Source organism: Pseudomonas sp. QS1027 (assembly GCF_002814235.1).
In the GTDB taxonomy this organism is placed as follows: domain Bacteria; phylum Pseudomonadota; class Gammaproteobacteria; order Pseudomonadales; family Pseudomonadaceae; genus Aquipseudomonas.
The window spans coordinates 1-111,194 of record NZ_PHSU01000016.1 but is presented as its reverse complement, the minus strand read 5'-3'; the positions used below and the strand labels follow the sequence as shown (position 1 = coordinate 111,194).

105 protein-coding genes and 1 tRNA gene (1 of these 106 running past the window's edge) are annotated in these 111,194 nt (G+C 62.1%); 61 read left to right on the top strand and 45 right to left on the bottom strand.

The annotated features are described in order from the left end of the window. The 4 genes from CWE01_RS16020 to CWE01_RS16005 form a co-directional block, all read right to left on the bottom strand. Positions 1–70 carry the 5' portion of a tetratricopeptide repeat protein gene (locus CWE01_RS16020; protein ID WP_100941510.1) on the bottom strand. 479 nt of this gene lie to the left of the window's left edge, so only the first 70 of its 549 coding nucleotides appear in the window; its start codon is at positions 68–70; its stop codon lies beyond the left edge, outside the window. A gap of 225 nt (positions 71–295) precedes the next feature. Then, on the bottom strand, positions 296–1,579 hold the full coding sequence (hemL, locus tag CWE01_RS16015) for a glutamate-1-semialdehyde 2,1-aminomutase (RefSeq protein WP_100941509.1): 1,284 nt from the start codon (positions 1,577–1,579) through the stop codon (positions 296–298). A 17-nt stretch (positions 1,580–1,596) separates the two neighbouring features. Continuing rightward, positions 1,597–2,220, bottom strand: coding sequence for a thiamine phosphate synthase (gene thiE, locus CWE01_RS16010; protein ID WP_100941508.1), 624 nt, complete (start codon positions 2,218–2,220; stop codon positions 1,597–1,599). Between the two features lie 36 nt (positions 2,221–2,256). Then, entirely contained in the window at positions 2,257–3,054 is a 798-nt protein-coding gene (locus CWE01_RS16005; RefSeq protein WP_100941507.1) for a hydroxymethylpyrimidine/phosphomethylpyrimidine kinase, read from the bottom strand. Between the two features lie 286 nt (positions 3,055–3,340). Here CWE01_RS16005 and CWE01_RS16000 point away from each other — a divergent pair, with 286 nt between their 5' ends. From CWE01_RS16000 to CWE01_RS15985, 4 genes are all read left to right on the top strand, one after another. After that, entirely contained in the window at positions 3,341–5,725 is a 2,385-nt protein-coding gene (locus CWE01_RS16000) for a hybrid sensor histidine kinase/response regulator (RefSeq protein WP_100941506.1), read from the top strand. A 90-nt stretch (positions 5,726–5,815) separates the two neighbouring features. Next, entirely contained in the window at positions 5,816–7,465 is a 1,650-nt protein-coding gene (locus CWE01_RS15995) for an acyl-CoA dehydrogenase family protein (protein ID WP_100941505.1), read from the top strand. Positions 7,466–7,548: 83 nt separating this feature from the next. Continuing rightward, entirely contained in the window at positions 7,549–9,021 is a 1,473-nt protein-coding gene (gene amn, locus CWE01_RS15990) for an AMP nucleosidase (protein WP_152741749.1), read from the top strand. 100 nt (positions 9,022–9,121) lie between these two features. Beyond that, positions 9,122–9,754, top strand: a complete 633-nt coding sequence (locus tag CWE01_RS15985) for a pseudouridine synthase (protein WP_100941504.1) — start codon at positions 9,122–9,124, stop codon at positions 9,752–9,754. Between the two features lie 12 nt (positions 9,755–9,766). Here the strand turns inward: CWE01_RS15985 and CWE01_RS15980 are convergent, their stop codons facing one another. Beyond that, positions 9,767–9,976: a DUF2788 domain-containing protein gene (locus tag CWE01_RS15980; protein ID WP_100941503.1), complete on the bottom strand. Its 210-nt coding sequence runs from the start codon at positions 9,974–9,976 to the stop codon at positions 9,767–9,769. A gap of 132 nt (positions 9,977–10,108) precedes the next feature. Then, positions 10,109–10,588 carry an Lrp/AsnC family transcriptional regulator gene (locus CWE01_RS15975; RefSeq protein ID WP_007937367.1) on the bottom strand — a complete coding sequence of 160 codons (480 nt, stop codon included), beginning with the start codon at positions 10,586–10,588 and terminating at the stop codon, positions 10,109–10,111. Between the two features lie 456 nt (positions 10,589–11,044). Between CWE01_RS15975 and CWE01_RS15970 the strand changes: the two genes are divergently transcribed. After that, positions 11,045–12,127, top strand: a complete 1,083-nt coding sequence (locus tag CWE01_RS15970; protein ID WP_100941502.1) for a DUF6515 family protein — start codon at positions 11,045–11,047, stop codon at positions 12,125–12,127. A 4-nt stretch (positions 12,128–12,131) separates the two neighbouring features. Here the strand turns inward: CWE01_RS15970 and CWE01_RS15965 are convergent, their stop codons facing one another. Both CWE01_RS15965 and CWE01_RS15960 read right to left on the bottom strand, forming a co-directional pair. Further along, positions 12,132–13,022, bottom strand: coding sequence for a cation diffusion facilitator family transporter (locus CWE01_RS15965; RefSeq protein WP_100941501.1), 891 nt, complete (start codon positions 13,020–13,022; stop codon positions 12,132–12,134). Between the two features lie 33 nt (positions 13,023–13,055). Further along, complete coding sequence (locus CWE01_RS15960; RefSeq protein ID WP_100941500.1) at positions 13,056–13,475, bottom strand: polyribonucleotide nucleotidyltransferase; 420 nt, start codon at positions 13,473–13,475, stop codon at positions 13,056–13,058. A gap of 394 nt (positions 13,476–13,869) precedes the next feature. Here CWE01_RS15960 and CWE01_RS15955 point away from each other — a divergent pair, with 394 nt between their 5' ends. Together CWE01_RS15955 and hrpB are read left to right on the top strand one after the other, a co-directional pair. Further along, positions 13,870–15,147, top strand: coding sequence for a methyl-accepting chemotaxis protein (locus CWE01_RS15955; RefSeq protein WP_100941499.1), 1,278 nt, complete (start codon positions 13,870–13,872; stop codon positions 15,145–15,147). A 70-nt stretch (positions 15,148–15,217) separates the two neighbouring features. Further along, positions 15,218–17,749, top strand: a complete 2,532-nt coding sequence (gene hrpB / locus CWE01_RS15950; RefSeq protein WP_100941498.1) for an ATP-dependent helicase HrpB — start codon at positions 15,218–15,220, stop codon at positions 17,747–17,749. Positions 17,750–17,933: 184 nt separating this feature from the next. On the opposite strand, the gene CWE01_RS15945 is transcribed toward hrpB, so the two are convergent. After that, positions 17,934–19,016 carry an endonuclease/exonuclease/phosphatase family protein gene (locus CWE01_RS15945; RefSeq protein WP_100941497.1) on the bottom strand — a complete coding sequence of 361 codons (1,083 nt, stop codon included), beginning with the start codon at positions 19,014–19,016 and terminating at the stop codon, positions 17,934–17,936. Between the two features lie 10 nt (positions 19,017–19,026). Further along, positions 19,027–19,689, bottom strand: a complete 663-nt coding sequence (locus CWE01_RS15940; protein ID WP_100941496.1) for a YciC family protein — start codon at positions 19,687–19,689, stop codon at positions 19,027–19,029. Between the two features lie 182 nt (positions 19,690–19,871). On the opposite strand from CWE01_RS15940, the gene CWE01_RS15935 reads away from it, so the two are divergent. The 5 genes from CWE01_RS15935 (at position 19,872) to CWE01_RS33870 (ending at position 22,971) form a co-directional block, all read left to right on the top strand. Further along, positions 19,872–20,654 (top strand): DUF2076 domain-containing protein, encoded by a 783-nt coding sequence (locus tag CWE01_RS15935; RefSeq protein WP_100941495.1) that lies wholly within the window; start codon positions 19,872–19,874, stop codon positions 20,652–20,654. A 281-nt stretch (positions 20,655–20,935) separates the two neighbouring features. After that, the gene (locus CWE01_RS15930) at positions 20,936–21,415 is read left to right on the top strand and encodes an NYN domain-containing protein (RefSeq protein ID WP_100941494.1); all 480 of its coding nucleotides are present in this window, start codon (positions 20,936–20,938) and stop codon (positions 21,413–21,415) included. A gap of 26 nt (positions 21,416–21,441) precedes the next feature. Continuing rightward, the gene (locus CWE01_RS15925) at positions 21,442–22,053 is read left to right on the top strand and encodes a PolC-type DNA polymerase III (protein ID WP_100941493.1); all 612 of its coding nucleotides are present in this window, start codon (positions 21,442–21,444) and stop codon (positions 22,051–22,053) included. Between the two features lie 351 nt (positions 22,054–22,404). Beyond that, entirely contained in the window at positions 22,405–22,665 is a 261-nt protein-coding gene (locus CWE01_RS33875; RefSeq protein WP_256579366.1) for a hypothetical protein, read from the top strand. Positions 22,666–22,707: 42 nt separating this feature from the next. After that, positions 22,708–22,971, top strand: a complete 264-nt coding sequence (locus CWE01_RS33870; RefSeq protein ID WP_371917144.1) for a hypothetical protein — start codon at positions 22,708–22,710, stop codon at positions 22,969–22,971. 65 nt (positions 22,972–23,036) lie between these two features. Here the strand turns inward: CWE01_RS33870 and CWE01_RS15915 are convergent, their stop codons facing one another. The 3 genes from CWE01_RS15915 to CWE01_RS15905 form a co-directional block, all read right to left on the bottom strand. Next, positions 23,037–23,378, bottom strand: coding sequence for a type II toxin-antitoxin system RelE/ParE family toxin (locus CWE01_RS15915; protein WP_100941492.1), 342 nt, complete (start codon positions 23,376–23,378; stop codon positions 23,037–23,039). Continuing rightward, entirely contained in the window at positions 23,375–23,611 is a 237-nt protein-coding gene (locus CWE01_RS15910) for a type II toxin-antitoxin system Phd/YefM family antitoxin (protein WP_100941491.1), read from the bottom strand. The genes CWE01_RS15915 and CWE01_RS15910 overlap by 4 nt, the downstream gene beginning before the upstream one ends. A gap of 127 nt (positions 23,612–23,738) precedes the next feature. Next, positions 23,739–24,200, bottom strand: a complete 462-nt coding sequence (locus CWE01_RS15905; RefSeq protein WP_100941490.1) for an Lrp/AsnC family transcriptional regulator — start codon at positions 24,198–24,200, stop codon at positions 23,739–23,741. Positions 24,201–24,361: 161 nt separating this feature from the next. Here CWE01_RS15905 and yedA point away from each other — a divergent pair, with 161 nt between their 5' ends. Further along, complete coding sequence (yedA, locus tag CWE01_RS15900; RefSeq protein WP_100941489.1) at positions 24,362–25,252, top strand: drug/metabolite exporter YedA; 891 nt, start codon at positions 24,362–24,364, stop codon at positions 25,250–25,252. 57 nt (positions 25,253–25,309) lie between these two features. After that, on the top strand, positions 25,310–26,644 hold the full coding sequence (locus CWE01_RS15895) for a DEAD/DEAH box helicase (protein ID WP_100941488.1): 1,335 nt from the start codon (positions 25,310–25,312) through the stop codon (positions 26,642–26,644). Between the two features lie 137 nt (positions 26,645–26,781). On the opposite strand, the gene CWE01_RS15890 is transcribed toward CWE01_RS15895, so the two are convergent. After that, the gene (locus CWE01_RS15890; protein WP_100941487.1) at positions 26,782–28,041 is read right to left on the bottom strand and encodes a TIGR03862 family flavoprotein; all 1,260 of its coding nucleotides are present in this window, start codon (positions 28,039–28,041) and stop codon (positions 26,782–26,784) included. A 410-nt stretch (positions 28,042–28,451) separates the two neighbouring features. Beyond that, positions 28,452–29,372: a histone deacetylase gene (locus CWE01_RS15880; RefSeq protein ID WP_100941485.1), complete on the bottom strand. Its 921-nt coding sequence runs from the start codon at positions 29,370–29,372 to the stop codon at positions 28,452–28,454. Positions 29,373–29,465: 93 nt separating this feature from the next. Here CWE01_RS15880 and CWE01_RS15875 point away from each other — a divergent pair, with 93 nt between their 5' ends. The 3 genes from CWE01_RS15875 to CWE01_RS15865 all read left to right on the top strand — a co-directional run bounded on the left by CWE01_RS15875 (position 29,466) and on the right by CWE01_RS15865 (position 31,642). Continuing rightward, complete coding sequence (locus CWE01_RS15875) at positions 29,466–30,035, top strand: GNAT family N-acetyltransferase (RefSeq protein ID WP_100941484.1); 570 nt, start codon at positions 29,466–29,468, stop codon at positions 30,033–30,035. A gap of 147 nt (positions 30,036–30,182) precedes the next feature. Continuing rightward, complete coding sequence (tesB, locus tag CWE01_RS15870) at positions 30,183–31,052, top strand: acyl-CoA thioesterase II (RefSeq protein ID WP_100941483.1); 870 nt, start codon at positions 30,183–30,185, stop codon at positions 31,050–31,052. Next, the gene (locus tag CWE01_RS15865) at positions 31,049–31,642 is read left to right on the top strand and encodes an HAD family hydrolase (protein WP_100941482.1); all 594 of its coding nucleotides are present in this window, start codon (positions 31,049–31,051) and stop codon (positions 31,640–31,642) included. The genes tesB and CWE01_RS15865 overlap by 4 nt, the downstream gene beginning before the upstream one ends. A 50-nt stretch (positions 31,643–31,692) precedes the next feature. Here CWE01_RS15865 and CWE01_RS15860 read toward each other — a convergent pair whose 3' ends face one another. The 4 genes from CWE01_RS15860 to CWE01_RS15845 form a co-directional block, all read right to left on the bottom strand. Continuing rightward, positions 31,693–32,679 carry an alpha/beta fold hydrolase gene (locus tag CWE01_RS15860; protein WP_177145074.1) on the bottom strand — a complete coding sequence of 329 codons (987 nt, stop codon included), beginning with the start codon at positions 32,677–32,679 and terminating at the stop codon, positions 31,693–31,695. Continuing rightward, the gene (locus CWE01_RS15855; RefSeq protein ID WP_100941480.1) at positions 32,680–33,573 is read right to left on the bottom strand and encodes a neutral zinc metallopeptidase; all 894 of its coding nucleotides are present in this window, start codon (positions 33,571–33,573) and stop codon (positions 32,680–32,682) included. It abuts the gene before it with no gap. Between the two features lie 109 nt (positions 33,574–33,682). After that, entirely contained in the window at positions 33,683–34,888 is a 1,206-nt protein-coding gene (locus CWE01_RS15850) for a type II toxin-antitoxin system HipA family toxin (protein WP_100941479.1), read from the bottom strand. Further along, positions 34,888–35,232: a transcriptional regulator gene (locus CWE01_RS15845; RefSeq protein ID WP_100941579.1), complete on the bottom strand. Its 345-nt coding sequence runs from the start codon at positions 35,230–35,232 to the stop codon at positions 34,888–34,890. Before CWE01_RS15845 ends, CWE01_RS15850 begins: the two co-directional genes overlap by 1 nt. 294 nt (positions 35,233–35,526) lie before the next feature. On the opposite strand from CWE01_RS15845, the gene CWE01_RS15840 reads away from it, so the two are divergent. The 3 genes from CWE01_RS15840 to CWE01_RS15830 all read left to right on the top strand — a co-directional run bounded on the left by CWE01_RS15840 (position 35,527) and on the right by CWE01_RS15830 (position 38,560). Next, the gene (locus CWE01_RS15840; protein WP_100941478.1) at positions 35,527–36,258 is read left to right on the top strand and encodes a GntR family transcriptional regulator; all 732 of its coding nucleotides are present in this window, start codon (positions 35,527–35,529) and stop codon (positions 36,256–36,258) included. Positions 36,259–36,299: 41 nt separating this feature from the next. Beyond that, entirely contained in the window at positions 36,300–37,583 is a 1,284-nt protein-coding gene (locus CWE01_RS15835) for an MFS transporter (protein WP_100941477.1), read from the top strand. 137 nt (positions 37,584–37,720) lie between these two features. Continuing rightward, positions 37,721–38,560, top strand: a complete 840-nt coding sequence (locus CWE01_RS15830; protein WP_100941476.1) for an amidohydrolase — start codon at positions 37,721–37,723, stop codon at positions 38,558–38,560. A 154-nt stretch (positions 38,561–38,714) separates the two neighbouring features. Here CWE01_RS15830 and trmA read toward each other — a convergent pair whose 3' ends face one another. Continuing rightward, complete coding sequence (gene trmA / locus CWE01_RS15825) at positions 38,715–39,794, bottom strand: tRNA (uridine(54)-C5)-methyltransferase TrmA (protein ID WP_100941475.1); 1,080 nt, start codon at positions 39,792–39,794, stop codon at positions 38,715–38,717. Beyond that, on the bottom strand, positions 39,791–41,086 hold the full coding sequence (locus tag CWE01_RS15820) for an NCS2 family permease (RefSeq protein WP_100941474.1): 1,296 nt from the start codon (positions 41,084–41,086) through the stop codon (positions 39,791–39,793). Before CWE01_RS15820 ends, trmA begins: the two co-directional genes overlap by 4 nt. Before the next feature lie 249 nt (positions 41,087–41,335). Between CWE01_RS15820 and CWE01_RS15815 the strand changes: the two genes are divergently transcribed. Next, entirely contained in the window at positions 41,336–41,788 is a 453-nt protein-coding gene (locus CWE01_RS15815) for a DUF4879 domain-containing protein (protein ID WP_100941473.1), read from the top strand. Here CWE01_RS15815 and CWE01_RS15810 read toward each other — a convergent pair. After that, positions 41,785–43,047: an MFS transporter gene (locus tag CWE01_RS15810; RefSeq protein WP_100941472.1), complete on the bottom strand. Its 1,263-nt coding sequence runs from the start codon at positions 43,045–43,047 to the stop codon at positions 41,785–41,787. The genes CWE01_RS15815 and CWE01_RS15810 overlap by 4 nt on opposite strands. A 338-nt stretch (positions 43,048–43,385) precedes the next feature. On the opposite strand from CWE01_RS15810, the gene CWE01_RS15805 reads away from it, so the two are divergent. From CWE01_RS15805 to CWE01_RS15795, 3 genes are read left to right on the top strand one after another with little or no spacing between them, the layout of a single operon-like run. Next, positions 43,386–44,819: a cytochrome ubiquinol oxidase subunit I gene (locus CWE01_RS15805; protein WP_100941471.1), complete on the top strand. Its 1,434-nt coding sequence runs from the start codon at positions 43,386–43,388 to the stop codon at positions 44,817–44,819. A gap of 3 nt (positions 44,820–44,822) precedes the next feature. Further along, on the top strand, positions 44,823–45,830 hold the full coding sequence (cydB, locus tag CWE01_RS15800; RefSeq protein ID WP_100941470.1) for a cytochrome d ubiquinol oxidase subunit II: 1,008 nt from the start codon (positions 44,823–44,825) through the stop codon (positions 45,828–45,830). A 27-nt stretch (positions 45,831–45,857) separates the two neighbouring features. Continuing rightward, positions 45,858–46,025: a DUF2474 domain-containing protein gene (locus tag CWE01_RS15795; protein WP_100941469.1), complete on the top strand. Its 168-nt coding sequence runs from the start codon at positions 45,858–45,860 to the stop codon at positions 46,023–46,025. 133 nt (positions 46,026–46,158) lie between these two features. Here the strand turns inward: CWE01_RS15795 and CWE01_RS15790 are convergent, their stop codons facing one another. Together CWE01_RS15790 and CWE01_RS15785 are read right to left on the bottom strand one after the other, a co-directional pair. Beyond that, on the bottom strand, positions 46,159–47,283 hold the full coding sequence (locus CWE01_RS15790) for a methyltransferase (RefSeq protein WP_100941468.1): 1,125 nt from the start codon (positions 47,281–47,283) through the stop codon (positions 46,159–46,161). 149 nt (positions 47,284–47,432) lie between these two features. Next, positions 47,433–48,146 carry an autoinducer binding domain-containing protein gene (locus CWE01_RS15785; protein ID WP_100941467.1) on the bottom strand — a complete coding sequence of 238 codons (714 nt, stop codon included), beginning with the start codon at positions 48,144–48,146 and terminating at the stop codon, positions 47,433–47,435. Positions 48,147–48,564: 418 nt separating this feature from the next. Here CWE01_RS15785 and CWE01_RS15780 point away from each other — a divergent pair, with 418 nt between their 5' ends. Next, positions 48,565–49,341: a ferredoxin--NADP reductase gene (locus CWE01_RS15780; RefSeq protein ID WP_100941466.1), complete on the top strand. Its 777-nt coding sequence runs from the start codon at positions 48,565–48,567 to the stop codon at positions 49,339–49,341. Between the two features lie 21 nt (positions 49,342–49,362). On the opposite strand, the gene mscL is transcribed toward CWE01_RS15780, so the two are convergent. After that, a complete protein-coding gene (gene mscL, locus CWE01_RS15775; protein ID WP_100941465.1) occupies positions 49,363–49,776 on the bottom strand; it encodes a large-conductance mechanosensitive channel protein MscL in 414 nt (137 codons plus the stop codon). Positions 49,777–50,061: 285 nt separating this feature from the next. Here mscL and katB point away from each other — a divergent pair, with 285 nt between their 5' ends. The 4 genes from katB (at position 50,062) to CWE01_RS15750 (ending at position 54,554) form a co-directional block, all read left to right on the top strand. Beyond that, entirely contained in the window at positions 50,062–51,603 is a 1,542-nt protein-coding gene (gene katB, locus CWE01_RS15770; protein ID WP_100941464.1) for a catalase KatB, read from the top strand. Positions 51,604–51,814: 211 nt separating this feature from the next. Then, positions 51,815–52,366: an ankyrin repeat domain-containing protein gene (locus CWE01_RS15760; RefSeq protein ID WP_100941463.1), complete on the top strand. Its 552-nt coding sequence runs from the start codon at positions 51,815–51,817 to the stop codon at positions 52,364–52,366. A gap of 45 nt (positions 52,367–52,411) precedes the next feature. Continuing rightward, positions 52,412–53,779, top strand: coding sequence for a DNA repair protein RadA (gene radA, locus CWE01_RS15755; protein WP_100941462.1), 1,368 nt, complete (start codon positions 52,412–52,414; stop codon positions 53,777–53,779). Positions 53,780–53,825: 46 nt separating this feature from the next. After that, positions 53,826–54,554, top strand: a complete 729-nt coding sequence (locus CWE01_RS15750) for a hypothetical protein (RefSeq protein WP_100941461.1) — start codon at positions 53,826–53,828, stop codon at positions 54,552–54,554. A gap of 85 nt (positions 54,555–54,639) precedes the next feature. Here the strand turns inward: CWE01_RS15750 and CWE01_RS15745 are convergent, their stop codons facing one another. Then, positions 54,640–55,008 carry a PilZ domain-containing protein gene (locus tag CWE01_RS15745; protein WP_100941460.1) on the bottom strand — a complete coding sequence of 123 codons (369 nt, stop codon included), beginning with the start codon at positions 55,006–55,008 and terminating at the stop codon, positions 54,640–54,642. A 258-nt stretch (positions 55,009–55,266) separates the two neighbouring features. On the opposite strand from CWE01_RS15745, the gene CWE01_RS15740 reads away from it, so the two are divergent. The 3 genes from CWE01_RS15740 to yjiA all read left to right on the top strand — a co-directional run bounded on the left by CWE01_RS15740 (position 55,267) and on the right by yjiA (position 58,667). Further along, positions 55,267–57,333, top strand: a complete 2,067-nt coding sequence (locus CWE01_RS15740; RefSeq protein ID WP_100941459.1) for a carbon starvation CstA family protein — start codon at positions 55,267–55,269, stop codon at positions 57,331–57,333. A 13-nt stretch (positions 57,334–57,346) separates the two neighbouring features. After that, positions 57,347–57,544 carry a YbdD/YjiX family protein gene (locus CWE01_RS15735; protein WP_017123431.1) on the top strand — a complete coding sequence of 66 codons (198 nt, stop codon included), beginning with the start codon at positions 57,347–57,349 and terminating at the stop codon, positions 57,542–57,544. A 136-nt stretch (positions 57,545–57,680) separates the two neighbouring features. Continuing rightward, complete coding sequence (gene yjiA, locus CWE01_RS15730) at positions 57,681–58,667, top strand: GTPase (RefSeq protein ID WP_177410482.1); 987 nt, start codon at positions 57,681–57,683, stop codon at positions 58,665–58,667. A 258-nt stretch (positions 58,668–58,925) separates the two neighbouring features. On the opposite strand, the gene CWE01_RS15725 is transcribed toward yjiA, so the two are convergent. From CWE01_RS15725 to CWE01_RS15700, 6 genes are all read right to left on the bottom strand, one after another. Then, the gene (locus CWE01_RS15725) at positions 58,926–59,594 is read right to left on the bottom strand and encodes a GntR family transcriptional regulator (protein ID WP_100941457.1); all 669 of its coding nucleotides are present in this window, start codon (positions 59,592–59,594) and stop codon (positions 58,926–58,928) included. A gap of 25 nt (positions 59,595–59,619) precedes the next feature. Beyond that, positions 59,620–60,342 (bottom strand): FadR/GntR family transcriptional regulator, encoded by a 723-nt coding sequence (locus CWE01_RS15720; protein WP_177410486.1) that lies wholly within the window; start codon positions 60,340–60,342, stop codon positions 59,620–59,622. An 86-nt stretch (positions 60,343–60,428) separates the two neighbouring features. Continuing rightward, positions 60,429–61,742 carry a C4-dicarboxylate transporter DctA gene (locus CWE01_RS15715; protein WP_100941455.1) on the bottom strand — a complete coding sequence of 438 codons (1,314 nt, stop codon included), beginning with the start codon at positions 61,740–61,742 and terminating at the stop codon, positions 60,429–60,431. Between the two features lie 303 nt (positions 61,743–62,045). Next, entirely contained in the window at positions 62,046–62,285 is a 240-nt protein-coding gene (locus CWE01_RS15710; RefSeq protein ID WP_100941454.1) for a hypothetical protein, read from the bottom strand. A 232-nt stretch (positions 62,286–62,517) separates the two neighbouring features. Further along, entirely contained in the window at positions 62,518–63,771 is a 1,254-nt protein-coding gene (gene glyA / locus CWE01_RS15705) for a serine hydroxymethyltransferase (RefSeq protein ID WP_100941453.1), read from the bottom strand. 249 nt (positions 63,772–64,020) lie between these two features. Then, the gene (locus tag CWE01_RS15700) at positions 64,021–67,872 is read right to left on the bottom strand and encodes a bifunctional diguanylate cyclase/phosphodiesterase (protein WP_100941452.1); all 3,852 of its coding nucleotides are present in this window, start codon (positions 67,870–67,872) and stop codon (positions 64,021–64,023) included. Between the two features lie 293 nt (positions 67,873–68,165). Between CWE01_RS15700 and ettA the strand changes: the two genes are divergently transcribed. Then, entirely contained in the window at positions 68,166–69,830 is a 1,665-nt protein-coding gene (ettA, locus tag CWE01_RS15695; RefSeq protein ID WP_100941451.1) for an energy-dependent translational throttle protein EttA, read from the top strand. A gap of 58 nt (positions 69,831–69,888) precedes the next feature. Here ettA and CWE01_RS15690 read toward each other — a convergent pair whose 3' ends face one another. Continuing rightward, positions 69,889–70,383: a GreA/GreB family elongation factor gene (locus CWE01_RS15690; protein ID WP_100941450.1), complete on the bottom strand. Its 495-nt coding sequence runs from the start codon at positions 70,381–70,383 to the stop codon at positions 69,889–69,891. A gap of 303 nt (positions 70,384–70,686) precedes the next feature. Between CWE01_RS15690 and CWE01_RS15685 the strand changes: the two genes are divergently transcribed. Further along, a complete protein-coding gene (locus tag CWE01_RS15685) occupies positions 70,687–71,067 on the top strand; it encodes a hypothetical protein (RefSeq protein ID WP_100941449.1) in 381 nt (126 codons plus the stop codon). 13 nt (positions 71,068–71,080) lie between these two features. On the opposite strand, the gene CWE01_RS15680 is transcribed toward CWE01_RS15685, so the two are convergent. Both CWE01_RS15680 and CWE01_RS15675 read right to left on the bottom strand, forming a co-directional pair. Further along, on the bottom strand, positions 71,081–72,934 hold the full coding sequence (locus tag CWE01_RS15680) for a DUF4105 domain-containing protein (RefSeq protein WP_100941448.1): 1,854 nt from the start codon (positions 72,932–72,934) through the stop codon (positions 71,081–71,083). A gap of 74 nt (positions 72,935–73,008) precedes the next feature. Continuing rightward, on the bottom strand, positions 73,009–73,497 hold the full coding sequence (locus tag CWE01_RS15675) for a DUF3015 domain-containing protein (protein WP_100941447.1): 489 nt from the start codon (positions 73,495–73,497) through the stop codon (positions 73,009–73,011). Between the two features lie 274 nt (positions 73,498–73,771). Between CWE01_RS15675 and CWE01_RS15670 the strand changes: the two genes are divergently transcribed. After that, on the top strand, positions 73,772–76,210 hold the full coding sequence (locus tag CWE01_RS15670) for a Lon protease family protein (protein WP_100941446.1): 2,439 nt from the start codon (positions 73,772–73,774) through the stop codon (positions 76,208–76,210). A gap of 181 nt (positions 76,211–76,391) precedes the next feature. Beyond that, positions 76,392–76,712, top strand: coding sequence for a hypothetical protein (locus CWE01_RS15665; RefSeq protein ID WP_100941445.1), 321 nt, complete (start codon positions 76,392–76,394; stop codon positions 76,710–76,712). A gap of 18 nt (positions 76,713–76,730) precedes the next feature. Here the strand turns inward: CWE01_RS15665 and CWE01_RS15660 are convergent, their stop codons facing one another. Continuing rightward, a complete protein-coding gene (locus CWE01_RS15660; RefSeq protein WP_100941444.1) occupies positions 76,731–78,557 on the bottom strand; it encodes a hypothetical protein in 1,827 nt (608 codons plus the stop codon). Positions 78,558–78,726: 169 nt separating this feature from the next. Between CWE01_RS15660 and CWE01_RS15655 the strand changes: the two genes are divergently transcribed. After that, positions 78,727–79,215: a TIGR00645 family protein gene (locus CWE01_RS15655; RefSeq protein WP_100941443.1), complete on the top strand. Its 489-nt coding sequence runs from the start codon at positions 78,727–78,729 to the stop codon at positions 79,213–79,215. Positions 79,216–79,325: 110 nt separating this feature from the next. Continuing rightward, positions 79,326–79,943 carry an FKBP-type peptidyl-prolyl cis-trans isomerase gene (locus CWE01_RS15650; RefSeq protein WP_100941442.1) on the top strand — a complete coding sequence of 206 codons (618 nt, stop codon included), beginning with the start codon at positions 79,326–79,328 and terminating at the stop codon, positions 79,941–79,943. A gap of 122 nt (positions 79,944–80,065) precedes the next feature. Here the strand turns inward: CWE01_RS15650 and CWE01_RS15645 are convergent, their stop codons facing one another. The 3 genes from CWE01_RS15645 to CWE01_RS15635 all read right to left on the bottom strand — a co-directional run bounded on the left by CWE01_RS15645 (position 80,066) and on the right by CWE01_RS15635 (position 82,096). After that, a complete protein-coding gene (locus CWE01_RS15645; RefSeq protein ID WP_100941441.1) occupies positions 80,066–80,323 on the bottom strand; it encodes a hypothetical protein in 258 nt (85 codons plus the stop codon). A 261-nt stretch (positions 80,324–80,584) separates the two neighbouring features. Then, positions 80,585–80,926: a zinc ribbon domain-containing protein YjdM gene (locus tag CWE01_RS15640; protein WP_100941440.1), complete on the bottom strand. Its 342-nt coding sequence runs from the start codon at positions 80,924–80,926 to the stop codon at positions 80,585–80,587. A 201-nt stretch (positions 80,927–81,127) separates the two neighbouring features. Next, the gene (locus CWE01_RS15635) at positions 81,128–82,096 is read right to left on the bottom strand and encodes a polyprenyl synthetase family protein (RefSeq protein WP_100941439.1); all 969 of its coding nucleotides are present in this window, start codon (positions 82,094–82,096) and stop codon (positions 81,128–81,130) included. A 241-nt stretch (positions 82,097–82,337) separates the two neighbouring features. Between CWE01_RS15635 and rplU the strand changes: the two genes are divergently transcribed. From rplU to CWE01_RS15610, 6 genes are all read left to right on the top strand, one after another. Continuing rightward, positions 82,338–82,652 (top strand): 50S ribosomal protein L21, encoded by a 315-nt coding sequence (rplU, locus tag CWE01_RS15630; RefSeq protein WP_003176051.1) that lies wholly within the window; start codon positions 82,338–82,340, stop codon positions 82,650–82,652. A gap of 35 nt (positions 82,653–82,687) precedes the next feature. Next, positions 82,688–82,945 (top strand): 50S ribosomal protein L27, encoded by a 258-nt coding sequence (gene rpmA, locus CWE01_RS15625; protein ID WP_100941438.1) that lies wholly within the window; start codon positions 82,688–82,690, stop codon positions 82,943–82,945. Between the two features lie 200 nt (positions 82,946–83,145). Further along, positions 83,146–84,369, top strand: a complete 1,224-nt coding sequence (gene cgtA / locus CWE01_RS15620) for an Obg family GTPase CgtA (protein ID WP_100941437.1) — start codon at positions 83,146–83,148, stop codon at positions 84,367–84,369. Continuing rightward, the gene (locus CWE01_RS33300) at positions 84,329–84,568 is read left to right on the top strand and encodes a hypothetical protein (protein WP_157815225.1); all 240 of its coding nucleotides are present in this window, start codon (positions 84,329–84,331) and stop codon (positions 84,566–84,568) included. Before cgtA ends, CWE01_RS33300 begins: the two co-directional genes overlap by 41 nt. 6 nt (positions 84,569–84,574) lie before the next feature. Next, positions 84,575–85,693: a glutamate 5-kinase gene (proB, locus tag CWE01_RS15615; protein WP_100941578.1), complete on the top strand. Its 1,119-nt coding sequence runs from the start codon at positions 84,575–84,577 to the stop codon at positions 85,691–85,693. 19 nt (positions 85,694–85,712) lie between these two features. Beyond that, positions 85,713–86,174, top strand: a complete 462-nt coding sequence (locus CWE01_RS15610; protein ID WP_100941436.1) for a CreA family protein — start codon at positions 85,713–85,715, stop codon at positions 86,172–86,174. A 213-nt stretch (positions 86,175–86,387) separates the two neighbouring features. Here the strand turns inward: CWE01_RS15610 and rpsT are convergent, their stop codons facing one another. Then, positions 86,388–86,666 (bottom strand): 30S ribosomal protein S20, encoded by a 279-nt coding sequence (gene rpsT, locus CWE01_RS15605; RefSeq protein WP_016967023.1) that lies wholly within the window; start codon positions 86,664–86,666, stop codon positions 86,388–86,390. Between the two features lie 253 nt (positions 86,667–86,919). Here rpsT and murJ point away from each other — a divergent pair, with 253 nt between their 5' ends. The 6 genes from murJ to ispH all read left to right on the top strand — a co-directional run bounded on the left by murJ (position 86,920) and on the right by ispH (position 94,302). After that, positions 86,920–88,458, top strand: coding sequence for a murein biosynthesis integral membrane protein MurJ (murJ, locus tag CWE01_RS15595; RefSeq protein WP_100941435.1), 1,539 nt, complete (start codon positions 86,920–86,922; stop codon positions 88,456–88,458). 130 nt (positions 88,459–88,588) lie between these two features. Next, on the top strand, positions 88,589–89,539 hold the full coding sequence (gene ribF / locus CWE01_RS15590; protein ID WP_100941434.1) for a bifunctional riboflavin kinase/FAD synthetase: 951 nt from the start codon (positions 88,589–88,591) through the stop codon (positions 89,537–89,539). Next, positions 89,536–92,367 carry an isoleucine--tRNA ligase gene (ileS, locus tag CWE01_RS15585; protein WP_100941433.1) on the top strand — a complete coding sequence of 944 codons (2,832 nt, stop codon included), beginning with the start codon at positions 89,536–89,538 and terminating at the stop codon, positions 92,365–92,367. The genes ribF and ileS overlap by 4 nt, the downstream gene beginning before the upstream one ends. Further along, positions 92,360–92,875 carry a signal peptidase II gene (lspA, locus tag CWE01_RS15580; protein WP_100941432.1) on the top strand — a complete coding sequence of 172 codons (516 nt, stop codon included), beginning with the start codon at positions 92,360–92,362 and terminating at the stop codon, positions 92,873–92,875. The genes ileS and lspA overlap by 8 nt, the downstream gene beginning before the upstream one ends. Positions 92,876–92,882: 7 nt before the next feature. After that, the gene (gene fkpB / locus CWE01_RS15575; protein WP_177145078.1) at positions 92,883–93,320 is read left to right on the top strand and encodes an FKBP-type peptidyl-prolyl cis-trans isomerase; all 438 of its coding nucleotides are present in this window, start codon (positions 92,883–92,885) and stop codon (positions 93,318–93,320) included. A 34-nt stretch (positions 93,321–93,354) separates the two neighbouring features. Next, a complete protein-coding gene (gene ispH, locus CWE01_RS15570) occupies positions 93,355–94,302 on the top strand; it encodes a 4-hydroxy-3-methylbut-2-enyl diphosphate reductase (protein ID WP_100941430.1) in 948 nt (315 codons plus the stop codon). On the opposite strand, the gene CWE01_RS15565 is transcribed toward ispH, so the two are convergent. Further along, entirely contained in the window at positions 94,279–94,863 is a 585-nt protein-coding gene (locus CWE01_RS15565; RefSeq protein ID WP_256579363.1) for a GspH/FimT family pseudopilin, read from the bottom strand. The genes ispH and CWE01_RS15565 overlap by 24 nt on opposite strands. A gap of 99 nt (positions 94,864–94,962) precedes the next feature. On the opposite strand from CWE01_RS15565, the gene CWE01_RS15560 reads away from it, so the two are divergent. From CWE01_RS15560 to thiO, 7 genes are read left to right on the top strand one after another with little or no spacing between them, the layout of a single operon-like run. Continuing rightward, positions 94,963–95,448 (top strand): GspH/FimT family protein, encoded by a 486-nt coding sequence (locus tag CWE01_RS15560; protein ID WP_100941429.1) that lies wholly within the window; start codon positions 94,963–94,965, stop codon positions 95,446–95,448. Further along, entirely contained in the window at positions 95,445–95,954 is a 510-nt protein-coding gene (pilV, locus tag CWE01_RS15555; protein ID WP_100941428.1) for a type IV pilus modification protein PilV, read from the top strand. Before CWE01_RS15560 ends, pilV begins: the two co-directional genes overlap by 4 nt. After that, positions 95,951–96,643 carry a PilW family protein gene (locus CWE01_RS15550; protein WP_100941427.1) on the top strand — a complete coding sequence of 231 codons (693 nt, stop codon included), beginning with the start codon at positions 95,951–95,953 and terminating at the stop codon, positions 96,641–96,643. Before pilV ends, CWE01_RS15550 begins: the two co-directional genes overlap by 4 nt. Before the next feature lie 11 nt (positions 96,644–96,654). Then, complete coding sequence (locus CWE01_RS15545) at positions 96,655–97,161, top strand: PilX N-terminal domain-containing pilus assembly protein (protein WP_100941426.1); 507 nt, start codon at positions 96,655–96,657, stop codon at positions 97,159–97,161. After that, entirely contained in the window at positions 97,148–100,267 is a 3,120-nt protein-coding gene (locus tag CWE01_RS15540; protein ID WP_100941425.1) for a PilC/PilY family type IV pilus protein, read from the top strand. Before CWE01_RS15545 ends, CWE01_RS15540 begins: the two co-directional genes overlap by 14 nt. Positions 100,268–100,275: 8 nt before the next feature. Further along, entirely contained in the window at positions 100,276–100,674 is a 399-nt protein-coding gene (locus CWE01_RS15535; RefSeq protein WP_100941424.1) for a type IV pilin protein, read from the top strand. A 53-nt stretch (positions 100,675–100,727) separates the two neighbouring features. Beyond that, positions 100,728–101,828: a glycine oxidase ThiO gene (gene thiO / locus CWE01_RS15530; protein ID WP_100941423.1), complete on the top strand. Its 1,101-nt coding sequence runs from the start codon at positions 100,728–100,730 to the stop codon at positions 101,826–101,828. Between the two features lie 73 nt (positions 101,829–101,901). Here thiO and CWE01_RS15525 read toward each other — a convergent pair whose 3' ends face one another. The 4 genes from CWE01_RS15525 to CWE01_RS15510 all read right to left on the bottom strand — a co-directional run bounded on the left by CWE01_RS15525 (position 101,902) and on the right by CWE01_RS15510 (position 106,249). After that, on the bottom strand, positions 101,902–103,245 hold the full coding sequence (locus CWE01_RS15525) for a sigma-54 dependent transcriptional regulator (protein WP_100941422.1): 1,344 nt from the start codon (positions 103,243–103,245) through the stop codon (positions 101,902–101,904). A 2-nt stretch (positions 103,246–103,247) separates the two neighbouring features. Next, positions 103,248–104,837 (bottom strand): PAS domain-containing sensor histidine kinase, encoded by a 1,590-nt coding sequence (locus CWE01_RS15520; protein ID WP_100941421.1) that lies wholly within the window; start codon positions 104,835–104,837, stop codon positions 103,248–103,250. Beyond that, positions 104,827–105,060 carry a PP0621 family protein gene (locus CWE01_RS33865; RefSeq protein WP_100941420.1) on the bottom strand — a complete coding sequence of 78 codons (234 nt, stop codon included), beginning with the start codon at positions 105,058–105,060 and terminating at the stop codon, positions 104,827–104,829. Before CWE01_RS33865 ends, CWE01_RS15520 begins: the two co-directional genes overlap by 11 nt. A gap of 166 nt (positions 105,061–105,226) precedes the next feature. Continuing rightward, positions 105,227–106,249, bottom strand: a complete 1,023-nt coding sequence (locus CWE01_RS15510) for an outer membrane protein assembly factor BamD (protein ID WP_100941419.1) — start codon at positions 106,247–106,249, stop codon at positions 105,227–105,229. Between the two features lie 150 nt (positions 106,250–106,399). Here CWE01_RS15510 and rluD point away from each other — a divergent pair, with 150 nt between their 5' ends. From rluD to CWE01_RS15490, 4 genes are all read left to right on the top strand, one after another. Then, positions 106,400–107,362, top strand: a complete 963-nt coding sequence (rluD, locus tag CWE01_RS15505) for a 23S rRNA pseudouridine(1911/1915/1917) synthase RluD (RefSeq protein ID WP_100941418.1) — start codon at positions 106,400–106,402, stop codon at positions 107,360–107,362. Next, a complete protein-coding gene (pgeF, locus tag CWE01_RS15500; protein ID WP_100941417.1) occupies positions 107,359–108,084 on the top strand; it encodes a peptidoglycan editing factor PgeF in 726 nt (241 codons plus the stop codon). Before rluD ends, pgeF begins: the two co-directional genes overlap by 4 nt. Before the next feature lie 130 nt (positions 108,085–108,214). After that, the gene (clpB, locus tag CWE01_RS15495; protein ID WP_100941416.1) at positions 108,215–110,779 is read left to right on the top strand and encodes an ATP-dependent chaperone ClpB; all 2,565 of its coding nucleotides are present in this window, start codon (positions 108,215–108,217) and stop codon (positions 110,777–110,779) included. Between the two features lie 309 nt (positions 110,780–111,088). Beyond that, positions 111,089–111,164, top strand: a tRNA-Asn gene (locus tag CWE01_RS15490). The last annotated feature ends 30 nt before the right edge of the window (positions 111,165–111,194 follow it).

Sequence of the window (111,194 nt, the reverse complement as noted above, 5' to 3'; positions counted from 1 at the left end):
CTGCATATGCCAGCAGCGGCTGAAGGAGCAACAGGCAGCCCAATGCAAGGGCGCGGCCGGTGCGGTTCATGGGAATCGACGTACCTCTGAAGGGCGGGCGGACCCGGCCAGGGGATGACTATGGCGCGCATTATGAAATAAGCGGGGGCCACCTTACAAAGTCTTTACTCGTTTTTCTGCTGCACGGGCGCTATATGGCCTTGTTTTGCAAGTATCTGCACAGAGGACGGTAGGAAACAGGGGAAGTTTAGGCGGGAAAACCGACGTCGGCTGAAACCGACGTCGGGGACATCGGTTACTTCAGTGCGGCAAAAGCTTTTTCAGCGGCATCCAAAGTCAGCTTCAACTCGGCTTCGCCATGGGCGATGGAGGTGAAGCCGGCTTCGAAGGCGCTTGGCGCCAGGTACACGCCGCCCTCGAGCATCAGGTGGAAGAAGCGTTTGAAGCGCTCGGCGTCGCTGGACATCACGTCATCGAAGGTGACGATGTCGTCGGCACTGCTGAAGTACAGGCCGAACATGCCGCCGGCCTGGGTGGTCACGAACGGGATGCCCGCCGCATCGGCGCGTTCCTGCAGGCCTTGGAGCAGGCGGCTGGTGTAGTCGCTCAGCTCGGCGTGGAAGCCCGGGCGGCTGATCAGGCGCAGGGTGGTCAGGCCAGCGGCCATGGCCAGCGGGTTGCCGGACAGGGTTCCGGCCTGGTAGACCGGGCCCAGCGGAGCGATGCAGGACATGATCTCGCGCTTGCCGCCGAAGCAGCCCACCGGCATGCCGCCGCCAATGATCTTGCCGAAGGTGCTCAGGTCCGGCTTGACGCCGTAGTGGGCCTGGGCGCCGCCGAGGGCAACGCGGAAACCGGTCATCACTTCGTCGAAGATCAGCACCACGCCGTGCTGGTCGCACAGGGTCCGCAGGCCTTCGAGGAAACCCGGTGCCGGTGGCACGCAGTTCATGTTGCCGGCCACGGGCTCGACGATGATGCAGGCCACTTGCTGGCCGACTTCGCCGAGCATCTTGGCGACGGCGTCGATGTCGTTGAACGGCAGGGTCAGGGTGTGTTTGGCGAAGTCCGCCGGTACACCGGCCGAGCTCGGTACACCCTGGGTCAGGGCGCCGGAGCCGGCCTTGACCAGCAGGCTGTCGGAGTGGCCGTGGTAGCAGCCTTCGAACTTGATGATGCTGTCGCGGCCGGTGAAACCACGGGCCAGGCGAATGGCGCTCATGGTCGCTTCGGTGCCGGAGCTGACCATGCGGACCATTTCCATCGACGGCACGATCGAGCAGACCAGGTCGGCCATCTCGGTTTCCATGGCGGTCGGCGCGCCGTAGGACAAGCCGTGTTCCAGCTGCTTGCGCACGGCGTCGAGCACATCCGGGTGGCTGTGGCCGAGGATCATCGGGCCCCAGGAGCCGACGTAGTCGACATAACGCTTGTCGTCTTCGTCGGTGACGTAGGCGCCTTCGGCGTGCTTGAAGAACAGCGGGGTGCCGCCGACGCTCTTGAACGCGCGAACCGGCGAGTTGACGCCGCCGGGGATGTGTTTCTGGGCACTGGCAAACAGGGTTTCGGAACGAGACATGGGCAGGCTCTCAGGAGTCATGAAGTAAAGAGGGCATTGAAGGCTTGGGCGCGGCGGGTCACTTCCCGGGTGCTGTCGGCACCGAACAGGCCATGGATCACGGCCAGCAGGTCGGCACCGTGGGCCACCAGCGGGGCGGCGTTGTCCAGGGTGATGCCGCCGATCACCGCGATCGGCAGTTGCAGCCGCGGGCGCGCGCGTTCCAGCAACGCCACGTCGGCGGCCGGTGCGCCGGGCTTGGTGTTGGAGTTGAAGAAGCGCCCGAAGGCGACATAACTGGCACCTTCCCGGGCCGCCTGTTCGGCGAGCTCAAGCTGCGCGTGGCAGGTGGAGCCGATAATGGCCCGGCTGCCGAGCAGCGCGCGGGCCGGGGTCAGCGGGCCGTCGGTTTGCCCCAGGTGCACGCCAACCCCCAGCCGCGCCGCCAGTTCGGCGTCGTCGTTGATGATCAGGCGGGTCTTGTAGCGTTCGCAGAGCACCCGCAGGGCCTCGGCCTCCCGCAGGCGGCGGGCCTCGTCGGTGCTTTTGTCGCGGTACTGCAGCAAGGTCACGCCGCCATCCAGCGCCGCCTCGACATAAGACAGGAACTTGCCGGCCAGCAACTGGCTATCGGTGATGGCATACAGGCCGCGTAGTTTCATCGGGTCAGCCTCGGGGGTATTGGGTAGCGCTGAAAGTTACGAGCAGAAATCCAGGGGCAGGCGTCGGGGTACGAACTGGCCTTTGCCCAGTTGCTCGGCGTCGCGCAGGGTCCGCCAGGTGTAGTTCAACGCGGTCTGCACGGCACTGACCAGGCCTTCGCCCAGGGCCAGGCGTCCGGCGAGGGTGCTCGCCAGGGTGCAGCCGGAGCCGTGATAACTGCCGGGCAGGCGCTGGCACTTGAAGGTCTGGCGGGTGCCGTCGCGGCTGTACAGGCGGTTGTGGATTTCGTCTTCTTCGCCATGTCCGCCGGTGATCAGCAGGTGTTGGCAGAACGGCAGGAGTTTTTCCGCGCATTCGTCGGCGCTGCCCTCGGGCAATTCGGCGAGGATGCGGGCTTCCGGGAGGTTGGGGGTGGCAATGGTCGCCAGTGGCAGCAGGCGTTCGCGCATGGCGTAGCCGACTTCGTCCTTGCCCAGGCGTCCGCCGCCGCCGGCGCGCAGCACCGGGTCGCAGACCAGCGGCAGGTGCGGGTGCGCCAGGAGCAGTTCGACCACGGTGTCGACCATTTCCAGGGAGCCGAGCATGCCCAGCTTGACGGCCGCCACGGTCGAATCGTTGAGCACGGCATTGGCCTGGGCCAACACCCACTCACGGTCGAGCACGCGGAAGTCGCTGACGTTGACCGTGTCTTGCACGGTCAGCGCGGTCACCGCGGGAGCGGCATGGCAACCCTGGGCGAGCAGGGCTTCGATATCTGCCTGGAGGCCGGCACCACCACTGGGATCGTGGCCGGAGAGACAGAGGACAACGGGACGGGAGCTGTAGGTATTCATGGAGCGCGAGCTTACCACCAAACGCTTTTTTCGGGATCGTCCGCCCGGCGTTGAATTTGCACGCTGAAGGTTTTCTCGGAGCGGCCGATAACCACTCGTCATCTGGCGCAGTTTTCTGCTGGGACGCCCGTTCTAGAGCCTTTGGATAAAATATTTCAATGGTGTGTTTTAGCCATCAGTGGCTATGCTAAAGTGGATCCAAACGAATAACAGGTCATGATGTTTCACGTCGTCTCAAAGGGAAGGGGGGCTCCTGACGCGACTTGATTGGCCATGCTGGGGCTGTATGCGCTATTTGCTGCTGATTTTGTTGAGCTGGCTGCCGCTTTTGGCGAGCGCGGTCGAGTTTGATGAGTCCACTCAGAGCCTGCCTCTGGGCCGGGTCATGCAGGTCCTTGAAGACGCGAGCGGCCAGGCCGATATCGCGCAAGTGGCTTCGCCTGCCATGGCCGCCCGGTTTCATCAGCACGACAAGGCATCGCTGAATGCCGGCTACACGCTGTCGGCGTTCTGGCTCAAGGTCGACCTGACCTACACCCCCAAAGACCCCAACGTCTCGCGCATCTGGTTGCTGGAGTTGGCCTACCCGCCGATGAAACACATCGAGCTCTATGTGCCGGATGCCAAGGGTGGCTACCGCCTGGCCCAGCGCACCGGCAATGAGCTGCCATTCGCCAGCCGTCCGATCAAGCAGAACAACTACCTGTTCGAGCTGGCGTTCGCCCCCAACGAAAGCAAGACCGTCTACCTGCGACTGCAAACCGAAGGTTCGATGCAGGCGCCGCTGACCCTCTGGTCGATGCAGGCCTACCTCGAAGAGCAGCCGGTGCGCCTCTATGTGTTGGGGCTGATTTATGGCGTGCTGCTGGGGATGCTGGTCTACAACCTGTTCATCTACCTCAGCGTGCGTGACACCAGCTACCTCTATTACATCTTCTACATTGCCTCGTTCGGCTTCTACCAACTTTCGGTCAATGGTGCCGCGTCGCAGTATTTCTGGCCGAACAATCCCTGGTGGGCCAACGCCTCGACGCCTTTCTTCATCGGCCTGGCGGGCTTCTTCGGCTGTCAGTTCACCCGCAGCTTCCTGCACACCGCCAACCACAGTCGCTGGCTGGACCGGTTGTTGTTGCTGTTGATGGCCTACAGCGCGGTGGTCACGGCGATGTCGCTGATGACCGGCTATGCCCTGGCCTTGCGCTTGGCGACTGTCCTCGCCCTGGCGTTCACCGTGACCATTTTCGTCGCCGGGATCAGCGCCTGGTATCGCGGCTTGCGGGTGGCGCGTTACTTCATCATCGCCTGGTCGGCGTTCCTGATCGGCGGCCTGGTCAATACGCTGATGGTGCTGGGCTACCTGCCGAACGTGTTCCTGACCATGTACGCCAGCCAGATCGGCTCGGCCCTGGAGGTCGGCCTGTTGTCCCTGGCCCTGGCCGACCGGATCAATACCATGCGCGAGCAGCAGGCGCAGACCTTGCTCGAGTCCGGGCAGAAGCTGGAAGGGCTGAACCGCGAGCTGGCCAACAGTAACCGGCTCAAGGACGAATTCCTCGCCACCGTCACCCATGAGCTGCGCACGCCGATGAATGGTGTGATCGGCTCTCTGGAACTGATGCAGACCCTGGAACTGGACTCGGAGCTGGCGCAATACCAGCAGACGGCGGCCGGTTCCGCCCGGGACATGATGCGCATGGTCAATGGCATCCTGACCCTGACCGAGTTGCAGGCCGGCCGGCTCAAGGTCACGACGCAGTCGTTCGGCCTGCGGCGCCTGCTGGATGGCCTGCAGGAGCAGTTCGCCGGTCGTGTCCAGGGCAAGGGCCTGCATTTCGCCATTGAAGTGGACGACAACGTGCCGGACAGTCTCCATGGCGATGCGCAGAAAATCCTGCAGTGCCTGGAGTGCCTGGTGGACAACGCCATCAAGTTCACCCGCGAAGGCGGCCTGGTGCTGCGGGTGCACGGCCAGCAAGTGGCGGAGCAGCAATGGGCCCTGTCGTTTGCGGTGATCGACAGCGGCATCGGCTTTATCGACCTTGATGAAGCCACGCTCTATCAGCGTTTCTTCCAGCTCGATGGCTCGATGACTCGCGAGTATGGCGGCCTGGGGATTGGCCTGGCGATCTGTCGGCAATTGATCGACTTGCTCGGCGGTCACCTCACCCATCAGTCGGAACCGGGCATGGGCAGCCGCTTCCAGCTTGACGTCGAGGTCGAGGCGCTGATCCCGCGGGCGTTGCGATCCTCGATGTTGTCGGCGACGCGTTATCCCTACGACTGCACCCTGTTGCTGGTGGATGACAACAACGTCAGCCAACTGGTGGTGCGCGGCATGTTGCTCAAGCTGGGATATCGGGTGTTCACCGCGGTTGATGCCCGGGCCGCGCTCGATGTCCTGCACGGTCAGACCGTGGATGGGCTGTTGCTCGATTGCCCGGCGCAGCCGGCGGACGAGGTATTGCTCTGCCGGCAGTTGCGGGCGATGCCCGGTGGTGCCGACCTGCTGATCCTGGCTCTGGTCAGCTCGACCGAGGCCGGCGAGCGTGAGCGTTGCCTGGCGGCCGGTGTCACGGACACCTTGTCCAAGCCGGTGCGTTTCGATGAGTTGAAGCACCTGCTGGCCCGTCGTCTGTTGACCCCTGTGCAGGGTGAAAGCGCCGGTACTTAGGCGCTTATGTCACTTTTTTCGCGGCGACACGCGTGATTCACTGGGTTCCCTGGCCTTTCTCTGCGAAGCCACTTCTCAAAGGAGCCCGACATGAACCTCCATCAATACGCCGAAACCCACGAGGTCACCAACCAGCCGCCGTCGCTGGATGGGACCAATCTCTATCGCATCGACCTGCCGCTGCAGGAGTGGGCGCGGCGCTTTGGCGCCGGTTGGGCCGAGTCGCGGATCGAGGCCTATGGCGCCCTGGCCGGCGGGCCGCTGATGGAGGCGGGGTTTCTCGCCAACCAGAACAAGCCGGTGTTTGTCAGCCATGACCGTTATGGCCATCGCCAGGACCTGGTGGAGTTCCACCCGGCCTATCACGAACTGATGCGCACCGCCGTCGAACACGGCCTGCCGTCGTTGCCCTGGACCGATCCGCAGGACGGCGCCCATGTCGCCCGCGCCGCCATGACCTACCTGCACAGCCAGGCCGAGGCCGGCACCGGTTGCCCGCTGACCATGACCTTCGCCTGTGTACCGGCCTTGCGCCTGCAAGCGGATATCGCCGGGCAATGGTTGCCGAGCATCCTCAGTACCCAATACGACCCGCGCAATATCGGCATCGCCCACAAGGCCGGTGCAACCATCGGCATGGCCATGACCGAGAAGCAGGGCGGCACCGATGTGCGCGCCAACACCACCCGGGCCTATCCCGTCGGCGCTGGCGGCCCGGGGCAGCCTTACGAGCTGGTGGGGCACAAATGGTTCTGCTCGGCGCCGATGTGCGATGCCTTCCTGACCCTGGCGCAGACCGACAAGGGCCTGACCTGTTTCCTGCTGCCGCGCCACCGTCCGGATGACAGTCGCAACCAGTTCTATATCCAGCGTTTGAAAAACAAGCTGGGCAACTGCTCCAACGCGTCGAGCGAAGTGGAGTTCCGCGGTGCCCTGGCCTGGATGATCGGCGAGGAAGGGCGCGGTGTGCCGACCATTATCGAGATGGTGGCGATGACCCGTTTCGATTGCATGGTCGGTTCCAGTGCCTTGATGCGCCAGGCGCTGACCCAGGCCAGCCATCATTGTGCCCATCGGTTGGTCGGCGGCCGTGTGCTCAGCGAGCAGCCGCTGATGCAGAACGTGCTGGCCGACCTGGCGCTGGAAAGCGAGGCGGCGCTGGCCTTGAGCCTGCGCATGGGCCGGGCGCTGGATCGCCTGGGGAATGAGCATGAGGCGAAGTTCGCCCGGCTGGTCACGGCGGTGGGCAAATACTGGATCTGCAAGCGTGCCCCGGCGATGATCAATGAGGCCGCCGAATGCATGGGCGGCGCCGGGTATGTGGAGGACAGCATCCTGCCCCGGCTGTACCGCGAAGCACCGGTCAACTCGACCTGGGAAGGTTCGGGGAACGTGCAGTGCCTGGATGTGCTGCGTTCGCTGTCCAAGGAACCCGGTGTGCTGGAGGTGCTGTTCAGCGAACTGGGTGACGGCCATGGCGACAAGCGCCTGGCCCGGCATATCGAGCAGTTGAAGCTGGCGTTTACCGACACCCACGATATCCAGTACCGCGCCCGGCAACTGACCGAGGACATCGCCCTGGCGTTGCAGGCCAAGTTGCTGCTGGAGGCGGGTAATGCGGAGGTCAGTGACGGCTTTATCGCCAGTCGGTTGGAGGCCGGGGGGCGGGTCTACGGCACCTTGCCCCGTGGGGTGAATGTCGAGGCCATTGTTGCTCGTTCGACGCCCCAGGGTTTCTGATGGCCTGGCATTGAACGATAAGCCACTGTTCCCGTCCGACGATGTTGCAGGCAAGATGAAGGTCTGCAACATCAGAAGACAGGATGCTCTCCGTGACCGAAGCTTTTATTGTCGTGCAATCCCCCGAAGAAGCCGTGGACCGTCTGGCCGAACTCCACGAGCGTGCTACCAGCGCCCTGAGCCAGGCCCTCAAGCGTTACCTCAAGGACCGGGTCGAACCCGATGCCGAGCAGCGTGCCGTGTTCCGCTACCCCGAGCTGCGCCTGACCTACACCTACCAGGGTGAAGTCCCCGCCACCACCCGGGCCTACGCCAAGGTCCAGTTGCCTGGCACCTACAGCGTCACCGTCACCCACCCGGCGGCGTTCCGCAAATACCTGCTGGAACAACTGGTGCCACTGATGCGCGACTTCACCGTCACGGTGGAAGTGGGTGTCAGCGAACAGAACATTCCTTACCCCTACGTGGTCGAGCAGGGCGATGAGCTGGCCGGCTCCGGCGTCACCGCCTCGGCCCTGGCGCGGGTGTTCCCGAGCACCGACCTGTCGGCCGCCACCGATGACATCGCCGATGGCCTGCACGACTGGGAAAACACCTCGCCCTTGCCCCTGGCCCTGTTCGACGCCGCCCGGGTGGACTTCTCCCTGCGCCGCCTGGTGCATTACACCGGCAGCGACTGGCGCCATGTGCAGCCGTGGATCCTGCTGACCAACTACCACCGCTATGTCGACCAGTTCATCCTGCATGGCCTGCAACAACTGCGTGATGACCCGCGTTTCGTGCGCATGGTGTTGCCGGGCAACGTGATCATCGACCAGAGCATGGAATACGGCGAGGCCCAGGCCGTGGCCGCTGGCGTGGTCTGGCACCGCTACCAGATGCCGGCTTACCACCTGCAGGCCGCCGATGGCCATGGCGTGACCCTGGTGAATATCGGCGTCGGCCCGTCCAACGCGAAGAACATCACCGACCACCTGGCGGTGCTGCGTCCGCACTGCTGGCTGATGATCGGCCACTGCGGTGGCCTGCGCCAATCCCAGACCATCGGCGACTATGTGCTGGCTCACGCCTATATGCGCCGCGACGGGATTCTCGACCGGGTGGTGCCGCCGAATATCCCGATCCCGGCCCTGGCCGAAGTGCAGATGGCCTTGCAGCAGGCGGCGGCGAACGTCACCGGCGAACGTGGCGATGATTTGAAGAAGCGTCTGCGCACCGGCACCGTGCTGACCTACGACGACCGCAACTGGGAACTGCGCTGGGCCCAGGAGCGGCCGTTGATCAACCTGTCCCGTGCCGTGGCCGTGGATATGGAAAGCGGCACCATTGCTGCCCAGGGTTATCGCCTCCGGGTGCCGTATGGCACCTTGCTTTGTGTGTCGGACAAACCGCTGCACAGTGAGATCAAGCTGCCGGGTTCGGCGAACGCGTTTTATGAGCGGGCGGTCAGCCAGCATTTGAAGATCGGCATTGCGGCGGTGGACCTGCTGCGCACCGAGCTGCATTCGCTGCACTCGCGCAAGCTGCGCAGCTTTGATGAGCCGCCGTTCCGTTAAGGGCGGCTGTTCCAGGCGCGTGTCTGATGACGCGCGCCTGGAAATAATCTCCAGCACGCCCTAGCATGGCGACTCCTGATCCTCAGATGTCCTCGCTGCCATGTCTCGTCCACCCCGTCCCGTTGCGCGCCATTCGGCCGCGAAAGCTCCTGTCGCGCCGCGTCGGGTCGCCAAGGCCCCGCCGGCCGAACCCAAGCTTATCCTGTTCAATAAACCCTTTGATGTGCTGACGCAATTCAGCGATGGCGAAGGGCGCGCGACCCTCAAGGACTTTATCGATGTGGCTGGCGTCTACCCCGCCGGCCGGCTCGACCGCGACAGCGAGGGCCTGTTGTTGCTGACCAACGACGGCCAGCTCCAGGCACGCATCGCCGACCCCAGGCACAAGCTGGCGAAAACCTATTGGGTGCAGGTCGAAGGCGTGCCGAGCGTCGAGCAGATTGAGCAGTTGCAAAGGGGCGTGGAATTGAACGACGGCATGACCTTGCCCGCCCAGGCGCGGCAGATCGACGAGCCTGAGCTCTGGCCACGCAACCCGCCGGTGCGGTTTCGCCAGAGCATTCCCACTTCCTGGCTGGAGCTGATCATTCGCGAGGGACGCAACCGTCAGGTTCGACGCATGACGGCGGCGGTGGGTTTACCGACCTTGCGTCTGGTGCGGGTGCGCATCGGCGACTGGACCCTGGATGGGCTGGATCAAGGTCAGTGGCGAGAAGTGCCGGCGCGCCCGTAGCGTGCTGCTGCTTTAAAGCGAGCCCGACTCGATCAACCCGATCACCACGCTCTTGATCACAAACGCGACGATGCCCAGGCCCAGCACGAAGAACAGGATAAAGGTGCCAAAGCGCCCGGCCTTGGATTTCTTCGCCAGGTCCCAGACGATAAAGCCCATGAAAATGACCAGGATGCTGACCAGGCCGGTCATCATCCACTCTTCGAAAACGGCAGGATCCATCAAACCTCTCCAACGCGAGCGGGGTGGAAAACCGTCCGATTATACGCCACGAGCGGGAACTGATCTGATCTCGGGCAATAAAGCACTCGATCAATCCCACGCGGCTCCTGCAGGTGGTCGCGTTCGCAGCGATCAACTGCGCAAATGGGTCAACGGCAATTCCGTGCTGTTGAGCACCTGGTTCAGTACAAAGCTGGAGCGCACGCTGGTCACCCCTTCGATGCGCGTCAGGTGCCCCAGCAGCAGTTTCTGGTAGTGGTCCATGTCCGGCACCACCACTTTCAACTGATAGTCGGCGTCCATCCCCGTCACCAGGCTGCACTCCAGCACCTGGGGCAGGGTGCGGATCGCCGCTTCGAAGTTTTCGAAGCGCTCCGGCGTATGCCGGTCCATGCCGATCAGCACATAGGCTGTCAGGCTCAAACCGAGCATCTTGCGGTCGAGCAACGCCACCTGACGGGAAATATAACCGTCGTCCTCCAACTGCTTGACCCGCCGCGAACAGGGCGAGGGCGACAGGCCGATACGCTCGGCCAGTTCCTGGTTGGAGATGCGGGCATCACGCTGCAATTCCGCCAGAATGCTCAGGTCGTATCGGTCGAGTTTGCTCATCGTCAGGGCCTTTCCAAGAACTATTGCGGCAAATTATCTATCTGAAGTTAAAAATTGCGCAAGACATGTTTATTTGAGCAATGTTCGCAATCCTGTGTCGTCGCCCCGGGCCTATGCTTATCACCAGAATCACTGCCCGGACAAGTGTCCTGTCTCGTAAGTACGTTCACATTCGAGACAGACACCCCAGTCCACTGCGGCCCGCCGAATCAGGCCAGCCGCGGCCGACAATCCCACAGGGTTGCGCCGGCCACCGGGCTACACGCTGTCCAGAAGACGGTGTGAGGTGAGCCGGCGTCAAAAGCGTCGAGCACGGACGAAGTTTTCAAGGGGAGGCCGACGGGTCTCCCTTTTTTATTGGGCAAAAAATAAGTTGCGCGACTGGTAGAGTGTCACAGAACCGGAACCCGCTTTCCCAGTCTTATGGTTAAGCCCTGAACCGCAGTGAGGAATGGAATGAAATCGCGCATCTGGCGTCTGGCAGGTGTTGGCTTGCTCTGTATGAGTGTTGGTGCGCAGGCACTGGCTGAAAACCAGGGTGATGACAATCAGAAACATGAAGAGGGACATGAACATCGCCCCGAGGGGCACCCGCAAAACAATCAACCGCGTCCCCAGGCCCCGGCCCCACGGCCAGCCGCGCCGGAAGTCCGTCCACAGGCGCCGCAACCGCGTCCGGCTGCACCTGCGCCCCAGGTTCGCCCGGAAAACAATCAGCAGCATTTCGAGCGGCACGACCAGGTCCCTGGACAAGGCCGTCCAGCGCAGAACGAGCCCAATCAGGCGCCGCGTCCGGTTCCGCAGAACAACCTGCCGATCCAGCCCCACCCCGATAGCGTGCGCCAGACCCAGGAACCGGTGCGTGGCAACTATTCCGATATTCCCCGGCGCAACGGCAACACCCCCAATTGGCAGGGTGGCAACAATAACAACCGTCCCGGCGGTAATTTCGAGCATCACGACGATCGTCGCTGGCCGGGTCGTCCCGACGGGCACGGCAATGGCTGGGGCCCGGGTCCGCAATATCGCCCTGGTTATGTGGTCGACCGCTTCCCGGATCGCAACTGGCGGGTGCCTTACCGTGGTCAGGACTATTTCTTCTCCGGTGGCTACTGGTATCGCCCGCAGGGCACACGCTACATAGTCGTCGCTCCGCCACGCGGGATTCGCACCACCTACCTGCCCGATTATGCGCGGGAAGTCTGGATCGGCAGTTCGATGTTTTTCCTCGCGGCCGGTGCCTATTACCTCTACCAGGAAGATACCCAGGACTACGTGGTGGTCGATCCACCGGCCGCCGCACCGCAAGTGGCACCGGCGCCACAAGGCAATGGCTACGATGTGGTGGCCTATCCGGCCAACGGCCAGAGCCCGCAGCAGGTCCAGCAGGATGGCGAGGATTGCTATCGCTGGGCGGTACAGCAAAGCGGCTTCGACCCGGCCAACGTGACCTACGCGCCGGCACCGGCGGTGGTCCAGGCCTACCGCCAGGCCCAGGGCAACTGCCTGAGCAGTCGCGGTTACCAGGTCAACTACTGACGGATCAGTGGCGTGGCTTGACCACTTCCCGCGGGTCGGCGTGCACCAGCACCTCGGCCTGCGGGTAGGCGGCATGGATGGCATCGGCGGCCTGGTCACTCAGGCCGTGGGCCACCGACAGCGTCAATTCTCCCGGCAACTCCAGGTGCAACTGCACAAACCAGCGGTTGCCGGAGATCCGCGTGCGCAGATCGTGGGCACCCAGCACCCCGGGCACACCGCAAGCCAGTTCCAGCATGTGCTGGCTGATGTCCGGTGACAGCTCCTCATCCATCAGCACGGCGAAGCTTTCCCGGCCGATCTGGATCGCGCTCCACAGGATATAGACCGAGATCCCCAGACCGAACCAGGCGTCCACCTGCGGCCAGCCGAAGCCTGCGAGCACCAGTGCCAGCAGGATACTGGTGTTGAGCAGCATGTCCGAACGGTAGTGCAGGGAGTCGGCGCGCACGGCGGTGGAGCCGGTCTCGCGGACCACCTTGTGCTGCAACAGCAGCAACCCGGCGGTCAGGATCAGCGACAAGACGATCACCCCGATGCCGATCCACGGGGCACCGATCGGTTCCGGGTTTTTCAGGCGCTCGAAGGCCTGGATCGCGATCAGCACCGCACTCACCGCAATGAACAGCGCCTGGGCCATGCCCGAGAGGGATTCGGCCTTGCCGTGCCCGTAGCGGTGATCGTTATCCGCCGGACGCAGCGCGTAGTGCACCGCCAGCAGATTGAGAAACGAGGTGACGCCGTCGAGCAGTGAGTCGGTCAGCCCGGCGAGCATGCTCACCGAACCGCTCAGCCACCAGGCCGTGGCCTTGGTCAGGATCAGGATGCTGGCGACCCCGACCGAAGCCCGGGTAGCCAGGCGTAACAGGCGGGCGTGTTCCGGGCTGCTGGTCATGAAGGCCGCGATCCTTTTTCAGTGTCCCCGGGCTCAGGCCGCAGGGCGCAGGTTGTACATCGCCAGTTGCTGCAGATTGCCTTTTTGCTGGATCAGGCGCGGGTCGTTCAGCGGCAGGCTCTGGTGCAGTTCGGTCTTGAGAATCGCCTGCAACTTGAGGTTGTCGACGTGGCCGTCGGCGGTAATGGCTTCCTGGAGTTTTTCCGGAGCGATCTGCGCGGTCTTGCCGTGGGGCAGGTAGATGGCGCCGGTGGCGAAGTCGATACCGAACGCGATCAGGCCGGGGATGACGAAGAACAGGATGCCGACGGCATCGAGGCCGGCGATCAGCGGATCGATCCGACCTTCGATCTGGCCACGACGGTCCGGGTAGAAGATCGAGCCACAAGCGCTCAGTTGGGTCAGCAAGGTAGCAGCCAGAACGGTGCCGATAACACGGGAAGCAATACGCATGGATATCTCCTGAAGGAAACGTGAAGCCGCTGGGGCCGCGTCTGGATCAGTTGTTAAGACCGCGATTAAGACCGGGCAGTTCGCCGTTATACCCGGCTCTTTGTCCGGGAGCCACCCTGAATGCGTTGCCGATTGATGAAGTCTTGCCGGCTTTGTACCGGACTCCGGGTCAGGCGCCGATCGAGGCGTTCGACAAGGCTTTCCAGCACGGCGGCTGAATGTCGCAAATCTTCAATCATTCGTGCAAAGCCTCCAACTGCTTCGGGGCACCTGGCCACTAGGATGGACGCGTCCCACCCGATCTCCGCGAGGCGCCCTGGCGCCGGACGCCGGCGAGTCGTCCCAGAAAGGCTGAGCTGCGTTCGTTCCCAGCCACGCAGTCGAGGAACCGCTTATGTTCAAACCCGTGTTGGCGCTGATGAATCGGGCGCGCTACCTGCAGAAATTCTGCCTGATCTTTCTGGTGTTCATGGCGCCGTTCGGTTGGCTGGCCTTCGACAGGCTCACGACGTTGGCCAGCGAACTGCAAGGCGCGCGGCGCGAACTGCTGGGGTTGCAGGCCTTCGAAGCGGCGTTGCCCGCCTACAAGGCGGCGCTGGACCTGGCCGCCCTGCATCTCCTCGGTCACGCCCGTAACAAGCCTGACAGTGTCGCCGCCATAGAGCTCGGGCGACGCTATCTGGAACAGACCGGACAGACCTTCGACAACTGGCTGGGCCATACGTCCTTTGCCGTACGAGGTTTCATGCTCAAGGCCCCTTCGGCCAGCCTGGGCGTGCCCCAGGCCAACCAGGTGCTCAGCGCCCTTTACGTCGACGAAACCCGTGCCGCCCTGGCGCAGTTGGCGACGCTGAAGGAAATCGGCGCCGACTCCCGCTTGACCATGGACGGCGACCCACGGCTGTACCGGGCGACCGATCTGCTGATCAGCGAGATCCTGCCGCTCTACGCCACGCTGACGCAGACCCGCGGTTACGCGGCTTATATCAGCGCCTACGGTTTTCTGGAGTCCACTTCGCGAGCGACGGTGGTGAGCCAGCCCGGGCTGCTGGAGCCCTACGTCCAGGCCGGCAATGGCGCCGATAATCCGAGCGCGCGGCGGCTGATGGCCGAGGCTGCGCAGGAGGCCCAGGCGCTGTACACCAGCAGCATTGTCGAGCCTTATTCCCAGAGTGGTGCCTATGACGAAGCGTCCATCGAGCATTGGCAGGAGCGTTTCGACCACTACCAACCCAGCATCGAGAAGCTCGATGCGGCCTTCCGGGTCGTGGTCGCCGACGAAGTGCGTCATCTGGCTATACGCTCCCAGGCGCTGACCGGGGATATCCAGCACACCATCGAAGGCCTGCAACAACAGGTCGGCAACGCGGTACGGACCATCCAGAGCAGTCACGCCAGCGCCTCGACCCGGGTCGGTGAAGTGACCCTCACGGCGGATATTTTCCAGGCGATCACCCAGGCCATGGAGGAGATCATCGATCACAACCTGCAAATTGCCTCCGCCGCCGAGCAGCAGGCGCAAGTGGTCGAAGGCGTGGAGCGCAACACCCTGGAAATTCGCGCGTTGAGCGAAAGCAATGCCAGTGAGGCGCGCACGACCGTGCAGGTCAGCGATGAAGTGGCGGGCATGACCCGGGAGCTGCATCGGCTGATCGCGCACTTCAAGGTCTGAGGGGCGGGTCCTTTAGCTTTGGAGGCCTGCCGGGTTCACCGTATAATTCACGGTCAGCCTGGGAGTCACCATGAATTCGTTGCCGATTGATGAAGTATTGCCGGCGTTGCGCCAAGCGTTGAGCGAACGCCATGAAGCAGTACTGGAAGCGCCCCCCGGCGCCGGTAAAACCACGCGGGTGCCGCTGGCGTTACTGAACGAGCCGTGGCTGGCCGGGCAAACCATCCTGATGCTTGAGCCGCGGCGTCTCGCGGCCCGCGCGGCGGCCGAGCGGCTGGCCAGCGAGCTGGGGGAGAAGGTTGGCGAGACCGTCGGCTATCGCATCCGCCTGGAAAGCCGGGTCGGCCCGAAGACGCGCGTCGAAGTGGTCACCGAAGGCATTCTGTCCCGTCGTTTGAATGACGACCCGGCCCTTGAGGGCGTCGGGCTGGTGATCTTCGACGAATTCCACGAGCGCAGCCTGGATGCTGATCTGGCCCTGGCCCTGAGCCTCAACGGGCGGCAGATGTTTCGTGACGAGCAGCCGCTGAAGATCCTGCTGATGTCCGCCACCCTCGAAGGCGAGCGCCTGGCCGGTTTGCTGGACGACGCGCCGGTGGTGCGCAGCGAAGGGCGCATGTTCCCGGTGACTTTGCGTTGGAGTCGGGCCTTCCAACCCGGCGAATTTATCGAGCCGCGGGTGGTACAGACCGTGCACGAGGCGCTGGACGCCGAACACGGCAGCTTGCTGGTGTTTTTGCCGGGCCAGGCGGAGATCCGTCGAGTGCACCAGCAACTGGAGGAGAGCCTGGGCGGGCGGACCGACGTGTTGCTGTGCCCGCTGCATGGTGAACTGGATCTCGCGGCCCAGCGCGCCGCCATCGAGCCGACACCCGCCGGCAAGCGCAAGGTGGTGCTGGCGACCAACATCGCGGAAACCAGCCTGACCATCAATGGCGTGCGGGTGGTCATCGACGCCGGGCTGGCGCGGGTGCCGCGTTTCGATCCCGGTAGTGGCATGACCCGCCTCGACACCCAGCGTATCTCCCGGGCCAGTGCCACCCAGCGGGCGGGCCGCGCCGGGCGTCTGGAGCCGGGGGTGTGTTATCGGTTGTGGTCCGAGGCCCAGCATGAACAGCTGGCCTCCTATGGCAGCGCGGAAATTCTTCAGGCCGACCTGGCCGGGTTGGCCTTGCAACTGGCTCGCTGGGGCGTGGCGCCCGGCGAGTTGGTCTGGATGGATGCTCCGCCAGCGGCCGCTTATGGCCAGGCGCAGGATCTGCTGCAACGGCTCGGGGCCTTGGCCAGCAAGGCTGGCGCCGAGTACGCATTGACGAGTCATGGTCAGGCCATGGCCGAATTGCCGGCGCATCCGCGTATCGCCCATTTGCTGTTGCGCGGCCAGGCGTTGGGGTTGGCGAACATGGCCTGCGATGTCGCGGCACTCCTGGGCGAGCGGGATATCCAGCGCGGCGGTGGGGCTGACCTGCATACGCGGTTGGCCTTGCTGGCGGGTGAAGAGCGTGCGGCTCGCGGCGCCCAGGGCGGTGTGCAGCGTGCGCGGCAACTGGCGCGGCAGTATCGCGGCTATTTGCGCGGTGCCGCGAGTGAGCCGGTGGCCGACCCGGATCATCCGCGCTGGTTGGGAGCGCTGTTGGCCCTGGCGTACCCGGATCGGGTCGCACAACAGCGTCGCGAGGGGAGTGCGGAATATCGGCTGGCCAATGGCCGGGCGGCCTTGTTCAGCGAAACCGACAGCCTGATGAAACAGCCCTGGCTGGTGGTGGCCGACCTCGGCAGTCGCCAGGGCCAGCGTGAGGAACGTATCTACCTGGCGGCGGAGTTCGATCCGGGCCTGTTCGACAGCGTGCTGGCCGAGCAGGTGAGCACGGTCGACCAACTGGACTGGGACGAGCGCGAAGGCGTGTTGCGAGCCGAGCGCCAGCGCAAGGTCGGCGAATTGATCCTCAGTCGCGAACCCTTGACCGGACTGGACGAGGCGGCACGTAGCCAGGCGTTGGTCAACCTGGTGCGGCGCAAGGGCCTGGAACTGTTGCCCTGGACCCCGGAGCTGCGCCAGTGGCAGGCGCGGGTAGCCTTGTTACGCAAACTGGACCTGGATGGGAAGGGCGAGAGCGAATGGCCGGATGTCAGCGACAAGACCTTGCTGGCGACCCTGGAGCAGTGGCTCAAGCCTTATCTGGGGCGGGTGTCGCGGCTCAGTCATTTCGCCAACCTGGAACTGGCCGGGATTCTTCACAGCCTGTTGCCCTGGCCGTTGCCGCAACGCCTGGAGGAGTTGGCTCCGCATCATCTGAGCGTGCCTTCGGGGTCGTCGATCCGTTTGGACTACAGCGAGCAGCCACCGATTCTGGCGGTGCGCCTGCAGGAGTTGTTCGGCCTGGCCGAGACACCGCGAATTGCCGGCGGTCGCCAGGTGGTGAAACTGCACCTGCTGTCGCCGGCCCGGCGCCCGGTGCAGGTGACCCAGGATCTGGCGAACTTCTGGCGCAGCACCTACGCCGAAGTGAAGAAGGACCTCAAGGGACGTTATCCGAAGCATTATTGGCCGGATGATCCGCTGGTGGCCGAGGCGACGGCGCGGATCAAACCGCGCAAGTAAGGTTGCCGCGAACGAAAGGACACGCCAAAACTTGTAGGAGCCGGCTTGCTGGCGATAGCGATTTTCCAGGCGACGACGATGTCGCCCATCAGATCGCATCGCCAGCAAGCCGGCTCCTACAGGGACTCTGTTGGCCGCAGCGGCGGGGCCAGGCAGTGAAGGTAACGAGTCCCCGGCAAGGCGGTCACTGCGCCGCTGGCAACAGAAACCGCGCCAGCACCGGCAAGTGATCGGAAATCGTCAAGGTATCGTCCTGCCGTACCTGGGCCTCGATCCGCTTGAGCTTGGAGCTGTAGAAAAAGTAATCCAGGGTCCGATCCGGCCCGCTGACGTCGGGATCGTTCGGGTAAAACGTCAGCCACCGCTCACGGTCGATGCCGCTGGCTTCGTTGTTGCTCGGGATCATCGGGTATTTGTCCCACAGCAGATGCAACTCACTGTCCGCCGAGTAACCGCCGCGCAAGCGTGGTGGCAGGCGCAGATACTGGCCCAGCGGCAGCAGATTGAAATCACCGCCGATCAGCCATGGCGTGCCCTGGCTCTCGAACTTGTCGAGCAATTGCAGGGTCGTCTGTACTTCCCTGAGCTGGGTGTCGTTCTGGGCATAGGCCCCCAGTTGGGTATTGACCACCGCCAGTTGCCCGCCGTCGCTCAAGGGCAGGTAGTTCACCAGCAGCGCCGGGCGGGGCTGGAACTGCCGCTTGAGCAGATTGCCCGAGGCCAGGGGCAATTGCTGGCGTTCGGCGTGTTCGACCTGATAGCGACTCAGGGTCGCCAGCTTGCGCCCGACACTGCCGAAAATATGCAGGTTCGGGACAAAGTCGGCTTTCCAGTCGAACGCCTGGGAGCTGCAGGGGTACAGGTCCGCCAGACGTTCCTGGAGCAACTTCAACTGATCCTGGTAAGCACTGCTCTTGGCGTTCTCGTCGACTTCCTGCAACAGCACGATGTCCGGCTGCTCGTCGCGGATCACCCGCGTCACCTCGTCCAGGCTGAAGGCCATGTCTTCCGGGGTCGGGCGATCGTCCGGGCCGCTGCCGTCGGGCAGGTCGTACCAGAACACATAACGTTTGCCCGCCAGGTACTGGAGGTTCCAGGTCATCACCTTGAGGGCCTGGCCGGGAATCAGCACCGGAGCCTCGGCGGTGCAGCGCACGGGCAGGGTCTCGCGCTCTTCCGGGCGCCAGGTCAGGCTGTAGACCAGCAGGGCGGTAAGGCCCGCGACAATCAGCAGGCCGGCCACCAGGTAACGTAATAGACGGGTCATGGGCCTCGGTTCAGTCTTTGGCGGAATTTTCACCGATCAGCATATAGATTCGGAACAGTACGACGCTGCTGAACAGTTGCAGGAAACTGTGGGCGCTGTCGATGACCAGCATCAGCACCGGGTTCTGCGGTGCCGGATAGAGACTCAGGCTCAACCCCTTGAGCAGCCAGAGTGGACCCATTACACACAGAATGCAGGTGAAGGTTAGCCAGAAGTGGCCGCGGCTCAAGGCGAAGCTCTCTTTCATCGCCCGCAGCGGCTCGCGCCCGCGCAGCACCAGCAGGTATTCGGAGAAGGCCAGGATCACGGTCAGCCAGATGCCGGGAATGAAATACAGCGACAGCCCCAGCACGATGGCGATGGTATTGATCGCCGAGAGCAGCGCAAAGCGCGGCCACAGGCGCAGGGACATGGCCAGCAGGTCGCGATTGGCTGGCGTTTCGCCACGGCTGCGGGCATCGAGAAACAGAATCAGCGCCGCAGTGTAGAGTGGATAGACCAGCAGCCCGGCCACCAGGCCATAGGCCGGCGAGGCATCCGGGCCCACGGCGTTGTCCAGCAGTTGCTGGAGCAGGGTTTCGACGATCACCAGTGGCAGGCAGAGCAGGGCGATCTGGCGCAGGTTGCGCTGGAAAAAGTACAGGGAATCACGGATTACATTGAACGGGTTCATCGGTTGTCTATCGCGCGGGCTGAGGCAGGGCCACACTTTAACCGATGGCGCGGGCCGACACTCAAATGTAAACGTTAGGTAAGGACTATTGAAACTTCCAGTAACAACCCCATAACTGGAGAACGCCTGGCCCGGTTGGGTCGAGGCGATCGATTTCTACCCGGCAATCTAATGAGGTCGCCATGAACAGCGAAGAGCAAACCCTGATCGATGGACTGTTTTCACGGTTGCAGCAAGCCGGAACGGATTCAGCCCCGCGTGACGCCCTGGCCGAGGCGCGGATCAAGGAACACCTGACTCGCCAACCGGCTGCACCGTACTACATGACCCAGTCGATCCTGGTGCAAGAGCACGCGATCAAGAGCCTCGACGAACAGAACAAGCAATTGCAGGCGCAATTGCAGCAGCTTCAGGACGAGTTGCAGCAGGCCCGTGCCCAGAGCGCCGCGCCGGCATCGAGCAGCGGTGGTTTCCTGTCGAGCATTTTCGGTGGCAGCCGCGATCCGGCTCCAGCGCCTGCACCGAGCAACTCCGGCGGCTGGCGTGAGCCTGGGCGTCCGGGGTTCAACGCTCCACCACCCCAGCAGAACTACAACACCCAACCCAACTATCAGCAGCCGGCCTACGCCCAGCCTGCCCCCCAACAGGCGGCCCCGGCCGCGCCCATGGGTAGCGGCTTCCTCGGTGGCGCGCTGAAAACCGCGGCCGGTGTGGCCGGTGGCGTGATGCTGGCGGAAGGTATCAGCAGCCTGTTCCATCACAACCAGCAGCAACCGCAGATCATCGAGGAAATCATCGAGCCGAGCCCGATGAGCAACAACGGTGGTGGCGGTGGTTGGGGTGATGATCAGCGCATGGCCAACAACGATTCCTGGGGCAGCAATAACAACCAGGGTGGTTTCGCCGACACCGATTTCGATGACGACAGTTCCTCCTTTTCTGGCGACGACGACTCCTTCGTCTGACCCTCTGTTTGGGTGAACACAGTCCTGTAGGAGCAGGGCTTGCCCGCGAAGAGGCCCTTGAGGCCGCCAAAAGCTTCGCTGGCAAGCCAGGCTCCTACAAGGTTTTGCGTGATCCGCAAAATCTGCGTTCGCCGCCTCAAGCCCGTCAGACGCCTGAAGCGCTGACACTCGCCCCGCCGATTATTCGCTGAACCTTCCCCCGGGCTGGCATACTGCGCACCTAATCGCTCCCGAGCGCTCGTCATCACCCGCCAGTGCGCTTTGCGCCATGAGGATTCGCGGTGAAGAAAATCGCTGTGTTCGCCGATGTGCAGAACCTCTACTACACCGTTCGCCAGGCCTATGGTTGTCACTTCAACTATGCCGCCCTGTGGGCTGATATCAGCCAGCGCGGGGAGATCGTCGAGGCCTACGCCTACGCCATCGATCGCGGCGACAGCAAGCAGCAGCAGTTCCAGCAGATCCTGCGCAACCTGGGCTTTACGGTGAAGCTCAAGCCTTACATCCAGCGCAGCGACGGTTCGGCCAAGGGCGACTGGGACGTGGGCATCACCATCGATATCATGGACGTGGCGCCCCATGTCGACGAAGTGGTGCTGGCGTCCGGCGACGGCGATTTCGACCTGCTGCTCACGCGTATCATCGACAAGCACGGCGTCGAAGCCGTGGCTTATGGCGTGCCGGGGCTGACGGCCAATTCGTTGATCCGTGCCGCAAGCCGCTACGTGCCCATCGAAGGCGCGTTGTTGTTGAAAAACTGAAACTGATTTTGCAAAGGGCTGGGCTTTTGGAACGTATTGCGGTCATCGACTTTGAAACCACGGGCATCACGCCGAACGCGGGGTGCCGGGCTACGGAAATCGCCGTGGTCATCCTGGAACAAGGGCGCATTGTCGACCGTTACCAGAGCCTGATGAATGCTGGCGTGCGCGTACCGGCATTTATCGAACAGCTGACCGGCATCAGCAACGCCATGTTGCGCACCGCGCCGTCGGCGGAGCGGGTGATGAACGAGGTCAACGAGTTTGTCGGTACGACTCCGTTACTGGCCCATAACGCCGCATTCGACCAGAAGTTCTGGGATTACGAATTGGGGCGGATCAAGCGTACGCGTTTGCAGAATTTTGCCTGTTCGTTGTTGCTGGCGCGGCGCTTGATGCCGGCGGCGCCGAATCACAAGCTCGGTACGCTGACGGCTTTTGCCCGCTTGCCACACACGGGGCAGGCGCACCGGGCCATGGCCGATGCCGAGATGGCGGCGAACCTGCTGGCGCATATGGCTGGCGAGTTGCGCGACAAGCATGGGGTGCAGGTGTTGTCCCATGATTGGTTGTGCAAATTGCAGAAGGTGCCGGCGGCGAAGATTGGCGAGCATTTGAAGCGTTATCGGGGCGTCTGAGGACGCTGCGGTGATATTGCAATTTGTCGTGTGGTTTTTAGGAAATGTCGTACTGCGGGTGGCGATCTGTGCTGTCTTTTCCGAGCGGTGCAGTGACGTTAGCCTTTCTCCTGTCATCGCCAAATCGGTGACAGGGCGTAGGAACCCTTGCAATTGACTCTTTCGATACTGAACAGCCACCATACTCGCTGGTTTTGTCGCCAGTGTTCCCCTCATGGTGGCCGTGCGCGGGCACGTTGATTCGTGGCCGAGTGTCCGAGAGAGCTCGGTTCCTACCCCGCGTACGGCTGCCACCCAAGTCCGTAGGAAGGCTTTTATGGCAGCTCCTTGAATCTCTCGGAGTATTCCAAAATGGAAAAAGTCATTCTCGAAAGCCACGCTGAAACCATACAAAAACATCTTGATGACGGCGGTGCTACTGATGCGTCAAAGCCGCTTGGTCTTGCCGTTAACATTGCTTTCGAACCACGCATTTTTACCCGCCATCATCTAAAGCTCCGGGCCTTGCTCCTGCATGACGAAGCCTGGTTCTGCGCCCGTGATATCGGGCATCTGATGGGAATCGAGTGGCATGAACGCAAAGCCATCAAGCTCGATCCAGATCAGCGGTGAGTGCTGAAACTCAAGGGTAGCGGCCGATCTGAAGATCACCTGATGCTCAGCGAGTCCGGCGTCTACGCGATGCTGGTCTATCACTACCTGCCGGAGAATCGCCACCTGCGCCAATGGCTGACGCACCAGGTGCTGCCGATGTTGCGCGGCCAGCCGCAGCCGGCGTTGACCCAAGCGCCGAGCCTTGGAATTCTGGAGTGGGATGGCGGAGCATTGAGCCTGCTGCACTGGCGGAAAGAACCGTGGATTCGGCTGCGTGATATGCCGCAGGAGGTGCCGGTCAGTGGGTGTGGCAGCGTCTGGTAGCTAGCGACCATTTGAAAGCTGAACGCCGCGCTGGGAACAGTGCGGCGTTTTGGTATCCGAGCACCCTAGTTGAGATCTTTAACCAGGCAGTAGTGCACCAACCAGTCTTGCACGTTCTGGACTTGATTCAATATCAGGTGTATGACGGCGACGTCGTTAATGGTGTCGTAGCTGTAGATGACACGGTAGGGGTTGTAATTCAGTTCCCGGTACTGCAAAGCGCCCAGTTCTGCCGCTTGTTGGCAGAGCTGCCCAGATTGAGGGTGATCGCTGAGTCGCCGGTCTATTTTATCTTCAAGATCACCAAAGTATTTTGAAGCGGTCTGAATGCCTACTTTGTCGGCGAGATAAAACTCTTGCGTGTCGATTGAGCTGATGGCCGTGTTAGTGAAAACGATTTTTGTCATTTTCTGGCTCTGCGGGCCCGCATTTCATCAGCTGTCAGGAACTTACCTTCCGAGTATTCGCGGGAGCTGATTGCGAGCAGCTTGACCAGCGCCAATGCCTCGTCTCGACGGACGCGGTCCTCATAGGATTCGATGACGTAAGCGGGCTTTCCATTCTGCGTAACGATCATTGGTTCTTGAAGATCCAGATCGGAGGCATGGGATTTCAGGTAGCTGATTGTCTCGACTCGCATGAGTGGGTATCTCCATCGCGGCACGAATATTTGCGTTAGATAGTCAGGTTGGGCTCTGGCACGTTGCGCAGTATGACCTGAATTCGGCCTGAATTTGAACCGTTCGTAAGATTTTCTCCCGAACCCATCATCCCTTTGTTTTTCCATTCATGTCCAAATGCCCCAACGGCACCCGCCGCTCAATCGCGCTCGACAGCACAATCGAGGTCTTGCTGAAGCCGAACTGGGCTATCCGATTGATCAACTGCTCCAGCTCCGCCATGCTCCCCACCGCCGCTTGCAGAATCACGCACGGATCCCCGGTCACCCGATGGCATTCGGTAATCTGCGGAATCTGCGCCAGGTCGTCGTAGACCTGTTGCTTGCCATGCTGGTTGAGCCGCAACTCGATCACGCACTGGATCGGCAAACCGATCTTCTCCAGGTCCACCTTGGCCTGATAGCCGGTGATGACCCCGCTGCTTTCCAGCTTCGCCACCCGCTCCGCCACCGCCGGCGCGGACAGGTTGACCTTGCGCGCCAGTTCGGCGAACGAGGCGCGGCCATTGTCCAGCAGCTCACCCAGGATCAAACGGTCGTATTTATCCATCCACAGGCTCTCTATTCCGCGGGCTTTCGAAACAATGGCAGAAAGCCCTGATATCCATGCTTTACAAAGTGTACTGGCCTTATAACACGGTTTTGTAACTTATTATTTTCCAGGCGCCTTTCTAGAATAAGCCTCCGTTGCCCTGCCTGGATCTGCCCCCCATGTCTGCCCCACGCCGTTTTCCGTTACCGCTGATCGGTGCTTTTTTTGCGTTGTATTTCATCTGGGGCTCGACCTACCTGGCCATTCGTATCGGCGTGGAATCCTGGCCGCCGTTGATGATGGGCGGCATCCGTTTCGTGATCGCCGGCAGCCTGCTGTTTGCCTATCAACGCCTTCGCGGCGTCCCGGCGCCGACCTGGCCGCAATGGAAAGGCGCGGCGGCCATCGGTGTGCTGCTGCTCAGTTTCGGCAACGGCGCGGTGACCCTGGCCGAACACATGGGCGTGGCCTCGGGGGTTGCCGCGCTGACGGTGGCGACGGTGCCGCTGTTTACCTTGCTCTGCGGCTTTTTCTGGGGCAACCGCAATACCGGTCTCGAATGGGCCGGGATTGTGCTCGGTCTGATCGGGATCGCTTTGCTGAACATGGGCTCCAACCTGCAAGCCAGCCCGCTGGGTGCCGGCCTGCTGTTGCTGGCCGCCGCGACCTGGGCCTTCGGCTCGGTGTGGAGCAAGCACCTGCCGCTGCCCCAGGGCGGTATGGCCAGTGCGGCGGAAATGCTGGTGGGCGGCGTGGTGTTGCTGATGGCCAGCTTTGTCCGCGGCGAGCGCCTGACCCAGATGCCCTCGACCGACGGTTGGATTGCCCTGGCCTATTTGACCGTCTTCGGCTCGATCATCGCCTTCAACGCCTATATGTACCTGTTGAAGCATGTGCGCCCGGCGGCGGCCACAAGCTATGCCTACGTCAACCCGGCTGTGGCGGTGCTGCTGGGCATTCTCTTTGCCAGCGAGCAGATCGGCTGGCACGAGTGCATGGCCATGGGCGTGATCATCAGCGCCGTGGTGTTGATCGGTTTACCGCAGTGGCGCAAGCCGAAAGAGGCCTGACAGGGTAAACTGCCGCGCATTGCTTCACGGCGCTGACACTTTTCCTACGGTATTTCCATGACATTCGCCACACTCGGCCTGATCGAACCCCTGACGCGGGCCCTGGATACTCTGGGTTACCAGACCCCCACACCGATCCAGGCCCAGGCCATTCCCGCCGTATTGGCCGGTCGCGACCTGATGGCCGCGGCCCAGACCGGCACCGGCAAGACCGCCGGTTTCGCCTTGCCGCTGTTGCAGCTGCTGACCCTGGAAGGGCCGAAGGTCACCGCCAACTCGGTGCGTTCGCTGATTCTGGTGCCGACCCGCGAGCTGGCCGAGCAGGTGCATGAAAGCGTGCGCCAGTACGCCGAGCACCTGCCGCTGAGCACCTATGCGGTGTACGGCGGCGTCAGCATCAACCCGCAGATGATGAAGCTGCGCAAGGGTGTCGACCTGCTGGTGGCGACTCCGGGCCGTCTGCTCGATCTCTATCGCCAGAACGCCCTCAAGTTCAACCAGTTGCAGACCCTGGTGCTCGACGAAGCCGACCGCATGCTCGACCTCGGTTTCCAGGAAGAACTGGGCAATATCTACAAGGCGTTGCCGAAAAAGCGCCAGACCCTGCTGTTTTCCGCGACCTTCTCCGACGCCATCCGCCTGCTGGCCGGGCAGATGCTCAACGATCCGCTGAGCATTGAAGTCAGCCCGCGCAATGTCGCGGCCAACACCGTCAAGCAGTGGCTGGTGACAGTGGACAAGAAGCGCAAGCCGGAGCTGTTCGTGCACCTGATGCGCAAGCAGCACTGGAAGCAGGTCCTGGTGTTCGCCAAGACCCGTAATGGTGTTGACCAACTGGTGGAAAAACTCCAGGGCCTGGGTATCAATGCCGATGGCATCCACGGCGACAAGCCCCAGGCTACCCGCCAGCGCGCACTGGACCGCTTCAAGGCGAGCGAGATCCAGATCCTGGTGGCCACCGATGTGGCGGCCCGTGGTCTGGACATCGAGGACTTGCCGCTGGTGGTCAACTTCGACCTGCCGATCGTGGCCGAGGACTACATTCACCGGATCGGTCGTACCGGCCGTGCCGGCGCCACTGGTGAGGCGATTTCCCTGGTCTGCGCCGATGAGGTGAATCTGCTGTCGGCCATTGAGACCCTGACCCGTCAGACCTTGAAGCGCCAGGACGAAGCCGGTTTCGAGCCGGATCACCGGGTGCCGGACACCGATGCTTCGGGCAGCGTGATCAAGAAACCGAAGAAGCCGAAAAAACCGAAGGCCGCTGGCGGCAAGCGCAACCTGGGCAAGTGGGTCGACAGCGGCGAGAAGCCGGAAGATGTGGTGCAGTCGATCAAGCCGGTACGCAAGGTGCCGGTGTTCAATACCGGGCCGCGCAAGCGCAAGCCGTAAGGCGAACATCGATGCCGTGTTGGCTCCAGGGTCAACACGGTCATTTCAGGAGCCGGCTTGCTGGCGATGGCGTCCTTGAAATGGATGCAAGGCCCAAGGGCCTCATCGCCAGCAAGCCGCTCCTGCAGTTGTCCGCGTTATCCTGGGATGACCTTGTCCCGGGTCCGCTGCTGCAACCACTCCACTATCCCTTGTCCCGCCACCCGCCCGCTGGCAAAGCAGGCCGTGAGCAGGTAGCCGCCGGTCGGCGCTTCCCAGTCAAGCATCTCGCCGGCACAGAACACGCCGGGCAACGCCTTGAGCATCAGTCGCTCGTCCATTGCCTCGAACGGTACGCCGCCGGCGCTGCTGATGGCCTCGTCCAGCGGACGCGCCTTGACCAGCGTCAGCGGCAACGCCTTGATCGCAGCGGCCAGGCGCGCCGGGTCGGCAAAGGTCTCGGCATCTGTCAGTTCCCGCAGCAACGCCGCTTTGATCCCGTCGATCCCCAACTGGCTGTGCAGGTGCTTGGCCATGGAGCGTGAGCCGCGGGGTTTGGCCAGTGCGGCCAGGACCTTGTCCACAGGCTTGCCGGGCAGCAGGTCGATCTCGATCGTCGCGTTGCCCTGTTGGTTGATCTGCTCGCGAATCGGCGCGGACAGTGCGTAGATCAGGCTGCCTTCGATACCGCTGGCGGTGATCACGCATTCGCCCAGGCGCGGCGTGCCGTGGGGCAGGGCGATGGCGACGTTCTTCAGTGGGGCACCGGCAAACTTGCTGCGCAGGACTTCGCTCCAGGCCGCGACGTCAAAGCCGCAGTTACTTGGTTGCAAGGGCGCGACCGTCACTCCCTGTTGCTCCAGCAGGGGCAGCCAGGCCCCGTCGGAGCCCAATCGCGCCCAGCTGCCGCCACCCAATGCGAGGAGGGTGGCGTCGGGGCGCAGGCTTTTTTCACCCTCCGGGCTGTGGATAACCAGGCCGCCGTCGCGCCAGCCCAACCAGCGATGGCGGGTGTGGATAACTACCCCGGCTTCCCGCAGGCGCTTGAGCCAGGCGCGCAGCAGCGGGGCGGCTTTCATATCGCTGGGGAAAACCCGGCCGGAGCTGCCGACGAACGTAGTTATCCCCAGGCCGTGAATCCATTCGCACAGCGTATCGGCACCAAAAGCCCGGAGCATCGGAGCGATCTGTGGTGCGCGTTCGGCATAACGGGAGAGAAACGCCGGGTAGGCCTCGGAATGGGTGATGTTCATCCCTCCGACACCGGCCAGCAGAAACTTGCGCCCGACCGAAGGCATGCCGTCGTAGAGATCGACCTGGATACCCGCCTGGCTCAGGACCTCGGCGGCCATCAGGCCGGCGGGGCCGCCACCGATAATGGCGACGTGAGGGGCGGTGTCAGGGGCTGGCTGGGTCATGGCGGGCGGCGAATTGGCTGAACGAGCCGGGCATTCTACGTTTTTCCACCGAGGATGTGGTGGCCGCGGACCCTTGGGCTGGCTCGCTGCTATCCCCCAATCCTGTGTTTGACATGGCCCCTTGGGACTGGCTGGTGGTTGTCCCCCAATCCTGTGTTTGACGCGGACTCATGTAGGAGCCGGCTTGCTGGCGATAGCAGCCGGACAGACAACACAAGGCTCAGGGGCCTCATCGCCAGCAAGCCGTCTCCTACAGTCGATCGCATTCCCCTGTAAGGGGAGTGGTGGCTTCAGCGGCACTGTACGAAAAACATACAGTCTTCCACAGCCCTTTCCCCATAAGGCCTGCAGCGTATTTCACTCAGGTTATCCACAGGCGGTTCCACAGCCATTGTGGGTAAGCCCAGGCTTCAATGACAACCTGATGACGTCCAGACCTTTTGCGCGCTGTGGTGCAGGATCCCGTGGCGCCGGGCCAGGGCCTGGCGGTCCTTGCTGTAGCCGCCGCCAATCACCCCGACCACCGGGATATCCCGGCCCAGGCAATGGCGCAGGACACGTTCATCCCGGGCGGCCACCCCTTCATCGGTCAGTTTCAGGTAACCCAGGGCATCGTCCTTGTGTACATCCACGCCGGCGTCGTACAGCACCAGGTCCGGTTGGTAGAGCGGCAGCAGGTAGTTCAGGGCGTCATCCACCACCTTGAGATAGTCCGCGTCACCCATGCCCATCGGCAAGGGAATGTCCCAGTCACTGTGGGCCTTGCGCGCCGGGAAGTTTTTCTCGCAGTGCAGGGAGACCGTGATGGCGTCCGCGGTGTCTTCCAGGATGCGCGCGGTGCCGTCGCCCTGGTGCACGTCGCAGTCGAAGATCAGTACCCGGCCCACGCGACCGCTTTCCAGCAGGTAGCGGCTGATGATCGCCAGGTCGTTGAAAATGCAGAAGCCCGCCGGGTGATCGTAATGGGCATGGTGGGTGCCGCCCGCCAGGTGGCAGGCCAGGCCATGTTCCAGCGCCTGTTCGGCCGCCAGCAGCGAGCCGCCGACCGCACGCACGGTGCGCCGCGCCAGGGCCTCGTTCCAGGGCAGGCCGAGGCGGCGCTGGTCTTCGCGGGACAGTTCACCCGCCATGTAGCGTTCGATGTAGCCACGGTCGTGGGCCAGGGCGAGGATATCCACAGGGCAGATGGCCGGGCGCAGGAGATCGGCGTCCCGGGTCAGGCCGCTGTCCACCAGGTGATCGCGCAGCAGGCGGAACTTGTCCATGGGAAAGCGATGGTCCGCGGGGAAGTCCGGGCTGTAGTCATCGTGGTAGATCAAAGGCAGCGGCATGGCGAATTCATGTAGGAAGAAGTGAAGGATCTTATCAGCGCGATACACTGACGAGCAGGGAGTCAGCGTTGAAAGAATCCGGAGGGAGAGAAAGTGGAACCGATACTGCAACTTGAGAGTGCACGCTTGCTGTTGCGTCAGTGGCGCGACGAGGACTTGCCGGAGTTTGCCCGGATGTGTGCCGATCCTCAGGTGATGCGCTATTTGCCGACGGTGCTCAACCGTCTGGAAAGTGCCGCGCTGATCGGTCGGATTCGCGGGCACTTCGCCGAATACGGTTTTGGTCTCTGGGCGCTGGAGCGCAAGGATACCGGGGCCTTTATCGGCCTGACCGGGCTGATGCAGGTGAACTTCGATGCCACCTTCGCCCCGGCGGTGGAGATCGGTTGGCGTCTGTCCAGTGAGCACTGGGGCCTGGGTTATGCCAGCGAGGCGGCCTGGACCGCCTTGCGCTGCGGTTTCGAGCGCCTGTCCCTGGACGAGGTCGTGGCCTTTACCAGTGAGAGCAATACGGCGTCGCAGAAGGTCATGCAGGCCATCGGCATGCATTACGATCCGCAGTCAGATTTCGCGCATCCGAAGCTGGCCGACGATCATCCGTTGCGCCGCCACGTGCTTTACCGCATCAGTCATGCGCAATGGCTGCGCACCCTGCAAGGATAACCCCGGGGTTGGCCGATCCGCTGCACCGCCGGGTGCGACAAAGGCTGTATCATTCGGGGCCTATGGCCAGCTTGCTGGCCACACAAGCACGGATGGCTTGATATCGTCGTTAAGTGAACAGTATTGCCCTGTGTGAGGAGCGTTTGAATGAGCCAAGTGCTGGAAGACCTGGTCGACTTGCTGACCCTGGAACCGATTGAAGAAAACCTGTTTCGCGGCCGCAGCCAGGACCTGGGCTTTCGCCAGTTGTTCGGTGGCCAGGTGCTGGGCCAGTCGTTGTCGGCGGCCAGCCAGACGGTCGAGGAAGCGCGGCATGTGCATTCGATGCACGGTTATTTCCTGCGTCCGGGCGATGCCGGCCTGCCGGTGGTCTACTCGGTCGACCGGGTGCGCGACGGCGGCAGCTTCAGTACGCGGCGCGTCACGGCGATCCAGAAGGGCCAGCCGATCTTCACCTGCAGCGCCTCGTTCCAGTACGACGAGGAAGGCTTCGAGCACCAGAGCAGCATGCCTCAGGTCGTCGGGCCGGAGAACCTGGCCACGGAGCTGGAACTCACCCAGCAGCGCGCGCACCTGATCCCCGAACACATGCGCGAAAAACTCCTGTGCCCCAAGCCCATCGAAGTGCGCCCGGTCACCGAGAAGGACCCCTACAACCCGCAGCCGTCGGACCCGGTGAAGTACGTCTGGTTCCGCGCCGACGGAGCGCTGGCCGACTCGCCGGCGCTGCACAAATACCTGCTGGCCTACGCCTCGGACTTCGGTCTGCTGACCACCTCCTTGCTGCCCCATGGCAAGTCGGTGTGGCAGAAGGATATGCAGGTTGCCAGCCTTGACCATTCGCTGTGGTTCCACGCCAACCTGCGCGCCGACGACTGGTTGCTGTATGCGATGGACAGTCCGTGGGCCGGCAACTCCCGTGGGTTCTCCCGAGGCAGCGTGTACAACCGAGCGGGCGTGCTGGTGGCGTCGGTGACCCAGGAAGGCTTGATCCGTCATCGCAAGGATTGGGCATGAGTCTGGCCGAGGTGCGTTATTGGGTGTTCGACATGGACGGCACCCTGACCGTGGCCGTGCACGATTTCGCCGCGATCCGCGTGGCCCTGGCGATTCCGCCGGAACACGACATCCTCACCCATCTGGCGGCATTGCCGGCCGATGAGGCCGCGGCCAAACATGCCTGGCTGCTGGAGCACGAGCGGGACCTGGCGCTGGGGTCGAAGCCGGCGGCGGGGGCGGTGGAACTGGTGCGTGAGTTGGCCGGGCGCGGTTATCGTCTCGGCATCCTGACGCGCAATGCCCGCGAGCTGGCCCATGTGACGCTGGAGGCCATTGGCCTGGCCGACTGTTTCGCCGAGGCCGATGTGCTGGGCCGCGATGAAGCACCGCCCAAGCCGCATCCGGGTGGTTTGCTGAAATTGGCCGAAGCCTGGGACGTGGCGCCGAGCGAGATGGTGATGGTCGGTGACTATCGTTTCGACCTGGATTGCGGACGGGCGGCGGGGGCCCGGACCATCTTGGTCAACCTGCCGGACAACCCGTGGCCGGAGCTGACGGATTGGCATGCCGAGGATTGCGTGGCGCTTCGGCAGATGCTTTCGGCTTGATGATGCACCCTTGTGGCGAGCGGGCAAGCCCACTCGCCATAAGAGATTGCTTACTTACCGAACAACGCCTTCTGCCCTTGCGGCGAAGTCAGCATCCCATCGCCGTTATGCCCAACCCCGGGCACCTCGACCAGCGTCTGCGTGAAGCCTTGCGGATGACGCTGTTGCAGGTAGGCAAAATAGTTATGCCCGCGAATCAACCGATACGCCCCCTGGGCCTCCGCGCCACAGCTCTTGTCCAGGGCCGGATGGTTCGGGTCGGTGTCCTGTTGCCCCAGCAGGTAGGTGATATCGCGTTGCACATAACCCTGTTCCAACTGCGCCGGTGATTGTCCCTGGGCGTAGGTCGGCAGGTTCTGCAGGCCATACTTCCAGTCGTTGAACCCCGGGCAGCTCGCCGGGCTGAACCCCACCACTGGCCGCTGGGCGTTGAAATAGGCATAGGACGACGGGTTGGCGACCACATAGCGCAGCTTGATGCCGCTCCCCGCCAATTGCGCATCGCCATGCCCTACCAGGGCATAACGCTGCACCACCTGGCCACCGCCGGAATGCCCGGCGACGATGACTTCGCGCAGGGCCGGGAATTTCTTCCTGTTGCTCAGGCGTTGGAGTACTTCATCCAGGGCCGCATAGGAACTCATCGGAGAAGGCCCGGTCGATTCCGAGCCGGCCATCCAGTCATCGCCGTGCCAGCGCAGAAGGTTCCCCGGCAGGTGATTGCCCCGCGCATCGCTTTCATTGAGAAACTGCGGTGCGATGATCAGGGTATTGCGATCCTGGCCCGCCTGGGCTGCGGCGGTCTCTGCGCTCTGCAGGTAGGTCATGGCATTACGCAGCCGACCGTGGACGATGATCAGTACCCGCTCTACATCCGGCATCGGCCCTTGCCAGTCGCGATTGAGGCCGACGCTCAACTCACCGGCCGACAGTTTCAAGTGATTGGGGCTGATTTCGAGCCCGTGTTCCTTGGCCTGGACCTGGGCGCCGATCACGCACATTCCCAACAACAATGACCCACACAATATTTTTTTCATTCACAGACTCTTGGCGGCGAAGGTATCGCATTGGTTGAGTTGCCCTTGGGCGAAGCCGGTCTTGAACCAGCGCACCCGTTGCGCAGAGGTGCCGTGGGTGAAGGAGTCCGGCACCACGCGTCCCTGACCTTGCTGCTGGAGACGATCATCACCGATTGCGTTGGCGGCATTCAAGGCTTCTTCGATGTCGCCGGGTTCCAGCCATTTCAAACGTTGCTGCGCATGATAGGCCCAGACCCCGGCCAGGCAGTCGGCCTGCAGCTCCTGGCGGACCAGCAAACCGTCGGCGCCTTCCATCTTTTGCCCTTGCTGGCGGGCCGCCTGCATCCTGGCGGACACACCGAGCAGGTTTTGCACGTGATGGCCGACTTCGTGGGCGATCACATAAGCCTGGGCAAAATCCCCGGCAGCCTTGAAGCGCTGGGACATCTCGCGGAAAAAATCCAGGTCCAGGTAGACCCGTTGATCCGCCGGGCAATAAAACGGTCCCGTGGCGGAGGAGGCCAGGCCGCAGGCGGAGGCAACCCGCCCGCGGAACAGCACCAGCGTCGGGTCTTTGTATTGACGACCGGCCTGCTGGAAGATCTGGCCCCAGGTGTCTTCGGTGTCCCCGAGAATGGCCCGGACGAAGTCCGCCTGCTCATCGTTGGCCGGCGGTGCCTGGCGGGTCTGCGAGGTGGCGGGGGCTAAAGGCTGGTTGCTGAGTTGGTGGCTGAGTTCTCCGAGAATCTGCATAGGGTCCTGGCCCGTGAGCAGACCGATGCCGACAATCAACACGACGGCGCCCAGGCTCAAGCCTTTGCCACCGCCAAAACGCAGACCGCTACTCCCGGCATTGCTGTCATCGCGAGCATCCACCACGTTGTCGCTGCGCCGTCCTTTTCTCCAGAGCATGTGGGAATCCTCTTGTTGCTGTCGCAATGAGTGTTGCTGCTGAGGCGGGTGAGCGCCAGTCCGGTCGTCAGGCCATACTGATAGCGGCTGGAAACCGGGCATCACTCACTTACCGCAACCGCGCAGTGCTCGTTGCCTCCCGGGCCATCTGCAACTCCACTCCTTGCAGCCACCGACCGTAGTATTCCTTCAGTTCTTGCTCCCACCCGATGACCTCGTCCAGCACATGTTCGGCGTGCTCGCGTGAAAGAGCGAAGTGGGTGTGATGGCTGAGCAGGTTCTGGCGGCTGATTTGGGTTCCTTCACGGCCAACGGCCATGGCCAGTGTCTTGGCTGGCCCCTCATCGAGGATCGGTAGCACGTCGTACATCGGGGAGAGGCGCCACTGGCCTCCCCTCCAGATGATGGCGTGGTTGCGTGGGTGATCGTCACTGTTACCGACCAGCGCGTTGTAGCACATTCGCTTGAAGAGCTCCTGCAAGTCCTCTTCGGGAACGCCACGGCGGCGCATTTCATCGGCGACTGCCGCATAGCGCCAGTCGTGTTGGGCCATCCATTCAGCGTCCAGCAAGGTGAGCGCGCTGAGCATGGGGATGCGACGTCCACCCTCGGCCAGCGGTGTTCGATCGAATCGCTCTACCAGTAACGTGGATGGGGTTTCGGCATGCAAGGCGGTCCTGGCGACATTCAGGCCCTTGGAGGCCGCGAAGGTCATGCACGCATATTCGACGGCGGGTAAGTCGTACTGGTCAAAGCGGTCGCGAGGTTTGGCCAGGATCAACATCCCACTATCCTGCAGAGTCCGCTTGGGGCGGGCGCCACCCAGAGAGGAACGTTGTTGGCGCAGGTTCAGTATCGAGACGGACTCCTGATCCAATTGACTGTTGTATACCGTTTCGCATGCTTCGACGAATTTCGCCAGGCCTCTTAATGTCGGCACGGGCTCGGTCCCCAGGCCAGATGCAGGCAAGGTGGTTTTCCCGACCATAAGGTTGCCAATACGGTCGTTGTTCGGTGACTTGAGCAGGAAGTCGAGGGTCGTCAGTTCCTGGCCGTAGACACGGTGCAGCAGGCGCTCTCCCCAGCCGTCGGGCATGGCGTCGTTGATAAAGCCTGGGATACCACGACTCTTCGTGATGCCGGTATAGGCTTCGGTCCGCAGTGGATAGTTGATCGGGTCGGGTATCCAGCCGTTGCTGGCTACATAGTCGGGCGCATACAGAAACTCACCGACCTTACCCTGGAGCGTCAGCCGACCGAGGGTGATGACTTCGCCCGTCTGCGGGTGCTCCATGTAAATGTAGGCACGGGACATCAGAAATCCTCCGCCTTGGGTTTGGACAGGCGAACACGTTTTGAAGAAAGGCTCGTATGCCTATCCTCACCTGTAGCGTATTTGGTGATTTGCGAGGTGTTTTCGACGCCATCCAGTGAACCGAAAATCATCTCGTTGAGGCCCAGGCGCCAGAGCACCAGCATAAAGGACCTGAGGTCGACGAGCTCCGAGCCATTTTCGATTTTGCGCAGCGTATGCTCGGAAATCCCGAGGCTGGATTTGAAGTCCGACTGGCGCAGACCCATATCCAGGCGCTTGGCTTTTACGAGAAGCCCGATCTTACTGAGGGTGTCGCCGCAGCCAACAGGAAAAAACGCGTTCATAAAGCTTACCAGGGTGAGTCTTATCATAGATAAGGCTCACTGTAGCATGTCTTAATTATGTTATTACGATTTATAAAGCTCACATAAATGAGTTTTAAGTGTTTTTAACACTCATTATGATGAGGCTTATGATCTTCTGGTTTCCGGTGTGCTGGTCCGCTCTCGTGCCCTTGCGGGTGCGCGTGAATGCTTTTGCCGAACGCGCCGACCAGTAATCGGCCTGCCACTTGACGCTTTTTCATCCAGGGAGAATACTCGGTAAAAATTCATATAGATGATTGGATAACTACAAGAATGAATGCCCTTTCCAGCGACGAACGTCTGCCCCTCTATCAACGTCTGCGTGACGAACTGGCCCGGCAAATAGCCAACAACCGCTGGCGCCCGGGTGAAGCGATTCCCACCGAAGCGGTACTGGCCGGTGAGTACCAGCTGTCCATCGGCACTGTGCGCAAGGCCATCGACAAGCTGGTGGAGGAGGGCATTCTCGAACGCCATCAGGGCCGCGGTACCTTTATACGTCGTCCGCAGTTCCAGTCTTCGCTGTTCCGCTTCTTCCGCTTCCAGACCCTGGCCGGTGAACGCCAGGTCCCCGAAAGCCGAATCCTCAATATCGATTCCCTGCCCGCGCCCTCCGCCGTCAGCCAGGCCCTGGGGCTGCCGCCCGAGGCCGAGGTGATCCGTCTGGTGCGCCTGCGACTGCTGGAAGGTGCGCCGGTGCTGGCCGAAGAAATCTGGCTGCCCAAGGGGCCGTTCCAGGCGCTGCTGAGCGCCGACCTGGACCAGCAGGGGCCGCTGCTCTATCCGATCTACGAGGCACTCTGCGGCCAGGTCGTCGCCTGTGCCGAGGAAACCCTCACCGCCGAAGCCGTGGGCGAGGTGCATGCGCGATTGTTGCAGATCGAGGCCAACAGCCCGGTGGTGGTGATCGAGCGACTGGCCCGCGACTACGCCGGCCAGCCGCTGGAGTGGCGGCGCTCCCGTGGCCAGGCCAGCCACTTCCGCTACAGCGTCGAAATTCGCTGAGCCCTGGGCGGCTCCCTGTTCACCTATAAGGATAAGAATCCATGTTCAGTTGGTATCGCGATATCACCTCGAGGGAGCGCAAGACATTCTGGGCCTGCTTTGGCGGCTGGTCCCTGGACGCGCTGGAAGTGCAGATGTTCGGCCTGGCGATCCCGGCGCTGATCGCCGCCTTCGCCCTGAGCAAGGGCGACGCCGGGTTGGTCAGCGGCGTGACCCTGATCAGTTCGGCCATCGGTGGCTGGCTCGGCGGTACGCTGTCCGACCGCTATGGCCGGGTCCGCACGTTGCAATGGATGATCCTCTGGTTTTCGCTGTTCACCTTTCTCTCGGCCTTTGTCACCAGCTTCAACCAGTTGCTCATCGTCAAGGCGCTGCAAGGCTTCGGCATCGGCGGCGAATGGGCGGCGGGCGCGGTGCTGATGGCCGAGACCATCCAGGCCCGGTTCCGTGGCAAGGTCATGGGCGCGGTGCAGAGCGCCTGGGCGATCGGCTGGGGCGCGGCGGTCGGGGTGTTCACGCTGATCTATACCTTCGTGCCCGAGGCCATGGCCTGGCGCGTGATGTTCCTGGTGGGCCTGCTGCCGGCGCTGCTGGTGATTTATGTGCGGCGCAGCGTGGTCGAGCCCGACAGCGCGCAACGCCAGGCCAAGGCCGAGAGCCGTGGCCTGTTGGCCTCGATGGCGGCGATCTTTCGTCCCGAGTTGCTGCGGGTGACGCTGCTGGGCGGCATCCTCGGCCTGGGGGCGCACGGCGGTTATCACGCGGTGATGACCTGGCTGCCGACTTTCCTCAAGACCGAGCGCAACCTTTCGGTGTTGAGTTCCGGCGGCTACCTGGCGGTGATCATCGTTGCATTCTGGTTTGGCTGTGTGGTCAGCGGTTTGTTGCTGGACCGCATCGGCCGACGCAAGAACATCATTCTCTTCGCCTTCTGCTGCGTGATCACGGTGCAGTGTTATCTGTTCCTGCCGCTGAGCAATACCCAGATGCTGTTCCTCGGCTTTCCCCTGGGCTTCTTCGCCGCCGGGATCCCGGCGAGCCTGGGGTCGTTTTTCAATGAGCTGTATCCGGCGGATGTCCGGGGTGCCGGCGTGGGCTTTTGCTACAACTTCGGTCGTGTGCTGTCGGCGGTGTTCCCGTTCATGGTCGGGCATATGAGCGAGTCGATGTCCCTGGGCTCGGCCATCGGTATCGACGCGGGGATCGCCTACGGCGTGGCGGTGCTGGCCGCGTTGGCGCTGCCGGAAACCAAGGGGCGCAATTTGCAGGAGGCCCGGGTGGCGGCGGTACCTGCCAAGCGTGCTGACGCCGGTCAGTTATCTTGAAAACACCACAACCCTGTAGGAGCCGGCTTGCTGGCGATGGCGATTTTCCAGGCGACGACGATGTCGCTCATCAGATCGCCTCGCCAGCAAGCTGGCTCCTGGCGGGTCTGTATTCAACCTTTCCATAGATGAGTTCCATGCCCGAGACTTGCCCACTGCCGATTCGCGGCATCGATGCCCATGCCCATGTTTTCGAACGCGGCCTGGGACTTGCGAGCGTGCGCCGTTATGCGCCGGATTACGACGCCACGCTGGAAACGTATCTGCAGCACTTGCAGCACAACGGCTTGAGCCACGGCGTGTTGGTGCAGCCGAGCTTTCTCGGCACCGATAACCGCTATCTGCTGGCGGCGTTGCAGCAGGAACCCGAACGGCTGCGCGGGGTCGTGGTGGTCGAGTGCGATATTGCCTTCGACGAGCTGGAGCGGATGGCCGCGCTCGGTGTCGCGGGCGTGCGCTTGAACCTGATGGGGCAGCCGCTACCAGACTTTTCCGAAACCTCGTGGCAGGTGTTTCTCGGCCATCTGCGGCACCTCGACTGGCATGTCGAACTGCATCGCCAGTTGGAGGATCTGCCGGCCCTGGTCGAGCCGCTGCTGGCGCTGGGCTGCAAGGTGGTGGTCGATCATTTCGGCCGCCCCGATGCTCGGCTTGGAGTCGAGCAACCAGCCTTTGCCCGTCTGCTTGCGTTGGGTGAAGGAGGGCGGTTGTGGATCAAGGTTTCAGGTATTTATCGGTTGGGCGGGACGCCGATGGAAAACCTGCATTTCGCCGAGAAGGCCTTGTCGTTGATGCTGAAAACCCTGGGGCCGGACCGTTTGTTGTGGGGCAGCGATTGGCCGCATACGCAGCATGAGCAGGAGGTGAGTTTCGGCTCGGAGCTTGATCGTCTGCGCCGTCTGGCCTGCGCCGCGCCGTTACGTCAGCATCTGCTGTGCAATACGGCGGCGGAGTTGTTCGGCTTCGTGAAGGACTGAGCCCTACGCTATCTTTGCGTTGGAACCCGATCTGTAGGAGCCGGCTTGCTGGCGATGCGATCTGATGGGCGACATCGTCGTCGCCTGGAAAATCGCTATCGCCAGCAAGCCGGCTCCTACAGGTGATGTGACGGTGCCGATATCCCTGACGGACTCAGCGACGCGTCAGCAACACCCCGGATTCCATATGATGGGTCCAGGGGAATTGATCGAACAGCGCGCAGCGTTCGATGCGGTGGGTATCGTGCAGTTGCGCGATATTCGCCGCCAACGTCTCCGGGTTGCAGGAGATGTACAGGATATTGTCGAAGCGCCGGGTCAGCTCGCAGGTGTCCGGGTCCATGCCGGCCCGCGGAGGGTCGACGAACACGCTGCCGAATTCATAGCTTTTCAGGTCGATGCCGTGCAGGCGCCGGAACGGGCGAACCTCGTTCAGCGCTTCGGTCAGTTCCTCGGCGGACAAACGCACCAGGGTCACGCTGTCCACGCCGTTCTCGTCGAGGTTGCTCAAGGCGGCATTCACCGAGGTCTTGCTGATCTCGGTGGCCAGCACCTTGCGTACCCGGGTCGCCAGGGGCAGGGTGAAGTTGCCGTTGCCGCAATACAACTCCAGCAGATCGTCGGAACGCTCGCCCAGGGCTTCATAGGCCCAGTTGAGCATCTTCTGGTTCACCGTGCCGTTGGGCTGGGTAAAGGCGCCCTCCGGTTGCCGGTAGCTGAAGGTGCGCCCGGCAATCTCGAACTTTTCCACCACGTAGTCGTGGCCGATCACCACGCGCTTGCCCTTGGAACGGCCGATGATGCTGACCCCAAGGTCGGCAGCCAGCTGCTCGGCGGCGGTCTGCCAGTGTCCGTCCAATGGCCGGTGATAGCACAGGGTGATCATCGCGTCGCCGGCCAGGGTGGTCAGGAACTCCACCTGGAACAGCTTGTGGCTCAGGGGCGCGCTGGCTTGCCAGGCGGCCTTGAGCTTGGGCATCAATTCATTGATGCGCAGGCTGGCGATGGGGAACTCCTCGATCAGGATCGGGGTGCGCTTGTCGTCCTGGGAAAACATCGCGTAGTGGCGCTCGCCCGCTTCGCGCCAGAGGCGGAACTCCGCCCGCAGGCGGAAGTGCTGCAGCGGCGAGTCGAACACCCGTGGCTCGGGTGCATCGAACGGTGCCAGCAGGTCGCGCAAGCGCGCGACCTTGTCTTCGAGCTGAGCGGTGTAGGTGTTGGAATCAAAAGTCATGCGTTGAACCAGCCCAGCTTGATCACGAACAGTATCGACAGAATCACCAGCGCCGGGTTCAGTTCGCGGGCGCGACCGGACAGCAGCTTGATCGCGGTCCAGGCAATGAAGCCGAACGCGATGCCATTGGCGATGGAATAGGTGAAGGGCATGGCCAGGGCCGTGACCACCACCGGTGCCGCTTCGGTAATGTCATCCCAGTTGATTTCCGCCAGGCCCGAGGTCATCAGCACGGCGACGAACAGCAGCGCCGGTGCGGTGGCGAACGCCGGGACGCTGCCGGCCAACGGGGCGAAGAACAGCGCGAGCAGGAACAGCACGGCCACCACCACGGCGGTCAGGCCGGTACGGCCGCCGGCGCTGACGCCCGCTGCCGACTCGATGTAGCTGGTGGTGGTCGAGGTGCCCAGCAGCGAACCGGCCATGGCGGCAGTGCTGTCGGCGATCAGTGCACGGCCCATTTTCGGCATGTGGCCGTCCTTGCCCATCAGCCCGGCGCGCTTGGCGACGCCGATCAGGGTGCCGGAGTTGTCGAACAGGTCGACGAACAGGAAGGCGAAGATCACGCTGACCAGGCCGATGTTCAGGGCGCCCTTGATGTCCAGTTGCAGGAAGGTCGGGGCCAGGGATGGCGGTGCCGAGACGATCCCGCCGAACGGGCTGAAGCCCATCAGGATCGAGACGATGGTCACGCCGAGGATGCCGATCAGCACCGCGCCACGGACTTTCAGCGCATCCAGGGCGACGATGGCGGCAAAGCCCAGGGTGGCGAGGATCGGTGCCGGTTGCTTGAGGTCACCGAGGCCGACCATGGTCGCCGGGTTGCTCACCACGATACCGGCGTTGTGCAGGGCGATCAGCGCCAGGAACAGGCCGATACCGGCGGCAATCGCCGAACGCAGCGGCAGTGGGATGCTGTTGATGATCCATTCGCGGATGCGGAAGATCGACAGCAGGAAGAAGCACACCGCCGAGATGAAGACCGCCCCCAGCGCGACTTGCCAGGTATGGCCCATGTGCAGGACCACGGTGTAGGTGAAGAAGGCGTTCAGGCCCATGCCCGGCGCGAGGGCGATCGGGTAGTTGGCGATCAGGCCCATGACCGTGGAACCGATGGCTGCGGCCAGGCAGGTGGCGACAAACACCGCGCCCTTGTCCATGCCCGTTTCGCCGAGGATGCTCGGGTTGACGAACAGAATGTAGGCCATGGCCAGGAAGGTGGTGACGCCCGCGAGTATCTCGGTGCGTACATTGGTGTTGTGTGCCTTGAGTTGAAACAGCCTTTCCAGCATCTCTGCTCCCCCGTGGCGCACTCGGCGCCGTGAATGAATCGATCCCCAAACAACCAAGCACAGACTCTAGCGGCCTGATGAGCTTCTGTCTGTGGAAAAAAGCCGCGCATCATACCAGTGGTTTGTGCCGGTTGGCTGCGCGTTGCAAGCAAGATGCCAGGACATCAGCAAAAAACTTCTGCGCATGCCGGGCACCGATGTCGTCGCCGGGTCCATAAGGCATACTGCAGGCTCCTTTCGGAGGGATTTATGAGCAGTCGAGTGAAGAGTCTGGCCCTGGGCATGGGCCTCGTGATGGCCAGTACGGTGCTGACGGCGTCTGCCGCACCGGCCCAGCCGCTGATCGGCGTGGCCCTCTATACGGTGGTGTCCAAGGGCTGTGTCGAGGACGTGTCCGACGGTCGCACGCAAACCCAATGCGCCCATCGCGGGCCGATCACCGTGACGGTGGTGGAGTCGGGCTATGGCCACGGTCTGATGGCCTTTCTCAACGGCGTCCCCCTGCAATACGCCTCGCGCAGTTCACTCTGCGAATTCCAGCGGCCGTTCGTGCCTTGCACCAGCGGCAAGGTGGTGGGTTACAAATTCAGCTATGTGTTTGAGCTGGACAGCCAGGAGGTCGGCACGTTCGTCGTCGCCGATCGTTCACTGACGGCGCCGGTGCAGACCAAGGGTGCGGAAATTCAGATCGCCGTCTACTAAGCGACCTTCGCAGGCTCGGCCACCGGTTCCGACTGGCCAGGGAGCTCGTGCATGCGATCGCGCCGGGCCAGGGTCGGAAACAGTTTCATCCAGCTCCCGGTGATCACCAGGGTGCCGATGCCGCCCATCACCACGGCGGGCACGGTGCCGAACCAGTGGGCCGTCAGCCCTGACTCGAACTCGCCGAGCTGGTTGGAGGCGCCGATAAACAGCCCGTTCACGGCACTGACCCGGCCGCGCATCTCGTCCGGGGTTTCCAACTGCACGAAGGACGCGCGGATCACCATGCTGATCATGTCCGCCGCGCCCAGTACTACCAGCACCGCCAGGGAGAACCAGAACGAGGTCGACAGGCCGAAGGCGATGGTCGCCACGCCGAACACGCCAACGGCGGTGAACATGATCCGTCCGACCTTGCGTTCCACCGGGAACCGCGCCAGCCACAGCGACATCAGCAGGGCGCCCACCGCCGGGGCCGAGCGCAACAGGCCCAGGCCCCAGGCGCCGGTCAGCAGGATATCCTTGGCGAACACCGGCAGCAGGGCCGTGGCGCCGCCCAGCAGCACGGCGAACAGGTCCAGGGAAATCGCCCCGAGAATATCCGGGCGACTGCGGATAAAGCGAATCCCCGCCAACAGCGAGTGCAGGGTGGCCTTGCCCTTGTTCAGCGGCGTCTGCCGCGCCGGCAGATTGAGCATCAGCGAGCAGGCGATCACATACAGGGCCACGGTGGGGCCATAGACCCAGACGCTGCCCAGGGCGTAGAGCAGGCCTCCGAGAGCCGGGGCGACGATGGTCGCCAGTTGCTGGGCCGACTGCGCGGCGGCCACGGCGCGGGGGAACAGTGCCGCCGGGACGATGGACGGCAATAGCGCCTGGGTGGTGGGCATTTCGAAAGAGCGTGCCGCCCCCAGCAGGAACGCCAGGATAAAGATCATTTCCCGGGTCACATGGTTGGTCGCACTGCCGATGGCCAGGCTCAGGGCGATCAGTGCCTGCAACGACTGGCACAGCGCCGCGACCTTGCGCCGGTCGTAGCGGTCGGCGACATGCCCGGTGTGCAGCATGAACAGCACCCGCGGAGCGAACTCCACCAACCCCACCAGGCCCAGGTCCAGGACGTTCCCGGTCAACTGATAGAGGTTCCAGCCGATGGCCACGGTGAGCATCTGGAAGCCGCTGGCGGTAAAGATCCGTGCGAGCCAGAAAGCCAGGAAAGGACGGTGGTGGCGCAACAGCAACGGCGTCTCGGTGGGCATCGGGGGGGGCTCGTCTGGGCTGGGGACAAGGCAGATTATCATTCTCGTGTAACAAAAAGTTGCTGAGCTGCCTATGTTTTCTCCGGATCAGTTGGCATCTGCGCCTGAGGCAACCTGTCACGCGGCAAAAGACCACACAACCCGGTCGTCGGAATGGGACTACTCTTTCAACGTTGATTGATCCAGGTCACTTCCATTTTTGGCGCTGGCCTGGGTCCGGCTCCCTGCGTCGCGATGGTTTAAAAGAACGAATTCGAATTCGCCGCACTCCATATCCGTGGGGGCAGTGGTGCAGGCCTCCAGGCCGGCAACCGGTATTACCTGACAGAGGAAGACTTATGTTCGGTTTGGAGGCGCTAGATCTCGCCCGAATTCAATTCGCGTTTACCATCTCCTTCCATATCCTGTTCCCGGCGATCACCATCGGCCTGGCGAGTTACCTGGCGGTACTCGAAGGCTTGTGGCTGAAGACGCACAACGATACCTACCGCGATCTGTACCATTTCTGGTCGAAGATCTTTGCCGTCAACTTCGGCATGGGCGTGGTCTCCGGGTTGGTCATGGCCTATCAGTTCGGGACCAACTGGAGTCGCTTCTCCGACTTCGCCGGCGCGGTCACCGGGCCGCTGCTGACCTATGAAGTGCTCACGGCGTTCTTCCTCGAAGCCGGTTTCCTCGGCGTGATGCTGTTCGGTTGGAACCGTGTCGGACGGGGCCTGCATTTCTTCTCCACGGTGATGGTGGCCATCGGTACGCTGGTCTCGACCTTCTGGATTCTCTCGTCCAACAGCTGGATGCAGACGCCCCAGGGCTACGAAATCATCGACGGCCGGGTGATCCCGGTGGACTGGTTTGCGGTGGTGTTCAACCCGTCCTTCCCTTATCGGCTGATGCACATGGCCACGGCGGCCTTTGTCGCGACGGCGTTTTTCGTCGGCTCGTCGGCGGCCTGGCACCTGTTGCGCGGGCGCGATAATCCGGCGATCCGCACCATGCTCTCGATGGCCATGTGGATGGCGCTGATCGTCGCGCCGATCCAGGCGGTGATCGGTGACTTCCACGGCCTCAACACCCTCAAGCACCAGCCGGCAAAGATTGCCGCCATCGAAGGCCACTGGGAAAACGTCGGCAACGAACCGACCCCGCTGATCCTCTTCGGCCTGCCGGACATGAAGGCCGAGAAGACCCGCTTCGCCGTGGAGATTCCCTACCTGGGCAGCCTGATCCTGACCCATAGCCTGGACAAGCAGGTGCCGGCCCTCAAGGAGTTCCCACCGGAGGACCGACCGAATTCGACCATTGTGTTCTGGTCGTTCCGGGTCATGGTCGGTCTGGGTTTCCTGATGATCTTCACCGGGCTCTGGAGCCTGTGGCTGCGCAAGCGTGATCGCCTCTACAGCAACCGTACTTTCCTGTACCTGGCGCTGTGGATGGGACCTTCGGGCCTGATCGCGATCCTGGCCGGCTGGTTCACTACCGAAATCGGTCGTCAGCCCTGGGTGGTCTACGGCCTGATGCGCACGGCGGATGCCTCGTCCGGGCACACGTTGATACAGATGAGCATCACCCTGGCGCTGTTCGTCGTGGTCTATTTCTCGCTGTTCGGTGCCGGTCTGGGCTACATGATGCGCCTGGTGCGCAAAGGGCCGAAAACCAACGAGGGGGCCGAGTCGAACCACGGTGGTCCCGGCCAGCAACGCACACCGGCCCGTCCGCTCTCCGCCGCCGATGATGGCGCCGAAGACGCTCACCACCTGAACAAGGGGAACTGAGTCATGGGTATTGATCTTCCGCTGATCTGGGCCGTGATCATCATCTTCGGCATCATGATGTACGTGGTCATGGATGGGTTCGACCTGGGGATCGGCATTCTCTTCCCCTTCATCAAGGACGACCGTGACCGCGATGTGATGATGAACACCGTCGCGCCGGTCTGGGACGGCAACGAAACCTGGTTGGTGCTCGGTGGCGCGGCGTTGTTCGGCGCGTTTCCGCTGGCCTATTCGGTGGTGCTGTCGGCGCTCTACCTGCCGTTGATCCTGATGCTGATCGGGCTGATCTTCCGCGGCGTGGCCTTCGAGTTCCGTTTCAAGGCCAAGGAGCACAAGCGGCATATCTGGGACAAGGCGTTTATCGGTGGCTCACTGACCGCGACCTTCTTCCAGGGCGTGGCGCTGGGGGCTTTCATCGATGGCATTCCGGTGGTCAACCGCCAGTTTGCCGGCGGCTCGCTGGACTGGCTGACGCCCTTCACGCTGTTCTGCGGCGTGGCGCTGGTGGTGGCCTATGCCTTGCTCGGCTGCACCTGGCTGATCATGAAGACCGAGGGCAAGTTGCAGGAGCAGATGCACGACCTGGCGCGGCCGCTTGCCTATGTGGTGTTGGCGGTGATCGGGGTGGTCAGTCTCTGGACGCCCCTGGCCCATGCCGAGATCGCCGCGCGCTGGTTTACCCTGCCTAACCTGTTCTGGTTCCTGCCGGTGCCGATCCTGGTGCTGGTGACGCTGTACGGTTTGCTCCGGGCGGTGGCGCGTAACGCCCACTACACGCCGTTCCTGCTGACCCTGGCGCTGATTTTCCTGGGGTATAGCGGCTTGGGCATCAGCCTGTGGCCGAATATCGTGCCGCCGTCCATTTCGATCTGGGACGCCGCCGCGCCGCCGCAAAGCCAGGGCTTCATGCTGGTGGGGACGCTGTTCATCATCCCGTTCATCCTGGGTTACACCTTCTGGAGCTACTATGTGTTCCGCGGCAAGGTGACCCACGAAGACGGTTATCACTAGGGCGCTTGAAAGACGAGGACTGGGGTCATGGCAGGCAAACCTTCTTTGCAGGAGATCGAAGCGGCTGAGAAGAAACCGCTCTGGCAACGTATTGGCTGGCTGGTGATTATCTGGACGGGGAGCGTGCTGGCGTTGTTCGTGGTCGCGAGCCTGATGCGGCTGTTCATGAAGGCGGCAGGGATGACCACGCACTAGCCAACTTTTTTGGCGGTCTTGAGGGCCCTTTCGCGGGCAGGCCCTGCTCCTACAGTACGGTGCCGAACACAGACTCTGCGTACGACATCAAACTGTAGGAGCAAGGCTTGCCCGCGAAGCTTTTGACGTTCGGTTACTTGCGCGCCTTGAGAATCACGAACTTGGGCGTCGCCGCCACTTGTTCGACACCGCGGAACAACCGCGCGAGCTTGCTGTGATAGCCCAGGTGGCGGTTACCGACGATATACAGCGCGCCGCCCACCACCAGGGCTTCTCGCGCCTGCTGGAACATCCGCCAGGCGAGGAAGTCGCCGACCACCTGCTGCTGGTGGAAGGGCGGGTTGCACAACACCACGTCCAGTGATTGCGGGGCTTGCCCGGCCAGCCCGTCGCCAGCCCGTATCACGGCTTCGCGCTCGCCCAGCGTGGCCTGCCAGTTTTCCCGCGCCGACTGCACGGCCATGAACGACTCGTCCACCAGCGTGTACCGGGCCTGGGGATTTTGCAGGGCGCTGGCGATGGCCAGCACGCCGTTGCCGCAACCCAGGTCCGCGACCTGCGCGCTGCCCAGGTTGCCCGGCAGATGAGGCAGGAACGCCCGGGTGCCGATGTCCAGGCCTTCGCGGCAGAACACATTGGCGTGGTTGAGCAGCTCGATGGCCGGTTCGTCGAGCCGGTAACGCGTCGGGTAGGGCGATACGGCCGGTTCCCGTGCCTCGGGCGTGGCGATCAGCAGGCGGGCCTTTTTCACCGCCAGGGACGCCTGCACCGGGCCGATATAACGCTCCAGCAGATCGCCGGCAGCCCGGGGCAAGTGCTTGATCATGGCGCTGGCGATCACCTGGGCGCCCGGGGCCAGTTGGCCTTGCAGGCGAATCAGCTGTTCTTCCAGCAATGCGAGGGTCTTCGGAACCCGGATCAATACCCGGTCGAATGGCCCGGTCCAGGCCTCGCTGGCGGGCACATGATGCACGGCGTCGAAGGCCTGGCCGTTGCGCACCAGGTTCTTTTCCAGCGCCAGGGCGCCGAGGAACGAGTCGCCGCTGCTGGTCACCCGGACCTGTCCGGCGAGGCTGCTGGCCAGGGCGCCGAAGCTGTCGTTGAGCACCAGCACCCGGGTCTCGGCCGACACGCCCTGTTCGGCCAGGTGCGCGAGCAGATACTCATCCGCGGCATCGAAGGCTTGCAGGGGCTCGTTCTGTTGTTCGGGCTGGCGGATCAGGTCGAGTCGGGCAAACGGGCTTTCTAGCAGGGGCATGGAGGACTCTGGAGCGTCGATGTTGCCTCGTCACAGGTTAGGACAGGACAAGCGGGAATAGAAGAATCGAAGGATTTTACGTGGGTTTGTCGCCGATTGCCTGCTTCTTCTGATGGCAGATCCCTCTGCCGGATGCGGTCCTTGCTCGTTCAGAAAAGCAGTCCTGATTTGGCGGCACACAAGACGGCGGAGGCTTTGTTGTTGACCCCGAACTTCCTCATGATGGTACTCATGTGAAAGCCCACGGTGCGCGTTGTCAGGTGCAGGATGTCGGCAATCTCGGAGGCAGTCTTGCCTTCCGCGGTCCACTTCATGATCTCGGCTTCGCGCGGCGACAACGGGTAGCTGTTGTCCAACCGTGGGGTCGGCAGCAGCTTGTCTGCCAGCGCGGAATGCAGCCAGTTGCACAGCCAGAGCACTTGCCCGGCCTTGCTGTAGAACTCGTCGGTGGTAATCGGGACCGAATTGCGCGCCAGGCTCAAGGTGCTGACGATACCGCGAACGTCATGGACTGACTGTGAGCATCCTTGTCTCAACCCATGCTCTTGCATGTCTCTCCATAGTGTCGGAGTGGATTGAAAGACCTCCGGGGACCAGAGGATCGGGAATACCGAACGATGACAGTGGAACACCAGCGGGTCGACCGTTTGGTAGTTGTTGCGTTGGTAGCATCTGTTCCATTCGTTTGGATAGTTGTTGAAGTCTGTGCTGTTTGTTTGGTGGCTTCCGAGTAGAGTGGTTATTCTGAATGATGCGTAGGTGAAACCTATTTGCATGGCCAGATTGAAAACTGCATTGAAGATTGCCTGTTCTTCTTTTTCACTCATGAGCTGATGCAGTTGATTGTCCTGCCAGTTCTCCATTGAGGTGCCCTTCCGTGATTGCGTGTAACGGTCGAAGGTGACGGAAGTAGTGTAGGAAATATCCACAGTAGGGGCCGATATTTTTTGGTCCCCAGCCGATATTTTTATAGTCTTTCAAACCCCGCACTTATCGCCTGTTGTACTGTAGTTGAGGGCGTTTTGCTATCATTTTGGGCGCTGTTCTCGTGAAACATGTCCGCCTGGAAATGGCTTTTCTTCATGTTGCACAAGTGTTCTTTTTTTGAGTGCTTATTAAATACAGGGGCATTCTATATATAAGATATTGTTTTTGATGGGGTGTGTACGTGCGCTTTAGATATGTACAGGTTTTTTAAAAATCCTATACCACTACAAACCATCGGTGTTTCTCTGTGGCTCTTTGCGCGACACTGACGTTCACTGCCGCACGGAGAACGCCATGACTGCCAGCGCCGAGAAGTTCACTCGCCAGGCCCTGCTCGATGTCCAGCCCTTGACGCCCAGCCTGTTCACCTTGCGTGCCAGTCGTGATGCCGGCTTTCGTTTTCGCGCCGGCCAGTTCGCCCGCCTTGGGGTGAGCAAGGCCGACGGCAGCGTGGTGTGGCGGGCTTATTCGATGGTGTCCTCGCCCCATGACGAGTTCCTCGAGTTCTTTTCCATCGTCGTGCCCGGGGGCGAATTCACCAGCGAGCTGAGTCGCCTGCGCGAGGGCGACACCTTGCTGGTCGACAAGCAGGCGTTCGGTTACCTGACCCTGGACCGTTTCGTCGACGGGCGTGACCTCTGGCTGCTGGCCACCGGCACCGGTATCGCGCCGTTCCTGTCGATCCTGCAGGATTTCGAGGTCTGGGAGCGCTTCGAGCGGATTATCCTGGTCTACAGTGCCCGCGAGGCGACGGAGCTGGCTTATCGGGAACTGATCGCCGGCCTGGCCGGGCGCGATTACCTGGCCGGGCACGGCCACAAGCTGCAGTTCATTGCCACGGTGACCCGCGAGCAGTGCCCGGGTCTGTTGAACGGGCGCATCACTCACCTGATCGAGAACGGCGAGCTTGAACGGGTGGCGGGTGTGGCGCTGTCACCCGAGCATTCACGGGTGATGCTGTGCGGCAACCCACAGATGATCGATGACACCCGGGCGCTGCTCAAGCAACGGGGCTTGCAGCTCAGTCTGAGCCGGCGCCCCGGGCAGGTGGCGGTGGAGAACTACTGGTAGGGCCACACCGCGTTGTGGCGGTCAGGGCTTGTTGGCCTGGGCCTTGAGCAGGTCGCGGATCTCGCCCAGCAATTCCTCTTCCTTGGTCGGGACCGCCGGCAGGGTCGGGGCTACCGCCTCTTCGCGCTTGAGCCGGTTGATGGCCTTGACCCCCATGAAAATGGCGAAGGCGACGATGATGAAGTCGATGCAACTCTGAATGAATTTGCCATAGGCCAGGACCACGGCCGGCACATTGCCGTCGGCGGCTTTCAAGGTAATGGCCAGGGCACTGAAGTCGACCCCGCCGATGAGCAGCCCGATCGGTGGCATCACCACATCGCCGACAAACGACGAGACGATTTTGCCGAAGGCCGCGCCGATGATGATACCGACGGCCATGTCGACCACATTGCCCTTGACCGCGAAGGCCTTGAACTCACTGAGCACGCTCATAGGTTATTCCTTGTTACAGATGAGTGGAGTGAGCGCAGTGTAATGGAGCCGCGCGCATCTTGCTGTATGCGCGGGGCCGGCTGCGCTTGCTCTAATCGACCGGTTGCCCGGGAAAAAGTTTGCAAAGTGCCAGCAATCGCGCGGAATACGCGCCTTGGCGGTGGATGGCCCGTCTATTTTCTCAATCGACCTCTTCAGGCTTTTCTATTTAGAGAACCGGGCCTCAGTCACTAGCCTCTGGTCAGCGCATCAGGATGCGCTCTACAAAAACCAGAGGAGTCCGACATGAACATCATTCCAGCCCTTGGAAGCATTTCTTCAAGGCGCGTGCTGTGCGTCTTGAGCGCCAGCCTGCTATCCCTGTCCGTCCAGGCCGCGACCCTGACCCGTGACAACGGTGCCGCGGTTGGCGATAACCAGAACTCGCAGACCGCCGGCGCCGCCGGGCCGGTGCTGCTGCAGGACGTACAACTGATCCAGAAACTCCAGCGCTTCGACCGTGAGCGCATTCCGGAGCGCGTCGTGCATGCGCGGGGCACCGGCGCCCATGGCACCTTTACCGTCACCGATGACCTGAGCGACCTGAGCAAGGCCAAGGTCTTTGCCGCCGGCAGCGCCACCCCGGTATTCGTGCGTTTCTCCGCGGTGGTGCACGGTAACCACTCGCCGGAAACCCTGCGTGACCCGCGCGGCTTCGCCACCAAGTTCTATACCAGCGAAGGCAACTGGGACCTGGTGGGCAACAACTTCCCGACCTTCTTCATTCGCGATGCCATCAAGTTCCCGGACATGGTGCATGCCTTCAAGCCCGATCCGCGGACCAACCTCGATGACGACTCGCGGCGTTTCGACTTCTTCTCCCATGTCCCGGAGGCCACTCGTACTCTGACCGAGTTGTACTCGGACTCCGGTACGCCGGCCAGTTACCGGGAGATGGATGGCAATGGTGTGCATGCCTACAAGTTGATCAATGCCAAGGGCGACGTGCATTACGTCAAGTTCCATTGGAAGAGCCTGCAAGGGATTCGAAACTTGGATCCAAAATCGGTCGTCGAAGTGCAGGGCAAGGATTACAGCCATATGACCCACGATCTGGTGGCGCATATCAACAAGGGCGAGTTTCCGAAGTGGGATCTGTATGTCCAGGTCCTGACGCCAGCGGACCTGGGCAAGTTCGACTTCGATGCGCTGGATGCCACCAAGATCTGGCCGGGCGTGCCTGAGCGCAAGGTCGGGCAGATGGTGCTGGATCGCAACCCGGCGAATGTCTTCCAGGAAACCGAGCAGGTCGCCATGGCCCCGGCCAACCTGGTGCCGGGTATCGAGCCGTCCGAGGATCGGCTGTTGCAGGGCCGGGTCTTCTCCTATGCCGATACGCAGATGTATCGCCTGGGGCCGAACGCGCTGCAGTTGCCGATCAATGCGCCGAAAGTCGCGGTCAACAACGGCAATCAGGATGGGGTGATGAACAGCGGTCATACCAGCACCGGGGTGAATTACCAGCCCAGCCGGTTGCTGCCTCGCGAAGAACCGCAGGCAGCCCGCTACAGCCAGTTGGCCCTGGCCGGCAGTACCCAGCAGGCGAAGATCCAGCGTGAGCAGAACTTCAAGCAGGCCGGTGACCTGTACCGCTCCTACAGCAAGAAGGAAAAGCAGGACCTGATCGAGAACTTCGGCGGTTCCCTGGCGGACACCGACGACGAAAGCAAGCACATCATGCTGTCGTTTCTCTACAAGGCCGACCCGGAGTATGGCGCGGGGGTGACCAAGGTGGCCAAGGGTGACCTGGCGCGGGTCAAGGCGTTGGCGGCGAAGCTGTCGGATTGAGGTCCATCACTCAAATCCGGTCCTGAAAACACCACCAATCCTGTAGGAGCCGGCTTGCTGGCGATGGCGTCCGTGAGGACCCTGTCTGGCTCAAGGGCCTCATCGCCAGCAAGCCGGCTCCTACAGATTGGCGTATCACCGCAAAGCACCGTGTTATCAGGATTCCTGAAGCCCTCATTGCAGCGGCATGAACGCTGTAGGAGCACCAACGATGCGTATTTATGCTTTCCTGCTTTTACTGACCTGTGCCTTCGCGGCTTCGGCCCAGGATGCACCGGTTCCCACCGACCCGGCCGCGCTCCAGGCGCAGCTCAAGGATTACTATTTCGACGCCGCCCGCGGTGGCGACGTCGAGATGCTCAACACCTTCATCGACGCCGGCTACAGCCTCGATACCCAGGACGACCAGGGCTACACCGCGCTGATCCTGGCCGCCTACCATGGCCAGGGCCCCGCCGTTGAACGCCTGCTCGCCGCCGGTGCCAATGCCTGTGTCCAGGACAAACGCGGCAACACCGCGTTGATGGGCGCGATCTTCAAGGGCGAAGTCAGCATCGCCCGGCGCCTGCTCGCCACCGACTGCAACCCCGACCAGCGCAACGGTGCCGGCCAGACCGCCGCCATGTACGCCGGACTGTTCAAGCGCACCGGGCTGCTGGACGCCTTGGCGGCCAAAGGTGCCAACCTCGATGCCGAAGATCCGCTGGGCAATAGCGCGGCGCGTCTGGCGGACGGCGAAATCCGCACACCGGCGCCGCGCTGATCGCCGCCAGCTGAGCTATCATCGCGGTTTTGCGTGGGGGTTCAGATGGCCAAGGCCAAGCGCATGTACGGCTGCACCGAGTGCGGCGCGACCTTTCCCAAGTGGGCCGGCCAGTGCGGTGAATGCGGGGCCTGGAACACCCTGACCGAGACGATGGTGGAAAGCGGCGGTGCCGCGCCGCCCAGCGGTCGCACCGGCTGGGCCGGGCAGCAGGCGCAGATCAAGACCCTGGCCGAAGTCAGTGTCGAGGAAATCCCGCGCTTTTCCACCGCGTCCGGGGAGCTCGATCGAGTGCTCGGCGGCGGCCTGGTGGACGGCTCGGTGGTGCTGATCGGTGGCGACCCGGGCATCGGCAAGTCGACCATTCTGCTGCAGACCCTGTGCAATCTCGCCACGCGTATGCCGGCGCTGTATGTCACCGGCGAAGAATCGCAACAGCAGGTCGCCATGCGCGCCCGCCGCCTGGGCCTGCCCCAGGACCAGCTGCGGGTGATGACCGAGACCTGTATCGAAACCATCATTGCCACCGCCCGGGTGGAAAAGCCCAAGGTCATGGTGATCGACTCGATCCAGACCATTTTCACCGAGCAGTTGCAATCGGCGCCGGGCGGCGTGTCCCAGGTCCGCGAGAGCGCGGCGTTGCTGGTGCGTTATGCGAAGCAGAGCGGCACGGCGATTTTCCTGGTCGGTCACGTGACCAAGGAAGGCGCCCTGGCCGGGCCGCGAGTACTCGAACACATGGTCGACACCGTGTTGTATTTCGAAGGTGAGTCGGATGGTCGTCTGCGCCTGTTGCGCGCGGTGAAGAACCGTTTCGGCGCGGTCAATGAGCTGGGCGTGTTCGGCATGACCGACCGCGGCCTGAAGGAAGTGTCCAATCCTTCGGCGATTTTCCTCACCCGGGCCCAGGAAGAAGTGCCGGGCAGTGTGGTCATGGCCACCTGGGAAGGCACCCGGCCGATGCTGGTGGAGGTGCAGGCCCTGGTGGACGACAGTCATCTGGCCAACCCGCGCCGGGTCACCCTCGGCCTGGACCCGAATCGCCTGGCGATGCTGCTGGCGGTCCTGCACCGCCATGGCGGGATTCCGACCCACGACCAGGATGTGTTCCTCAACGTCGTCGGCGGGGTCAAGGTCCTGGAGACCGCCTCGGACCTGGCGTTGCTGGCGGCGATCATGTCCAGCCTGCGCAACCGGCCGTTGCCCCACGACCTGCTGGTGTTCGGCGAAGTCGGCCTGTCCGGCGAAGTGCGGCCGGTGCCCAGCGGCCAGGAGCGTCTTAAAGAGGCGGCCAAGCATGGTTTCAAGCGGGCCATCGTGCCCAAGGGCAATGCGCCGAAAGAAGCGCCGCCGGGGCTGGTGATCATCGCGGTGACGCGCTTGGAACAGGCTTTGGATGCGTTGTTTGAATAATGAACGCTTCACCCATCAAATCCACCTATAGGAAGGGAGTCAAAGGATGAAAGGTTTCAACTCGGCCGTGCTGGGGTTGGGATTGGCTGTGTGGTGCGGCTTGGCGGGGGCGGCGGCGCAGGTGCCCGCCGGTTATCGCGTGGCCCAGCAGTTGCCGATTGATAACGGGCAGGTGTTGGAGGTGCTGGAGGACGCGCGCATTACTCCTGACCTGCATCGCGCCCTCTGGGGCAACGGTACGGAGCCGGAAAATATCGAGGACCAGGTGCTCGCCGCGGATGTCGAGAACACCCCGTTCGTCGACGCGCAGGTGCGCTTGCTGGCGGCCTCCGGTGATGCGCTGGAAAACAAAAGCCTGGGTTATCCACTGGCGACTGTAGAGAAAGCACCGCTGACAGGCCTGCCGGCCCCGGCGTTTTTCCTGACCATCGATGAAACCGCGCCGATGGGCACTTACAGCGGTCCGGCCACCCAGGTGCTGATGCCGTCGACGGGTAAGCTCAATACCACGGTCTATCGCACGCCGGATGGCAAGAGCGAAGCGCTGTTCCTCGCTCAGACCGGCAAGGCGGCCTGGCAGGTCGGCGCGCCGACGGCAGACGGTGTGGCGCAGATCCAGCAGGTGTCCTCGTCGCCGGCGAGCGAGGATGAAGAGTTCGTCACCACCTACCGGACTTATCGTTTCAAGGACGGCGCCTGGCAACTGGCGTCGCGGCAAGAGGCGGGGTATTGGGACACCGAGAGCGATTTTCCGCAGCGCTCGGCGTTTCCCTGATGTTGTCGGCGCGGGTTTGTCGGTGATCGCGAAGGGGCATTCACCCTCGCATCGCCAGCAAGCCGGCTCCTGCAAGGGAGGCTCTTTACAGTTCGATCAGGGCGCCGAGTTCCCGCTCAAGCTCCGCCGCATCGGCGAGGTTGAGCTCGATCAGGCGCCGCAGGTGCTGGATTGATTCCAGGCCGATGTGCAGGCACTTGAAACCCAGGTGGTCTTTTTCCCGGTGCACCAGTTCGGCGTCCATTTCGACATGGGCGTTCGCCGCCAGGCGAATGTCGATACGGAAGATGCCTTCGTTGCTGTCATCCCAGGTACCGGGCCGCTGAAGCAGCAACCCCTTGAGCGACAGGTCGATCAGATGCGCCGACCAGACGGTAGAGCCCTGGCTGAGGGTGGTGTCGGCGTCGAAATCAATACGTTTGAATTGGCGTCGATTGGAATGCGGGTCGCTCATGGCGTGGCTCCTTGGCGGATTCACTGACTATAGCCTCCACAGCCAGCAGGAGCGAGCCTGCTGGCGATGGATAGCCGGATACCGCGCTGTTTCTGCTGTCCTGGGCTATCGTCGAGGGTCATCGCCAGCCACCGCCGTGTCTACATGACGAGGGCAATAAAAAGCCGCTCCTGACCTATGTCGGGTATGGCCTTTGGCCCTGTTGGCGCTAAACTCAAGGTGGCTGTCTTTCTTGTCCTCTCTGGCTGGAATATAAAAATGAAAAATAATAATAGCCTGCTACGCCACTTACCCTGGCTGCTGCTGGCGATCGTTGGAGCATGCGCCCTGGGCGTAGTGGCCTTGCGCCGCGGCGAGGCGATCAACGCCTTGTGGATTGTAGTCGCCTCTGTGGCGATCTATCTGGTTGCCTATCGTTACTACAGTTTGTTCATCGCCAGCAATGTCATGCAGCTCGATGCCAATCGGGCCACGCCGGCGGTGCTCAACAACGACGGTCTGGACTATGTGCCGACCAATAAACACATTCTTTTCGGTCACCACTTCGCGGCCATCGCTGGCGCGGGGCCACTGGTCGGACCGGTGCTGGCGGCGCAGATGGGCTACCTGCCCGGTACGCTCTGGCTGATTGCCGGCGTGGTGTTCGCCGGTGCCGTGCAGGACTTTATCGTCCTGTTCCTCTCCACCCGCCGCAACGGCCGTTCCCTGGGGGACATGGTCCGTGAGGAAATGGGCCGCGTGCCGGGGACCATCGCCCTGTTCGGCTGCTTCCTGATCATGATCATCATCCTCGCGGTGCTGGCGCTGATCGTGGTCAAGGCCCTGGCCGAGAGTCCATGGGGCATTTTCACGGTGATGGCGACCATCCCGATCGCGATGTTCATGGGCATCTATATGCGCTATATCCGCCCGGGCCGCATCGGTGAAATCTCGATTGTCGGGGTGCTCCTGTTGCTCGGTTCGATCTGGCTCGGCGGGCAGATTGCCGCCGATCCGGTCTGGGCCAAGGCGTTCAGCTTCACCGGTGTACAGATCACCTGGATGCTGGTCGGTTACGGTTTTGTCGCGGCGGTGTTGCCGGTCTGGCTGATCCTGGCGCCGCGCGACTACCTGTCGACCTTCCTCAAGATCGGCACCATCATCGCCCTGGCGATCGGCATCCTGATCACCATGCCCGTGCTGAAAATGCCGGCGCTGACCCAGTTCGTCGACGGCACCGGTCCGGTGTGGAAAGGCGGCCTGTTCCCGTTCCTGTTCATCACCATCGCCTGTGGCGCCGTCTCGGGCTTCCACGCGCTGATCGCCTCCGGCACCACGCCCAAGCTGCTGGACAAGGAAACCAACGCCCGTTACATCGGTTACGGCGGTATGCTGATGGAGTCCTTCGTGGCCATCATGGCCATGGTCGCCGCTTCGGTGATCGAGCCAGGCGTGTACTTCGCCATGAACAGCCCGGCGGCCGTGGTCGGCGGTGATGTGGTGGCGGTGGCGCAGACTGTCAGCAGTTGGGGCTTTGCGATTACGCCCGAGGCTTTGCAGGCCGTGGCCAAGGACATCGGTGAAACCACCGTGCTGGCCCGCGCCGGCGGTGCGCCGACCCTGGCGGTCGGTATCGCGCAGATCCTCCACCATGTGCTGCCGGGTGAAAACACCATGGCGTTCTGGTACCACTTCGCGATCCTGTTCGAGGCGCTGTTTATCCTGACGGCGGTAGATGCGGGTACCCGTGCCGGACGTTTCATGCTGCAGGACCTGCTCGGTTCCTTCGTCCCGGCGCTCAAGCGCACCGAGTCGTGGACCGCCAACCTGATCGCCACCGCCGGTTGTGTGGCGATGTGGGGTTACCTGTTGTACCAGGGCGTGATCGACCCGTTGGGCGGCATCAACACCTTGTGGCCGCTGTTCGGCATCTCCAATCAGATGCTCGCCGGTATCGCGCTGATGCTCGGCACCGTGGTGCTGATCAAGATGAAGCGCCAGCGCTATATCTGGGTGACCTTGCTGCCTGCGGCGTGGCTGTTGATCTGCACCACCACCGCCGGCTTCATCAAGCTGTTCGACGCCAATCCGGCCATCGGTTTCCTTTCCCTGGCGAAGAAATACAGCGTAGCGTTGGAAGCCGGGCAGGTGATTGCCCCGGCCAAGGACATCAATCAGATGCAGCACGTGATCTTCAATGCCTATACCAACGCGGCGTTGACGGCACTCTTCCTGTTTGTGGTATTCAGTGTGCTGTTCTATGCCATCAAGGTCGGTGTTTCGGCCTGGGGCAACAAGGAACGCACGGACAAAGAAACCCCGTTCCAGGCCGTGCCTGAAGCGTAAGAGGAATACCGCCATGTTCAACGACCTGAGTCGCCTCGGTAAGTACCTCGGTCAGGCCGCGCGCCTGATGGTCGGCATGCCCGACTACGACACCTACGTCGAGCATATGCAGAACAAGCACCCGGACAAGCCGGTCATGACCTATGAGGCGTTCTTCCGGGAGCGCCAGGAAGCGCGTTATGGCGGCAAGGGCGGGCCGAAGTGCTGTTGATCCGGGTGGCGTCCGATTGAGGGCGCCCTGGGTCACTTGAGGCTGAACACCCCGTGACTGTAGGAGCCGGCTTGCTGGCGATGGCGATCTTTCGGACGCCATCGCCAGCAAGCCGGCTCCTACAGTTTTTTAGCGTATGGGAGATTTCTGTTTGTCAGTTCCTATTCCTGTGACCGTCCTGAGCGGTTTCCTCGGTGCCGGCAAGACCACCTTGTTGCGCCACCTGCTCAAAGCCGAACACGGCCTGAAAATCGCCGTGATCGAGAACGAATTCAGCGACGCCGGCATCGACACCCAACTGCTGGGTGCCGAGCCGGTGCAAGTGATGACGCTGTCCAACGGCTGCGTCTGCTGCACCATTCACACCGACCTGACCAAGGCCCTGTATCTGTTGCTGGAACGCCTGGACAGCGGTGAGATCGCCTTCGACCGGCTGGTGATCGAGTGCACCGGCCTGGCCGACCCGGCCCCGGTGGCGCAGACCTTTTTTATCGACGAGGAACTGCGCGAGCGTTACCTGCTCGACGGCATCATCACCCTGGTGGACGCGGCCCATGCCGAGCACCACCTGACCCAGGCCATTGCCCAGGCGCAGATCGGCTTTGCCGACCGGCTGCTGGTGAGCAAGCGCGACCTGGTGGATGACGCGACGTTTAGTGCCCTGAGCGAACGGCTGACGCGGATCAATCGTCGGGCTCCGATCCGCATCGTCGAACACGGCAATATTGATCTGGCGGAGCTGCTCGATGTGCGCGGTTTCAACCTCAATGCCGACCTGGGCGGCGGCTTGAGTCTGCGTCCGGTCAGCAAGGCCGCGTCCATCGACCGCATCTCCAGCCTGGTGCTGCGTACCGACCAGCCGCTGGATATCGACAAGCTCAGCGAGTTCATGAACGAACTGCTGGAAGATCACGGCAAACAGTTGCTGCGCTACAAGGGCGTGCTGAACATCGCCGGGGAGCCGCGCCGCATGGTGTTCCAGGGGGTGCTCAAACTCTACGGTTTCGACTGGGATACCGAGTGGGAAGAGGGCGCTGCGCGGGAGAGCGTGATCGTGTTCGTTGCCGATGACCTGCCGGAAGAGAAGATTCGCGAAGGCTTTGCGAAGGTCGCGACGGCTTGACGTGAGCACTGTGGTGACTGGGCAAACCCTAATACCGTTCAGTTAAGGCCGAACACCGTCCTTGTAGGAGCATGACTTGCCAGCGAAAGGGCCTCAAGATCGCTAAAAGCTTCGCGGGCAAGCCCTGCTCCTACAGGTTAAGTGGCGTTTTCAATATTCCATTCCCCTTGACTGAACGGCATCAAGGCAAGCCCGCTTGCCACGGTTGAGTCCGCGTTTAACTGGGACGGCTGGCTTCCTGGGGAGATTTTGGCGGACTCAGGACCACTGCAGGACGGCAAGCCGATCCAGGTACTCCGTCAACCGCCCGGTAGCCGCCCCGGTATCGCCATTCTCCACGGCGGCAACCAGGGCCTCACGTACTCGCCAATCCTCGACTCGCGTCGAATGCTGCGCCAGGGCCAACCCGGTCAACGGCACCAGCCCGCCGAGAAAATGCGCCAGGGGTGCGTTGCCGGCCAGCCTGGCCAACTCCAGATGAAACTCGCCGCCGAGCCTGGTCGCGGTGCTCTGCCGGCCGGCTTCGGCATTCTGGCGTTCACGGGCGACCAGCGTGCGCAGCGGCGCGAGCGTCAGCCCATCGGCCTTGGCACACACCAGCTCGATGACGCTGATCTCCGCCAGACGCCGGGCTTGCAGGGTCTGGCGGATCTGTTCGGCATCCGGTTCGGCGACCCGGGCGCGTTGGTTGGGGCGGGTGAGAATGACCTGTTGCCGCGCCAGGCGGCTCATGACCCGGCGCACCTGGCTACGACCCGCGCCATAGGCGCGTATCAAGGCCTCCTCACTCAACCCCTCGGCAAACTGGCGCTCGAGGATGTCTTCGAACACCTGGGCGTAGAGCGTCTCGGCGCAGAAAGCCGGGCCCTTTGGCGGCACCACGGCACGTCGGGTGGTGAAGGGCAGAGGTGTCGCAACGCTGTTCATATCCGGTCTCCCCTTGGCGGGTGGGTTACTGCTCGGTACTGCCCGGATGGTCGTCCGGGATGGTGAGTTCGATGCCCATGCGCCGGCCTTCCTGGAGGATATGGCGACGCATTTCCGCGCTGGCCTGCGCGCTGTTCTTGTTGCGGATGGCGCGCACCACGGCCTCGTTTTCCTGCAGGCGTTCGGCCAGGTGTTCCGGTGAATTGCGCAGGACCTCGGCGCTCTGCTTGAGGGCGTTGCTGGTCTGCTGCACCACGTTCTGGAAGATCGGGTTGGAGGTCAGGGCGAACAGTTCTTCATGGAACGCGATGTAGGCGTTCATCCCGGCTTCGCTGTCGTTGGCCTCCAGGGCTTCACGCATGTCCATCAGGGTCAGGCGCAACTGGCCGACCTCCTTGCTGCTGATGGACTGCGCCACCAGCCCGACGATAAACGGCTCCAGGGTGTAGCGCAGTTGCAGCACATCTTCGAGACTGGCATCGGCCACGCCGCTGTGGGCGGTCGAGGTTTCACTGGGAGCGGCGTCGAGCACCACCACCCCTTTGCCCGGCATCGAGCGCACCAGGCCGAGGGTTTCCAGTACGGTCACGGCTTCGCGCAGGCTGGGGCGGCTGATGCCCAGCTGTTCGGCCAGTTCGCGCTGGCCCGGCAGCATCTCACCGTGGCGCCACTGGCCGCGGGCCAGGGCAGCCCTGAGTTTTTCTACCACTGAATTGACAACGGTTGAGGTAATCACGGTTCTCTCCAGATAAAACGGTCAGGCCACGGCCCGAGGGCGGCGCTTGTTTCGCGGGCCCGGGGCCGGTACCAGCGCCCGTCCCCGGGCGCCTTGCATCAGAATTCCTGCTGATGAGCCGGTGCTGCCGGCTTTCTCGGCGTAAAGGCATAACCTTGCTGGCCAGCGAGGACCTTGTGGGCCCGTTGTACATCGATGTCCTTTTCCCAGCGGGCGATGGCCACGGTCGCCACGCAGTTGCCGACCAGGTTGGTCATGGCCCGGCCGATGCCCATGAACCAGTCCACCGCCAGCACCAACACCAGCCCCACCACCGGGATCGCCGGGATGGCCGTCAGGGTGGCGGCGAGGATCACCAGGGCCGAGCCGGGAATACCGTGGGCGCCCTTGGAGGTGATCAGCGACACCAGCAGGATGGTCAGCAGGTCGGTCAGTGCCAGTGGGGTGCCGGTGGCATTGGCGATAAAGACGATGGCCAGGGTCAGGTAGATCGAGAAACCGTCGAGGTTGAACGAGTACCCGGTCGGGATCACCAGGCCCACCGTCGAGCTGCCGATCCCCAGGTGTTCGAGCTTGCGCATGACCTGCGGCAACACGGCATCCGAGGAGGCGGTACCCATCACGATCAGCAGTTCTTCACGCAGGTACTTGAGGAAGGGCAGGATCCGCAGGCCGGAAAGGCGCATCACCAGGCCGAGGATCACCAGCACAAAGGTCAGGCAGGTCACGTAGAACAGCGCCACCAGGCTGCCCAGCTGGCGCAGCGAGTCGAGGCCGTAGGTGCTGGTGGTGAAGGCGATGGCGCCGAACACCCCGATCGGCGCCAGGCGCACGATCATGCCCATGATGCGGAAGATCACGTGGCTGAGTTCATTGATCAACCGGGAGATGCCCGACGCCGACTCGCCCACCAGGTTCAGTGCACTGCCGAACAGTACGGAGAACAGCAGTACTTGAAGGATGTTGTTGTCGGCAAAGGCGCCGATCACCGAGTTGGGGATCAGGTCCATCAGGAATTGCGTGGTTCCGCGCATGTGCTGGCCACGGTCGGCGAGATCGCCCAGGGCCACCTTGGACAGTTGCTCCAGGTGAATATTGGCGCCACTGCCGATGCCGGTGGAGAAGGCCAGGATCAGCCCGATCAGCAGGGCGATGGTGGTCAGGACTTCGAAGTAGATCACCGACTTGAGGCCGATCCGCCCGACTTTCTTCAGGTCGCCGGCACCGGAGATGCCACTGACCACCACGCAGAAGACGATCAGTCCGATCAGCATCTTGATCAACTTGATAAAGCCGTCGCCGAGGGGTTTGAGTTGGACGGAAAATTCGGGAAGGGCGAGTCCGCAGATGATGCCGAGCACCAGTCCAAGGACAACCTGAAGGAAAATCGAACGCGAGCACCATCTGAGCATGGGGAGGATCCTGGTCGGCGTTCCGTGATCTGTGCCTGTGGCCGCAGCTTCGGAACTTAATTGTTGTGGTCTTACCGGTATGTCCAGTGCGAGGCCAGTCTACGCCCGGTTTTTCCGGGATCACAAGGGGTTTTCGCGAAATTGGTTGGACCGGTCTGACCAGTTGGGCGACTTCAGTGATCGTGAAGGCTTTGGCTCAAGGTTTGCGGCGAATTTGCTCCAGGCGAAAAAAAGCCCGGTCATGGTTGACCAGGCTCTTGGAGGGGGACCGAGTGGCCGCCGGTTGACGGCACGTCTTCGGTTCTAGAAGCAGCGAACAGTTTCAGCCTGGAGATACTTGCGGGCCATTTTTACTTCCGCGCCTTGCGCGGTGGTCGCGAGCATTTTTTCGTGGGCGACTTCAACGCCTTGCGGTGCCTGAGGCGAGGGCGTGAGTGCAAAGCAGTTGTACTCGTTATCCGTGGTTGTGTCTGCGTGTACGGCCGTGGTGAACGCGATGCTGAATACGGCCAGTGCCGCGCCTCGGATAATGGGTTTTATCATGGCTGAAACCTCGTTTTGAATGAGGCATCAGCATGTCCTTTGCACATCGATAGACGTATTGGCGAAAGTCGTCAGTGACCGACAGGCGTTTCCGTCTTTGTGCCTGAAAGCGGATGGCAAGCTGTAAAGACCTGGCTTTTGCACGCGACAAAAACACCAATGCCCCGACAAGTCGGGGCATTGGTTTCAGCATGCTGGCCTGTCGGCCAGCTGGGCTTTCAGCGAGCTGCTATCAGGCGCCGTAAACCGGAAGCTTCTTGCAGATGGCCTTGACCTTCTCGCGAACGGCGTCGATCACCGCTTCGTTGTTCAGGTCAGCCAGGATGTCGCAGATCCAGCCGGCCAGTTCGCGGCATTCGGTTTCCTTGAAGCCACGGGTGGTGACAGCCGGGGTACCGAAACGCAGACCGGAAGTGACGAACGGGGAGCGTGGGTCGTTCGGCACCGAGTTCTTGTTCACGGTGATGAAGGCTTTGCCCAGTGCGGCGTCGGCGTCTTTACCGGAGATGTCCTGCTTGATCAGCGAGAGCAGGAACAGGTGGTTCTTGGTACCGCCGGAAACCACGTCGAAACCGCGTTCGATGAACACTTCGGCCATGGCCTGGGCGTTTTTCACCACTTGTTGCTGGTAGACCTTGAACTCAGGCTGCAGCGCTTCCTTGAAGCAGATCGCCTTGGCCGCGATCACGTGCTCCAGCGGGCCGCCCTGAGCGCCCGGGAATACCGCGGAGTTCAGCTTCTTCTCGATCTCGGCGTTGGCGCGAGCGAGGATCAGGCCGCCACGTGGACCGCGCAGGGTCTTGTGGGTGGTGGTGGTGACCACGTCGGCGAACGGCACCGGGTTCGGGTAGACGCCGGCGGCGACCAGACCGGCCACGTGGGCCATGTCGACGAACAGGTAGGCACCGACCTTGTCGGCGATCTCACGGAAACGTGGGAAGTCGAGGATCTGCGAGTAGGCGGAGAAACCGGCCACGATCATTTTCGGCTTGTGCTCGACCGCCAGGCGCTCGACTTCGTCGTAGTCGATCAGGCCGTTGGCATCGATACCGTATTGAACGGCGTTGTACAGCTTGCCGGAGGAGGAAACGCTGGCACCGTGGGTCAGGTGGCCGCCGTGGGCCAGGCTCATGCCCAGGATGGTGTCGCCGCCTTGCAGCAGGGCCAGGTAAACGGCCGAGTTGGCCTGGGAACCGGCGTGTGGCTGGACGTTGGCGTAATCGGCGCCGAACAGTTCCTTGGCGCGGTCGATGGCCAGCTGCTCAACGATGTCGACGAACTCGCAACCGCCGTAGTAACGCTTGCCCGGGTAACCTTCGGCGTACTTGTTGGTCAGGACCGAACCCTGGGCTTCCATCACCGCAGGGCTGGTGTAGTTTTCCGAGGCGATCAGCTCGATGTGCTCTTCCTGGCGCTGAGCTTCTTGCTCCATGGCGGCAAAGAGATCGGCGTCGTACTTGGCAATAGTCAAATCACGGCTGAACATGGCGGTCCTCAAGGATCGGGGGCAGAAAAGGAAAGCATTCTAACCCAACAGGTTTTATCTGGCATATGAAAGGGCATCATGTCGCAGATAAGCGGCGCTCACCTGAGATCTATGTGGCGAGCGGGCTTGCCCGCGCCGGGCTGCGAAGCGGCCCTAAAATCCGCGACCTCATTGTGTCAGGCTGAGCGCAGTCACAGGTTTTACGACTGCTTCGCAGCCGAGCGCGGGCAAGCCCGCTCGCCACAGGGCTCAGTCGAACATGAACAGCGCATCATTGCTGAACTGCGCTTCAAAGCGGTTGGGCGCCATTGGCCGGCCGAACAGATAACCCTGCACTTCGTCGCAACCGTGCTCGCGCAGGAAGTCGAGTTGTTCGTGGGTTTCCACGCCTTCGGCGATCACCGCGAGGTTCAGGCTATGGGCCATGGCGATGATGGCCCGGGCGATCTGGGCATCCTGTTCGCCCGACGGCAGGCCGTCGACGAAGGTGCGGTCGATCTTCAGCACGTCGATCGGGAACTGCTTGAGGTAGTTCAGCGACGAGTAGCCGGTGCCGAAGTCGTCCACGGCGATGCTCAGCCCGAGGTTCTTCAGGCCGGCGAGAATCAGCATGGCCTCGCTGACTTCGCGCATCAGGATACTTTCGGTCAGTTCCAGCTCCAGGCAGGCCGGCGACACGCCGGTCTCCTTGAGAATGTTGGCGATCCGCGTGCCCAACTGGCCGTCGGAGAACTGCCGCGCCGAGATGTTCACCGAGACCTTCGGCACCCGCACCTTGGCCAGGTGCCAGGCCTTGAGCTGGCGGCAGGCTTCGGCCAGCACCCAGTCACCGACATCCACCACCAGCCCGAGCTCTTCCAGTACCGGAATGAAATCCCCTGGCGGCACCAGGCCACGGCGTGGGTGGCGCCAGCGCAGCAGGGCTTCGGCACCGGTCAGGCGCTTGCCGTCGCCACTGAACTGCGGCTGGTAATACAGCACGAATTCGTTCTGCTCCAGGGCATGGCGCAGGTCGCTTTCCAGCTCCAGGCGTTCCAGGGCGCTGGCGTTCATGTCGGCCTGGTAGAACTGGAAGTTGTTCTTGCCGCGTTCCTTGGCGTGGTACATCGCGGTGTCGGCGTTTTTCATCAGCTGGCTGAGCTCGCTGCCATCCTGCGGGCTCAGGGCGATGCCGATACTGGCGGTGACGAAGAACTCGCGGCCTTCGAGCACGAACGGCGTCACCAGGCTGGTGAGAATCTGCTCGGCGACATTGATGGCCCGGTTCAAGGCCATTTCCCGGGTGGCCCGCGGTTGCAGCAGGAGGGTGAACTCGTCGCCGCCCATGCGCGCCACGGTGTCGTCGTCGGCCACGCAGGCCAGCAGGCGGGTGGCCATTTCCTTGAGCATGCGGTCGCCGGCGGCGTGGCCCAGGGAGTCGTTGATCGGTTTGAAACGGTCCAGGTCGAGGAACATCAGCACCACCCAGGACTTCTGCCGCTCGGCCTGTTGCAGCGCGGTGTGCAGGCGGTCCTGGAACAGCGTGCGGTTGGGCAGGTGGGTCAGGGCGTCGTAGTAGGCCAGGCGGTGAATCCGTTGTTCGCTGGCCTTGCGCTCGCTGATGTCGGTGAAGAAGCACACGTAGCTGGCCAGGTCGCCTTCATCGTCGAGCACAGCGGTAATGCCGACCCAGGCCGGGTAGTGCTCGCCGTTACGGCGCTTGAGCCAGACTTCGCCTTCCCAGGTGTTGTGCTGCTCCAGTTGCTTGAGCACATAACGCAGGTGGGCTTCCTGCTGGTCGTCGACGGTGAGCAGGTTTGGCAACTGGTCCAGCACGTCGGCCACGGCGTAGCCGCTGACCCGGCTGAACGCTTCGTTGGCCTGGACAATGTAGCCGGCCGGGTCGGTGATCAGGATCGCCGAGGTCGAGTGCTCGAAAACCGTCGCGGCCATGCGCAGGTCTTTTTCCGCGCGGCGCTGCTGGCTGATGTCGCGGCCGACGCCGAGGATGCCCTCGAAGCCACCGTGTTCGTCCCACACCAGCACCAGGCGCAACTCGATGGGGATCTTGCGTCCGTCGGCCTTCAGGCAGTCGAACAGGAACAACTGAGTCTGCACCTGTTCGCGCAGTTCGGTCAGTTCCTCGGGTTTGTCCAGGGCCTTGTTGACCCGCTCCATCAACAGGTAGATGCCGTTGAGTTGCTGCGGGTTGGCAATGGTCGACTGCCAGCCATGCTGGAACACCCAGTCGACTTCATAACCGAGCACCGCCAGGACCGAGGGGCTGACGTAGTTCAGGCTCAGTCGGCTGTCGGTGGAGAAGATCACGTCGCTGATGCTTTCGGCGAGCATCCGGTAGCGTTTCTCGCTGTCGCGCAGGGACTCGCTGGCCTCGATCTGGTCGGTGACGTCCTTGGCCACGCCGATGATGCGTGTGACCTGGTCGTACTTGTCCCGGGCCAGGGCCTGCTCGCGGACTTCGAAGTGCCGCCAGTGCTCGTTGCGATGACGGAAACGCAGCTGGCACTGGAGCAACTGGCTGTAACCGGCATGGCGCTGCTGCTGGCGCAGGCGGTGATAGTGCTCGGCGTCTTCGGGGTGCAACAGGATTTCCCAGAAGTACTCGCCCATCTGGTGCAGTTCGGTCTTGTTGTAGCCGAGGGTCTGACCCAGGTGGTGGTTGCTGAAGATCATCCGCTGGCTGATCACATCCTGCACATACAGGTGATCCGGCACGGTACGCACCACGTCCGACCAGAAGCCCTCGCGCTCCAGCAACGACAGCTCGATCAGTTTGCGGCTGGTGATGTCGGTGATGCTGAGGATCACCGAGGAATAGTCGCTCGAGTCTTCCGGCAGGCGCATGACCAGCCACAGGTGCTGGTCCTGGCCCTGGCCGTGGCTGAGCTTGATCTCCAGTTCCAGCTGGTGCTGGTGGTTCACCAAGGCTTCGACCAGCGCGTAGCCGATACCGGCGGCATTGCTCGGGCAGCCCTCGATCAGGCATTGCCAGGCGCTTTCACGGGAATCGACATTGAGCAGGCGCAGGGCCACCAGGTTGATCTCGGTGATCCGCAATTCCTGCATCAACAGCCGGCGGTGCTCGGGGTCGTGGGCGATCCAGTGCTTGAGCGACTCGCTGTCCAGCAGGCGATGCTGTTCGAGGAAACCCGGCAGCCCGGACAGGTCGAGGACGCAAAGCGCCACGCCGGTGCCCTCGAAAATATCCTGGTAGCGCCGGCGTCCCTCAGTGACCTGGAGCTGGCGCCGGCGCATGTTGAGCAGCGCCAGCACCGGCAGCAGCGACAGTCCCAGTCCCAGCAGGCACTTGCCGATCAGGGCCGGGAGCAGGTCCTCGATCACCTTGCGCGGATCGAACAGGCCGCGCAGTTGCCAGTCGCTGTTGGACAATGGGGCCACCAGCACGCTGTTGGCTTCTTCGTCGGCGTTCAGCAGCGCAGGCTTGGGCGCGATGTCATCGTCCCGGCTGATCACCAGGTGGTTGTTGCGGTTCTCGATCAGCCAACTGGCCCCTGAATCCTGATTGCCCTGGCGAGTGAGGTCCTGGAACAGCCGGGGTGACAGGCGCAGGACCCAATAGCCATTGCTTTCGCCACTGGCCTGCTGCAACAGCAGGTGAACGGCCGAGCCGTGATCGTCATTGGTGAAGTAGTAGGCCTGTTTGCGGTTGCTGTGCTTGATCTGTTCGGCGAGGAAGGCGGCGTCATGGCTGTCGGCGGCGCTGTCGCTGATCAGGACGCCCTTGTCGTCGAGCAGGGCGATGCTTTGCAGGTCCGGCATCGACACGCGGACCCGGTCGAGCAGGGCCAGCAGTTCTTCGCGGTTGTTGGGTTTGTCGAAGATCGGTAGTAGATTGAGGGCGATCTGCGCATTGAGCGCCATGTTCAGGCTGACGCGCTCGGCCATGTCGGCGCTCGAGTCGATGCTGTTCTGGCGGTGCAGCTGGCGGGTTTGCTGGAATTGATCGATCAGTTGCCAAAACAGCAGGACGAGCAGGAACAGCACCAGCGTGGCCAGTATGCCTTTGAGTGTCCCGCGCAGGGGTGGAGTCGAGGCCGGGTTGGCTCCACGCGCGGACGATGGCGGATTGGCGTTGGTCAAACTGTGATCCTGCGGTTGGGCTGGATTGGCGCGACATGCACTATAAGCCGGACGCCCGAAGGGCGGCTAGCATGCCTTGAGTTGTGGCAAAGTGCCAGTCCTGTTCGACCGAGCGGTTTGCCCTGTCTGCCGCATTCAGGTAGTTTTACCGGTTACGCGCCAGCAATTCACGCTCCCTATACAAGGGTATCGACCGGTGCGGCCATGGATGAACTCTTGGCTGACACACGGTGACTGTTCACTGCGGGTACCGCTCGCGCCCTTATTCATCTGTCACTGACGCTAGGTTCTCCATGGCTCAATACGTCTTCACCATGCATCGGCTGAGCAAAGTTGTTCCGCCGAAGCGGGAAATCCTGAAAAACATCTCCCTGTCGTTTTTCCCGGGCGCCAAGATCGGCGTACTGGGCTTGAACGGTTCGGGTAAATCCACCTTGCTGAAAATCATGGCGGGCGTCGACACCGAGTTCGACGGTGAAGCCCGGCCGATGCCCGAGTTGAATATCGGCTACCTGCCCCAGGAGCCGCAACTCGATCCGAGCAAGACGGTCCGTGAAGTGGTCGAGGAAGCGGTCAGCGTGATCAAGGACGCCCAGGCCCGCCTGGATGAAGTCTACGCCGCCTACGCCGATCCGGATGCCGATTTCGACAAGCTGGCCGCCGAACAGGCCAAACTCGAGGCGATCCTGCAGGCCAGCGACGGCCACAACCTGGAACGCCAGCTGGAAGTCGCCGCCGATGCGCTGCGCCTGCCGGCCTGGGACGCCAAGGTCGAACACCTGTCCGGCGGTGAAAAGCGCCGCGTGGCCTTGTGCCGCCTGCTGCTGTCGGCCCCGGACATGCTGCTGCTCGACGAACCGACCAACCACCTGGATGCCGATTCCGTGGCCTGGCTGGAGCACTTCCTGCACGACTTCCCGGGTACCGTGGTTGCGATCACGCACGACCGTTACTTCCTGGACAACGTGGCCGGCTGGATTCTCGAACTCGACCGCGGCGCCGGTATCCCGTACGAAGGCAACTACTCGGGCTGGCTGGAAGCCAAGTCCGATCGTCTGGCCGCTGAATCCAAGCAGCAGTCGGCCCATGAAAAGGCCATGAAGGAAGAACTGGAGTGGGTGCGCAAAGGCGCCAAGGCCCGCCAGTCGAAATCCAAGGCCCGTCTGCAGCGTTTCGAAGAAATGCAGTCGCAGGAATTCCAGAAGCGCAGCGAGACCAACGAGATCTATATCCCGGCCGGTCCGCGCCTGGGCGACAAGGTCATCGAGTTCAAGAACGTCAGCAAGGGTTATGGCGACCGCGTACTGATCGACAACCTGTCGTTCAGCATGCCCAAGGGCGCGATTGTCGGCGTGATCGGTGGTAACGGTGCCGGTAAGTCGACCCTGTTCCGCATGCTGATGGGCAAGGAAACCCCGGACTCGGGCAGCATCGAGATCGGTGAAACCGTGCAGTTGGCCTGCGTCGATCAGAGCCGCGACGACCTCGATGGCAGCAAGACGGTGTTCCAGCAGATTTCCGACGGTTCCGACCAGATCCGTATCGGCAACTACGAGATTCCGTCGCGCACCTATGTCGGCCGTTTCAACTTCAAGGGCGGCGACCAGCAGAAGTTCGTCAAGGACCTGTCCGGTGGTGAGCGTGGTCGCTTGCACCTGGCGTTGACCTTGAAAGAGGGCGGCAACGTCCTGCTGCTCGACGAACCGTCCAACGACCTCGACGTGGAAACCTTGCGTTCCCTGGAAGAGGCCCTGCTGGACTTCCCGGGCGCGGCCATTGTGATCTCCCACGATCGGTGGTTCCTGGACCGGGTGGCAACGCACATCCTGGCCTACGAAGACGATTCGCAGGCGGTGTTCTTCGAAGGTAACTACACCGAGTACGAAGCCGACCGCAAGAAGCGCCTCGGCGACGCTGCGGCCCAGCCGCACCGTGTACGGCACAAGAAACTGGCCTGATCGGGTCGGTGGTTGAAAAAGCGGAGCCCTTCGGGGCTCCGTTTTTTATGGGGGCCCCCTAAGCCGGTTCGATCCGCAGGATCTCGATCGACTGATCCCCCGCCGGTCGTTTCCACAGTACTTCATCGCCCAGGCGCGCACCCAGCAACGCCCGCCCCAGGGGCGAGCCCCAATTGATCAAGCCGTGTGCGGCATCCGCCTCGTCTTCGCCGACCAGCTGTACCTGTTGCTCTTCGTCCTGTTCGTTGGCGAAGGTCACGCGGCTGCCGATCTGCACCACCTCGGTGGAGGTCGCCGGCGTGGCGAGCTGGGCGCTGGAGAGGCGTTGATTGAAGTAGCGCAGGTCGCGTTCGATATCGGCCTGGCGCTGTTTGTCGGTGGCCTCGCCCAGGGCGCTTTGCTGGCTGTACTCGGCTTGCAGCGCCGCCACGCGGGCGTGCAATTGCGCCAGGCCCTGTGGGGTGACGTAATTGGGCTGTGTACTGACCTGGCGTTCCACCGGCTGCTCGGCCTGGGCGGCGGCGTTGTCTTCATTGACGAAGGCGCGGCTCATGGCAATCTCCCGTTCATGGGTATCGGAGCATGCTCGCAGGGTTTGGGTTGCCCGGTATATCCGTAGGCGACCTGTGGTGGTTGGGCTTGCGCGCTGTTGGTTCTGCAAGCGGGGTTCAAGGCCCGAGGATTCGGCGCTGAAGCTGTGGCGATGAGCGGTTTGTGGGCCCGGGTGGTAAATTTTTCGCCTGCCAGTCGTTTTTTTCGTTGTAGGGTAATACGACGCCAGACCCTCTGCGTCAGGTGTTTCAGCCCCACGCCGGCGCGTGGGGGCGAGTGCAGTCAAAGAAAGCGAGTGTTGTGTATGAGTTGTTTCAAAACCCAGGGCGTGGGTGTCGGCCTGACCTTGTCCGCCTGTGTCGCCGTGGGTGAGCCATTGCCCGAGAGTTCCCTGTTGGAGCGTTACGGCGTGACGCCGGACCAGTTGCCGGTGGCCACTCAGGTGCAGACGCCTGGCGTGTCTGACGAGAAGTCGCCCAGCCTGTTTCAGCTGAAACCCGAGGCGCCTCTGGTGGATATCCGCATTGGCGAGCGGACGGAGCTGGAGGAGGTGGGCAATATCACGATCGACAATATGGCCAGGCGTGATTACGAGCGTTGCCTGCGTTTGCACGCCGAGTTGCTGGAGCGCAAGTCCGACCTGCCTACCGTACAGTCCGGGTGGCCGAACGGACAGTGTGAATAGCGCCAGGCGCCGCTCAATAGTGATACCACTTCACTTCCAGCATCACTTCGTTCTCCGGCGTCGCCAGCTTGCTGAACTCGCGTTGGGCACTTAACCGCAGGCCCAGGTTGCGCGATAGCTCCCATTGCTGGTTGAGGCTCAGGCTGCGGCGTACCTCGCCATTGATGAAGTAATCGCCCTTGGCCTCCAGGCTCAGGTTGCCCAGCGGGTTTTTCCACAGCAGCCCGGTGTCGAACCCCGCCGCCGGCGAAACAACCGCCGCGAAATCGGCATTGTGCTCGACCCGCACGGTGCCCAGGGCAAACCCCAGCACGTCGTCGCCCAACTGCCAGGTGCCACCCGCGCCGCCGTTCACATGGCTGACCAGGGTCTGGTCGTCGTGCCGCCCCGGCACCCGCTCCAGGCCGCCGGTGACTTGCCATGACCAGGGCTGCAACAGCGCATTGCGTGGTGTCAGCGAGCGAATGGTTGCCAGGTCCAGTTGCTGCAGCTGCCAGTGATTGCCTTCGTACTGGCGCAGTTTCATCTGCAGGATTTCGATCTGTGCACCGAGGGGAAAGCTCTCGGCATTGTCGTTGAGGTCGTGATAGGCCATGCGCAAGCCATATTCGCCGAATGTCCGGCTGCCCCGGGTGCCGACCCCGGCTTGCCAGGTGCGTGACTCATGGCCGTTCTCCGGCAGGCCCGGACGCTCGATCTGCAGGTCCGGCGGCGGATTCTGGTTGATTGCCCGCAGCAGCTCGAAGCTGCGCTGGGCTTGTACCGGATCACGCTCCTGGCCATTGGCCCGATAGCGCTCCAGCCGATAGGCGGCGTCGATGATCAGCGCCTGGCGAGCCTTGGCCAATTGCTTGAAGCCGGCCGATTGCAGCTGCTGCGCGTCGGCACTGACTTTCAGCACCCACTGCTGTTCCTCGGGATCCAGCGGTTTGGCCCGTTCCAGCAGTTCGCGCTCGCGGGACGGCCGGTAGTCGATCCTTTCCACCAGCCCTGCGTCTTTCACCGCCTTGACGGTGTCGGTGGGAATCGCGGTCAGAGGAAACTGTTCGGTCAGGTGCAGGCTCGGACGCGCCACCTGCAACAGTTCCAGCAAGCGGTAGGAGCAGTTTTCATCGAAGAAGAAGTAGTCGAACTGGATCTGCTTCAACTCCCAGACATGCTCGACCATGCGCTGGGTTTCTTCGGGGGTCAGGTTCAGCCGGTATTCCCACAGGTCGCGGTTCTCCAGGCTGCGGTATTCGGAGAGCTTTTCCTGGTAGGGCACCATGGCGAACAGGCCCGGATAACCGCCTGCCAGGCCTTTCCAGGCATAGAGGATGCTGTTGTCGGAGCCTTCGATATAGGCGCCGAAGTTGATCGCGTAGCTGAGCAGGGCGGTCTGGTCGCGCTGTACGTCAGCCGGATCGATGCGCAGTAAGGTGTGGCCGAACATCGAGGACGGGCTGTTCAGGTAGGCCGCCGGAAAAATCATCACCGTGCTGTGGGGCGCGACGTCCTTGAACCACTGCTTGAATTCCGCGCAATCGGGGGCGGGCAGGTCCGTCAGTTGCAATTGCGCCTTGAGCCAGCGCGTGCGGGCCGGATAGACACACTGGGGATGCTGGTTGCCGAGGCTGGCCGGGGCATAGAGGGCGTCGAGGGTGGCTTGCAGTTCCGCGTCCGGGTGATGGGCTCCGTCGGGCGCGAGGAAATATTTTTTGTCGCTGACATAACTGCGCCAGCCGCCGAGCTTGGCCGCCTCGTAATGGCCGAGGGAAATCCAGAACGGATCATGGGCCAACTGCTGCAAACGCTGGGTGTCGAGGTGCGGGGCGGCGTACAGCGGGGCGCAAGCACAGAGCGCCAGGTAGGCAAGGCGTTTGAGCATGGTGGGCAACTGTTGTCAGACGAAAGGAGGCAGCGTACACAAAGCCCGCCCCGAAAGGGGCGGGCAGGTCGGACTCAAGCCTGGGTTGCGTACTTGGCCAGGCGCGGATCGCCTTTCAGGACCGCAAGGGTATTGGTGTGCACGTCGTCGGCGGTCACGTCAGCCTTGCTGAAGATCTGCTGGAAGTGCTCGTGGGTGACGGCCGCGAAATGCTCACGGTCTTCCGGGGCCACGCCGAGGACTACGGCGTAGGTGGTCAGGGCTTCGCCCTGGCCCTTGGCCATGTCTTCGGAGAGTTCGTTCATCATGCCGTTCATGGCGATCCAGGAGCGGCCGCCATAGGTCAGTGAATCACGGGTGGAGCAGCCGTTGGTGCCGGAGGTCATGCCGAAGGTGGCGTTGCCGGAGGTGCCATTGGTGGTGGATGCCAGAATGTGGGCGGGAGTGCCGCGCTGGCCCTTGAACAGCATGTTACCCCAGCCGCAATCCGGCCCGCCTGGCGCCTGGGCCATGGCATTGAGGGAGACAACCGTGAAGAGAGTACCCAGAAGAATCCGTTTCATAGCTTTGTTCTCTTTATGTGCGTGCCAATGACAAGGGGATCTGGCCTGGTTCAGGGCCAGTAGGCTGGTTATCAGTCCAGCCTCGCACCTTGGAGTTTAGGCAGGTTCCAAGGGTTCCATTGTTTTTTCCTGATGTGAATGCGGGAAAGGGTTTGTAGTCCTTGTCTGAGGACTTTTGCCACGCCGTAGCGATTCAGCCATCGCTCGCCTTGCCAGTCAGGTATGGCGAGCGCCAGAATGCTTTCATCTGCCCCGCCTGATGTAAGGAAGTCCGATGCCTGATTCTGTTGCTGCCAGCTTGCGACTAGCGCCCGAAGCGCTGACCCGTCCTTTTTCCGCTGAACAGTTCAGCTTCTCTACCACCAATGATCTGGAGCCTTTTCGCGGTGTGCTTGGCCAGGAACGTGCTGTTGAAGCCTTGCAGTTCGGCGTGGCGATGCCGCGCCCCGGTTACAACGTGTTTGTCATGGGCGAGCCCGGTACCGGGCGTTTTTCGTTCGTCAAACGCTACCTGAAAGCCGAAGGAAAACGCCTACAGACCCCGTCCGATTGGGTCTATGTCAATAATTTCGACGAACCTCGCGAGCCACGGGCGCTCGAGCTGCCAGCGGGTGAGGCGGGTGCGTTCATCGCCGATATCAACGGCTTGATCGACAACCTGTTGGCGACCTTTCCTGCGGTGTTCGAGCACCCGTCCTACCAGCAGAAGAAAAGCGCCATCGACCGTGCCTTCAACCAGCGTTACGACCGTGCCCTGGATGTGATCGAGCGCCTGGCGCTGGAAAAGGAAGTCGCGTTGTATCGCGACAGCACCAATATCGCCTTTACCCCCATGAGCGAAGGCAAGGCCCTGGACGAGGCGGAATTCGCCCAGTTGCCGGAAGCCGAGCGTGAACGTTTCCATACCGATATCGCCGACCTGGAGGAGCGCCTCAACGAGGAACTCGCCAGCCTGCCGCAATGGAAGCGCGAATCGAGCAATCAGTTGCGCCAACTGAACGAAGAAACCATCACCCTGGCCCTGCAGCCTTTGCTGGCGCCGTTGTCGGAAAAATACGCGGAGAACGCGGCGGTTTGCGGTTATCTGCAAGCCATGCAGGTCTATCTGCTGAAAACCGTGGTCGAGCAGTTGGTCGACGACAGCAAGACCGACGCCGTGGCCCGCAAGCTGCTGGAAGAGCAGTACGCACCGAGCCTGGTGGTCGGTCAACCGTTCAACGGCGGTGCGCCGGTAGTGTTCGAACCGCACCCGACCTACGACAACCTGTTCGGCCGCATCGAATACAGCACCGATCAGGGCGCGCTCTACACCACTTACCGGCAGTTGCGTCCGGGTGCCTTGCATCGGGCCAACGGCGGCTTCCTGATTCTCGAAGCCGAGAAAATGCTCAGCGAGCCCTTTGTCTGGGATGCGCTCAAGCGCGCCCTGCAATCGCGCAAGCTGAAGATGGAGTCGCCCCTCGGTGAACTGGGGCGCCTGGCCACCGTGACCCTGACGCCACAAGTGATTCCGTTGCAGGTCAAGGTCATCATCATCGGTGCCCGCCAGTTGTACTACACGCTGCAGGACCTGGACCCGGACTTCCAGGAGATGTTCCGCGTGCTGGTGGACTTCGACGAAGACATTCCCATGGTCGACGAGAGCCTGGAGCAGTTCGCCCAGTTGCTCAAGACCCGTACCTCGGAAGAGGGCATGGCGCCGCTGACCGCCGACGCGGTGGCGCGCCTGGCGACCTACAGCGCACGCCTGGCCGAGCACCAGGGGCGTTTGTCGGCGCGGATCGGCGATCTGTTCCAACTGGTCAGCGAGGCGGATTTCATTCGCCACCTGGCCAATGACGAGATGACCGACGCCGGCCACATCGAGCGGGCGCTCAAGGCCAAGGCCACCCGCACCGGACGGGTCTCGGCGCGGATTCTCGACGACATGCTGGCGGGGATCATCCTGATCGACACCGCGGGCGCGGCCGTGGGCAAGTGCAACGGGCTGACGGTGCTGGAAGTCGGCGACTCGGCCTTCGGTGTGCCGGCGCGGATTTCCGCCACGGTGTATCCGGGCGGCAGCGGGATCGTCGACATCGAGCGTGAGGTCAACCTCGGCCAGCCGATCCACTCCAAGGGCGTGATGATCCTCACCGGTTACCTGGGTAGCCGTTATGCCCAGGAATTCCCGCTGGCGATTTCCGCGAGCATCGCCCTGGAGCAGTCCTACGGTTATGTCGACGGTGACAGCGCCTCGTTGGGCGAGGCTTGTACGCTGATTTCGGCCTTGTCGAAAACCCCGCTCAAGCAATGCTTCGCCATCACCGGTTCGATCAACCAGTTCGGTGAAGTGCAGGCGGTGGGTGGGGTCAACGAGAAGATCGAAGGCTTCTTCCGGCTCTGTGAGGCCCGTGGCCTGACCGGTGAGCAGGGGGCGATCATTCCCCAGGCGAACGTCGCCACCCTGATGCTCGATGAGCGCGTGTTGCAGGCGGTGCGTGCCGGGCAGTTCCACGTGTATGCGGTGCGCCAGGCCGATGAGGCGCTGAGCCTGCTGGTGGGCGAGCCGGCCGGTGAGCCGGATGCCGATGGGCAGTTCCCGGAAGGCAGCGTCAATGCGCGGGTGGTGGAGCGTCTGCGGGTGATCGCCGAGATGATCAGCGAAGAGGACCTCAAGGAGGCTGAGAAGGAGGCCGCCGAGCAGGCGTTGGCGGAGGTCAAGCCGTCCTGAGGCGATAAGGTGAACGGGAGTCAAGGCTTTGGCGCATGCCGGCCTGACGCCCGTTGGTCCTGCAAATCCTTGCTGCCTGTAGTTTTATTCTATTCTCTGGGCAAGGACCTCCACTGTAGTCACTGGACCGATGCAACCTCCCCCCGGAGGCTGAAGACAGGATCTACCGAGGGTCGCCGCCATGCCGCGCAACCTTTGTCTCACCCGCCAATGCCTGGGTCTCGTCACCCGTATCGAATGCTGTATTCGCCCGATTGCCGGCGATAACGGAATGTGGACCCTCCTGTTCGCCGCCGGAATGGCCGGCGAGCAACCCTCGGCCATCAAGGCCCAAGGTCCGTTCCATGGCCCGGTCGTGGCCGAATCCATCCTTGAGTCGATTGTCGAAAGCCTGACCTTGCATGGCTATCAGTTGGCCGAGGACCCGCAGATCTGGTGCCTGCATTTGCAGGCCCAGCTACGGGAGATCAACGGCACCCGAGGCCGGGGCCTGGAACACTAGGCGCCAGCCCCGGGAGGATCATTCGGCAGGGCCTGAAACCTGGGGCTTGTCGAGCTTGACCTCGAAACCGTACTCGACGGTGTTCAAGGCCGTGCGCTGGTAGCTTTCCAGCTGGGTCGGCTGCCCGTAGAAGTAGTGCACGTCATAGACCGGCGGCGAGTCGGTCTTGTCACTATGGCTGGTGGCGAGGATTTCCTTGAGGTAGTTGCCGCTGTCGTCCTTGGCGTAGAAGCGCCAGGCTTCGGCCGGGAAGCGCTTCTGGTCGACGATCAGCGCGTTGCCCTTGAGCTCCAGGCCCGGGGGCAATTGGTGGGTGTCGAGGGTGTTTTTCTGGATGTCGGCCAGGAACAGCGGCATCGAGCCGACGGCATAGGCCGGCGTTTCCGGGAACAGGTTCAGGTCGTAGGTGATGGTGCCGTCCTGCGGGTTGACCTCGAAGGCCTCGGTGGGCAGTTCCAGGGGCTCGCCACGCTTGCCTTGTTCGTTTTCGGTGAAGAAGGTCACCGGGCTGTCGCCGGCGGCGGCCGGCGCGCCGAGCAATTCGTCGTTGAAGGTCTTGGGGTGGTCGAACTCGATGTTCGCTGCGCTGGCATCGTCCACCGACTGACTGATGATCACGCTTTTTTTCAGCTTCTCGGCATCCAGGTTGGCGTCCTTGAGATAGCTCGCCGCCTGGTCGTCGTAGACCACCACCGGCATGGGCAATGGCTGGACATCCTTGCTGGTGGTGTTGTCGAACTCGCGCACCGGCAGGTCCAGTTCCTTGCGGTTGACCGTGGCCCCGGAAAAGTCCATCACGCTGATTTCCAGTTTATCGATCATGCCGTTGAAGTAGACCCGGGTGTAGTGGCTGGTCTGCTTCGCCTCGAAGGCCTTTTGCTCGGCATCGAGTTTTTTCTCGAAGGTGTCGCTCCAGCTCTTCTGTTTGAGCATTTCGTCCAGTTGCTTCTGGTAGAAGGCAATCTGCGCGGTGTTTTCGTTGATGGCGCCGGCCCGGGAGAGAAATTGCCCGGTGCTGTCCGTGGCCTGGACGATCAGTGGGTTGAGCGGGGTGTCGCCGACCTGGGGCGCTTGCGCGGCGTTACCGTTCAGTTCGATTTCGGCATTGTTCTTGTCCAGCGACACCAGCGTCAGGCTGACGTTGTCGCTGCTTTGCAGTTTGCCGACGTCCTGGCGGGTCAGGTTGAAGGTCACCACCTTGCGTGGGGCGATCACTTCGACCTTGCCGTGCAGGGTCAGGGGCTGCGGTTGTTTTTTCGGATCGACTTCCATGCCTTCGACGTACGGGTAGGTGATCGTCAGGTCGTCGGGGTTGGTCATGTTCGAGCTGGAGGGGCTCAGCTGGATCCCGGGATCGGTTTCCGACCATTCGGGTTGGAAGGGGATCACCTGTTTGTTGCTCAGGGTCACCGACTGCCATTCCAGGGCGTGGGGAAACGGGAACTCGGTGGGGTAGTTGAAGCTGAACGGAAAGATCGGCTGCAGATCGGTCAGGTAGTCGGAACCTGCGTTCTTGCGCAGCACGAAGAGGCCGTTGATATAGGTGTCGGCCAGGGCCTGCGGGCTGGGGTAGTGCTTGAGCAGTGCCAGGGCATCATCGCTGTATTCGGTTTCGATGGGCTTGTCCCGCAGGCGCAGGCGTGCCCGTTCGAGCAACAGCAGGGAACCGCCAAGGTCGGCCACGGCATCCTTGAGCTTGGGGTCCTGCAGGGTGTCGAGGGTTTTTTCGAACTGCGCGGTCCTTTCCTCGAGGCTGGCGTGGTGCTGCTTGTCTTTGGGGGAACAGCCGCTCACCAGCAGAGCCACCGAGAGCCCGAGGCAACCCAGGGGAAGTCGCAAATCCATTGTTCAGTTTTCCTGTACACAGTGCACACGCGATGTCGTTGATGCCGACACTAGCAGAAAATCGCCCTGGCGCAGCTGTCCCGATGTTGAACGACCGCCCGCGGAGGGCTTTTTCCCTCGGGTTTTGGCGCTGGTATACTCGCGGCCATTTTCAGTTGGTATGAGATCCATGGAACGTTTTATCGAAAATACGATGTATGCCTCGCGCTGGTTGCTGGCGCCGATTTACCTCGGCCTGTCCCTGGGCCTGCTGGCCCTGGCGCTGAAATTCTTCCAGGAAGTGTTTCACGTTATCCCCAACGTCTTTGCCATGGCCGAGGCCGACCTGATCCTGGTGCTGCTGTCGCTGATCGACATGGCGCTGGTGGGTGGCCTGCTGGTGATGGTGATGATTTCCGGCTACGAGAACTTCGTGTCGCAGATGGACATCGATGACGGCAAGGAAAAGCTCAGCTGGCTGGGCAAGATGGACTCCACTTCGCTGAAGATGAAGGTGGCGGCGTCGATCGTGGCGATTTCCTCGATTCACCTGCTGCGGGTGTTCATGGACGCCAAGAACGTCGACCCGGTGCACCTGCAATGGTATGTGATCATCCACATGACCTTTGTCGTCTCGGCCTTTGCGATGGGCTACCTGGACAAGCTGACCAAGCACTGACCCAGGCCGGCTGGGTGTGCTAGTCTGCGGGCCCTTTTTTGGTTCCGGTTGCGTGGGGCAATACCGTGTTCAGCAGGTATTTCCCGCCGCAGCCCACAGCGGAGCAGTGTATGTCCGAAGTAAATCTGTCCACCGACGAAACCCGCGTCAGCTACGGTATCGGCCGTCAGTTGGGTGACCAGCTGCGTGATAACCCGCCACCGGGCGTGAGCCTCGACGCGATCCTGGCCGGCCTGACCGACGCCTTCCACGGCCAGCCAAGCCGCGTGGGCCAGGAAGAGCTGTCCGCCAGCTTCAAGGTGATCCGCGAAGTCATGCAGGCCGAAGCCGCTGCCAAGGCTGAAGCCGCGGCGGGTGCCGGCCTGGCGTTCCTGGCGGAAAACGCCAAGCGCGAAGGGATCACTACCCTGGCTTCCGGCCTGCAGTTCGAAGTGCTGACCCAGGGCGAGGGCGCCAAGCCATCCCGTGAGGACACCGTGCGCACTCATTACCACGGCACCCTGATCGACGGCACCGTGTTCGACAGCTCCTACGAGCGCGGCCAGCCAGCCGAGTTCCCGGTCGGCGGCGTGATCGCCGGCTGGACCGAGGCGCTGCAACTGATGAATGCCGGTAGCAAATGGCGTCTGTACGTGCCGAGCGAACTGGCTTACGGCGCCCAGGGCGTCGGTGGCATTCCGCCGCACAGCGTACTGGTGTTCGACGTCGAGCTGCTCGACGTTCTGTAAGTACCGCGCGACTCCGGTCGCCGTGTAGGCGCGTGGCTTGCCAGCGAAGCTTCAGCGGTCTTGAGGGCCTCTTCGCGGGCAAGCCCTGCTCCTACAGTACGGTGGCAGCCGGAACAGGCGCGTCATAACTGGATCTTGGCATCCAGCTCCCCACTCGGGCGCAACGCCCGCGCATAGCAGAACAGAAACAGGTTGCGCACCAGTTCCTTGAGCACCAGCGGTTCGCTGGAACTCAAGCCGCTGACGTCCAGGTCGCCCTGGTCCTGCAGCTCGTTCAAGGCTTCTTCTTCCAGTACCGCACAGACTTCCCCCGTTTCCCGATGCAGGATGCGCAGGTAAGGGTGTGGGCGGTCCAGCCAGGCATCGATCAAATAAGTCATGGTCTCATCTCCTTGATGGGTTTCAATGAGAATAATTCTTATTCAAAGAATAGCAAGTGCCTATTGGCCGATAGTTGGATTTTCTGTAGGGGGATTTGTCTGGGGTCAACGAAGGCGGGGGATGGGGACTGTTGTCATCCTGGTCCCGACAGCGAGGGCTGGCGCGGACCTTTGTAGGAGCCGGCGATGGGGCCGTAAGCCTTGCGTCGTCTGATCGGTCGCTATCGCCGGCAAGCCGGCTCCTACAGGGGCGGTGCTTCTTCAGACCTTCCGGACGAACTCGGACTTGAGCTTCATCGGGCCGATGCCGTCGATCTTGCAGTCGATGTCGTGGTCGCCATCGCACAGGCGGATATTCTTGACCTTGGTGCCGACCTTGACCACCAGGGAGGTGCCCTTGACCTTCAGGTCCTTGATCACGGTGATGGTGTCGCCGTCTTGCAGGACGTTGCCCACGGAATCCTTTTTCACGGTGTCGTCGCTGGCGACTTCGGCTTCGCCGCCGGCGGCCCACTCATGGGCGCATTCGGGGCAGACCAGTTGGGTGCCGTCTTCGTAGGTGAATTCGGAATTGCATTTCGGGCAGGGTGGCAACGTGCTCACTAAGGTTCCTCGGTTTCGGGAAGGCGAAAAGCGCACATTATATAGGGTTTTTATCGGCGAAGGGGCGCTGCGGGGGGCGGGCGGGTTGACGCAGAACCTTGTAGGAGCCGGTTTGCTGGCGATGGCGTCCGCAAGGGCGGCGCTTGGCTCAAGGGCCTCATCGCCAGCAAGCCGGCTCCTACAAGTAGATCGTAGTGGGGATCAGTGAGTGCGGGCGACCGCAAACTCACTCAGTTCCACCAGGGCATCACGGTATTCGCTCGCCGGCAGCGCTTCCAGGCAGGCGATCGCCCGTGCCACGTAGTCGCGGGCCAGTTGCGCGGTGTAGTCCAGGGAGCCGGAGGCCTGTACGGCTTCGCGAATGCTTTCCAGGTCTTCGATGCCGCCTTTCTGGATTGCCTGGCGCACCAGGGCCGCCTGTTCCGGCGTGCCTTCGCGCATGGTGTAGATCAACGGCAGGGTCGGTTTGCCTTCGGCCAGGTCGTCGCCGACGTTCTTGCCCAGGGTCTCGGCATCGCCTTTGTAGTCCAGCAGGTCGTCTACCAGCTGGAACGCAACGCCCAGGTGGTCGCCGAAGGTGCGCAGCGCTTCGGTCTGTTCCGGCGTGGCCTGGCACAGGGCCGCGGCGCTGTGGGTCGAGGCTTCGAAGAGCATCGCGGTCTTGCCGCGGATGACTTCCATATAGGTTTCTTCGGTGGTGCTGGCGTCGCGGACCTTGGACAGCTGCAACACTTCGCCTTCGGCGATGATGCGGGTGGCTTGTGAAAGAATCTTCATCACCGGCATCGAGCCCAGCTCGACCATCATTTCGAAGGAGCGCGAGTACAGGAAGTCGCCCACCAACACGCTCGGGGCATTGCCCCACATGGCGTTGGCGGTGGAGCGGCCACGGCGCATGCCGGACATGTCGACCACGTCGTCGTGCAGCAGGGTGGCGGTGTGCAGGAACTCGATGGTGGCGGCCAGCAGGCGCAGGTCGTCGCCTTCGCGGCCCAGGGCCTTGCCACACAGCAGCACCAATAAAGGACGCAGGCGCTTGCCTCCGGCCGAGGTGATGTAATCGCCGATTTTCGAGACCAGCGGCACCCGGGAAGTCAACTGCTTCTTGATGATGCCGTCGACGGCGCTAAAATCGTCCGCCACCGCGCGGTAGAAAGCTTGGGGTTGCATCAGCGGGAGTCGCTCCAGAAGGGTTGCGCGGCATGCTAGGGCGGGGGGTCTGTGCTGTCAAGGTACGCGGTCTACGGGCTTGCAATGGCCAGATGGCTTGCGTACAATCGCGCACCCTGAACTTCCTGGGCAGCACCTGCCTTACGCAATTGCATCTGGGCCGTTCCAGCCCCATGCAGCCATGCCAGCCAATACCTTTACCTATAAAGCGCTGGGTGAGCAGGATTATCGGAGAAATACCATGTCTTACGCAGTAATCGTTACCGGCGGCAAGCAGTACAAAGTCGCTCCAGGTGAATACCTGAAGATCGAGAAACTGGAAATCGCCACTGGCGAATCCGTTACCTTTGATCGCGTTCTGTTGGTCGCCAATGGCGATGACGTGAACATCGGCGCTCCAGTTGTTGCGGGCGCTACCGTTGTGGCTGAAGTGATCTCCCAAGGTCGTCACGATAAAGTCCGCATCATCAAGTTCCGTCGTCGTAAGCACCACATGAAGCGTATGGGCCACCGTCAGTGGTACACCGAGATCAAAATCACCGGTATTCAGGCTTAATTTCAGCCTAATCCCCTTTTTGGAGAATTGAACTCATGGCACACAAAAAAGCTGGTGGTAGTACCCGTAACGGTCGCGACTCAGAAGCCAAACGCCTTGGCGTGAAGATGTATGGCGGCCAGGCTATCAAAGCGGGCAACATCATCGTGCGTCAGCGCGGCACCCAATTCCACGCCGGTTACGGCGTTGGCATGGGTAAAGATCACACTCTCTTCGCTAAAGTCGAAGGCGTGATCAAGTTTGAAGTAAAGGGCGCGTTCAACCGCCGTTACGTGAGCATCATCGCGGCTTAATCGCGAGGATGCTGGAGAAGCCCCGTCTTGCGACGGGGCTTTTTCGTTTGTGGGGTGAGTCTCTTGCAAAGCTGTTTGTATGGGCTGCCGGCGCTGGATTTTTCGGTCGTTGATTGAGGTCGCCGCGCTCATCTTTGCAAGAGTCTTATACTTGTACCTGTGATTTTTTCGGCTCGTCCTGGTGGCGAGAGGCGTGTGTTATGAAGTTCGTTGATGAAGTATCGATTCGCGTAAAAGCTGGCGACGGCGGTAACGGTTGCATGAGTTTCCGTCGGGAAAAATTCATCGAAAACGGCGGTCCCAACGGTGGTGATGGTGGTGACGGCGGCTCGATCTATATGGTCGCCGACGAAAACCTCAACACCCTGGTGGATTACCGCTACACCCGGCACTTCGATGCCGAGCGCGGTTCCAATGGCGGCAGCACCGACTGCACCGGCAAGAAGGGCGAGGATCTGGAGCTGCGTGTGCCGGTCGGCACCACGGTGATCGATTCCGCGACCCAGGAGGTCATCGGTGACCTGGTCAAGGCCGGTCAGCGCCTGCTGGTGGTCCATGGTGGCTGGCACGGCCTGGGCAACAGCCGTTTCAAATCCAGCACCAACCGTGCGCCGCGCCAGACTACGCCGGGCAAGCCGGGCGAGCAGCGCGACCTCAAGCTGGAAATGAAGGTGTTGGCGGACGTCGGCCTGCTGGGCTTGCCGAATGCCGGTAAAAGTACCTTTATCCGTTCGGTCTCGGCCGCCAAGCCGAAGGTGGCGGATTATCCGTTCACCACCCTGGTGCCGAACCTGGGCGTGGTCAGCGTCGACCGCTGGAAGAGCTTCGTCATCGCCGACATCCCGGGGTTGATCGAGGGCGCTTCCGGTGGTGCCGGCCTGGGGATTCGCTTCCTCAAGCACTTGGCGCGCACGCGTTTGCTGTTGCACCTCGTCGACATGGCGCCGCTGGATGACAGCAGTGCGCCGGATGCCGCCGAAGTGATCGTCAACGAGCTGACCAAGTTCAGCCCGTCCCTGGCTGAGCGTGATCGCTGGCTGGTGCTGAACAAGTGCGACCAGATCCTCGAGGAAGAGCATGAGGAGCGGGTCAAGGAAGTAGTCGATCGCCTGCAGTGGACCGGTCCGGTCTATGTGATCTCGGCGATTGCCAAGGAAGGGACCGAGCGCCTGACCCGCGACATCATGCGTTACCTGGAAGATCGTCTCGATCGCCTGGCCAATGATCCGGCTTATGCCGACGAGCTGCGTGATCTCGATCAGCGCATCGAAGATGAAGCGCGTGCCCAGCTGCAGGCCCTGGATGACCAGCGTGCCCTGCGCCGCAGCGGCGTCAAGAGCGTCCACGACATCGGCGACGATGACTGGGACGAAGAAGATGTCGATGATGAAGATGGCCCGGAAATCATCTACGTGCGCGACTGATGTTGCCGCTTGTTGTGCGGATTGGCCGCTGCTCGAGGGTGAGCGGGCGGTCTATCTGACTGGAGGCGGTGTTATCATCGTCATCAGCCTGTTCCACCTGGCGCCGCTCATTCGAGCGGCGTTCTGGTTTCTGGGAACCGGCTACCCTGAACAATCGCATGGGCAGCGCTCGGTCGCGCTGCCCGCAAGCCAAGGTTGAAAGATGATGCGGAGCAAGGTGACAGGTGCGCAGCGTTGGGTCGTGAAGATCGGCAGCGCACTGCTGACGGCGGACGGCAAGGGGCTGGATCGCGCCGCGATGGGTGTCTGGGTCGAGCAGATGGTGGCCTTGCATGAGGCGGGCGTCGAGCTGGTGCTGGTGTCTTCCGGCGCGGTGGCGGCGGGTATGAGTCGCCTGGGCTGGACGGTGCGACCGAGTGCCATGCACGAGTTGCAGGCGGCTGCCGCCATCGGTCAGATGGGCCTGGTGCAGGCCTGGGAGTCGAGCTTTGCCGAGCATGGCCGGCATACCGCGCAGATCCTGCTGACCCATGACGACCTGTCCGACCGCAAGCGTTACCTCAACGCGCGCAGTACCTTGCGGGCGCTGGTGGAGCTCAAGGTCATTCCGGTGATCAACGAGAACGACACCGTGGTCACCGATGAAATCCGTTTTGGCGACAACGACACCCTGGCGGCGCTGGTGGCCAACCTGGTGGAAGCGGATCTGCTGGTGATTCTCACGGATCGCGATGGCATGTTCGACGCCGATCCGCGCAACAACCCCGATGCCCAGCTGATTTATGAGGCTCGTGCCGATGATCCGGCGCTGGATGCGGTGGCGGGCGGTACCGGTGGCGCGCTGGGGCGTGGCGGTATGCAGACCAAGTTGCGCGCGGCACGGCTGGCGGCGCGCTCCGGAGCGCACACGATCATTGTCGGTGGGCGCCTGGAGCGGGTGCTGGATCGCCTGAAGTCGGGCGAGCGTATCGGCACCTTGCTGTCGCCTGAGCGTGGCATGCTGGCGGCGCGCAAGCAGTGGCTGGCCGGGCATCTGCAGACTCGCGGCACGCTGGTGCTCGATGATGGCGCGGTGAATGCGCTGGCGCGGGATCACAAGAGCTTGCTGCCGGTGGGGGTGAAGCTGGTCCAGGGCAGTTTCCGCCGTGGCGAGATGGTGGTATGCGTGGCGTCGGACGGTCGTGAGATCGCCCGCGGTCTGGCGAACTACAGTGCCCTTGAGGCGCAGAAAATTATCGGGCAGCCGTCGGATGCGATTACTGGTGTGCTGGGGTATATGGCGGAGCCTGAACTGGTTCACCGCGATAACCTGATTCTGGTGTGATGGATTGAGGGATAGGACTATGGGTATCGCAAAGGGATTGTTGGGGTTGCTGCTGGCGATGCCGTTGCTGGCATCGGCGGAAGAGATTGGTCAGGTGTCGACGGTCTTCAAGTTTGTCGGGCCGAACGATCGTATCGTGGTCGAGGCGTTTGACGATCCCAAGGTCGAGGGTGTGACCTGCTACCTGTCCCGGGCCAAGACCGGTGGCTTGAAAGGTGGCCTGGGGTTGGCCGAGGATCGTGCCGAGGCGTCGCTGGCTTGTCGTCAGGTCGGGCCGATCCGCTTCAGTGGTGAGTTGAAGGATGGTGAGGAGGTGTTCAAGGAGCGCACCTCGCTGGTGTTCAAGACCATGCAGGTGGTGCGCTTCCTCGACAAGAAGCGCAATACCCTGGTGTATCTGGTCTACAGCGACCGCTTGATCGAAGGCAGTCCGCAGAATGCGGTGACGGCGATTCCGATTCTGCCTTGGCCGAATAAGTGAGGTATTGAGGTCGCCATCGCCGGCAATCAGGCTCCTGCAAGTAAGCATTCCAGCGCAATAATGCTGCCGTGCGCAAAAACTGCAGGAGCCGGCTTGCTGGCGATGAGGCCCTTGGGATTTGCATCAATCTCGGGGCTGCCGGTGCCATCTGTATGCTTTCTTGCAGGCAATAAAAAACCGACCCTAGGGTCGGTTTTTTAACAAGCGTGTCGCTTAGGCTGCAGCAGCAAGGTTCAGAGCCTTGATGTGGCCGTTCAAACGACCCTTGTGACGAGCGGCCTTGTTCTTGTGGATGATGCCTTTATCGGCCATACGGTCGATAACAGGAACAGCCAGAACATAAGCGGCTTGAGCTTTGGCAGCGTCTTTTGCGTCGATGGCTTTAACTACATTCTTGATGTAGGTACGAACCATGGAACGCAGGCTGGCGTTGTGGCTGCGACGCTTCTCAGCCTGTTTTGCACGTTTTTTGGCGGAAGGTGTGTTGGCCACCGTCGAGCTCCTCGAAAGACTTTTTAGGAAATAGCAAACAAAATAGGCCGCGAATCATGCCGATGAGTTGGAGACTTGTCAAGGGCAGGTGATGCGTTCCGCTGAGTGGTCGATCTTGAAGTGACGGGTGATTTATTTCCGGCGCCTGACCTGTAAACTCGCGAGCTTTGGCTCTGTGCTGTTGCGGCGCGGAGTATCGCACAACTGGGCGCTTTGTTCGCCTGCTCTTTCTCCAAAGGCGCACACTCTTTTAATGAATCTGCTCAAATCGTTGGCTGCTGTCAGCTCTATCACGATGATTTCCCGGGTTCTGGGCTTCGTTCGCGATACGATTATCGCGCGTATCTTCGGGGCCGGAATGGCCACCGATGCCTTCTTTATCGCCTTCAAGCTGCCCAACCTGCTGCGGCGGATCTTTGCCGAGGGTGCGTTTTCCCAGGCGTTCGTGCCGATCCTGGCGGAATACAAGAGCCAGCAGGGCGAGGAGGCGACCCGCACCTTTATTGCCTATGTCAGCGGCCTGCTGACCCTGGTGCTGGCATTGGTGACGGTGCTGGGCATGGTTGCCGCGCCCTGGGTGATCTGGGCCACGGCGCCGGGTTTCACCGACACGCCGGAGAAATTCAAGCTGACCTCCGACCTGTTGCGGGTGACGTTTCCTTATATATTGCTGATCTCGCTGTCGTCCCTGGCGGGGGCGATCCTCAATACCTGGAACCGCTTTTCGGTGCCGGCCTTCGTGCCGACGCTGCTGAACGTGAGCATGATCATTTTTGCCCTGTTCCTGACGCCGTACTTCGACCCGCCGGTAATGGCCCTGGGGTGGGCGGTGCTGGCCGGTGGCCTGGCCCAGTTGCTCTACCAGCTGCCGAGCCTGAAAAAGATCGGCATGCTGGTGCTGCCGCGGTTGAATCTGCGTGATGCCGGTGTCTGGCGGGTGATGAAGCAGATGCTGCCGGCGATTCTCGGCGTTTCGGTGAGCCAGATCTCGCTGATCATCAATACCATCTTCGCCTCTTTCCTGGTGGCGGGGTCGGTGTCCTGGATGTACTACGCCGACCGCTTGATGGAGTTGCCGTCCGGCGTGCTCGGTGTGGCCCTGGGTACCATTCTGTTGCCGATCCTGTCGAAAACCTATGCCAGCAAGGACCGCCACGAGTATTCGCGGATTCTCGACTGGGGCCTGCGCCTGTGCTTCGTGCTGGTGCTGCCGTGTTCCCTGGCGCTGGCGATTCTCTCCGAGCCGCTGACGGTTGCGCTGTTCCAGTACGGCCAGTTCAGTGCCTTCGATGCCTCCATGACCCAGCGTGCGCTGGTCGCCTACTCCCTGGGCTTGCTGGGCATCATCATGATCAAGGTGCTGGCGCCCGGCTTCTATGCGCAGCAGAACATTCGCACACCGGTGAAGATCGCGATTTTCACCCTGACCGTCACCCAGTTGCTCAACCTGGTCTTTATCGGGCCCTTGGCCCACGCCGGGCTGGCGCTGGCAATCAGTGCCGGGGCCTGCATCAACGCCGGGCTGTTGTTCTGGCAATTGCGCAAGCAGCAACTCTTTGTGCCGCAGCCGGGTTGGGGCGTCTATCTGCTGAAACTGGTGCTGGCGGTGGCGGTGATGTCCGCGGTATTGCTGGGGCTGATGCACTTCATGCCGGCCTGGGACCAGGGGCACATGCTCGAGCGTTTCCTGCGTTTGGGCGCCCTGGTGGTGGCCGGCGTAGTGGCCTATTTCGGCATGCTGGCGGCGATGGGCCTGCGTCTGCGGCATTTCAATCGCAAGTTGTTGACGTAGCGCAGGTCGCCCCCGTGGGAGCGTCGTGGATAAGAGTTTTGTCGGTTCGATCGATTTGGGTAGTGCTGTTGCCTGTCGTCGGCCGCCGGGTGTGGTTATAATCGACCACTTTATGAGCAAGAAGCGCGTTATGCAGCTGGTTCGAGGCCTTCACAACCTGCGCCCCCGGCATCGGGGTTGCGTCGCCACCATTGGCAACTTTGACGGTGTTCACCGTGGTCACCAGGCTATCCTGGCCCGACTGCGCGAGCGTGCGCTGGAGTTGGGTGTACCCAGCTGCGTGGTGATTTTCGAGCCGCAGCCCCGCGAATTCTTTGCTCCGGACACCGCCCCGGCGCGTCTGGCGCGCCTGCGCGACAAGCTCAAGCTGCTGGCCGCCGAGGGCGTCGACCGGGTCCTGTGCCTGGCCTTCAACCAGCGCCTGAGCAAACTCAGCGCCGCCGAGTTCGTCGATACCATCCTGGTGGACGGTCTCGGTGTGCAGCATCTGGAAGTCGGCGACGATTTCCGCTTCGGCTGTGATCGTGTCGGCGATTTCGAGTTCCTGCAACAGGCTGGCAACGCTCGCGGTTTCACCGTCGAGGCGGCGCAGACCGTCGAACTCGATGGCCTGCGGGTCAGCAGCACCCAGGTGCGTAATGCCCTGGCGGCGGCGGACTTTGCCCTGGCCGAGCGCTTGCTCGGTCGCCCGTTCCGCATTGCCGGACGGGTGCTGCATGGCCAGAAGCTGGCGCGCCAACTGGGCACGCCGACCGCCAATGTGCAGCTCAAGCGCCGTCGTGTGCCGTTGACCGGGGTTTACCTGGTCAGCGTCGAGATCGACGGCCAGCCGTGGCCGGGTGTCGCCAATATCGGCGTGCGGCCTACGGTTTCGGGGGATGGCAGTGCCCACCTGGAAGTGCACCTGCTGGATTTTACCGGTGATCTCTATGACCGGCGTTTGACCGTGGTTTTCCACCACAAGCTGCGCGATGAGCAGCGATTCGCCTCCCTGGAGGCGCTCAAGACGGCGATCAATGCGGACGTCGCCGCCGCCCGTGCCCATTGGCAGGGTTCACCGCTTAAAAAGAGCCTGAAATGACCGACTACAAAGCCACGCTTAACCTTCCGGACACCGCCTTCCCGATGAAGGCCGGCCTGCCACAGCGCGAACCGCAGATTCTGCAGCGCTGGGACAGCATAGGCCTGTACGGGAAGTTGCGCGAAATTGGCAAGGATCGCCCGAAGTTCATTCTTCACGATGGTCCTCCGTACGCCAACGGCACGATCCACATCGGTCATGCGCTGAACAAGATTCTCAAGGACATGATTATCCGTTCCAAGACCCTGGCCGGCTTCGATGCCCCGTATGTGCCGGGTTGGGACTGTCATGGCCTGCCGATCGAACACAAGGTCGAAGTGACCTATGGCAAGAACCTGGGCGCGGACAAGACCCGCGAACTGTGCCGCGCCTACGCCACCGAGCAGATCGACGGGCAGAAGTCCGAATTCATCCGCCTGGGTGTGCTTGGCGACTTCGCCAACCCCTACAAGACCATGGACTTCAAGAACGAGGCCGGCGAAATCCGTGCCCTCGCCGAAATCGTCAAGGGCGGTTTCGTGTTCAAGGGCCTCAAGCCGGTGAACTGGTGTTTCGATTGCGGTTCGGCCCTGGCTGAAGCCGAAGTCGAATACCAGGACAAGAAGTCCTCGACCATCGACGTGGCCTTCCCGATTGCCGACCAGGACAAGCTGGCTGCCGCGTTCGGCTTGCCGTCCCTGGCCAAGCCGACGGCCGTCGTGATCTGGACCACCACCCCGTGGACCATCCCGGCCAACCAGGCGCTGAACGTTCACCCGGAATTCAACTATGCCCTGGTGGATGTCGGTGACCGCCTGCTGGTGCTGGCCGAAGAACTGGTGGAGTCGTGCCTGGCGCGCTATAAGCTGGAAGGCTCGGTACTGGCGATTGCCAAGGGCGAAGCCCTGGAACTGGTCAACTTCCGTCACCCGTTCTATGACCGCCTGTCGCCGGTGTACCTGGCCGACTACGTCGAGCTGGGCGCCGGTACCGGTATCGTTCACTGCTCTCCGGCCTACGGCGAGGACGACTTCAAGATCTGCAAGCAGTACGGCATGGTCAACGATGAGATCCTCAACCCGGTGCAGAGCAACGGCGTGTATGCCGAGTCCCTGGAGTTCTTCGGCGGCCAGTTCATCTTCAAGGCCAACGCGGGCATCGTCGACAAGCTGAGCGAAGTCGGCTCGCTGTTGCATACCGAAACCATCAGCCACAGCTACATGCACTGCTGGCGCCACAAGACTCCGCTGATCTACCGCGCTACCGCGCAGTGGTTCATCGGCATGGACAAGGCCCCGGTGGCCGGTGACACCCTGCGTGAGCGGGCGCTCAAGGCCATCGAAGAGACCCAGTTCGTCCCGGCCTGGGGCCAGGCGCGCCTGCACTCGATGATCGCCAACCGTCCGGACTGGTGCATCTCCCGTCAGCGCAACTGGGGCGTGCCGATCCCGTTCTTCCTGAACAAGGAAAGCGGCGAGCTGCACCCGCGTACCGCCGAGTTGATGGAGCAGGTGGCCCAGCGCGTCGAAGTCGAAGGCATCGAAGCCTGGTTCAAGATGGACGCCGCCGAGCTGCTGGGCGACGAAGCGCCGCTGTACGACAAGATCAGCGACACCCTCGATGTCTGGTTCGACTCCGGCACCACCCACTGGCACGTGCTGCGCGGTTCGCACCCGATGGGCCATGAGAGCGGTCCACGGGCCGACCTGTACCTGGAAGGTTCGGACCAGCATCGCGGCTGGTTCCACTCGTCCCTGCTGACCGGTTGCGCCATCGACAACCACGCGCCGTACCGCGAGTTGCTGACCCACGGTTTCACCGTCGACGAGGCCGGTCGCAAGATGTCCAAGTCATTGGGCAACGTGATCGCGCCGCAGAAAGTCAACGACACCCTGGGCGCCGACATCATGCGCCTGTGGGTCGCCTCGACCGACTACTCGGGCGAGATGGCGGTCTCCGACCAGATCCTGCAACGCAGCGCCGACGCCTACCGGCGGATCCGCAACACCGCGCGTTTCCTGCTCTCCAACCTGAGCGGCTTCAACCCGGCCACCGACCTGTTGCCGGCCGATGAGATGCTCGCCCTGGACCGTTGGGCCGTGGACCGCGCGCTGCTGCTGCAACGCGAGCTGGAACTGAACTACGGCGAATACCGTTTCTGGAACGTCTACTCCAAGGTGCACAACTTCTGTGTGCAGGAGCTGGGCGGTTTCTACCTCGACATCATCAAGGACCGCCAGTACACCACCGGCGCCAACAGCAAGGCCCGGCGTTCGTGCCAGACCGCGCTGTTCCATATCAGCGAAGCGCTGGTGCGCTGGATCGCGCCGATCCTGGCCTTCACCGCCGACGAGCTGTGGCAGTACCTGCCGGGCGAGCGCAACGAGTCGGTCATGCTCAACACCTGGTATGAAGGCCTCAGCGAGCTGCCGGAAGGCTTCGAACTGGACCGCGCCTACTGGGAGCGGATCATGGCGGTCAAGGTCGCGGTCAACAAGGAAATGGAAAACCTGCGGGCGGCCAAGGCCATCGGCGGCAACCTGCAGGCCGAAGTGACCCTGTTCGCCGAAGAGGCCCTGGTGGCCGACCTGGGCAAGCTGAGCAACGAACTGCGTTTCGTCCTGATCACCTCCACCGCGACCGTTGCGCCATTCGCGCTGGCTCCGGCGGATGCGGTGGTCACCGAAGTGGCCGGGCTCAAGCTCAAGGTGGTCAAGTCCGCCCATGCCAAGTGTGCCCGTTGCTGGCATCACCGCGAGGATGTCGGGGTCAACCCGGAGCATCCGGAAATCTGCGGTCGTTGCGTGGACAATATCAGCGGCGAAGGCGAGGTGCGCCACTATGCCTAATACCCGCGCTGGCCGTTTCGGCCGCCTGGGCTGGCTGTGGTTGAGCGTGCTGGTCCTGGTCATCGACCAGGTCAGCAAGCTCCACTTCGCAAGCTCGCTGTCCCTGTACCAGCAGATCGTGATCATCCCCGATTACTTCAGCTGGACCCTGGCCTACAACACTGGTGCGGCCTTCAGCTTCCTGGCTGAAAGCTCCGGTTGGCAGCGCTGGCTGTTCGCGCTGATCGCGGTGGTGGTCAGCGCCGTGCTGGTGGTCTGGCTCAAGCGCCTGGGGCGCAACGAAACCTGGCTGGCGATTGCGCTGGCGCTGGTGCTCGGCGGTGCCCTGGGCAACCTGTACGACCGTATTGCCCTGGGGCATGTGATCGACTTCGTCCTGGTGCACTGGCAGAACCGCTGGTACTTCCCGGCGTTCAACTTTGCCGACAGCGCCATCAGCGTCGGTGCGGTGATGCTGGCGCTGGATATGTTCAAGAGTAAAAAGTCCGGAGAACCCGTTCATGACTGAACACGCAGTGGCTGAGCAACGCATCGGTCAGAACACCCAGGTCACCTTGCACTTCGCCTTGCGCCTGGAAAACGGCGACACCGTCGACAGTACGTTCGACAAGGCCCCGGCGACCTTCAAGGTCGGCGACGGCAACCTGCTGCCGGGCTTCGAGGTGGCGTTGTTCGGCTTCAAGGCCGGCGACAAGCGTAACCTGACCGTGGCCCCGGAAAATGCTTTCGGCCAGCCAAACCCGCAGAATGTGCAGGTCATCCCGCGTTCGCAGTTCCAGGACATGGAGCTGTCGGAAGGTTTGCTGGTGATCTTCAACGATGCGGCCAATACCGAGCTGCCGGGTGTGGTGAAGGCTTTCGACGACGCCCAGGTGACCGTCGACTTCAATCACCCGCTGGCGGGCAAGACCCTGACCTTCGATGTCGAGATCATCGAGGTCAAGGCGCTTTAATATTTCCCCTTGCGCGCAAGACACGAGGCACAGCATGCACATCAAACTCGCCAACCCCCGTGGCTTCTGCGCTGGCGTGGACCGGGCGATCGAAATCGTCAACCGGGCCCTGGAAGTCTTCGGCCCGCCGATCTACGTGCGCCATGAAGTGGTCCACAACAAATTTGTCGTCGAAGACCTGCGTGCCCGTGGCGCCATCTTCGTCGAAGAGCTGGAGCAGGTCCCGGATGACGTGATCGTGATCTTCAGTGCCCACGGCGTTTCCCAGGCCGTACGCACGGAAGCCTCGGGCCGTGGCCTGAAGGTATTCGACGCGACCTGTCCGCTGGTGACCAAGGTGCATATCGAAGTGGCGCGCTACAGTCGCGACGGTCGTGAATGCATCCTGATCGGCCACGCCGGCCACCCGGAAGTCGAAGGCACCATGGGCCAGTACGACGACGCCAACGGCGGTGCGATCTACCTGGTGGAGGACGAGAAAGACGTCGCTGCCTTGCAGGTGCGCAACCCGGAAAAACTGGCGTTCGTGACCCAGACCACCTTGTCCATGGACGACACCAGCCGCGTTATCGATGCCCTGCGCTCGCGTTTCCCGGCCATTGGCGGACCGCGCAAGGACGACATCTGCTACGCCACGCAGAACCGTCAGGACGCGGTCAAGCAACTGGCGGACGAATGCGATGTGGTGTTGGTGGTGGGCAGCCCGAACAGTTCCAACTCCAATCGCCTGCGCGAGCTGGCCGAGCGCATGTCGACGCCGGCCTACCTGATCGACGGTGCCGAAGACCTGCAGCGCAGCTGGTTCGACGGTGTCGAGCGGATCGGCATCACCGCCGGGGCTTCGGCACCGGAAGTGCTGGTGCGTGGCGTGATCCAGCAGCTTCAGGCCTGGGGTGCGACCGGTGCCGATGAGTTGGCCGGGCGTGAAGAGAACGTGACCTTCTCCATGCCCAAGGAACTACGCGTTCGCTCCTTGTTGTAAGCCCGGGGAGGCGCATAGCGCCTCGGGTATTTCTCTCTTTTCGAGCCTGATCCGGCCGGTCTTCGCCAGCACGAGCTGATAGTGGCTGAGCGCTTGGTCCCTGGCGCAGACATGCAGCGTCCCACCCATCGAGGCGCCGTTTTGCGGGTTGAGCGAGCCGAGAGGGGTGAAGCGGATAAACTGCTCGAGCCATCGGTTGCCTTTGATCGGTGTCAGTCCATCGCTACGTCGTTCAACCAGCACCGGGTTGTCCGGGTCCAGGTGGCCTTGTCCGCTGCGGTCGACAATGATTCGCCAGCCCCGACTCCAATCTTCTTCCAGCGCATGGATCACCACATCGCGCTGGCGCAGGATCGCTTCGGTCCTGGCGGTTCGCAGACCGGTCATCAGTTCCTCGGCCGAGACTTGCCTGCGGTGGGCATCGACGGTCCCCCGGAAGGACGGCATGGCCAGATGCGCGAGCAAGGCGATCAGGCTCAGTCCGATTAACAGTTGAATCAGGCTCAGGCCACGCTGCGGCATGTCGAACACCTCCCTGTTTATTTTCATTGCACGGTCCATGTGCACTGGTCCATCCAAAACAACCGTATATCCTGTCGCCGGGTGGTTTGGACGGTAAGGCTAGTTATAGTCCAGAGCACTGGGCGGGAGGGTGCGCATATGTTTCAAGGTACCAAAGGGTTTACCTTGGTTGAGCTGATGATCGCCATAGCCGTGCTGGCAGTTCTTGCGGCCGTTGCCGCGCCTTCCTTTACCAGTAGCGTCCAGAGAACCCGGGCCGATTCCGAGGCAAGTGACTTGCAGCGCGCGTTGAACTACACCCGTCTGGAAGCCATCAATCGCGGCGTGAACGTGCGTATCGGTCCCACCAGCGGAGCCGGGAGCGATTGGACGAGTGGGCAGAGCACCACGACGGGAGCGACCACCGGAACCAATTTGCGGGCGAACGTATTGCGGGTGGTGCCGGCCATGTCGAGCAGCGCGACGATGACGACCAGCACGGTCACCTTCATCGAGTTCAACAACCTCGGGGCCCTGGTTTCCCCTGCAACGGCGGTCACCCTGTCGTTTGTCGAAGGCGCCTATACCAATACCCTCAGCGTCTGTCTCACGGGACGGATCGCGCTCAATGGGAGTTGCCCATGAAGCGTCATCATCAGGTCGGGGTGACCCTGATCGAGGTGCTGGTTGCCATGCTGGTCCTCGCAGTAGGTCTGCTTGGCGCGGCGGCGCTACAACTCAATGCCCTGAGGTATACCGACAGTTCGACGATGAGCACCCAGGCCAGTTTCATTGCCTATGACCTGCTTGATCGTATTCGCGCCAATCCCTGCTCGAATGCTGCGTTCAGCCCGTGCTCGAATCCTGGCGGTGACTATCAAATGGCCAGCCTGGCCTCGGCACCGACCACGATATCCGGCGTGCGCGACCAGGACCTGTCGGACTTCGCCAACAACGTGAATAACCTCGGTGGCACCACACCGACTGGGTCGGTAGCGGTCGCCAACGGCGTGGTTACCATCACTATCACCTGGGACGACTCGCGAGCGGCCAACGCGGCCAATATCGCTGCCGGGACCAGCAACGCGGGTACCGCGAATATCACCTTTACCCTGGTCAGCCAGATCGCCACTGTATGGACGGGAACATGAAGACTCAGTCCAGAGGCTTCGGCCTGATCGAACTCATGATTGCCCTGACCCTGGGGTTGGTGGTGATCGCCGGTATCACTCAGATTTTTGTCGCGGCCAAGTCCACCTACACCAGCCAGACGGCTTCTGCGGGCATGCAGGAGGACGCGCGTTTCGTGTTGAGCAAGATGCTCCAGGAAATCCGTATGGTTGGCATGATCGGGTGCGTGGGAACCGTGGCGGACTCGAGTGCTTCGAAGACCTACACCACGGCGATGGCGAACCCGATCACCTGGGACAGCACCAACAATATCCTGACCCTGGTCACCGCGGATGTGGGGGCGAATGGCATCGGGCAGAACTGGACGGTGTTGTCCGATTGCCTGGTGCTTTCCACGGCAAACGACGGAGTGGTTGCGCCAGCGGCAGGGCAGATCGCCATTCCGCTCCGGCAAGTGGCCTATACCTTCAAGACCAACCAGATCTATCTCGGCGCCCAGGCACTGATCAACAATGTGAACGCGTTCAGCGTGCTCTTCGGCATGGCCAAGACCCCGCTCGATACCGTGGCTTCCAGTTACTCCGCGACCCCGAGCAACCCGGCGCTGATCCGTAGCGTGCGCCTGACCCTGACCTTGCAGGACCCCGCCAGCAAAGTGCGCAACCAGACCTTCAGTGTCGCGGCTGCTGTGCGCAATCGGTTGAGATAAGGCGGATGCCCATGAATCATTACTCCGTCCCGAGCTCGGGCGCACAGCGCGGCATGGCCCTGCTGGTCAGCCTGGTATTCCTGCTGCTGCTGACCCTGATCGGCATCTCGTCAATGCAGAACGCCAACCTGCAGGAAAAAATGGCTGGCAGCGTCAAGTTGCGCAACGAGTCTTTCCAGTTCGCCGAAACGGCGCTGAGGGCCGGGGAAACCATTGTCCAGGCACAGGCCTACAGCCTGGCCGTGTGCCCGAACACGACGAAGTGCGCGCCGCCGGCCGAGGCGGTGGACCCGAACACGCCACTGGTTGCGGGAGCGAACAGTACTTCCGGGGTGACCTGGGTGGCGAGCAGCGGCGGTTTTTATGGCATCCAGAAGCTGGGTACCACCAAGGACCCGGTGAACATGAACCTGGCAGGCATGGAAGACAGCCTGCCCTGGACCCTCTACCGAATTACCGGCGTGGGTGTGCAAGGCACCTCGAAAACCGTGCTGGAGAGCATCTATGTCAAGAAGTAAGCGCCTGGATCGCCTGCGCTCGAAGCTGATGCCCTGGCTGGCGGGGGGCTTTCTGGGGCTGTATCTCAGTGCTCCGGCCTATGCTTTCACGCCCTCCGACTCACCGTTGTTGAGCGCCGGTTCCGTGCCGCCGAACGTGATGTTGCTGGTGGATGACTCCGGCAGCATGAACAACCTGATCTGGCCGACAGGCTACGATCCTACGGTCACCACCCGGCCTCAGGTCTACAACTGCTACTCGTACTCCAGCTGCAACAGTGTGACCGCACTGGACATGACCAGTGACAACCAGTTCATCAGCAGCTTCTACCCGGGGCCCTGTGCGTCGAACTACGACGGGTTCAAGATCGGCACCAGCAACACGGTCTACTGCCTCAAGCTGCCCGACCCGGTGGGTGGTGGCAATACTCGTATCTCCAACCAATACCTTTCCTACTTGATCACCCAGATGACAGGGACGACCAAGGACTACACCGATGGTTCGATCCCCAATGATTACCGGGTCAACGTGGCGCGTAACGTGTCCTCGGCGCTGGTGACCAGCAACCGCAACCTGCGCATTGGCCTCGCGACGTTCAATCCGCCCAACAGCCGCGATCCTGGTCCCGGCGGTTATATTGCCCGGGCCATCAGCGACTTGTCGGTGACCAGTTCGACCACCCAGACCCAGGCGGATGCCAACTACAACGCGCTGCTGACCTCCATCAGCGGCCTGGCGGCCATCGCCAACACGCCGCTGGCTGAAACCTATTACGAGATCACCCGTTATTTTCGTGGCATGACGCCCTACTACAACTCGACGCCGACCACCTACACCAGCCCGATCCAGTACCGTTGCCAGAAAAACTATGGCGTGGTGATCACTGACGGCTTTCCGACCTATGACCGGACCTTTCCCGGCAATGACCCGCTGGGGGGATCGAATCTTCCGAACTGGGACGGCATCAACAACGACGGCAACAACCCGTTGGGCGGGGACAATGAAGGCGACTCGCTGTTTCTGGACGACATCGCCAAGTTCGCTTATGACATCGATATGCGCTCGGCCGGCAGCGATGCCGCCGGCAAAAGCTGGGATGCGAGTGACTTCCCCAAACAGAACATGTTCACTTACACCGTGGGTTTCACCGCCGCCAATCAGATGCTTGCCGATACGGCGACCTATGGCCGCGGCATTTACTATCAGGCCACTGACAGTGCCGGTCTCAACGCTGCCTTGTCGTCAGCCCTGAACGACATCACGTCCAAGGCCGGCTCCGGTGGTGGTGGTGCCACCAGTTCGTCGAACTTCAACACCGGCTCGCTTTACTACACCTCCCAGTACGACCCAACCGACTGGCGTGGGACCATCAAGGCCTTTGGATTCGGCACTAACGGGGCGCTCAATACCAACGCGAACTGGACGACCGACACCACCATTATTCCGGGGAGCACCAATACAGCGACCTTCCAATCCTGGAATACCGGCACAAACCTGGCGATCACCCTGGCATATGCCAATTTCTCCACGACCCAGCAGACCGCCCTGAGCGCCAGCCTGCCCACGGGGATCAGCGGCAACGATCTGGTGCAGTGGAGCGTAGGTGTCAACAAGACCGGCCTCAAGGTTCGCACCGTACTCCTTGGCGATATCATCAATTCGCGTCTGGCCTATGCGTCACCCACCGACCATACGGCGTCCGATCTCACCGGGGACACCAGCTATACGGCTTACCTGGACGGCAAGTCTTCCGCCACAGGGATGGCGTCGCGCCTGGTGGTGAACGCCAACGACGGCTTCTTCAACGTTATCAATCCGACCTCGGGCAATCGTCTTTATGCCTACATGCCCTCCAGTGTGATGACTAACCTGCACTACGTGGCCGACCCTGCCTATATCAATGGCACGACCCACAAATTCCTCGCCGATGGCCAGATTTCTGTGGTGGACGCCAAGCCCGGTACGACCTGGAAGACCATTGCCGTGGGTGGCGTGGGGGCGGGCGGCAAGGCGTTCTTCGCGATTCAGCTGTACGACGCGACGGCCGGCAACACCATCAATGCCTTGTGGGATATCAAGGCCCCGGATGTTTTCACCACCGGCAACAAATACAACAACCTGGGCTATGCCTACGCCAAGCCGGAAGTGGCGCGTTTGCAGGATGGTCGTTGGGCGGCGTTTATTGGCAACGGCTACGGCAGTTTCAACGGTGTCGCTTCGTTGCTGGTGCTGGATATGAAAGATGGTTCGGTGATCACCGAGATTCCTGTCGATACCACGGGCAACAATGGCTTGAGTTCGGTGAAGCTGCGCGTCAATGCGCAAAGCCAGGTGCTGTATGCCTATGGCGGTGATCTCAAGGGGCAGATGTGGAAGTTCGATCTGACCGCTTTGTCCCCGGCCAGCTGGAAAGTCGCCTTCTCGGGGGCGCCGCTGTTCACCGCCTCGGGCGGCTCGGCGCAGCCGATTACGGCTCAGCCGGTGATTGGCAATCTGCCAGGACAGGGCAAGCTGGTCTATTTCGGCACCGGCAAGCTCAGCGAAACGGCGGACAAGACTAGCACAGCACGCCAGGCGTTCTATGCGGTGCTCGACAACGATGGCACCGCTGCCAGCATCACGGAAAGCAGCCTGGTGGCGCAGACCATCAATGCGCCCGCCGCCGGCAGCGTGTATTTCACCTCCAGTCAGAACACCGTCGACTACACCAGCAAGAAAGGTTTCTACTTCTCCCTGGTGATCAACAGTGTGCTGACCGGGGAGCGGGTGATCTATCCGGCGGTGCTGAGTTTTGGCCGGCTGTTTTTCACCACGGCGATTGTCGATACCACTGACCCCTGTTCAAGTGCGGGGTCGGGGCGCTTCATGGATGTCGACGCCGTCACCGGGGCGATGCTGACCTATCCGGTGCTGGACACCAATGGCGACCGCAAGGTCAATGCCAGTGACCAGACTATCAGTGGGATGAACTTCGTTGGCGGGGTACCGAACCTGGCCGGGCTAATGAGTAATTCCGATGGTTCACAAATGTTGATGGGGCTGCCGGGTGGGCCGGGTGGGCCAGGTGGTCCGTTGGAGCTCGGTGGTGTGAACAACCGTCGTATCATGTGGCGTCAATTACAGTGAGTGACTCAATGCGTAGAATCAGTAGCGGTTTCACCCTGATCGAGCTGATGATCGCCGTGGCGGTGGTCGGCATCCTGGCGGCCGTGGCTTATCCCAACTACCTCTCGTATGTGAAAAAGACCCATCGCTACGAAATCGCCGAGTTGATTTCCGAGCAGGCGCAGACACTGGAGCGGTTCTACACCAGGAACGCGACCTATCTCAACGCGACTGGCCTGAGCGCGGGCAATAGCTACTACACCATCTCGGTCGCCTCCACGGCCACGACTTTCACACTGACGGCCACGCCGAGCACGGGGTCGATGATGGTGGGCGACATGTGCGGCAATTACACACTCGACAACACTGGGCAGCGGGGTAATCCTGGCTCCGTGGGCGCGACGACCAAGGACTGCTGGGGGCGTTGAGGCTTTTGTGGGCGCACCCTGGCGCCTGTTTCCTTTTCTGGTTGGATGATGCGATGGCCGGGCAACAACATGTGGTAATCATCGGCGGCGGCGTGATTGGCCTGCTGACTGCCTTCAATCTGGCCGCCGAGGTCGGGCAAGTGACGCTGCTGGATCGATCCGGCCTCGGTCAGGAGTCTTCCTGGGCGGGCGGAGGTATCGTTTCTCCGCTGTACCCGTGGCGCTACAGTCCGGCGGTCACGGCCCTGGCCCATTGGTCCCAGGACTTCTATCCACAACTGGGCGAGCGCCTCTTCGCCGCCACCGGTGTCGACCCTGAGGTGCATACCACCGGTCTTTACTGGCTCGACCTGGACGACGAAGCCGAGGCCCTGGCCTGGGCCGAACGTGAGCAGCGCCCCCTGAGCGCGGTGGATATCTCGGCGGTTCACGATGCGGTACCGGTGATGGGCGGGGGCTACTCCCGGGCCATCTACATGGCCGATGTTGCCAATGTGCGTAATCCGCGCCTGGTGAAATCCCTCAAGGCAGCCTTGCAGGCCTTACCCAATGTGACGATTCGCGAGCAGTGTGAAGTCGCCGGGTTTATCCGTGAAGGCGAGCGCGTGGTCGGCGTGCGCACGGCCATCGGCGAGCTGCGTGCCGATCAGGTCGTGCTCTCGGCGGGCGCCTGGAGCGGCGAACTGTTGGGCAGCCTGGGGCTGGCGCTGCCGGTGGAGCCGGTCAAGGGCCAGATGATCCTCTACAAGTGCGCGGCGGATTTTCTGTCGAGTATGGTCCTGGCGAAAGGCCGTTATGCGATTCCCCGGCGTGACGGGCATATCCTGGTGGGCAGCACGCTGGAGCATGAAGGCTTCGACAAGACGCCGACGTTGTCGGCGCTGGAAAGCCTCAAGGCTTCGGCGGTCGAGTTGATTCCGGCGTTGGCGCAGGCTGAGGTGGTCGGGCACTGGGCAGGATTGCGGCCGGGTTCGCCCGAGGGCATTCCTTATATCGGCCGGGTTCCGGGCTTCGAAGGGCTATGGCTGAACTGCGGGCATTATCGCAACGGGCTGGTGCTGGCACCGGCGTCCTGCCAGCTGTTTGCCGATCTGTTGCTGGGGCGTGAGCCGATCATCGATCCGGCGCCTTATGCCCCTGGAGGCCGGATCTGAAACTGCCGAAGGCAGCAAACTTGTAGGAGCCAGCAAGCCGGCTCCTACAATAACCGCGTCAGCCGATGAGCGCTCAATCCAGCCCAAGCTTCTTGAGCCGATAGCGCATCGAACGAAATGACAGGTTCAAGCGCTGGGCCGCCGCTGTGCGGTTCCAGCGGGTTTCCTCCAGGGCCTGGAGGATAAGCTTGCGCTCTACGCTTTCCAGGTAGTCCTCCAGGTTGTCGATCTGTGCCAGGCTCGGTTCCCCGACTTGCGCGTAGCTCCCGCCACCCTCGGCCAGGCGCAGGTCGCCGGCTTCGATCTGTTCGTTTTCACACAGGGTGTAGGCCCGTTCGAGCATGTTCTCCAATTCCCGCACGTTACCGGGAAAGCGGTAGCCCTTGAGCGTATCCAGTGCCAGCGGATGCAGTCGGGCCGCCGGCATGCCGCTACCCGAGGCCAGCCGATTGAGGACATTGGTGGCCAGGGGCTCGATATCGTCGCGACGTTCGCGCAAGGATGGCACCCGTAATTCAATGACATTCAAGCGATAGTAGAGGTCCTGACGAAAACGCTCGGCACTGACTTCGGCGTTCAGGTCCTTGTGGGTGGCGCAGAGGATCCGCACATCGACGATTTCCTCCTGCTGGCCGCCGACACTGCGCACGGCCTTTTCCTGAATGGCGCGCAGCAGCTTGACCTGCATGGCCAGTGGCAGGTCGGCGACTTCATCGAGAAACAGCGTGCCGCCATTGGCCGCCTGGAACAGCCCCGGTTTGTCCTCCACGGCGCCGGTAAAGCTGCCTTTGCGATGGCCGAAAAACTCGCTTTCCATCAGTTCGGCCGGAATCGCCCCACAATTCACCGGCACGAACGGCCGCTCGGCGCGTGGCCCCTGTTCGTGGATCAGTCGCGCCACCAGTTCCTTGCCGCTGCCCGATTCACCGCTGATATAGACCGGTGCCTGGCTGCGGGCCAGTTTGTCGATCTGTTTGCGCAGGGCGCGCATGGGCAGTGAATCACCCAGCAGCCGGCTGTCGATGGACGGCGGCTTGCTACCGCTGGTCGGCAAGCGCAAGGCACTGGCGACCAGTTCGCGCAGGCGCGCCAGGTCCACCGGTTTGGTCAGGAAGTCGAAGGCGCCGGATTTCAGGGCGTTGATCGCGGTGTCGAGGCTGCCATAGGCGGTGATCATCGCCACTGGCAACTGGGGATAACGTTGCTGGATGTGCTGCACCAGCTCAAGGCCGGTGCCGTCCGGCAGGCGCATGTCGGTCAGGCACAGGTCGAAGTTTTCCTGGGCCAGCTTTTCCCGGGCTTGCGCCACGTTGCGGGCACTGCTGGTATCGAGTTTCATCCGGCCCAGGGTTATTTCCAGGAGTTCGCGGATATCCGGTTCATCGTCGACGATCAGGATCTTCTGCCGTGGGCTCATGTTCAACTCTGTTTACGTGCGTGAGCGAAGGTGATGCGAAAGCAACTGCCGCCTTGGCGTACCGAGTAGTCTAGGCGCGCCTGGTTGCTTTCGCATAGCTCCCGGGACAGGTAGAGGCCAAGGCCGGTGCCCTGGCTTTCGGTGGTGAAGAACGGTTCGAACAGGTGTTGGCGCTGCTCGGCTGCGACGCCGGGCCCGTTATCCAGGACTTCCAGCGTCGGCAGCCCGTTGTTCGGGTCCATTGCCAAGATCAGCCAGACCTGCGCCAGTTCATGCAGCTGGGCGCTGTAGCGCAGGCCGTTCTCCAGCAGGTTGTTCAGCACCTGGGCCAGTTGCAGCGGATCGGCGCGGGTTTGCAGGGATGCGTCGTCGATTTGCAGGTGCAGGCACTGTTTGGGCCGGGAGCGCTCGCGCCATTCGTTGACAAAGGCTTGCAGCCACTCATTGAGGTCGAGCAGTTGCGCCTGCGTCTGGCGCCGCCGGGATAGCTGGAGCACGTTCTCGATCACCAGATTCATGCGTTTGGATTGGTCCTGGATGATCTGCGTGAGACGGTGGTCCGCCTCCGGCATCTGCTCCGACTCCTGCAGCAGTTGAGCCGCGTGGCTGATGGCGCCCAGCGGGTTGCGGATCTCATGGGCAATGCCGGCGGTCAGGCGCCCGAGGGCCGCGAGCTTGAGCTGCTGGGCCTGCTGGGCGATCTGCGAGAGGTCTTCGAGGAAGATCAGCGTCTGGGTTTGCTCGCCGCGTTTCAGCGCGATGAAGCTGGGTTGCAGGATCGGACCGGCACCGAGGATCTTCAGGCTGCGCGGGCGTAACGCCGGATTGCTTTGCCAGACTTGCAGGCGCTCGACCAATTCCAGGGAATAGGCGTCGAGCACGTGACCACTCAGGTCCTGCTCGCCCATCAGTGTCAGCGCTCCTTGGTTGGCGAGCTGCACCCGGTGTTGCTCGTCGAGCACCAGGATGCCGGTGCGCATGCGTTGCAGGATCAGGGCGTTGAGCTCTTCCAGGTTGGTGACGTCGCTGGCACGTTGTTCGGCGAGGTTTTCGCTCACTGCCAGCAGTCGGGTCAGGCCCTGTACCAGTACCGCGGCAGCGAAGCACAAGACCCCGAGCAAGCCGGCCTGTACGTAATAGTTGGCTGCGTCCGGACGGCTGAAACTCAGGTAGAACGTCAGGTAGATGATGCCGATGGCCGAGACGGCGGCGATCAGCAGGCCGATGCGACCGCGCAGCAGCACGTTGCTGATGGCCACGGAGGCGATCAGCAGGTTGCCGATGCCGCTCGGTGCGCCGCCGGCGGCATAGAACAGTCCGGACAGCATCACCGCATCCGCCAGCGCCAGGGCGAAGACCTGGGCCTGGCGCTTGGGGTTTTCCAGCAGGGCCACCACCAGGATATTCAGGATCAGGTAGATCCAGCTGCCGGTGCGAAACAGTTCGCCGTCGGCCAGCTCCAGCAGCTTGTCGTCCATCTTGCTGGAAATCAGCAAGACCAGGGCGATGCCGATACTCAGACGGTAGAGGTGATAAAGCCGTAACAGGCGCTGGGCCTGGGCGCCGCCGAGACTGAAGGTCTCAGCGCTCACGAGGGCCCGGGCCTTGCTCGAGGTGGGCCTGGCTGCAATACCAGTCCTGTCGCACGCTCAGGGCTCGGTCGCGAGGCAGGTGCACGCCGCAGTGGGCACAGCGGACCATGGGGGCGGCTTCCAGTGTGTCTGCCGGGCGGGAGGGGGCGGTGGGTCGATTGAATTTGCGCCAGAACCATACGGCGGCCGCAATCAGTGCAATCCAGAACAGTAGGCGAACCATGGCAACCCGCTTATTGGCAAATGATCCGGCAGTTTAGCCAAGGACATGCCGGGCGCACAGCGCATTTGGTGGGGGGCGTTGCGAAGGCAAAAAAAAGAGCCTCGAAAGGCTCTTTTCTTACGCACGATGGCGTATGGCTAACACCACAAACCTTTAGAGGCGTGACTCAGTCGAACACGCCGAAGGTCATGTAGCTGAACCAGGAGCGGTTGCTGCTGCCTTTGCTGCCTTCGGCCTCATGTTGCTCTTCCTGGGCAGCATCGCCTTCCAGCGGCTTCAGGTCGGCAGGGATCGTATCCTTGGCGTCCTGGAACTGCTTGACCACGTCCTGGTTGGCGCGGGTTTCGCCCGGCGGCAGCGGTGGACGGGATTCGATCAGGCCCAAGGTGGCCTTGCTAATCCACGAGCGGTTGTCGGCCTCGGCGACCCGTGGCACGAACTGACCGTCCACCAGCGATGGATGGGTCGGGTAGTTGGTTTTCAGCACTTCAAGGCTTGTAGCCGCCAGTTCGTCCAGGTGCAGACGCTGGTACGACTCGACCATCACCGCCAGGCCGTCACCGACCGAAGGGGTTTCCTGGAAGTTTTCCACTACATAGCGACCGCGGTTGGCGGCGGCGACATAGGCCTGACGGGTCAGGTAGTAGTCAGCCACATGGATCTCGTAGGCCGCCAGCAGGTTGCGCAGGTAGATCATGCGCTGCTTGGCGTCCGGCGCGTAGCGGCTGTTCGGGTAGCGGCTGGTGAGCTGGGCGAACTCGTTGTAGGAGTCACGCGCCGCGCCCGGGTCACGCTTGGTCATGTCCAGCGGCAGGAAACGCGACAGCAGGCCGACGTCCTGGTCGAACGAGGTCAGGCCCTTGAGGTAGTAGGCGTAGTCCACGTTCGGATGTTGCGGGTGCAGGCGAATGAAACGCTCGGCGGCCGACTTGGCAGCCTCCGGTTCGCCATTCTTGTAGTTGGCGTAGATCAGTTCGAGCTGGGCCTGGTCGGCGTAGCGACCGAACGGATAACGCGACTCCAGAGCCTTGAGCTTGGCGGTGGCGCTGGTATAGCTGTGGTTGTCCAGGTCGGCCTGCGCCTGCTGGTACAGCTCGACTTCGCTCAAGTTTTCGTCGACGACTTCCTTCGACGAGCAAGCAGCAGTCAGTGCGAGGATGGCGATCAGCAGCAGGTGTCTCACTTGCATGGCGGCTTGCGTCCCTATGACGGCCGCTGTCTTGGGCGGGGCCGTCCTGTTATGATGAGTGCCCCGTTGATAGCCTCGGGGCAAAAGACGCCGTATTTAACCACAAGCGCGCAGCCGAAACCAAAGGCTGTGCCGACGCCTAGTCCGAGCATGTCCGATAAAATTGAACTTCGCGCAGAGGTGCCGTCCGAACTGGGCGGCCAACGCCTCGATCAAGTCGCCGCCCAACTCTTCGCTGAGCACTCTCGCTCGCGCCTTTCCGCCTGGATCAAAGACGGCCGCCTGACTGTGGATGGCGCGGTTATCCGCCCGCGAGACATTGTCCATGGTGGCGCTGTTCTTGAACTGATTGCCGAGCAGGAAGCTCAGGGTGAATGGATCGCCCAAGACATCGAACTCGATATCGTCTATGAAGACGACGACATCCTGGTGATCAACAAGCCTGCGGGCCTGGTGGTGCATCCGGCTGCCGGTCACGCTGATGGCACCTTGCTCAACGCCTTGCTGCACCACGTGCCGGACATTATCAATGTGCCGCGTGCGGGTATCGTGCACCGCCTGGACAAGGACACCACCGGTCTGATGGTGGTCGCCAAGACTATCCAGGCGCAGACGCAGCTGGTCACGCAATTGCAGAGCCGCAGCGTCAGCCGGATCTACGAATGCATCGTGATCGGCGTGGTCACCGCCGGCGGCAAGATCAATGCCCCCATCGGTCGTCACGGCCAGCAGCGCCAGCGCATGGCGGTGATGGAAGGCGGCAAGCAGGCGGTGAGTCACTATCGCGTGCTGGAGCGCTTCCGTTCCCACACCCATGTCCGGGTGAAGCTGGAAACCGGTCGTACCCACCAGATTCGCGTGCACATGGCCCACATCAACTTCCCGTTGGTCGGCGATCCGGCCTACGGCGGTCGCTTCCGCATTCCGCCGGCGGCCAGCGTGACCATGGTCGATTCGCTGAAAAACTTCCCGCGCCAGGCCCTGCACGCGCGTTTCCTCGAGTTGGATCATCCGACCAGCGGTAAGCGCATGAGCTGGGAATCGCCACTGCCGGACGATTTCGTCTGGTTGCTGACGTTGCTCAAGCAGGACCGCGAGGCGTTCATCGGGTGAGTGACTTCCTGATTCCCGACTGGCCTGCGCCGGCGCGGGTCAGGACCTGCGTGACCACGCGGGCGGGCGGCGTCAGTCTGGCGCCGTTCGACAGTCTCAACCTTGGTGATCATGTCGACGACGATCCGCTCGCCGTCACGGAAAACCGCCGTCGTCTCACTGATACCTTTGTTATTCAGCCCGCCTGGCTACGCCAGGTGCACGGTGTCGGGGTGGTCGAAGCCGATCCGACGCTGACCGCCGAAGCCGACGGCAGTTGGACGAGTACGCCGGGCGTTGCCTGCACCTCGATGACCGCCGATTGCCTGCCGGTGTTGTTTTGCGACCGTGCCGGCACTCGCGTAGCCGCTGCCCATGCCGGTTGGCGCGGGTTGGCTGCGGGTGTGCTGGAAGCCACCGTCGATCAACTGGACGTGCCGGCCGCGCAAATCCTCGTCTGGCTCGGCCCGGCCATTGGTCCCGGAGCCTTCGAAGTAGGGGCGGAAGTGCGCGAAGCCTTTCTCTCTACGCATCCTGAAACAATCGAAGCCTTCGTCCCCAGCGTCAATGCCGGGCGCTTCATGGCCGACATTTATGCCCTGGCGCGCCTGCGTCTGGCTGCACGCGGAATCACCGCGGTCCATGGCGGCGGGCTGTGTACGGTCACCGATCCGCGCTTTTTCTCCTACCGGCGCAGTCCGCGTACCGGTCGCTTTGCCTCCCTGATCTGGCTGGAAGACTAGACTCTTCTGATCTTCGTCAAGCTCATGGCGCTTGAATCTCTCAGAATAGGCCGCATCTACTTGGGCATCTGGCAGGTTTCTTTATTCAGGTGCGTCCTTTGCTCCGGCCTGCTCCAAAGGAAGGTGACTCATGCGTATAGATCGTTTAACCAGCAAATTGCAGTTGGCGTTGTCAGACGCCCAATCCCTGGCGGTCGGCCTCGATCATCCGGCCATCGAGCCTGCACACTTGATGCAGGCGTTGCTGGAGCAGCAGGGCGGCTCGATCAAGCCGCTGCTGTTGCAGGTCGGTTTCGACATCAACAGCCTGCGTAAGGAATTGAGCAAAGAGCTCGATCACTTGCCGAAAATCCAGAATCCCACCGGCGACGTGAACATGTCCCAGGATCTGGCGCGCCTGCTCAACCAGGCCGATCGCCTGGCCCAGCAGAAGGGTGACCAATTCATCTCCAGCGAGCTGGTGTTGCTCGCCGCCATGGACGAGAGCAGCAAGCTGGGCAAGTTGCTGCTCGGCCAGGGCGTGAGCAAGAAGGCCCTGGAGAATGCCATCAACAACCTGCGCGGCGGCGAGGCGGTCAATGACCCCAACGCCGAGGGCGCGCGCCAGGCCCTGGACAAATACACCGTCGACCTGACCAAGCGTGCCGAGGAGGGCAAGCTCGACCCGGTGATCGGTCGCGACGACGAGATCCGCCGCACGATCCAGGTGCTGCAACGGCGGACCAAGAACAACCCGGTGCTGATCGGTGAGCCTGGCGTGGGCAAGACCGCCATTGCCGAAGGCCTGGCCCAGCGCATCATCAATGGCGAGGTGCCGGATGGCCTGAAGGGCAAGCGCCTGCTGTCCCTGGACATGGGCGCGCTGATTGCCGGCGCCAAGTACCGCGGCGAGTTCGAAGAACGCCTGAAGTCGCTGCTCAACGAGCTGTCGAAGCAGGAAGGGCAGATCATTCTGTTTATCGACGAACTGCACACCATGGTCGGCGCCGGCAAGGGAGAAGGCTCGATGGATGCGGGCAATATGCTCAAGCCGGCCCTGGCCCGTGGTGAGCTGCATTGCGTCGGGGCGACCACGCTGAATGAATATCGCCAATATATAGAGAAGGATGCGGCCCTCGAGCGGCGCTTCCAGAAGGTGCTGGTGGAAGAGCCGAGCGAGGAGGACACCATTGCCATCCTCCGTGGCCTGAAAGAGCGTTATGAAGTGCACCACAAGGTGGCGATCACCGACGGTGCGATTATCGCCGCGGCCAAGCTCAGTCATCGCTATATCACCGACCGCCAGTTGCCGGACAAGGCCATCGACCTGATCGACGAGGCCGCCAGCCGCATCCGCATGGAGATCGACTCCAAGCCGGAAGTGCTGGATCGCCTGGAGCGTCGGCTGATCCAGCTCAAGGTCGAATCCCAGGCCTTGAAGAAAGAGGACGATGACGCGGCGAAAAAACGCCTGGAAAAACTCCAGGAAGAAATTGTTCGCCTGGAGCGCGAGTACGCTGACCTGGAAGAGATCTGGACTTCGGAAAAAGCCGAAGTGCAGGGCTCGGCGCAGATCCAGCAGAAAATCGAGCAGTCGCGCCAGGAGTTGGAGGCGGCACGCCGCAAAGGCGATCTCAACCGTATGGCCGAGCTGCAATATGGCGTGATTCCGGATCTGGAGCGCAGCCTGCAGATGGTCGACCAGCACGGCAAGAGCGAGAACCAGCTGCTGCGCAGCAAGGTGACCGAAGAGGAAATCGCTGAAGTCGTGTCGAAGTGGACCGGTATTCCGGTGTCCAAGATGCTCGAAGGCGAGCGCGACAAGCTGTTGAAGATGGAAAGCCTGCTGCACCAGCGCGTGATTGGCCAGAACGAGGCGGTGGTGGCGGTGGCCAACGCGGTACGGCGTTCCCGGGCCGGCTTGTCCGATCCGAACCGCCCGAGCGGTTCCTTCATGTTCCTAGGCCCGACCGGCGTGGGCAAGACCGAGCTGTGCAAGGCGCTGGCCGAATTCCTTTTCGATACTGAAGAGGCCATGGTGCGCATCGATATGTCGGAGTTCATGGAGAAACACTCCGTGGCGCGTCTGATCGGGGCGCCACCGGGCTATGTAGGCTACGAGGAAGGCGGTTACCTGACCGAGGCCGTGCGGCGTAAGCCTTACTCGGTGATCCTGCTGGACGAGGTCGAGAAGGCCCACCCGGATGTGTTCAACATTTTGCTGCAAGTGCTGGAAGACGGCCGCCTGACGGACAGCCACGGGCGTACCGTGGATTTCCGCAACACGGTGATCGTGATGACCTCCAACCTGGGCTCGGCGCAGATCCAGGAGTTGGTAGGGGATCGTGAAGCGCAGCGGGCAGCGGTGATGGATGCGGTAAGTACGCATTTCCGGCCGGAGTTCATCAACCGGATCGACGAGGTGGTGATTTTCGAGCCTTTGGCCCGGGATCAGATCGCTGGTATCACCGAGATCCAGTTGGGTCGCCTGCGCAGTCGCCTGGTGGAGCGCGAGCTGAAGCTGGAGCTGAGCAGCGAGGCCTTGGACAAGTTGATCGCGGTGGGTTACGACCCGGTCTATGGCGCGCGGCCGCTCAAGCGTGCGATTCAGCGCTGGATCGAGAACCCGTTGGCGCAGTTGATCCTGTCGGGGCGGTTCCTGCCGGGAACGAGCGTGACGGCCTCGGTGGTCAACGACGAGATCGTGTTTGCCTGAGTGTTCGGGGGCTCCTGTGGGGCCCCCGGCATTTTCGAAGGCTTTTTTTCGATAGGGCGTTGAACTCAGGGGCAAAGGCTTGTAAAGTGCGCCCCGCAGCACGTCACCCCTCGGATTTCTCCCACAAGGGAAATTCGGAAAAAAGATTGCAAATCATTGTCTTGAAAGCAATTTAAGGGGTTGACAGAGGTTTTCAGAGTTGTAGAATAGCGCGCCTCAGACAAGCGAACGCAGCGATGCAAAAGCCTGGTTGAGGAAGCTTTCAGCGATGGAAGTGTGCGGTAAAGGTTGTAACTTGAAATATGTAGTTCCGTGATAGCTCAGTCGGTAGAGCAAATGACTGTTAATCATTGGGTCCCAGGTTCGAGTCCTGGTCACGGAGCCAATTTCAAATCGGGGTATAGCGCAGTCCGGT

What these genes read in the sequence shown, in the direction of transcription:
- trmA (WP_100941475.1), bottom strand. Translation starts at nt 39,794, where the DNA reads ATGACTTTTGATTCCAACACCTACACCGCTCAGCTCGAAGACAAGGTC.
- CWE01_RS15685 (WP_100941449.1), top strand. Translation starts at nt 70,687, where the DNA reads ATGAGTTGTTTCAAAACCCAGGGCGTGGGTGTCGGCCTGACCTTGTCC.
- CWE01_RS15710 (WP_100941454.1), bottom strand. Translation starts at nt 62,285, where the DNA reads ATGATAAAACCCATTATCCGAGGCGCGGCACTGGCCGTATTCAGCATC.
- CWE01_RS15785 (WP_100941467.1), bottom strand. Translation starts at nt 48,146, where the DNA reads ATGGAGAACTGGCAGGACAATCAACTGCATCAGCTCATGAGTGAAAAA.
- CWE01_RS15995 (WP_100941505.1), top strand. Translation starts at nt 5,816, where the DNA reads ATGAACCTCCATCAATACGCCGAAACCCACGAGGTCACCAACCAGCCG.
- CWE01_RS15670 (WP_100941446.1), top strand. Translation starts at nt 73,772, where the DNA reads ATGCCTGATTCTGTTGCTGCCAGCTTGCGACTAGCGCCCGAAGCGCTG.
- CWE01_RS15975 (WP_007937367.1), bottom strand. Translation starts at nt 10,588, where the DNA reads ATGAGCAAACTCGACCGATACGACCTGAGCATTCTGGCGGAATTGCAG.
- CWE01_RS15980 (WP_100941503.1), bottom strand. Translation starts at nt 9,976, where the DNA reads ATGGATCCTGCCGTTTTCGAAGAGTGGATGATGACCGGCCTGGTCAGC.
- CWE01_RS15855 (WP_100941480.1), bottom strand. Translation starts at nt 33,573, where the DNA reads ATGCTCTGGAGAAAAGGACGGCGCAGCGACAACGTGGTGGATGCTCGC.
- CWE01_RS15845 (WP_100941579.1), bottom strand. Translation starts at nt 35,232, where the DNA reads ATGAACGCGTTTTTTCCTGTTGGCTGCGGCGACACCCTCAGTAAGATC.
- katB (WP_100941464.1), top strand. Translation starts at nt 50,062, where the DNA reads ATGAACATCATTCCAGCCCTTGGAAGCATTTCTTCAAGGCGCGTGCTG.
- CWE01_RS15745 (WP_100941460.1), bottom strand. Translation starts at nt 55,008, where the DNA reads ATGAGCGACCCGCATTCCAATCGACGCCAATTCAAACGTATTGATTTC.
- CWE01_RS16005 (WP_100941507.1), bottom strand. Translation starts at nt 3,054, where the DNA reads ATGAATACCTACAGCTCCCGTCCCGTTGTCCTCTGTCTCTCCGGCCAC.
- amn (WP_152741749.1), top strand. Translation starts at nt 7,549, where the DNA reads ATGCTCTCCGTGACCGAAGCTTTTATTGTCGTGCAATCCCCCGAAGAA.
- CWE01_RS33865 (WP_100941420.1), bottom strand. Translation starts at nt 105,060, where the DNA reads ATGGTTCGCCTACTGTTCTGGATTGCACTGATTGCGGCCGCCGTATGG.
- lspA (WP_100941432.1), top strand. Translation starts at nt 92,360, where the DNA reads ATGCCTAATACCCGCGCTGGCCGTTTCGGCCGCCTGGGCTGGCTGTGG.
- CWE01_RS15820 (WP_100941474.1), bottom strand. Translation starts at nt 41,086, where the DNA reads ATGCTGGAAAGGCTGTTTCAACTCAAGGCACACAACACCAATGTACGC.
- CWE01_RS15915 (WP_100941492.1), bottom strand. Translation starts at nt 23,378, where the DNA reads ATGACAAAAATCGTTTTCACTAACACGGCCATCAGCTCAATCGACACG.
- CWE01_RS15790 (WP_100941468.1), bottom strand. Translation starts at nt 47,283, where the DNA reads ATGCCCCTGCTAGAAAGCCCGTTTGCCCGACTCGACCTGATCCGCCAG.
- CWE01_RS33875 (WP_256579366.1), top strand. Translation starts at nt 22,405, where the DNA reads ATGGAAAAAGTCATTCTCGAAAGCCACGCTGAAACCATACAAAAACAT.
- mscL (WP_100941465.1), bottom strand. Translation starts at nt 49,776, where the DNA reads ATGAGCGTGCTCAGTGAGTTCAAGGCCTTCGCGGTCAAGGGCAATGTG.
- ettA (WP_100941451.1), top strand. Translation starts at nt 68,166, where the DNA reads ATGGCTCAATACGTCTTCACCATGCATCGGCTGAGCAAAGTTGTTCCG.
- CWE01_RS15810 (WP_100941472.1), bottom strand. Translation starts at nt 43,047, where the DNA reads ATGCCCACCGAGACGCCGTTGCTGTTGCGCCACCACCGTCCTTTCCTG.
- proB (WP_100941578.1), top strand. Translation starts at nt 84,575, where the DNA reads ATGCGGAGCAAGGTGACAGGTGCGCAGCGTTGGGTCGTGAAGATCGGC.
- rluD (WP_100941418.1), top strand. Translation starts at nt 106,400, where the DNA reads ATGTCCGATAAAATTGAACTTCGCGCAGAGGTGCCGTCCGAACTGGGC.
- ribF (WP_100941434.1), top strand. Translation starts at nt 88,589, where the DNA reads ATGCAGCTGGTTCGAGGCCTTCACAACCTGCGCCCCCGGCATCGGGGT.
- CWE01_RS15610 (WP_100941436.1), top strand. Translation starts at nt 85,713, where the DNA reads ATGGGTATCGCAAAGGGATTGTTGGGGTTGCTGCTGGCGATGCCGTTG.
- CWE01_RS15655 (WP_100941443.1), top strand. Translation starts at nt 78,727, where the DNA reads ATGGAACGTTTTATCGAAAATACGATGTATGCCTCGCGCTGGTTGCTG.
- CWE01_RS15910 (WP_100941491.1), bottom strand. Translation starts at nt 23,611, where the DNA reads ATGCGAGTCGAGACAATCAGCTACCTGAAATCCCATGCCTCCGATCTG.
- CWE01_RS15650 (WP_100941442.1), top strand. Translation starts at nt 79,326, where the DNA reads ATGTCCGAAGTAAATCTGTCCACCGACGAAACCCGCGTCAGCTACGGT.
- ileS (WP_100941433.1), top strand. Translation starts at nt 89,536, where the DNA reads ATGACCGACTACAAAGCCACGCTTAACCTTCCGGACACCGCCTTCCCG.
- CWE01_RS15565 (WP_256579363.1), bottom strand. Translation starts at nt 94,863, where the DNA reads ATGGACCGTGCAATGAAAATAAACAGGGAGGTGTTCGACATGCCGCAG.
- CWE01_RS15860 (WP_177145074.1), bottom strand. Translation starts at nt 32,679, where the DNA reads ATGAAAAAAATATTGTGTGGGTCATTGTTGTTGGGAATGTGCGTGATC.
- yedA (WP_100941489.1), top strand. Translation starts at nt 24,362, where the DNA reads ATGTCTGCCCCACGCCGTTTTCCGTTACCGCTGATCGGTGCTTTTTTT.
- CWE01_RS15665 (WP_100941445.1), top strand. Translation starts at nt 76,392, where the DNA reads ATGCCGCGCAACCTTTGTCTCACCCGCCAATGCCTGGGTCTCGTCACC.
- CWE01_RS15880 (WP_100941485.1), bottom strand. Translation starts at nt 29,372, where the DNA reads ATGCCGCTGCCTTTGATCTACCACGATGACTACAGCCCGGACTTCCCC.
- CWE01_RS15805 (WP_100941471.1), top strand. Translation starts at nt 43,386, where the DNA reads ATGTTCGGTTTGGAGGCGCTAGATCTCGCCCGAATTCAATTCGCGTTT.
- CWE01_RS15955 (WP_100941499.1), top strand. Translation starts at nt 13,870, where the DNA reads ATGTTCAAACCCGTGTTGGCGCTGATGAATCGGGCGCGCTACCTGCAG.
- CWE01_RS15690 (WP_100941450.1), bottom strand. Translation starts at nt 70,383, where the DNA reads ATGAGCCGCGCCTTCGTCAATGAAGACAACGCCGCCGCCCAGGCCGAG.
- CWE01_RS15525 (WP_100941422.1), bottom strand. Translation starts at nt 103,245, where the DNA reads ATGAGCCCACGGCAGAAGATCCTGATCGTCGACGATGAACCGGATATC.
- hrpB (WP_100941498.1), top strand. Translation starts at nt 15,218, where the DNA reads ATGAATTCGTTGCCGATTGATGAAGTATTGCCGGCGTTGCGCCAAGCG.
- pilV (WP_100941428.1), top strand. Translation starts at nt 95,445, where the DNA reads ATGAAGCGTCATCATCAGGTCGGGGTGACCCTGATCGAGGTGCTGGTT.
- CWE01_RS33300 (WP_157815225.1), top strand. Translation starts at nt 84,329, where the DNA reads ATGATGAAGATGGCCCGGAAATCATCTACGTGCGCGACTGATGTTGCC.
- CWE01_RS33870 (WP_371917144.1), top strand. Translation starts at nt 22,708, where the DNA reads ATGCTCAGCGAGTCCGGCGTCTACGCGATGCTGGTCTATCACTACCTG.
- CWE01_RS15945 (WP_100941497.1), bottom strand. Translation starts at nt 19,016, where the DNA reads ATGACCCGTCTATTACGTTACCTGGTGGCCGGCCTGCTGATTGTCGCG.
- CWE01_RS15865 (WP_100941482.1), top strand. Translation starts at nt 31,049, where the DNA reads ATGAGTCTGGCCGAGGTGCGTTATTGGGTGTTCGACATGGACGGCACC.
- CWE01_RS15940 (WP_100941496.1), bottom strand. Translation starts at nt 19,689, where the DNA reads ATGAACCCGTTCAATGTAATCCGTGATTCCCTGTACTTTTTCCAGCGC.
- CWE01_RS15780 (WP_100941466.1), top strand. Translation starts at nt 48,565, where the DNA reads ATGACTGCCAGCGCCGAGAAGTTCACTCGCCAGGCCCTGCTCGATGTC.
- CWE01_RS15815 (WP_100941473.1), top strand. Translation starts at nt 41,336, where the DNA reads ATGAGCAGTCGAGTGAAGAGTCTGGCCCTGGGCATGGGCCTCGTGATG.
- CWE01_RS15960 (WP_100941500.1), bottom strand. Translation starts at nt 13,475, where the DNA reads ATGCGTATTGCTTCCCGTGTTATCGGCACCGTTCTGGCTGCTACCTTG.
- CWE01_RS15965 (WP_100941501.1), bottom strand. Translation starts at nt 13,022, where the DNA reads ATGACCAGCAGCCCGGAACACGCCCGCCTGTTACGCCTGGCTACCCGG.
- yjiA (WP_177410482.1), top strand. Translation starts at nt 57,681, where the DNA reads ATGGGAGATTTCTGTTTGTCAGTTCCTATTCCTGTGACCGTCCTGAGC.
- CWE01_RS15545 (WP_100941426.1), top strand. Translation starts at nt 96,655, where the DNA reads ATGAATCATTACTCCGTCCCGAGCTCGGGCGCACAGCGCGGCATGGCC.
- rplU (WP_003176051.1), top strand. Translation starts at nt 82,338, where the DNA reads ATGTCTTACGCAGTAATCGTTACCGGCGGCAAGCAGTACAAAGTCGCT.
- CWE01_RS15905 (WP_100941490.1), bottom strand. Translation starts at nt 24,200, where the DNA reads ATGGATAAATACGACCGTTTGATCCTGGGTGAGCTGCTGGACAATGGC.
- CWE01_RS15850 (WP_100941479.1), bottom strand. Translation starts at nt 34,888, where the DNA reads ATGTCCCGTGCCTACATTTACATGGAGCACCCGCAGACGGGCGAAGTC.
- glyA (WP_100941453.1), bottom strand. Translation starts at nt 63,771, where the DNA reads ATGTTCAGCCGTGATTTGACTATTGCCAAGTACGACGCCGATCTCTTT.
- CWE01_RS15635 (WP_100941439.1), bottom strand. Translation starts at nt 82,096, where the DNA reads ATGCAACCCCAAGCTTTCTACCGCGCGGTGGCGGACGATTTTAGCGCC.
- thiE (WP_100941508.1), bottom strand. Translation starts at nt 2,220, where the DNA reads ATGAAACTACGCGGCCTGTATGCCATCACCGATAGCCAGTTGCTGGCC.
- tesB (WP_100941483.1), top strand. Translation starts at nt 30,183, where the DNA reads ATGAGCCAAGTGCTGGAAGACCTGGTCGACTTGCTGACCCTGGAACCG.
- CWE01_RS15550 (WP_100941427.1), top strand. Translation starts at nt 95,951, where the DNA reads ATGAAGACTCAGTCCAGAGGCTTCGGCCTGATCGAACTCATGATTGCC.
- cydB (WP_100941470.1), top strand. Translation starts at nt 44,823, where the DNA reads ATGGGTATTGATCTTCCGCTGATCTGGGCCGTGATCATCATCTTCGGC.
- murJ (WP_100941435.1), top strand. Translation starts at nt 86,920, where the DNA reads ATGAATCTGCTCAAATCGTTGGCTGCTGTCAGCTCTATCACGATGATT.
- radA (WP_100941462.1), top strand. Translation starts at nt 52,412, where the DNA reads ATGGCCAAGGCCAAGCGCATGTACGGCTGCACCGAGTGCGGCGCGACC.
- clpB (WP_100941416.1), top strand. Translation starts at nt 108,215, where the DNA reads ATGCGTATAGATCGTTTAACCAGCAAATTGCAGTTGGCGTTGTCAGAC.
- CWE01_RS15680 (WP_100941448.1), bottom strand. Translation starts at nt 72,934, where the DNA reads ATGCTCAAACGCCTTGCCTACCTGGCGCTCTGTGCTTGCGCCCCGCTG.
- CWE01_RS15560 (WP_100941429.1), top strand. Translation starts at nt 94,963, where the DNA reads ATGTTTCAAGGTACCAAAGGGTTTACCTTGGTTGAGCTGATGATCGCC.
- CWE01_RS15510 (WP_100941419.1), bottom strand. Translation starts at nt 106,249, where the DNA reads ATGCAAGTGAGACACCTGCTGCTGATCGCCATCCTCGCACTGACTGCT.
- thiO (WP_100941423.1), top strand. Translation starts at nt 100,728, where the DNA reads ATGGCCGGGCAACAACATGTGGTAATCATCGGCGGCGGCGTGATTGGC.
- hemL (WP_100941509.1), bottom strand. Translation starts at nt 1,579, where the DNA reads ATGTCTCGTTCCGAAACCCTGTTTGCCAGTGCCCAGAAACACATCCCC.
- CWE01_RS15735 (WP_017123431.1), top strand. Translation starts at nt 57,347, where the DNA reads ATGTTCAACGACCTGAGTCGCCTCGGTAAGTACCTCGGTCAGGCCGCG.
- ispH (WP_100941430.1), top strand. Translation starts at nt 93,355, where the DNA reads ATGCACATCAAACTCGCCAACCCCCGTGGCTTCTGCGCTGGCGTGGAC.
- CWE01_RS15985 (WP_100941504.1), top strand. Translation starts at nt 9,122, where the DNA reads ATGTCTCGTCCACCCCGTCCCGTTGCGCGCCATTCGGCCGCGAAAGCT.
- CWE01_RS15540 (WP_100941425.1), top strand. Translation starts at nt 97,148, where the DNA reads ATGTCAAGAAGTAAGCGCCTGGATCGCCTGCGCTCGAAGCTGATGCCC.
- CWE01_RS15840 (WP_100941478.1), top strand. Translation starts at nt 35,527, where the DNA reads ATGAATGCCCTTTCCAGCGACGAACGTCTGCCCCTCTATCAACGTCTG.
- CWE01_RS15890 (WP_100941487.1), bottom strand. Translation starts at nt 28,041, where the DNA reads ATGACCCAGCCAGCCCCTGACACCGCCCCTCACGTCGCCATTATCGGT.
- CWE01_RS15660 (WP_100941444.1), bottom strand. Translation starts at nt 78,557, where the DNA reads ATGGATTTGCGACTTCCCCTGGGTTGCCTCGGGCTCTCGGTGGCTCTG.
- CWE01_RS15835 (WP_100941477.1), top strand. Translation starts at nt 36,300, where the DNA reads ATGTTCAGTTGGTATCGCGATATCACCTCGAGGGAGCGCAAGACATTC.
- CWE01_RS15675 (WP_100941447.1), bottom strand. Translation starts at nt 73,497, where the DNA reads ATGAAACGGATTCTTCTGGGTACTCTCTTCACGGTTGTCTCCCTCAAT.
- CWE01_RS15795 (WP_100941469.1), top strand. Translation starts at nt 45,858, where the DNA reads ATGGCAGGCAAACCTTCTTTGCAGGAGATCGAAGCGGCTGAGAAGAAA.
- CWE01_RS15750 (WP_100941461.1), top strand. Translation starts at nt 53,826, where the DNA reads ATGAAAGGTTTCAACTCGGCCGTGCTGGGGTTGGGATTGGCTGTGTGG.
- CWE01_RS16000 (WP_100941506.1), top strand. Translation starts at nt 3,341, where the DNA reads ATGCGCTATTTGCTGCTGATTTTGTTGAGCTGGCTGCCGCTTTTGGCG.
- CWE01_RS15715 (WP_100941455.1), bottom strand. Translation starts at nt 61,742, where the DNA reads ATGCTCAGATGGTGCTCGCGTTCGATTTTCCTTCAGGTTGTCCTTGGA.
- rpmA (WP_100941438.1), top strand. Translation starts at nt 82,688, where the DNA reads ATGGCACACAAAAAAGCTGGTGGTAGTACCCGTAACGGTCGCGACTCA.
- CWE01_RS15935 (WP_100941495.1), top strand. Translation starts at nt 19,872, where the DNA reads ATGAACAGCGAAGAGCAAACCCTGATCGATGGACTGTTTTCACGGTTG.
- CWE01_RS15830 (WP_100941476.1), top strand. Translation starts at nt 37,721, where the DNA reads ATGCCCGAGACTTGCCCACTGCCGATTCGCGGCATCGATGCCCATGCC.
- CWE01_RS15535 (WP_100941424.1), top strand. Translation starts at nt 100,276, where the DNA reads ATGCGTAGAATCAGTAGCGGTTTCACCCTGATCGAGCTGATGATCGCC.
- CWE01_RS15760 (WP_100941463.1), top strand. Translation starts at nt 51,815, where the DNA reads ATGCGTATTTATGCTTTCCTGCTTTTACTGACCTGTGCCTTCGCGGCT.
- CWE01_RS15970 (WP_100941502.1), top strand. Translation starts at nt 11,045, where the DNA reads ATGAAATCGCGCATCTGGCGTCTGGCAGGTGTTGGCTTGCTCTGTATG.
- CWE01_RS15740 (WP_100941459.1), top strand. Translation starts at nt 55,267, where the DNA reads ATGAAAAATAATAATAGCCTGCTACGCCACTTACCCTGGCTGCTGCTG.
- CWE01_RS15895 (WP_100941488.1), top strand. Translation starts at nt 25,310, where the DNA reads ATGACATTCGCCACACTCGGCCTGATCGAACCCCTGACGCGGGCCCTG.
- cgtA (WP_100941437.1), top strand. Translation starts at nt 83,146, where the DNA reads ATGAAGTTCGTTGATGAAGTATCGATTCGCGTAAAAGCTGGCGACGGC.
- CWE01_RS15725 (WP_100941457.1), bottom strand. Translation starts at nt 59,594, where the DNA reads ATGAACAGCGTTGCGACACCTCTGCCCTTCACCACCCGACGTGCCGTG.
- CWE01_RS15645 (WP_100941441.1), bottom strand. Translation starts at nt 80,323, where the DNA reads ATGACTTATTTGATCGATGCCTGGCTGGACCGCCCACACCCTTACCTG.